The organism is Leucobacter chromiireducens subsp. solipictus (assembly GCF_016758195.1).
In the GTDB taxonomy this organism is placed as follows: Bacteria; Actinomycetota; Actinomycetes; order Actinomycetales; family Microbacteriaceae; genus Leucobacter; species Leucobacter solipictus.
Genome location: NZ_QYAC01000007.1, coordinates 140,385 through 239,188 on the forward strand (window position 1 = coordinate 140,385; position 98,804 = coordinate 239,188).

Here is a 98,804-nt window from a genome sequence, read left to right on the forward strand (position 1 = left end):
TTGCGACGGCGGGGTCGTCGAGGGCGACGGGTGCGCCGTTCTGGTCGGTGGCGGCGGTGGTTTCCCACGCGGTCGAGGCGAGCAGCTCCGCGGGCGAGGACGGCGTGGCCGCGAGTGCGCGTGCGGTGGCAGGCACCTCGGAACCGGGTGCCGCCGCGAACGCCGCGCCGGCCGGAAGCACGCACAGCGCGGCGGCGAAGGCCGCGGACGTGAGGAGCGCGCCCCGAGACCGATGGGAGCGCGCCGCACGGGTGATCGGTGCGGCGGTGGAGCGTGGCGGGGTGTGAGCGGTCATGTGCGTCCTTGGGCGTCGGCGAGCGGGGAGAAGCGGCTCGTCTGAGCCGGTTATTCCAGGCTAGGAACGCGGGACGGCTGGCGGATCAATCGATCGGTTGAACCTCGGAGGAGTCTGACGGATTGCCGGATCCGGCGCGAGTGATGCGCACGAGCCCGCGATGGACCGCCGTGGCCACCGCGGCCTGGCGGTTCTCGGCCCGAAGCTTCACGAAGGTGTGGTGCAGGTGGGTCTTGACGGTGGCCTCGCTGACCACGAGCTGCCGCGCAACCTCGCGGTTGGACAGGCCCGCAGCCACGAGCTCGAGGACCTCGAGTTCCCGGGCCGTCAGCGCCTCGTCGGGGTGGGTGCCGCTGCGCTGCTGCCGCGCGGTGAGCGGGTCGCCGAGTGATCCCGCCGCCGCCGCCCTGATCGCCTGAAACACGGTGTCCGGGCGGCTGTCCTTCACGAGATACCCCACGGCGCCGGCATCGGCGGCCCGCACCACGTCGGCGTCAGAGTCGAAGGCGGTGAACACGATGACCTGCGGTGCCGGCGTGAGCTGCCGAAGCGCGCGGGTGACATCGATGCCCGAGGGTGCGGCAGTACCCAGGTCGAGATCCACGAGCGCGACATCGAAGTCGTGCGTCGCGGCGGCACGCAGCGCCTCGCTCAGCGAACCCGCGTCGGCTCCGACCGCGAAATCAGGCTGGGTGCCGAGCAGTGCGCGCATCCCGTGGCGCAGCACGGGATGATCGTCAACGAGTAAAATCCTGATCATTCCGTGCTGCCTTCGATCGTGGCACGTCCGGTGGCGCCCTCGGGCGTTCCTCTCGCGGTCCCGTCAGCTGGCAGCGCGACGGCATCGCCCGCGGGAGCGAGGGGGATGCTGGCGGCGACGACGGAACCGTGCCCCGGATGTGACTCGATGGTGAGCGTTCCGCCGAGGTTCTGCGCCCGCCAGGTCATGGCTCGGATCCCGAACCCCGGGGCGGGGTTCGGGCCCGCGGGCGCGAATCCGATGCCGTTGTCGGAGATGTCGACGCGGAGACTGTCCGGGAAAAAGGTGACGGTCACCCGAGTGGTGGCGGCCGCGGCGTGCTTCGCGGCGTTGACGAGGGCCTCGCGGGTGATCCGTTGGAGCGCGTGCACGGTGTCGTCCGGGACGGCCCGGGCCGCGCCCTCGAGCGTGAAGGCCGCCCCGGCGGCGCTGGCCTCCGCCCGGAGCGCGCGTTCGAGCGAGACGCCGGCGGTGTGGGGATCCGCGAGGCCGTGTACGAGCCGCCGGGTGTCGGTCAGGGTCTCGCGCATCGCCTCTCCCGCCTCAGCCGCGATCGCGCGCGCGGCGGCCGGATCGTCGCGATGCTGCGCGGTCTCGAGGAGCAGCAGGGCACTTGCGGTGCGCTGCACCACGGTGTCGTGGAGTTCGCTGGCGACGCGGTTCCGTTCGGCGAGGGCCCCGGCCGCCCGTTCGGATTCTGCAAGTTGCTCCCGAGTGTCGGTGAGCTCGGTGATCACGGTGCGGTGCGCCGCGAGGGTCCGAGTGAGCGTTGCGAACGCGTAGGAGAGGACGATGCCTCCGAAGAACGGCCCGAGCACGAGGCCGAGATCCGTCCCGCCCGACATGATCCAGAGCCCCACGCTGACCGCGAGCACGATCAGGGCCGAGGCGGCGACGGCACCGCGCACCGGCAGCACCCGGTACATCGCGAAGATGAGCGCGAAAGCGCACCACCCGAACGATGGCGCGAGCACCGTGAGCGGGAGCCACAGCCCCGTTGCGGTGAGGAGACCCGCGCGGTGCCAGGAGGATGCCGTGGTCGACGGTGGCCCGGGGCGAATCGCCACAAGGACCGCCGCGAGGTAGCTCGCGCCTGCTCCGATGGCGAGCAGGAGCACAAGCTCGCCGCCCGCGAGTGGGTGGAACGCAAAGTAGCGGAGCCCGCAGACGACCAGCAGGATGAGGAATCCCGCGTCCACGATCCGATCGAGCGCCGCAGTGCGCGTGGGGGCGAGGCGTGCGGAGTGCGGCATCGGACGTTCCTAGGCTGCCGGAGTGACCCGCGCGGCGCGGACCGGCAGCAGGAGCATGAGCCCCACGATCAGGACAAGCGCGATCCCGAGGATCCCGAAGATCGCCGAGCCTCCGAGCGTGACCGCGAGGGTGAACGCTGCCGGTGCGAGGAAGGAGACGGCGCGGCCCGTGGTGGCGTACAGGCCGAAGATCTCGCCCTCCCGGCCCGCGGGGATGAGGCGCGCGAGGAAGCTGCGGCTCGCGGACTGGACCGGGCCGACGAAGATGCACAGCAGGAGGCCGAAGACCCAGAACACCCAGGTGCCGAGCGGGGCGAGGATGAACACGAGAAGCGCGGAGAGGATCATGCACGCGATCGACCAGACCATGATCGGCTTTGCCCCGATCCGATCCTCCGCAAAGCCGGCGGTGATCGTGGCGAGCCCGGCGACCACGTTCGCGGCGATTGCGAAGATGATCACGGTCGTCGCGTCGAAGCCGAAGCTGCGCGCGGCGATGACCCCGCCAAATGTGAAGACGCCAGCGAGGCCGTCGCGGAACACCGCACTCGCGAGCAAGAAAAAGAGGGTCTGGCGGGCCGTGCGCCAGAGATCCGCAATCGTGCGAAACAGCGTGCCGTAGGCGGTGAGGACACCACGCATCCCGGGCTTGCGCGCCGGGTCCACGCCGATCTCGGGAACCGCGAAGAAGACGGGGATCGCGCTGAGCCCGAACCAGGCGGCCGCGACGATCATCGCGACGCGGATGTTCCAGCCGCCCTCGTGGGTGACGCCGAACCAGCCGGGATCCGGGAAGATGAAGCCGACGAGCAGGATCGCGAGCAGCACGATGCCGCCGAGGTAGCCCATGCCCCAGCCGAAGCCGGAGACGCGGCCGACGTTGGCGTTCGTGGAGACCTGGCTGAGCATCGCGTTGTAGCTGACGCTCGCGAACTCGAACGCGACGTTCCCGATCGCGAGCAGCACGAGCCCGAGCATGAGATAGCTGGGCTCGGGGGCAACGAGCGCGAGGAGAGCGGTGCAGCCGACGACCACCGCGGTCGTGATGCCGAGCCACAGCTTGCGTCGACCCGCCGCGTCCGTGAGCTGCCCGGTGACGGGTGCCAGCAGGGCGACCACGATTCCCGCGATGAGGAGGGCGGTTCCGAGCTGCGCCGTCACCTCGGCTTCGGGGCCGAACGCGGGCTGCGTGATGTAGACGCCGAACACGAAGGTGGTCACGACCGCTTGGAAGGCTGCGGATCCCCAGTCCCAGAGCGACCACGCGAGGATCGTGCCTTTCCCCGCCGGGGGCTGCGTGCGCGGCGCGGGTGATCCGGCCGCTGGGGGGATCGAGGTCGAGGCGGGGAGGTCGCTCATGGTTTTCACAGTAGTCGCTGCGGGCGACTTGAGGGTGAACTGGGCGCAAGCTGAAAGTTGAGTGAGATTGACTCAAGTTGAGGGAAATCAACTTGACTCATGAGCGAGGCTCGGTAAACTTGAGTGCATCAGGCTCAAGGTCGGACCGCGATCGGGAGCCCATCCAGACCCGGGTGTGGGCGATTGTGCCGCACCTGACACACCAACACGAAGGAGCGCACATGTCACGTGCAGTCGGTATCGACCTCGGCACCACGAACTCGGTGGTTGCCGTTCTTGAGGGCGGCGAGCCCACCGTTATCGCCAACGCGGAAGGCTTCCGCACCACCCCCTCGATCGTCGCGTTCACGAAGGATGGCGAGGTGCTCGTCGGCGAGACCGCCAAGCGCCAGGCCGTCACCAACGTCGATCGTACGATCGCCTCCGTCAAGCGCCACATGGGCACCGACTGGAAGAGCGACGACATCGACGGCAAGCGCTACACCGCGCAGGAGATCAGCGCGCGTACGCTCATGAAGCTGAAGCGCGACGCTGAGACCTACCTCGGCGACAAGGTCACCGACGCCGTCATCACCGTGCCCGCATACTTCAACGACGCCGAGCGCCAGGCCACGAAGGAAGCCGGTGAGATCGCCGGCCTCAACGTGCTCCGCATCATCAACGAGCCCACCGCTGCGGCACTCGCGTACGGCCTCGACAAGGGCAAGGAAGACGAGCTCATCCTGGTCTTCGACCTCGGCGGCGGCACCTTCGACGTGTCCCTCCTCGAGGTGGGCAAGGACGACGACTTCTCTACCATTCAGGTGCGCGCAACCTCGGGCGACAACCGCCTCGGCGGCGACGACTGGGATCAGCGCGTCGTCGACTACCTCGCTGCGCAGTTCAAGGCGTCGACCGGTGTTGACGTCTCCGGCGACAAGATCGCGCTGCAGCGCCTCAAGGAGGCCGCGGAGCAGGCCAAGAAGGAGCTCTCGAACTCGATGAGCACCCAGGTCCAGCTGCCCTACCTCTCCCTCACGGAGAACGGCCCGGCGAACCTCGACGAGACGCTCACCCGCGCGAAGTTCGAGGAACTCACGAAGGATCTCCTCGAGCGCACCCGGAAGCCCTTCCAGGACGTCATCGCTGAGGCGGGCGTCAAGGTCGGCGACATCGCGCACGTGGTGCTCGTCGGCGGCTCGACCCGTATGCCCGCCGTCACCGAGCTCGTGAAGCAGCTCACCGGTGGCCGCGAGCCCAACAAGGGCGTCAACCCGGATGAGGTCGTCGCCGTCGGCGCCGCACTCCAGGCCGGCGTGCTGAAGGGTGAGCGCAAGGACGTGCTGCTCATCGACGTCACCCCCCTGTCGCTCGGTATCGAGACCAAGGGTGGCATCATGACGAAGCTCATCGAGCGCAACACGGCCATCCCCACGAAGCGCTCCGAGACCTTCACCACCGCTGAGGACAGCCAGCCGTCGGTCGCGATCCAGGTGTTCCAGGGCGAGCGCGAGTTCACCCGCGACAACAAGAACCTGGGCACCTTCGAGCTGACGGGTATCGCCCCGGCACCCCGCGGCATCCCGCAGATCGAGGTCACCTTCGACATCGACGCCAACGGCATCGTGCAGGTGTCCGCGAAGGACAAGGGCACCGGCAAGGAGCAGACGATCACCATCTCCGGTGGTTCGACGCTCTCCAAGGAAGACATCGAGCGCATGGTGCGCGAGGCCGAGGAGCACGCAGCCGAGGACAAGCAGCGCCGCGAGGCAGCCGAGCAGCGCAACAACGCTGAGCAGCTCGCCTACTCCGTCGAGAAGCTGATCTCGGAGAACGAGGACAAGCTGCCCGAGGACGTCAAGACCGAGGTGCAGGGCGACCTGGACGCGCTGAAGCAGGCCCTCGCGGGCGAGGACGAGGCCGCCGTGAAGACCGCCTCCGACAAGCTGAGCGAGAGCCAGAGCAAGCTGGGCGAGGCGATCTACGCCGCCGCTCAGGCCGAGCAGCCCGCTGGTGACGCCACCGAGTCCGCAAACGACGACGACGTGGTGGACGCCGAGGTTGTTGAGGACGACGAGTCCGAGACCACCGGGGAGCAGAAGTAACCATGACGAACAAGGAACAGCACACCCCGGGCTCGGACGACGAGTTCACCGGAAGTGAGGTTCCTGCTGCGGGGTCGGAGGCGAATGCCTCCGGCCCCGAGCCGCAGCAGGAGGACCTCACGGTCGACGACATCCTGAACGCGGAGCAGAGCGATGCCGCTGCCGGCGCGGACGCTGAGGCGGGCGAGGCCGAGAACCCCTACCTGGAGGATCTCCGCCGGCTCACCGCAGAGTATGCGAACTACCGTAAGCGCACCGAGGCGAATGCCGCGCTCGAGAAGCAGCGAGCCATCGCCGCGGCGGTGACCCCGCTCCTGTCGGTGCTCGACGACCTTGACCGGGCCGAACAGCACGGCGATCTCGTCGAGGGCACGGCCTTCGCGACGATCGGGCAGAAGCTGCGGAGCACGCTCGAGCGCTTCGGCCTCGCGAGCTTCGGCGAGAAGGGGGAGCCCTTCGACCCGCAGGTGCACGAGGCCATCGCGCAGGTGCCCGTGCCCGGAACCGAGCAGGACACCGTCCTGGACGTAATCGAGCGGGGGTACCGACTCGGCGATGTTGAGCTGCGCCCCGCCAAGGTAGCGGTGGCGGTGGGGGCAGATGGCTAGTCAAGATTGGCTCGAAAAGGACTTCTACCAGATTCTGGGCGTCTCCAAGAGCGTCAGCGACGCTGAGCTCAAGAAGACGTACCGCAAACTCGCCCGCACCTACCACCCGGACTCCAACCCGGGCGACACGGCGGCCGAGGCGAAGTTCAAGGAGATCAGCGAGGCCTACGCCGTGCTGTCCGACGCGGAACAGCGCGCGGAATACGACCAAATTCGGGCCATGGGCACGGGCGGTGCCCGCTTCACCTCGGGCGGCGGCGGTGGCCAGGGCTTCGAGGACGTGTTCGGTGGGATGTTCGGCGGCGGCGCTCGCGGTGGTCACCAGTACAGCTACCAGCAGGGCGGCGGCCAGAACTTCGAGGATATCTTCGGCATGTTCGGCGGCGGGGCCCGCGGACCCCAGCCGGGTCGCGATGTGCAGGCGTCCACGACGCTCGACTTCGAAACCGCCGTGCAGGGGAAGACCGTCACGCTCCAGGCGCCGAGCGGCAACGTGAAGGTGAAAATCCCGGCGGGCGTCTCCGACGGCCAGCGCATCAAGGTGCGCGGCAAGGGGGAGCCCAGCCCGAACGGCGGTCCCGCGGGTGACATCATCCTCACGGTGAGCGTGCGCAAGCACCCCGTGTTCGAGCGCGACGGCAACAACTTGCGGCTGAAGCTCCCGATCACGTTCTCGGAGGCCGCCCTCGGAGCGACCGTCGAGGTCCCGACGCTGGGCGGCGAACCCGTCAAGCTGAAGGTGCAGCCGGGAACTCCGAGCGGGCGCGTGCTGCGCGTCAAGGGGCGCGGCGTGAAAACCGCGAAGGCTACGGGCGACCTGCTGGCCGAGGTGCAGGTCGTGGTTCCCTCGCACCTGTCCGCAGAGGCGAAGGAAGCCTTGGAGGCGTTCCGCGCCACCGAACCGAATGAGAACCCGCGCGAGGATCTGCTCGCGCGAGCACGGAGTTAGCGCACGAGGGCCGGCCGCCGCCGTGGTGGCCGGCCCTCTCCGGGCGGGGAAGAGAGGAACTGACATCATGCCCATCCCGCAGATGGACCGTTTCACACCCGTGTTCGCCATTGCGGCGGCGGCGGAACTCGCGGAGATGCACCCGCAGACCCTGCGACAGTACGACCGGATCGGGCTCGTCTCGCCGCAGCGCACGCGCGGCAACACGCGTCGCTACTCGATGCACGACGTGGCGCAGTTGCGTGAGGTCGCGCGGCTGTCCGCCGAGGGGCTCAGCCTTGAGGGGATCCGGCGCGTGCTCGAACTCGAGGATCGCGTCCGGCAGTTGCAGTCGCAGGTGCGTGACCTTGAGCGCGCCCTCTCGGAGGAGCGCATGCAGCGTCCCGATCGCCGCGTGTTCGCGGCGGGCGCGGCCGGTGGCGAGGTCGTCACCCTGCGCCGGGGCACTCGGATGCGCCGCAACGCCGAGGTTGTCGTGTGGAAACCCTGAGCGGCGCGCCGGAGCTGTTCGCCCGGCTCTCGCGAGAGCCGGACTTTACGGCCGATGAGCTGCTCGCCGCGGACGCCACCGATGAGCTGCTTCTTGCGACCGCGGCGGACGAGATCCGAGGAGCTGAGTCGGGCGAGCTCGTGGTGATCGGCGATCGTCACGGTGCGCTCGCGCTCGGCGCGATCGAGCTGCTCGGGGCCCGCGGTGTTCGTGTGTTCCAGGACCCCTTGCTCGGCGAGCTCGCGCTGCGCGCCAATGCCGCCCGGCTCGGGACCGGGGCGTCTGAATCGGGGGGCACGGAGTTCCGTTCCCACCCGCTCGACGCGGCGCTGCTTCGTGATGCGCGATGTGTGCTTGTCCAACTGCCCCGCGGACTCGACGCGCTCGCGGAAATCGCCTGGTCCATCGCGCGGTGGGCGCGCCCGGACGTGCGCGTTTTCGCCGGCGGACGCGTCAAGCACATGACGCGGGCGATGAACGAGGTACTGGGGCAGTATTTTGACGACGTGACCGCGGGTCTCGGGTGGCGCAAATCCCGAGTGCTCGCCGCACGCGGCCCGCGGCCCGCGGGCGACGCACCGTTCCCGCGGTGGGGCGGCGATCCGGATCTCGACTTCCGGCTCGCGGCATTCGGGGCCACGTTTGGCGGGCCCACCCTCGACCACGGCAGCCGATTGCTGCTCAAGGATCTGGAATCCGCCGCGCCTGCGGCCCGCCGGATCGTGGACCTCGGCTGCGGAAACGGGGTCCTCGCGACCGCGGTGGCGCGGAGCCGGCCCGACGCGCGGGTGATCGCCACGGATCAATCCGCCGCGGCCGTGGCGGCGACGACCCGCACGGCCGAAGCGGCCGGGGTGTTGCAGTCGGCGGGTGGCACTGACGTCGGCACCGCCGGCGTCCACGTCATGCGCGCGGACGCACTCGCTGGGGTGCCCGACGGCTGGGCTGAGCTCATTCTGCTGAACCCGCCATTCCACACCGGTGCGACGGTTCACGCCGGCGTGGCGCACCGGCTCATCTCGGCCTGTGCGCGGGCGCTCGCGCCGGGCGGTGAGCTCCGGCTCGTCTTTAACTCGCACCTGCAGTATCGCGGCCTCGTCGAGCGGGTCATCGGTCCCACGCGGCAGATCGCGCGGGATCGAACCTTTACGGTGCTGGCTGCGACGCGGCCGTAGCGTCCGGGTCGGAGGCCACTCTGTCGCGCGCGGCCCGAGCGTTGATCAGGTCGCGTGCGGTGAGCCGGTGCGGGCGCTGGCCGTAGTCATCGCTCGTCACTCCGGTGAGAAATGTTCCGGGCTCCACGTCGAGGGCGGTTGCCAGTCGCACGATCGTTTCGACGTTGGGGCTTTGCGCGCCACGTTCGATTTTTCCGATGCTCGTCCAGCTCACTTCGGCGAGTTCGCCGAGGTCCTCGAGGGAGATGCCGAGGCGCTGTCGCGCGCTGCGAACACGCTGGCCAATTTTCAGGGCAGCGGCGGAGTGAATCTTGGCCACACAGCAAGCTTGCTTGCATGGGGCATTCCACACCAGGTCGTAAAACACCTGGTCGCAGAAGCATAATTCTCTGTCCGGGGCCTGAGGGTTCCGGCTCCTGGGGGGCCGCCGGGCACGGCTACTGTGGGGAGGTGACGAAGAACCCCACCCGCGATCTCCTCCTCCGGATGGCCCCCAGCATCTATGGCCCCACGGTGCTGTTCACCCTGGGGCAAAGCGCGCTCGTGCCGCTGATCCCGGTGATCGCGGTCGGAATGGGAGCCGGCATCGGCCTTTCTGGCCTCATTGCGTCGGCGCTGGTGGTGGGCCAACTCATCGGGAACCTGCCGGCGGGGTGGCTGGTGGCCCGCTCGGGGGAGCGCGTGGCCATGCTGGTCGCCACGGCCGTGGCGCTGCTCGGCGCCGTGGGCGTCGCCCTCGCCCCGACGGTGAGCCTGCTCGGGGTGGCCGTGTTCGTCATCGGCTTCGCCGGGGCCACCTTTGGCCTGGCCCGGCACTCCTTCATGACCACGCGGGTCCCCGTCGCGTTCCGGGCGAGGGCGCTCTCCCTGATCGGCGGCTCGCACCGGCTCGGCCGCTTCGGGGGCCCGTTTCTCGCGGCGGGCCTGTTCACGCTGACGGGAATCGCGACGGCACCGGTCTGGGCGTTCGCGGTGTGCCTGTTCCTCACCGCCGCCCTCGTCGCGTTCGCCCCCGACCCGGAACGGGTCCTCCCCGTGCAGGTGCCTGCGGGGGAACCCGAACCACGCACGGCGGGGGTCCGGGCCGCGGTGCGGCACAGCCGCGCCCCGCTGGTGCGCGTCGGCGGCTCCGCGGCCGTGCTCTCGGGCCTGCGCTCGATCAAAGACGTGTTCCTGCCGCTCTGGGCCGTCTCGATCGGGATGGACCCGGCCGGCGTCGCGCTCGTGGTGGGCATCGCCGGGACCGTCGATTTCGCCCTGTTCTACACGAGTGGCCAGGTCATGGATCGCTTCGGCCGGCTCGCTGCCGCCCTCCCGGCCACCGTCGGTATGGCCGTGGCGTTCCTGGCGCTCGCGTTCACCCACGATCTCGCGAACGCGTCGTCCTGGCTTATCGGCTGCGCGATCGTCATCGGGATCGGAAACGGCCTCTCAAGCGGGATCGTGCTCACGCTCGGGGCCGACCTTGCGCCGCAGGCGGAGCCGGCCGCGTTCCTCTCCGCGTGGCGCACGCTTGTCGACTTCGGCGGCGCGGCAGCGCCCCTCGCGATCTCCGCGATCGCGGCGGCTTCGCTCCCCCTTGCGAGCGTCGCCGCGGGCACGCTCGCCGTACTCGGTGCCGCCGGCTTTGCGCGCTGGGTGCCGCGCTATATTCCCCGGTCACGACCCGATAATTCGGGATAACCGGAGTACCCAGGTACCGTTCTCCTCACCTTTCGGTACCGAAGCGCCCGGGTTTTGCGCGATCGCCCGGGAAACCCCGGTGCGATTGCCTAGACTGAATGCTGTTCGCCCACCGGCGCTCATTCCACCCAGACGAAGGACTCCCGCACACCGTGAGCACTCCCGATCGCCCGGCCCCACTACGTATTCTGATCGGCTGTGACACCTTCCTGCCGGATGTGAACGGTGCGGCGCGGTTCGCAGAACGCCTCGCGGCGGGGCTCGTGCGTCGCGGCGAGGACGTGCACGTGGTGGCCCCGGCCACGCGACGTGGCCGCGCCGGCAGCTTCGTGGAAACCATCGAGGGCGAGCAGATGACCGTCCACCGCTGGGCCAGCTGGCGTTGGTACCCGCACGATTGGCTGCGTTTTGTTCTCCCGTGGCGCGCACGCGGTTATGCGCGCAAGCTGCTGGATCAGCTCCGCCCCGACGTGATCCACATCCAGTCGCACATCGTGGTGGGACGCGCCCTCGCGAAGGAGGGGGCGAAGCGCGGGATCCGGATCGTCGCAACGAACCATGTCATGCCCGAGAACGTGCTCGATTTCACGCTGCTCCCCGAGCGCCTGAAGCGCGTGTTCGTCCGGTGGGGCTGGCGCGACGCCGACCGCGTGCTGAAGCGTGCGGCCGAGGTCACCACGCCGACCCGCCGCGCAGCCGACTTCCTGGAGCGCAACACGCACCGGCGCGGCGTGCTCCCCGTATCCTGCGGCCTGCGGGCATCGGACTACACCGCCGATCTGACGCCGCGGCGTGAGAACCGCCTGGTGTTCGTGGGACGCGTCACGCTCGAGAAGGAGATCGACGTGATCCTGCGGGCGATCCCGCGCGTCGACCCCGCGCTCAACGTGAGCTTCACGATCGTGGGCGACGGCGATCAGCGCAAGCAGCTCGAAAAGCTCGCCACGGAACTCGGGATTCGCGAGCGCGTCCGCTTCACTGGGCGCGTGACGGACGAGGAACTCCGGGCGGAGCTGACTCAGGCGAGCATCTTCGTGATCGCTTCGATCGCGGAGCTGCAGTCCATCGCCACCATGGAGGCGATGGCCTCGGGGCTGCCGATCCTCGCAGCCGACGCGATGGCGCTCCCGCACCTGGTCCACGAGGGTGAGAACGGCTTCCTGTTCCAGCCCGGCTACGACCGGGAACTCGCGGAGCGGATCGAGCACGTACTGCGCCTGTCGAGCGCCGAGTATCAGGCCATGCAGCGCGCCTCGCTCGACGCCGTCCAGGTGCACGACATCGACCGGACGCTCGATACCTTCGAGGCGCTCTACCGCGGCGAGACCCCCGCGAGCTGATCGTGCACGTCCTCGTCGTCACCGACCAGCATCCGGACTCGCTCGGGGGCGTGCAGGTCGCGATTCGCCTGCAACGGCAGGAACTTGAGCGGCTCGGGCACCGTGTGACCATTGTCGCCCCTGCGCTGCACCGGCCGGGGTACACCGTCGCCGCGGCGGATCGCGAGGCATACCTTGATCTCCCGTCCCGGCCCATCACGGCCGATCGCGAGTATGGCATCAGCTGGCCGGGGGCGCGCATGGACCGGGCGCTCGCCGGGGCGCTCGCGTCGCTGCCGCGCGTGGACCTTGTCCATATCCAAGGAGACTTCTGGGGTGCGCTGATCGGCATCCGCGCGGCCCGCGGGTTGCGAGTGCCGATTGTGCACACCATGCACAACCACGTCGACGCGGGCACCCGCGCGATCACCCCGTTCGCTCCCGTCGCGTTCGCCGGGCTCCGTGCGTGGCGCCAGCTCGCCCTCGGGCGCCCGCGCGGACCGGTGGATCATCGCGCGCGGGGCGCCTGGCGCTATCTTGCCGAGATCGCGAGCGAGGCCGCGGTGGTCACGGCTCCCTCCCGGCACTTCGCCGCAGAGCTGACCGCGCACGGCGTGGCCGCGGACGTTCGGGTCACACCCGGCGGGGTGGACGACGCGGCGATTGCGGTGGCACGCGCGATGCCCCGTGCGCCGCGGTCGCGTCCGCAACTCGTGTGGCTCGGGCGGATGAGCCAGGAGAAGCGCATTCTCGAGTTCATCGAGGCGATCGGTGCTGCACGGATCGACGCCGATGTCGCGCTGCACGGGGCCGGACTGTTGCTCCCACGCGTGCGGGAGCGCATCGCTCAGCTCGGGCTCGCAGACCGCGTGACGATTCCGGGGCCCGTGCCCTACCCGGACGCGCTCGCGGCGATGCGCCAGGCGGACGCGCTCGTGCAGACCTCAATGGGCTTCGAAACGCAGGGGCTGACCCCGTTTGAGGCCGCCGCGCTGGGGACGCCGACGATCTACTGTGACGCGGAGATTGCGGATGACGTGGCGGTGCAGCCCGAGTGGCGCGTGCGGGACGGGAGCGTTGCCGCCCTGGCGGACGCGCTGCGGGACGCCGTGCGGGACATCGCCGCGGCGGCACCGGGGACCCTCCGGGTCGCGGATGCGGCGGCGGCGGGATTTCTCCAGTCGGCGCAGTCTCAGGTGATGCTCAGCGCCTACGAGCGGGCGCTGCGGACCGGACTCCGGGCTTAGAAGCGCCAGACGGCGGCCTGGAAACCCGCGGGAAGCTCCGGGGTCCAGTTCTTTTCCTGCGTGACCAGGCCGGATCCACCCGGGCTGTTCGACTGGACGATCGTGAACGTGCCGTCCGTGTTCACCTCGGTGATGAGGACCGTGTGCACGCCCGTGACCCAGGAGGTCGGCGACGATGCGTACTCGTACTGGACGATATCGCCCGGTGCCGCCGTTTCCAGCGTCATGCGCGTGGCGCCGGCGTAGTTCGCGACGGGATCGCCGCTGCCGTTCCACGCGCCACCGCCGGCGCGGATCCAGCGCTGCGCGGACATGATGCACTCGCCGGGCTGGCTCCAACCGGTCGGGCGGCTCGTGCCGATCTCGCTCTCCGCGAGCGCGATCGTGGCGGCGACATCAAAGTTGTGGGGGACCTTCGCGACCTCTTCGATCTGCAGCACCGAATCAATCGTGGCGCCGGCCAGTTCGTCCGTCGTTGTGTCGAGCGTCTGCGCGACCGTCGTGGTCGGCAGCACCGCTGCGGGGGAGAAGTCCTCGACCGGCGTGACCGCAACAGCCGGTGCCGCACCCAGTGTGAAGGTCACAGACGAGACCAGGCCCACAATGAATGCCTTGGCAGAAACTCTCACGCGTTTAACTCCGGGGGTAGTCCAATACAAAGCGCCGGGCAGGAGCCCGAGCGCCTCACCCAGTATGCGTTACCGTTCTGTTACTTACAAGTTATGAAGCTGGGAAATTCTCAACCTTCGGTGAAAAACGGCTCGATCACGCGGATTTTCGCCGCCAAAATCATGCCCGAGTTCGCCCTCGGCGAAGCAAATGCGGTGGCCGGAACCGCGTGACTGAGGGTGATGCGTGCGTGAAGACACGCCGGAATCGGGCCCCGTGGGCCGCTCGGTTCGGTCCTGGGCCGAGAACCCGCTAGACTGATGCGCGCTGGCTTGTGCCAGTGAGGAGGATTCGCCTAGCGGCCTATGGCGCACGCCTGGAACGCGTGTTGGGTTCACGCCCTCAGGGGTTCAAATCCCCTATCCTCCGCGTGTGGGGCCCGAAGATATCGAGAGATCGATAGCTTCGGGCCCTTTGTGTTTTCTGCCCGCGAGACGCGAGACGCGAGCCGCGGCGCGCCGTGAGTGGTGATCGTGACCCACGCAGGGTCCATTACTCAGTGCGCGCCCACTACGGCGCCCAATGACGGCGAATGGCCGCGCAGACTACTCCACTCGCGCTTCTTACTACTCATTGGCGTGGGGTGGAACACCCATGCCACCCCTCACTGGCGTTTCTGAGACTCAGGATCGTACTGACAGGCAACACCAGGAACACGAGGGGAACCGCGGAAATCATGCGCCATCGAGCGAAGCGTTGGGAGCGTCACACGGACGCAGAACGTGCCGTGCCCGGCACGCAGACGCGGCCACGGCGCCGCGCGGTGGTCGCGATGACGGCGGCGCTCGCGTTGGTCGTCAGCCCGTTCCTCTTCGCGCAGAGCGCGCAGGCGGCCTCCTACACCTTTCTGATCGACTCCACGGATGTCACCGCGACCGCGAAAGACAGCAGCCCGGGTGACGGCGTCTGCCGCACGGCCGCGAACACGTGCACGCTGCGCGCTGCGCTCGAGGAGTCGAACGCGCTGAACCTTCCCGCCGGGTCGATTCGGATCGCTCCCGCGCCGGATTTCAACGGAAACATTGATCCGGTTGCCTCGGGATTTCAGGTAATGCAGGGAGGCCGGGTCTCCAACCAGGACGCCAACGCGCACTTCGAGGTCACGGCCCCCGTGACCATCGACCTCGAGAATCGGGTCACCGTTGAGGCGACCCGCGATGCCGGGGGCGGGCTCTTCCACGTCAATGGGCCGGACATCAACTTCCTGAACGCTTCTCAGATGCTCTCGGGCGAGAGCTCCTACATCATGGGCCCGAATGCGAATCGGGTCACGATCGACGGCGGAGCCTCGATCACCCAGGCGCACTACGGGCCTGAGCGCTTCGTCGTGCTGCGCGAGGGCGCCAAGAACATCACGGTCAAGAACTACCAGTTGCAGGGCTTCTACAACTCCGGCACTGATACCGGGCTGTTCTACGTCAACGCGCAGAACAATACGCCGATCGAAAACGTCGTGATCGACAACGTCCGCGTTACCTACACCTCGGGCGGCACCTGCGGCGGAAGCGACGGCTCCGGCTGCCGCACCACCCTGCTGCAGTTCCTGCCGCGGAACCAGAACGTCGTGATGGATGGCTTCACCTTCACGAACTCCTTCGTGTCGAACCTGACCAACCAGACCTCGTTCCCGTTCACCACCGGGACCGCGCTCTCAACCAGCGTGCGCGCCTCCAACGTGCAGTTCACGAACAACGAGTTCATCAACGTGCAGGGCAACGGCAGCAACTGGACTGGCGCGTTCATCGCCCTTCCGCTGGGCCCGATGGCCGGCACCAACGAGATCTCCGGGAACACCTTCGTCCGTGCCAATAGCGGCCAGAACTTCGCAATCGGCTGGAACGGGATGACCAACAGCGGAAGCGCCGGCGATCTTCGCATCGCCAACAACTACTTCAACGGCTACTCCGGGACGTCAATTTACCTCCAGAACACCGGTGACGTCGCGGTCGAGCGGAACACCTTCGGGGCCCGGAGCGCAAGCCAGGCCCGGCCCGGCATCGCCGAGGAAACCCGTGACGGCACCACGTCGCTGTTCGACAACAACACGAACGCGAACGGCCGGATCACGACCTGGTATCCCGCGAAAGACGCTGCCGTGCTGACGGCCGAAGCCCCCGCGGGCGCGGTGCAGCTCGAGTCTCCGCTCCCAGCGGAAGTGCCGGCATGTGTCGCAACGCTCGATGTCACCGCCCCGATCGACGGTCCGCTCCCCGCAGAGAAGGTGGACCTGGACCTGTACTGGACCCAGGACCGCACGGCTGAGGTCTACCTCGGACGCGTCTCGGAGCTCACCGGGAAGAGCGCGAAGCTGCTCCTCGATCTGCCGGTCGGGCCGCAGGAGTTCCCCTCCACCGTGGTCGGCGAGACGGAAAGCGCCACGATCGTTGACGCCGACACGGGGCTCGGAAACGGATACATTCGCTTGCAGACCATCGGAAGCGACACGCGTCAGTCCTCGCAGTACTCGCGGATGGTCGGGTTCAGCGGCAGCTGCCGCCCCGAGCTCACCCTCGAGCAGGCCGCCGGGCAAAACGATCCCACGCTCGCTCGTGACCTGACGTACACGCTGGCCTCTTCGCTGCCGCTCGATCCCGAGTCGGTGTCCGCGGCGGTCGTGGACGTAACCGCAGGTGCCGTCACCGAGACGATCGACGCCGGGCGCCTGAACCCACGACCGGTTGCCGTCACCCCCGTGGCCGGCACCGCGAACCGCGAGTTCACCGTGACCGCCCGGGTCGACGACTCGGCGCTCGTGACCGCGGGCATCGCCGCTGAGCGCGTGAGGAGCCTCGGCGGGCTCACCAACCGGGCAGCCGCAGCGAGCGCGGATCCGGAGATCACCTTCACGAACCCCGTGCAGGCGAAGCCCAGCTCATTCACGCTCGTGACGGGGGAACCCGATGGCAAGCGCTACGGTTTCTCGGTTGCTGCCGGGGCCCCCAAGCCCGCGGCGGACCTGAACTTCACCGCAGCACCCGACCAGTCCGCGATCGACTACCAGGTCGAACTCTCGAGTCCGACCGCGGTGATTCCCGCCGGACAGCTCAGCTCTGAGCAGCTCCGGGTGACCGCGGCGGAGGGCGACGTGCCCGCGAACACCCCGGTGACGTTCACGCACAGCCTGAGCTCCGACGACACGAACTACGACGGTCTCGTCGTGAACAATCTGCTCGTCAAGCTCTTCTCGACCGATCCGTCGATCAAGATCACCAAACGCGCCTTCACCGACGTCGGGGACACGTCCTCGCCCGCTCAGATCATGGCGACCGGAACGGAAGCGCTGTCCGGAACGCGGCTCACCGATGGGCAGGCCGTCTGCTTCGTGTACGAGGTATCGAACATCTCCGCCGACGACTGGGCGACGGTACTGACCGACGTCACCGTGACGGACACGGATGCGCAGCTCGGGGAGAGTGGCGTGATCGGAACGATCGAGACGCTGCCGATCGGGCAGAGCGCGCAGCTGTCGGCTTGTGGCTCCCTGAAGCCCGAGGACACCACCGTCGGCGGCACCCGATGATGCGGGGAGCGACACTCAGAACTGCGCGCCGCCGGATCCAGGGCCTGAGCTATCGCACGAAGCTGACCGCCGGAATTGTCATCGCGGGAGTCGGCGTACTGTCGGCCGGGACCATGGCGTACGCGCTCTGGAACACGGACACCTCCGTCTCCGGCGGCACCGCGACCGCGGGCGACCTCGACCTCGAGTACGGGGTCGGTACCTGGCAGCAGGTCACCGAGGGTGTGGTGACCCCGGCCGGCGGGATGCTCGTCGCGGGCACGGAAGGCTTCCACTCGATGCCCGGTGACGTGATCGAGGTGCGGGTTCCCGTCACCACGACGCTTCGCGGCGACAACCTGAACGCCCGGATGAACGTCGAGCTCGGCTCCGGCGCCGCCGCGGATCTCGAAGCGGGAACGCTCGCCGCGAGCTACCGCGTGGAAGACGCGGCGCACGAGCCGGTCTCCGAGGAGACCGAGCTGGGCCAGCCGGTGACCGTGCCGGGCCTTGTCGGGAGCAACACCGGCGTGACCTCGTCCTGGACGGTCGTGGTGACGGTCTCCGTGCTCGGCGACTACCGCTGGACGCAGGAGGACCCGCTGCTCGATCTCGATGAGTGGGCCCTGGACGGGGTCACCGTCACCCTTGAGCAGACGCGATCCGGCGACGGCTTCACCACGGCGAGGGCTGCATCATGAAGCCACGGACACGCACACTGATCGTTGCAGGCGGCGTTGTCGCGCTCATGGCGGGCAGCCTTGCTGCGAGCGCGCTGTGGAGCACCGGTGTCGGCGTCGACGTGCCGAGCGTCGCGCTCGGTGCCGTGCGATTCGGCGCGGAACCCGAGACGTCCGGTGTAGCGCGCAGCTTCTCCGAGGCGGGCGAGGCCGTATCCGTCACCCTGCCGGGCTCCACGGTCATCGAGGTGCTCGACCAGGACGCGGTCGGCGCGGAGCCGGTGATCTGGCGCTTTACCGCGCTCGGCACCGCGCTCGGGATCGCCGGCCTGAACTACGACGTCGCGGTGACCGAACAGGTCACGGCGGACGGCGCGCACGACATCGGCTCGGGCCACGCCCAGCCGGGGACCGTGCTGGAGCAGACCACCATGAAGGTCTACCGTGCCGGCGTCGGTGGAGACTGTTCCGCGGTGCCCGAAACCCCCGCGGTGCCGGAGGGCGAGGCCCCCCGCAACGTGCATGTCTTCGACACGACCGACGTCGAACTGCAGGCCCCGGGTGCGGCGCTCGACGGCGCGGAGACGCTTCAGGAGTGGTGCGTCGCCTTGAACTGGAACAGTGTCGCCGACGGAACATACGTGAACGATGTCCGAGTGCTCGCCATGGCCGAAGACGGCAGCGCCAACGGCGCCCAAGCCAGCTGGCACTCGCAGGTCGGGTTCCCGCCCGCGCTGGAAATGCTCGGTGTCTATCGCAACCTCGCACTCGTTGAGGCGCGCGCCGAAGACACGACTCGGGCGCGTGCCAGTGACGAATGGCACGCCGACATCTACCCCGATCCCTCGGGAGAACCCGATGTGGTGATCACCCTCGACCCGGTGGTCACCAACCTGAACCCCTCGGTTGATCCGCGCGATTGACCGAGCGCAGTACCCCCTATCCCCATCCCCCCAAAGGAGAATCCCCAACATGACGAACACCAACCCCGAACAGGTCCTCGTGGTCACCGAACAGAAGCAGCGCCGTCGCGGCCTGATCTGGGTCGCAGCCGGGGCCGCAGCCCTGCTGGCCGGCGGCACGACCTTCGCCCTGTGGAGCGCCTCGGACACGTTCTCCGGCGGCAACATCACCGCCGGTGACCTGAACATCGTCCAGCTCGAGGACACCTCCTTCTGGGACGTTTCGAACGACCGGAAGGATGCCACCGAGGTCGTCGGTGCCACGGACGGCTCGCAGCTCGGCCACCAGGTCGACGACGTGAACACCTGGCGGATCGCGCCGGGCGACAAGCTCGCGGCGTCCTTCGAGACGACGGCAACGCTGGACGGCGACAACCTCGTGGCCCGCGTCGGCATCGATGGCCTCGACCAGATGGCGACGGCGATCACCGGGATGAACTACAGCTACGAGATCTACTACGGCGACGAGCTGCTCGTCACCGAGACCGTGCTGCCGAAGACCGCCGACGCGCCGCTGCTGTACCTCTCGGCACCCGGTGCCGGGCAGGAAGCGGGCGCTGAGGATGCCACCAACGGGATCCTCGGTTCGACGGCGACCGCCGTCGACGGTGCCGCCGCACAGTCCGCCGTGTTCGGCATGCCGACCACCTCGGTCGATCTGAACGTCGTGATCTACGCGTCGTTCTACGAGGACCAGGACGGCGACTTCCGCTACCAGGACACGGACGTGACGGTCACCGACCGCACTGATGTGACGCTGCAGGACGCGCTGGCGGAAATGACCGTCTCGCTCTCGCAGGTCCGCGACACCGGCGCTCAGTTCGGCGCCTAAGCGCCCATCCTTGGGCCCCGCGGGGCGGTTCCGGGCCATCGGCCCGGAGCCGCTCCGCTCCCAGCATCGTCCGGCCTGGGCCGGACCCATCGTTTTCGTGTGAGAGGAATACCCGGTGCCCCCGACTCCCGCTGCTCGCAAGCCTGCCGTGCCGCGTCGGGCTCGTCCGAGCTGGTTTGCCTCGCCCTGGCGTATCGCTGCCCGGGCGGTGGGTTCCGCGCTCGCGATTGTGGCGCTGGGCGCGCTCCTCGCACTTGTCGTCGTGCCGCGCATGCTGGGCGGCGACGCCCTGACCGTGCTCACCGGCTCGATGGAACCGACGCTCTCGCCCGGCGACGTGGCGGTGGTGCGCGGGATCGATGAGGCCGCGGTCTGCACTGACGTCTCGGTCGGATCGATCGTGACCTTCTTTCCCGAAGCGAACGACCCGAGCCTGATCACGCACCGCGTGGTGGGCAAGACGGTGGGGACCTTCGAGGACGGCACCTCCTGTCGCCTGATCACACAGGGCGACGCGAACAGCGCCGTCGACGCCCCGGTGTCTCCCGCCCAGGTCCGTGGCACCTTCATGTACGGCGTCCCCGGGCTGGGCTGGGTGCGGCAGTGGGCGGGAGACCACCCAGCGTTCCTCATCGGCGGGGCCGCGGCGCTGCTCGTGGGGTGGCTGCTGCTGGGCAGCCTGCGAAAGCCGCGCACCACCGTCGTCGCGGTGCCCCGCGCGACACCCCCGCCCCGTCCCGCCGCCGCCGGCTCTGGCGTCGGCCCTGGCACCGGCGAGGCGGACGCACCCCGAGAACGTGATCTCCGCGAGCGGGAGCTCACCCTCCGCGAGCGCGAGCTTGAGCTGCGCGAACGCGAGCTCGCGTTCGCGATGTCCTCGCGGGACCCGGGCGACACCGCCCCCGTGTCACCCGCGGCACCTTCCCCTGACTTCGACCCTTCCGCCCGAAACGAGGCTTGACCGATGCGAATCTCCACTGCCGATCAACTGCAGGGCGTCGACGGGACCGTGCTGACCGTGGAGGGGGCCGGCGGGCTCTCCTCCCGGAGCCGGCTCATCGCCGGGGTCCTCACCGTGATCCTGCTGCTGTGCGGAGGCGTGGCGCTCGCGTTCGCCGACGCGCTTCCTACCCTGGGCGGCCGCGCCCAGAGCGTCGCCGCGGCTGACGCCGGTGCCGCCGCTGCCGCCCCAGTGCGGCTCGGAACGGGCACGCCCGCCGGAGGGGCCGAGGCGCTCCCCGCCGCGGTGGTCGCCGCGGAATGGGATGGCCCCGCGGTGCACTTGGACTGGACGGGCGCGGAGGTCGCGCGCGCGGAGACGACCTTCATCGGCGATCGACGCGCGGCCCCCGGCGACCGTGTCGTGCGCACGCTGAACGTGGTGAACGCCGGCCCGGGCGACGGCGTCGCAGCCGTGACCTTCGACCTGGCCGAGCTCGTCCCCGAGGGCGCACTCAACCCGGACCTCGCGAAGGACGTGACGCTGTTCTGGGACATCGCCGGCGTCACCGGCGAGGACACCTTTGCCGCGCTCAACACGCGTGAGCGCGTGAGCGTCGCGGAGGTCGCGGTGGCCCCCGGTGCCACGGTCCCGGTCACTGTTGGTTTCGCGATGGACACGGCGGTCGAGACCTCCAACGCCTCGGGTGCCGATTCGACCGTGCTGAGCTTCGATGTGGGCGTCAACCTGACCGGGGAGCGCGAGGTTCCCACCGCACCCACGCTCGCGATCACCGGCACCGGCCTGCTCGCACTGCTGTGCATTGCGGCCGCGTTCGTACTGCTCGGCGTGATCCTCATCGTCGTTCGCCGCCGGCGCGCGGCGGAGGAGCGGCTGCTCCTCGAGCACGAGCAGGGCGACGCAGGGCAGCTGGGCTAAGCGAGTTCCCGCAGACGCGCCACCGCGTCGCGGAGCGTCGCTTCGTCCTTCACGAAAGTAAAGCGCACCCAGGAGCCGAGCGCCGCCGCGGTCACCGAGCCGGCGCGGCAGAACGCCGAGAGCGGTACGCACGCGACCCCGGCACGGCGCGGCAGGTCGCGTGCAAACGCGGCACCGTCCGGCACTTCGGGGGTGAGGAACGGGCTGGCGTCGGCGCACACGAAGTAGGTGCCGTCAGGTACAACGACCGCAAAGCCGGCGTCTCGCAGCCCCGCGATCAGGAGATCACGGCGCGCTGCGAGCGAGTCGCGCAGCGCCGCGATATCCGCGTCGCCGCGCGTGAGGGCCTCGGCGATCGCGGGCTGGAACGGGGCGCCGCCGGAGTAGGTGAGGAACTGCTTCACCGCGAGGACCGCCTCGATCAGCTCCGCCGGCCCCGAGACCCAGCCAATCTTCCAGCCGGTCAGCGAGAACGTCTTTCCCGCTGAGGAAATAGTCAGGGTGCGCTCGGCCATCCCGGGCAGCGTCGCCAGGGGGTGATGCGCGCGGCCGTCGAAGGTGAGATGCTCGTACACCTCATCGGTAATGACGATCGCGCCGACCCGCGTCGCGGCGGCCGCGACGGTCCGCAGCTCCGCGTCGGTGAGGACCGTGCCCGTGGGGTTGTGCGGGGTGTTCACGAGGATCAGCCGGGTGCGCGCCGTCACCGCGGCCTCGAGGCCGGCCTGATCCAGCCGGAACCCGGTGGCGTCCGGCTGCAGCGGCACCGTGACGTGCGTGGCACCGGCGAGGGCGATCACCGCGGCGTGCGCATCGTAGAACGGTTCGAGCGTGACCACCTCGTCGCCGGGGCGGGCGAGGGCGAGCACCGCCGCCGCGAGCGCCTCGGTCGCTCCAGCGGTGACGAGCACCTCGCGCTCGGGATCGAGCTCCACGCCGTAGTGACGTCGCTGATGCGCGGCCACCGCTACGCGGAGCTCGGCGCTGCCACGCCCGGGCGGGTACTGATTCGCGCCGTCGCGCACCGCGGCCACCGCGAGCTCGCGGATCCATTCGGGGCCGTCCGCATCGGGGAACCCCTGCCCCAGGTTCGCCGCGCCGGTGGCCTGCGCGAGGGCGGTCATTTCCGCGAAGATCGTGGGTCGAGCACTGCCGTCGGGTCCCAGCAGGCCGCTGGCCTGCGCTACCTCGCGCCACCGGAGAGTCATGCTGCCAGTGTACGAGATCGACTCGGAGCGCGGGATCGTCCGGTCAGCGTCCAGTTCCAAAACTTAGGATGGGGGCCATGACCGACCCCTACGCGGATGACGCGGAGCGCGCGCAGCGGCTCACGCGGGGGTTCGGCGCGTTCATGCAGCGGTGGCGTCGTTGGATCCGGCGCCGCCCGTGGCTCAACACCGTGTATCGGGTGCTCGTGACCGCGCTCGGCATCGCGGTCGTGGTGATCGGCCTGATCCTGGTGCCGCTGCCCGGGCCCGGCTGGCTGATCGTGTTTATCGGGTTGACGATCCTCGGCACCGAGTTCCACTGGGCCCGGCGGCTGCTCGGCTGGTTGCGCCGGGTCCTCGCGCGGTTCTGGGAGCGCTGGAACGCCTGGCGCGCAGAGCGGCGACGGCGGCGCGAAGCGGAAGGCTCAGGACGCTAAGCCTCAGGACGCCGAAGGCTCAGAACGCCGAGGGCCGGGTGCCGCGCATCAGCGCAGCACCCGGCCCTCGGGCTCCGTGGCGGGCTACTTCACCAGGGGGAGGTTGAAAATAAAGCCCGGCTGCTCACCGCGACGGAAGGCTTCGGGTGCCTTCGCTGCCGCGATGATGTGGAAGATGAAGAGCACGAGGGACCCGATGCCGAGCACGACCGCGAAGAGTCCGCCGATCACGGGGATCGCGCCCAGGATCCAGCTCGCGAGTACGACGCCAATGCGCAGCAACGAGAAGTTCAGGTTGTCGCGGTGGTACACGTAGGCCTGCTGGTTCCCCTTGTCCTTCTCCACGATGAAGAAGATGAGCGCCGGGATCCAGGTGAAGAACACCGACAGCCAGTAGTTCAGCGTGATGTTCGACACCGGGTCGGCCACCGGCTGCTGATAGCCGGCCGGGGGCGCCTGGTACCCGCCGGGGGGCGGGGTCTGGTAGGCACCCGCTGCCGGGGGCGCCGCGTACTGCGGCGGCTGCACGTGGGGCTGCTGGGGTGCCGCGTACTGCGGGGCCTGCGGGGCGGCCGACGGCTGCTGGGGCGCCGTGTACTGCGGGGCCTGCGGCGTGGTGTGCTGCGGCGGGACCGGGGGTGCCGGAGGTGCCGGGGCGGCGGGCGCTGCGGGAGCGACCGGCGGCTGCTCGGGCAGCTGCGGGGCGGGCTCGGCGGCGGCCGGCACCGCGGGGGTTGATTCGTCGCCAGCCGGCTGGCTGTCCTGTCCCTCAGGGGGCAGCGTGGTCATGGAGATCTCCTCTAGTCCGGGCACGTCTGTTGTATGAGCGTACCGCAGGGCTTCCCCGCGGCACAGGGGAAAATCTTGCGCTGCGGAGGTCGCGGGCCAGATTCCGGTCTAGTAGACGTCGGGGCTCGGGCCGGCGGTGTGCAGAATCGAGACGTCTGCGTGGCGGTCGAAGCGGTAGCCCGTGCCGCGAACGGTGCGCACGATGTCCTGGTACTGCGCGAGCTTCACGCGCAGGCGTCGGATGTGGACGTCGATGGTCCGCTCGCTCGGCGCCTCCTCGTCGGACGCGTCGTTCCACAGCGCCGCGATGATCTCCTCACGGCTCACCGTCCGGCCCTCGCGGAGCACCAGGTACTGGAGCAGCTCGAACTCGCGGAAGGTCAGCGCTGCCGAGATGTTATCGAGCAGCACGCGCTTGCGGGTGAGGTCGAGCACCACGCCGCTCGCCGCGCGATCCTGCTCGGGTGCCTCGTGCTGCTTCTGGCGCGCGTGTGCGGCCGGATCGCCGAGCGCGAGGCGCACCACGTCAACGTCGCGGCCGCCGGTGCCCTCGGGGGCGAGCGCGACGGCGGCGTAGGTGTCTGCCTGCGGGGCGAGCTGGGCGACGAGCTGCTTAATCTGCGTCACGATCGCGCCGAGTCGCGGATCGCCCGCGGCGATCTTGTCCTCGGCGAGGCCGACGTAGAGCGCGAAACCACGGATCTCAGAGCCGGCGGGAACGTTGCGTTCCGGGGCGACGGCGGTGTGCGCCGCGGCCAGGGCTGCGGCGGGAGTCTCGATCGTGGTGGGCTGTGCGGTCTGGATGGTGCTCATGATGATGTCCTTGGGTGCTGTGGTTCCGGATGCGCCGGAACCTCGCCACCGGAGTGGCGGGAATGATGCGAGAGTGAGCGAGCGCGAGGCTCAGAAGCTCACCTGGGGCAGCGAAGCCGGACTACCGGTTCGCGTACGGTGGAAGCGCGAGATTGCGGTTCACATGCACATTCGACAGCGCATGACACCCTGCCCGGCCATCATCATGCCGGAGTTCCCAAAGTTCACCTCGAAGGCGGACCGGGGACGAATGGTGTCATACATAGGGGCTAGTTAAGCAAGACATTGCGTCGTGTGTCAACCCCGAAGTGGGAAGCTACGCGGTGCCGTAGAGGCGATCGCCCGCGTCGCCCAGGCCCGGCACGATGTATGCGCGCTCGTCGAGGCCCTCGTCAAGCGCGCCCAGCACGAGCGTCACCTTGCGGTCACCCGCTGCCTCGCGGATCACCTCGACGCCCTCCGGGGTGCCCAGTACGCAGATCGCAGTGACGTCGTCTGCGCCGCGCTCGAACAGGAACTCGATCGCGCCGGCGAGCGAGCCGCCCGTCGCGAGCATCGGATCCAGCACAAAGCACTGGCGTCCGGCGAGCGAGTCGGGGAGTCGCTCGGCGTAGGTGGTGGGCTGCAGCGTCTCCTCGTCGCGCACCATGCCGAGGAAGCCGACCTCGGCGGTGGGGACGAGCTTCACCATGCCCTCGAGCATGCCGAGGCCCGCGCGCAGAATCGGCACGATGAGCGGCAGGGGCTCACTGAGGCGCACGCCCGTCGTGGGGGCCACGGGGGTCTGGATCTCGTGCGGTTCGACGCGGACCTCGCGGGTCGCCTCGTACGCGAGCAGGGTCATCAGCTCCTCGATGAGGAGCCGGAAGGTGGGCTGCGGCGTTTTCGCGTCGCGGAGCACCGTCAGCTTGTGGGTGATCAGGGGATGATCCGCTACGAAGACACGCATACGCATATTCTATTCCCGTGCCCACCCGTATTCCGCCATCCGCCGCCGAGATTGCCGCGATGCGTCGCGCGCTCGCGGAGGCCGAACGCGCGTCCGCGGCCGGAGAGATCCCGGTGGGCGCGATCGTGCTCGGCCCCGACGGCGAGCTCATCGGTGCCGGGCACAACACCCGCGAGGCCGTTGCCGACCCGACCGGACACGCGGAGGTCCGCGCGATCCGGCAGGCCGCCGCGACGCTCGGGGACCGGATCCTGAGCGGATGCACGCTCGTGGTCACGCTCGAACCGTGCGTCATGTGCGCGGGCGTGATCCTCGCCGCCCGGATCCCGCGCATCGTGTTCGGGGCGTGGGACGAGAAAGCCGGGGCCGTGGGCAGCGTCTACGACCTCCTGCGCGATGGCCGGCTCCCGTCACCCGTGCCCGAGGTGGTCGCCGGGGTGTGCGAGGCCGAGAGCATCGCGCTGCTGCGGGAGTTCTTCGCGGCCCGCAGATAGCGGCCGCGGCGCGGGCTACAGCCGCGGCGCCACCGTCACGGGCTCCGGCGCGAAACTGACCGCGACGCGGTCGCCCGCACGGAACTCCGCGTCCGCGCCGTGCTGCGCGGCGACCGTGTGGCCGTCCTCGAACTGCACCACGGTGCGCCGGATCGGCCCGAGGAAACCGCTCGAGAGGACCACGGCGTGCGGGGTCGCGTCCGTCGGCGCCCCCGACCACCCGGTGAGCCGCACATGCTCGGGCCGAACGTAGGCGGTGACCCGGGCCCCCGCGACCCGGGTCGAGCCGGCGGGCGCGGCCAGCACCGGCAGCTCGGTGCCACGCACCCGCACCCCGGCCCCGGCGAGTTCCCCATCGATCTGGTTCGAGAGGCCCACGAAGTCCGCGACGAAGGGGGACGCGGGGCGGCGGTACAGTTCCTCGGGGGTGCCGAGCTGCGCGATCCGCCCGGCCTCCATGACGGCGACGCGATCCGAGATCGCGAGCGCCTCCTCCTGGTCGTGCGTCACGAACACGGTCGTCATGCCGAGTTCGGTCTGGATGGCGCGGATCTGCTCGCGCAGGCGCACCCGGACCTTCGCATCGAGGGCGGAGAGCGGCTCGTCGAGCAGCAGCGCGCGGGGACGGGTGACGAGCGCGCGGGCGAGCGCGACGCGCTGTTGCTGACCCCCGGAGAGCTCGTGCGGAAAACGCTCGGCGAGGCGGCCGAGCCCCACGATCTCCAGCATCTCGCCCACCCGGGTGCGGCGTTCCGGCTTCGGAACACGCCGCATGTCGAGCCCGAACTCCACGTTCTTCGCGACGGTCAGGTGCGGGAACAGTGAGTACTGCTGGAACACCATCCCGATATCGCGCCGGTTCACCGGCACGTGCGTGACCTCCTCGCCGCCGATGAGCACGCGCCCGCCCGTGACGGATTCGAGCCCGGCGATGCACCGCAGCGCCGTGGTCTTGCCGCAGCCCGAGGGGCCCAGCAAGCAGATCAGCTCGCCCGGCGCGAGTTCCAGATCGACGCCGTGGAGCACGGTGGTGCCACCGTACGCCTTCGTGACGCCGTCGAGGCGAACGGACTGGCCTGCGTGGCCGGTCGTGCCGCTCTGGGAAAGGGGGGTCTCAACGGGCACGGGCGGGCTCCTTGGCGGTGGGGGACGGGCGGCGGCGCGGCGGCCCGCCGGTGGCGCTCACGAGGAGCAGCACGACGAAGACGCCGACGAGCGAGAGTAGCGAGATGGCGACCGCCACGAAGGGGTCGGACTTCGACACCTGCAGGAGTGCGGTTTGCAGGGTGATGCGGTTGAGCAGCGACGACACGGTGAACTCGCCGAGCACGATCGCGATCGTGAGCAGCGACGCGGCGAGCAGGCCGCGGCGTACGCCCGGGGCGATGATCCGGAGCAGCACGGTGCCCCAGCCGGCACCCAGCGACCGCGCGGCCTCGGCGCGCACCCGCGCGTCCATGCCGGCGAGGTCCGACGCGATCGCCCGGTAGGCGAAGGGCAGCACCAGCACCCCGTACGCGAGACACAGCGTCCACACGCCAGAGCCCACGGACTGCCCGATCACGCGGTAGATCGGCGCAAAACCGACCACGAGCACGATCGCGGGGATGGCGATGGGGAGAACCGTGAGGAGATCGAGCGCGCGCTGCAGTCGCGGGAACCGCAGGTGCACGAGCACGATCGTCGGGAAGAACACGAGCAGCACGATCCCGAGCGTGAGCGCCGCGAGCAGGAACGAGTTCCCGAGCCCCTCGAACAGGACCCGATACGTGCGCTCCTTCGCGGGATCGAACAGCGCGAGCCAGTGCTCGGGGCCGTAGCCGCCCGCGGTGCGGCGCAGCGTGAACTCCAGCATCGCGACGAGCGGGATCAGGAAGGCCGCGCCGATGACCCCGATAACGGTGCGGGCGAGAGCGGGCGAGGGACGGCCGGGCGTGCGGGCGCTCATCGTTGCCACCGTGCCGCGCGCGACATGAGCCGGCCGTAGGCGAGCATCACCACGGTCATCACGACGATCATGCCGAGCGCGAGCACGCCCGCCGTCGCCGCCTGGCTGGCACCCGTCTCCCCGATGAGTGCGGCGCGGATCTGCAGGGGCACGATCTGAGAGCCCTGGCTGATCAGGGCCGCCGCCGTCGCGTAGGAGGAAAACGCGTTCGCGAACAGGAGCAGCAGCGAACCGAGGAAGGCGGGGGCGAGCACCGGGAGACCCACACGCAGCCAGTAGGCACCGCTCGAACCGCCGAGCGTCGCCACGGCCTCGGACCAGTCCGGACGCAGCGCCACCACGGCGGGGAGGAACGTGATCACCATGAGGGGAACCTGGAAGTACAGATAGGGCAGGACCAATCCCGGGAGTTCGTACAGCCAGACCCCGCCGGCGTACAGGTCCACGCCGAGCTGTTCGCGCAGGATCACGGTGACGATGCCCTGAATGCCGATCGTGGCGATGAACGCGAAGGCGAGCATGACCCCGCCGAACTGGGCGAGGACCGAACTCGCCGCGTCGATCACCCGGCGCAGCGGGCCGCGCTCTGGAAGCGCCGCCAGCGCCCAGCACAGGATCGCGCCGAGTACCGCACCCACCACCGCGGTGAGGGCACTCACCCCGATGCTTGCGGAAAACGCGGCGAGGGTGTTCGGCTGCGTGAGCACGGCGAGGCCGTCGAGGGTGAATCCGTGCTCCCCGGTGAACCCGCTCGCGATCGCGATCACCGTGGGCACGGCGAGGAACAGGAGGACATACGCGGCGAACGGGGTGAGCCCGAGCGCCGGGAGGAATCGTTTCATGAGGGAACGCGCGAGGGACCGGGGGCAGCGGCACAGCCGCTGCCCCCGCCGATCCGCTACTGGACCGTGGCGGCCCAGCGCTCGGTGAGCAGCGCGTTCGCGGCGTCGGTCTGCGCCTGATCCGGCGACACCCAGTCCGCGGAATCCACGCCGAAGGTGGCCGCGTCGATGAGCTTCTCATCGGCCGTACCCGCCTCGGTCAGCGCGTCCACGCGAACCGGGACCGCGTTCCCCTTCAGGAACATGGCCTGCACCTCGTCGGAGAAGATCCACTCCTGCCACAGCCGCGCCGCGGCCGGGTTCGGGGCGTCCTTGTTGATCGCCTCGTTGTAGAACGAGACGTAGGCGGCACCCGGGAGGACCGTGGTCTTCCAGCTGGGCTTGTCCGCGGCCGCGGCCACGTTGTTGAAGGACCAGTCGAACACGACCGGCGTCTCGCCCGAGGCGATCGTCGCGGGCGTCGGATCGAGCGTCAAGAAGTTTCCGGCCGTGCGCAGCTCGCCCATGAAGTCGATACCGGGGCCGAAGTCGTCGACCCCGCCGCCGTTCAGCGCCGCGATCGAGCCGACCGCGGCGAACGCGGCACCGGCCTGCGTGGGGTCGCCGTTCAGGGCGACCGCCCCGGCATAGTCGCTGCCGAGCAGATCCTTCAGCGCCTTCGGTTCGGGCAGCTTGTCCGAGTCGTAGCCCACCGACATGATGCCGGAGTAGTTGTTCACCCACAGGCCCTCGGGGTCCTTGTTCTCGGCGGGGATCGAATCCCACACCTCGACCTGGTAGGGGGCGAACTGATCGACGCTCGACAGCGCCACCGCCGCGCCGAGATCGAAGACGTCAGGGGCCGTGTCCTGCCCCTTCAGGTTCTCGGCGGCCTGGATCTCCTCGGCGCTGGAGGCATCGGGCGAGGCCGAGTTGACGGTGATGTCGTAGGTGTCCTCGAAGCCGGCGATGATCTCGCCGTAGTTCGCCCAGGTCTCGGGGAGCGCGATCACGTTCAGCTCGCCCTCCTCCTGAGCGGCCGCGATGAGGCCATCCATGCCGCCGAAGTCCTCGGCGCTCGTCGCGGTGGCCGCGTCCACCGCGCCGGTGGTGCTGCCCGAGTCGCCGGCACCGGCGTCGGGTGCCGCGCCGGAGGAGCAGGCCGCCAGGCCGCCGACGATCAGGGCGGTGGTGAGGAGCGTTGCGGAACGCAGGATAACGCGAGAGGCCACAGTGGTTTCCTTCCGGAGAGTGAACGGATCGCCGGTGCGGCGCGTGCGGCAGCCGCCGCGGCGGTGCCGATCCGATCCCACGCTAGGGAGGGCGGGTTGCCGGGGAACTGCCCGCGAGTGGCCGCGACGTGAACGGTGCGTGACGCGGGGCGCCTATGCTGTGCACATGGATCCCGCCCAGATCGGCCCCCACCGCACTGCCGTCGCGCTCGCCGCCGAGATCGACGCGGGCCTGCGGTCGCGGGCGACTCCCGAGCGGGCGGAGCGCGAGCGCGCCTACCTCAAGAGCGAGATCACCCACTACGGGGTCACGGTGCCGCAGACACGCGCCGCGGTGACCGCGGCGCTCCGTGGCCTGGGGCTCGGCCACGACACGCTCGGCCACGACACGCTCGGGCACGACGAGCTCATCGCGGCCGCGACGCTGCTGTGGGCTGCGCCGGAGCCCGGACCGGAGCCCGATCTGGAGCCCGATCTGGAGGCCGAACCAGTGCACGAGCCGGTGCACGAGCCGGTGCACGAGCGGCGCGCGGCCGCGATCGCACTGCTCGAGGCGCGGAGCGCGCTGCTCGGCCCCGACGACTTGGCGCTGCTCGAACGCTTCCTGCGCGAGTCGCACACCTGGGCGCTCGTCGACGACCTCGCTGGATCGGTCGTGGGTCCGCTCATCGAACGCGCGGCGGATGCGACACCCGAGCGTGCCGGCGAGCTCACGGACACGCTGGACCGCTGGGCAGCCGACGAGGACTTCTGGATCCGGCGCTCCGCGCTCCTCGCGCACCTGCTCCCGCTCCGCGCGGGACGCGGGGACTTCGCCCACTTCGGCCGCATCGCCGATGGGATGCTCGACGAGCGGGAATTTTTCGTCCGGAAGGCGATCGGGTGGGTGCTGCGCGACACCTCACGCACGCGCCCCGAGCTCGTGTTCGAGTGGATCCTCCCGCGCGCCGCCCGCGCGTCAGGCCTCACCGTGCGCGAGGCGATCCGGCGGCTCCCCGAAGCCCAGCAAGCCGAGGTGCGTGCGGCGCGCGCGGCGTCCTAGTCGCTCGAGAGCATCACCACGGAGCTCGTGGTCGGTTGCGTGGAGTTCGGGTCGAGGTAGACGTCCGGCTCCAGGTAGATGATCCGCGCCGCGGGCACCGCTTCGCGGATCCGGCGTTCGGCGAGATTCACGATCATCGATACCTCGTTCATGGTGCGCTCCGGGGCCAGGCTGATCTTCGCGCCGATCATGAACTCGTCGGGGCCGACGTACAGCGTCTTCATGTGGATCAGGCGGTCGATGTCCTTCGACTTCAGGAGCGCGGCCTCGATCTTCGCGACGTCCTCGTCGCTCGCGCCCTCGCCGACGAGCAGGCTCTTGACCTCGGCACCGATGATGACGGCGACCGCGATGAGCAGCACGCCGATCGCGATCGTCGCGATACCGTCGAACAGGCCGTTGCCCGTGAGCACCGTGAGGCCGACCCCGAAGAACGCGATGACCAGGCCGAGCAGTGCGGCCATGTCCTCGAGCAGCACGACGGGCAGCTCCGGGGCCTTGGAGCGACGGATGAACTGGAACCACGTCGAGTCGCCCTTGTGCGGGCGGCTCTCGCGCACCGCGGTGCGGAGCGAGAAGCTCTCGAGCACGATCGCGATCGCGAGGACGACGAGCGGCAGCCACCACATGTCGAGCGGGTGGGGGTTCTGAATCTTCGAGACGCCCTCGTACACGGAGAACACGCCGCCGATCGAGAACAGGACGATCGCCACGACGAAGGCGTACACGTAGCGCACGCGCCCGTACCCGAACGGGTGCTCCTTGTCGGCGGCCTGCTTCGCGCGCTTGCCACCAAGCAACAGGAGCAGCTGGTTCCCGGAGTCGGCGAGCGAGTGCACGCCCTCCGCGAGCATCGACGACGAGCCGGAGAACGCCCACGCGATGAACTTGGTGATCGCAATGCCCATATTGGCGAGGAACGCCGCGATGATCGCCTTATTTCCGCCTGTCGCGCTCATGTCAGATGCCTCCAGCCGAGTGTCGTACGCTTCTGCGCCATTCTACGGTGGGTGGGCCGCGTGCGGGGGATATAGCCGGGTGCCGGATCCGCGATCGCGCTCGGGTTCCTCCTACACTGGGCCTGTGAGCGAAACGACGACGCAGCCCCAGACCGCCCTGCCCCGAACCGCGATGATCGGGGTCGGCTCGATGGGCGGGGCGATTCTCGCGGGCTTGCGGGACCCGGGCGTCGCGATCGCCCGCCCGATAGCGGTCACGACGCACTCTGCGGCCTCGGCGGCGCAGTTCGCGGGAGCCGCCGACGTCACGGCCGTGGCGGTCGCGGACGACGCCGAAGCGAACCGGCGGGCTGTCGCCGGGGCCGGGCTCGTGATCCTCGCGGTGAAGCCGTGGCTCGTGGTCGATGCGGCGCGCGAGATCGCGGAGGCCCTCGACCCCGGCGCCGTGGTCGTCAGCGTCGCCGCGGGCGTGCCGAGCGCCGCGATCGAGGCCGTGCTCCCTGGCGGCATCGCCGTGGTGCGTGCCATGCCGAACACCCCCGCCCATCTGGGCCGGGGCATGACGGGGATCGCGGGCGGCGCGAGCGCTGATGCCGCCGCGCTGGCGCTCGTGCAGCGGCTATTCGAGACCGTCGGCCAGGTGCTCGTCGTGCCGGAGTCGCAGATCAACGACGTGGCGGCCGTGTCCGGATCCGGCCCCGCCTACCTGTTCTACTACGTGGAGGAGATGATCGGCGCGGCCGAGCGCCGCGGGTTCACGCCCGAGGCCGCCCGTCAGCTCGTGCAGCAGACGGTGCTCGGGGCCGCGGAACTCCTCGACACGAGCGGCGAGGACGCGGCGCAGTTGCGGCGCAACGTGACCAGCCCGAAGGGGACCACGGAGCAGGCCATCTTCGTGCTCCAGGACGCCGGCTGGGGTGAGCTGTTCGACCGGGCCCTCGCCGCGAACGTGCGCCGCTCCGAGGAACTCGAGGGGAACTCACCGGCCTGCCGGCCTGCCGGATCACCCTAACCTAGGCAATTTATCTGGCCCGACCCGTTTTCGGGCAAAAACCCATCGGGCCAGATAAATTGCCTAGGTTTAGGCGTGCTGCGCCGGGGGCCGGGCTAGGCGATGGTGGCGAAGCGCTCCACGTCGGCGGCGGTGCCGCTCACGATGATGAGGTCGTGGGGGGAGATCAGCGTGTCCTGGGTGGCGTGCGTGAAGGGCTGCCCGGGCGTCTTCACGCCGACCACGGTGACGCGGTACCGGGTGCGCACGCCGCTCTCGGCGAGCGTGCGGCCCCGGATCGAGCGCGGCGGGTACATCTTCGCGATCACGTAGTTGTTGTCGAACTGGATGAAGTCGAGCATCGCGCCGCTCAGGAGGTGGGCGACGCGCTCGCCGGCCTCGCGCTCCGGATAGATCACGTGGTTCACGCCGATCCGCTCGAGGATCTTGCCGTGGGAGGCCGAGATCGCCTTCGCCCAGATCTGGGGGATCTCAAGGTCCACGAGGTTCGCGGCGATCAAGACGCTCGCCTCGATCGAGGAGCCGGTCGCGACCACCGCGACCTGGAACTCGTCGGCCCCGATCTGGCGCAGGGCCTCCATCGAGCGGGCGTCGGCCTGCACCGCGTGGGTGACGCGGTCGGCCCACTTCTGGACGAGGGTCGGGTCGGTGTCGACGACGAGGACCTCCCGGTCCTGGCGGTCGAGCTGACCGGCGGTGGCGGCGCCGAAACGGCCGAGGCCGATGACAAGCACCGGGGCATCACTGCGAATATCAACCAACGATCGGCCTTTCTTCGGGGAGTCGGAACAACCGCGAGCGGTTGGTGGCCGCGATTGCCGCGGCGAGGGTGACGGTGCCGACGCGGCCCGCCCACATGGTGGCGATGAGGACGTACTTGCCCGCATCAGGGAGTTCCGCGGACAGGTTGGAGGACAGGCCACAGGTGCCAAACGCGGAGATCACCTCAAACAGCACGATGTCGAGCGATTCGCCGGTCATGTGCATGATCGCGACCGTCGCGGCGAGCACGATCGTGGCCCCCCAGATCAGGATCGAGACGGAGACGCGGAGCACCTCGTTCGGAATGCTGCGGCCGAACGCCTGCACGTCCTTGTAGCCGCGCGCTTCCGCATACGCCGCGAGGAACAGCACCGCGATCGTGGTGACCTTGATGCCGCCGGCGGTGGAGGCCGATCCGCCGCCCACGAACATCAGCATGTCCATCACGAGCAGCGTGGAGCCGTTCATGTCGAGCGGGTCGATGATGCCGAGCCCGCCGGAGCGCGTCATGATCGACATGTAGACCGAGCTGAACATCGTCTGCCAGAAGTTCTGGCTGCCGAGGGTCGCCTGGTTGTTCCACTCGAGCGCGGCGATCGCGAGCCAGCCGAAGATGACAAACACGATGGTCGTGGTCAGGGTGAGCTTCGCGTGCAGCCCGAGCCGCTTGTGCGCGCGCCAGCCGCTGCCGATCACGTAGCGGTAGAGCGCGAAGATCACGGGGAAGCCGATCGCGCCGAGGAACACGCCGATGGCGAGCACGCTGAGCAGGTAGACGTCGGTGGCGAACGGATCGAGCCCGCCCCCGAGCGGCACAAAGCCGGTGTTCGTGAACGCGGAGGCCGCGAGGTAGAACCCGTTCCAGAGCGCGTGCCAGAAGTCATAGCCGGCCATCATCAGGCGCGGGGTGATGAGTACCGTCAGGGCGGCCTCGATGATGACCACGCTCAGCGCGACCGCGCCCAGCAGGCCGCCGATCTCGCCGAGCCCCACGGCCTGGCTCTCGGAGACGTCACGCCCCATGCGCATCGGGTTCGTGTCACCCGCGGCGAGCAGGCGCTGGCGGAGCCCGAGCCGGCGGGTCACCGTGAGCCCCAGGATGCTCGCGAGCGTGAGCACACCGATGCCGCCGATCTGCAGGCCGGCGAGCACCACGATCTCGCCAAACAGCGACCAGTGCGTCGACATGTCGACGGTGGAGAGCCCGGTCACGCAGATCGCGGAGACCGCGGTGAAGAGCGCGTCGGCGAGCGGGGTCATCGTGCCGCTACTGCTCGCGATGGGCAGCGAGAGCAGCGCGGTCCACAGCAGGATCAGCGCGGTGAAGATGAGCAGCGCGAACCGGGCGGGGGACGAGTGGATCATCCCCCCGATCCACGACCGCCGCGAGAGTGCAGCGGAGCGGCGCTGGCTCCTGACGGATGCCCCCACAGTGCCCTACTTTCCCGGTGACGGTGCGAGGCGCACGAATCTCATGGTCTCGGCTTGCTGGTGTCATGGTACACATGCGAAGCGGCTCAGGTGAATTATCGGCCCGCGGCACGCGGGTGCGGACAGAATGCCTGCGGCCCACTACCCTGGGGCTATGCCAGATATCTTCGGGGTTATTGCCGACGCGACCCGGCGCGACATCCTGCAGGTCCTGCTCGAGCGGGTGCAGCGCGACGCCGAGATCAGCGTGTCCGAGATCGTCGGGCAGCTCGAGATCAGCCAGCCGACCGTCTCGAAGCACCTGAAGGTGCTGCGCGAGGCCGAGCTTGTGACGGTCCGCGAGGAGGGGCAGCACCGCTACTACTCCCTGAACGCCGAGCCGCTCGAGATGATCGAGGACTTCATCATCCCGTTCCTTTCGGCGGGGTTCGATACCGAGGTGACGGTCGAATATCTGTCGGAGTCGGGCGAGCGAATCCCGGGCCCGGGGGATCAGGATGCGTTCGCGAACCTCGACGAAGAGGTGCTCCCGGAGGAGGCCGCGGCCGCCGCGGAGCGCATGGGTCGTGCTGCCGCACGCGCCGAGAATCGGGTGAAGGAGCTCGTCGCTCGGTTCCGTCTGCGCGAGTGATATCGAGGAATCTGCCGATTCGGTTCGCGCTGCGGCCTCGCACCGAGTAGGATTACTGTTTTGTGGGCCACGAATCCGGCGGCCCGAGAGACGTTGTGAGGTGACCGTGGGTTCTGTTATTAAGAAGCGCCGTAAGCGTATGTCCAAGAAGAAGCACCGCAAGCTGCTTCGGAAGACGCGTCACCAGCGTCGCAATAAGAAGTAGTCGACGCGCCTCGGGCGCGACGGATGCTGGCGTCGGGCCGTAGGTCCGGCGCCATTGTGTTTTCTGGGATGCGGTACGTGCGGAGGGGAACCCCATGCGAGCAGTGCGGTTGACGCTGATCGGTAAGCCCGGCTGTCACCTGTGTGACGAGGCGCGCGACGTCGTGGAGCGCGTCCGCGCGGAGGTCGCGGCGGAGGGTGTCGAGACGGAACTCGAGGAGCTCGACATTCTGCAGGATCCCGCGCTCGCGCGCGTCCATGCGGAGAGTATTCCGGTGCTCCAGATCAACGGCAAACGCCACGCGATTTGGCGCGTGGATCCCGCGCGCCTCGCTCCCGCGATCCAGAAGGCGGCCCGCGGCCCGCTCGGGCGGCTGCTGCCGTAACCCTCGTTCCGGCCGCGACTGCCGTTCTCGCCGGAATCCCCGTTCTCGCCGGAACCCCCCCACCGTTTGCGTGACTCGAAAGGCTGCTCATGACCCTGCGCCACATTGTTTCCTGGAAGCTCGGCGGCGAATCGCGCGCGGAGCGCGACGCCCAGGCCGCGGAGATCACCGCCGCCCTCCTGCCGCTGCGCGAGCTCGTCCCGACGCTGCGCGCGCTCGACGTGCACCGGAACGAACTGTTCGACGGCGACAACTACGATCTGACGCTCGTCGCGGACTTCGACGACGCCGAGGGCCTCGCGGTCTACGCGACGCACCCCGACCATGTTGCGGCGGGTGCGGTGGTGAAGCAGTACGCCGTGGCCCGCGTCGCCACAGACTTCACGCTCTAGCCCCGACCCATCGCGGCGAGCACGCATTTTGGCACCTTTCCCGTCGTGGGAAGGTGCCAAAATGCGTGCTCGGCCGGGTGGCGGGCTCGGGGGCGCGGGTGAGAGCTAGGCCCGCGCGAGCAGCTCGGCGCTCGGGGCGTAGGCGCGATAGCTCTGCTGGATCGCGATCTGGTCCGCGAGGTACTTCGCGTCGTGCCACACGCCCCAGATGAAGCTCGAGCCGCGGCGCGACTGCCAGGGGAGTCCGAGGAAGTACACGCCCGGCTCGCGGGATACGCCACGCTGATGCACCGGTCGGCCGAGCTCGTCGAATGCGTCGACCTGGAGCCAGCTGTAGTCGGCGCGGAATCCGGTGGCCCACACGATCGAGGTGATGCCGGCCGCGGCGAGGTCCAGCTCGAGGATCGGGTCGGTGACGCACGCCGGATCCGGGCCCAGCTCGCGGGCCGTCGGTTCCTCGGGGAGGTCGAGGCCCATGCGCTCGATGTAGGCGTCGGCCTCGTCGAGCAGCGCCAGGTAGTTTTCGTCGCCACCGCGAATGTTCGTGGCGAGGTCGGTGCCGAAGCGCATCACGCCGTCCTCGTACGCGTTCGCGCGGCCCACGAGTGTGATCCCGTCGGCGGCGAGATTGCGGAAGTCGATGGTGCGCCCGCCATCCGCCCCGCTGACGGCGATCGTGACGTGTTCCGCGCCCTCCGCGGGCGTGGCCGCATCCCACTTGCCCAGCACCCCGAGCCACCACACGAAACTGCGGTTGCGGTAGCGCTGCGGCGGGCGATCGTGCGGCCCGACGGCCAGGGTGACCTGGCGACCCGCCTGACGGAGTTCGTTTGCGATCTGCACCCCGGAGGAGCCAGCCCCGACGACGAGCACGCCCCCGTCCGGGAGCTGCTGCGGGTTGCGGTAGCTGGCGGAGTGCAGCTGCGTCAGGCCGGCGCGCTCGGGCACGATGGGCGGGATCGCGGGGACCTGGAACGCGCCCGTGGCCGCCACGATGTAGCGCGCCCGGATCGAGCCGTCGGAGGTCTGCACCTGGAAGCCTGCCGCGTGGGGCAGTTTCTGCACGGACTGGACCTCGACGCCGCAGCGGATCGGGGCGTCGATCATGCGCGCGTACGTTTCGAAGTACGCGGCGACCCGCTCCTTCGGGGCGAACGCGTCCTGATCGAGGTCGTCGAATTCGAGGCCGGGGAAGCGGTCGTGCCAGGCGGGACCGTTCGCGACCAGGGAGTCCCACCGTTCGGAGCGCCACCGCTCCGCGATTCGATGCCGCTCAACGACGATGTGGGCCACGCCCTGCGCGCTCAGGTGCTCGCTCATGGCGACGCCGGCTTGCCCGGCGCCGACGACGAGGACTTCGGTGACCTCGGGTGCTGTGGTCGGCATGATTCGTTCTCCGCTCGAATTGGGGTCGATGCGGATCGCCGGCGCGGGGCAGCAGTGCACTCGGGGCCGGGATCCGGCCGGGGCGCGGAAGGTGCGGCCCGGATATGCACCAGCAAACCCCAGGGTTCGAGCGGGATGCCAATACACATTCGCGGAGCACTGCATCGGTTTCAATGATGCAGCTAACCTGCAGGATCGGAAAAAGGCATGTCCGTGACCTTGGCTGGCGCGGGCACCTCGCCGGTGACCAGCTCGCGCACGGCGGCGGCCACCGCACGTGAGCGCGCGGTGCGCTCGACCTGCGCCAGCGAGGCCACCGTGACGTTGAGCCGGCGCACGTCATCGCTGATATCGACCACCACCGTCTTGCTCCCGGTGTACGTCTCCTCGATGCGGGGGCGCTGGTTCAGGATCGCGAAGCCGCAGCCCATCGCGACCAGGGAGCGCACCGCCTCGTAGTTCTTGGTGCGGTACTTGATGTTCGGGGTGACGCCGACGTCACTGAACAGCTGCAGGAAGTACGTGCTGCTGTCGGGGAGATCGAGCAGGACGAGCGGATCGTTCGCGAGCTCTGCGAGGGCCACTTCCGCGCGCCCGGCGAGCGGGTGCGCGGTGTCGAGGATGACGTGTGGCGAGACCTCCGCGATGAACTCGTGGTCGATCCCGTCGGGCGAGGTGAGGTCGTAACCGACGACGACCTCGGCCCGGCCCCCGCGCAGGGCCGCGAGGTTCTCCTCGTGATCGCCTTCAAGCACGTCGACGGTGAGCTCGGGATAGCGCTCCTGCAGCAGCGCCAGGAGCTGGGGGAGCAGGAACGGGGTCAGCGTGTGGAAGCAGGCGATCGTGATCGCCCCGCGGACCTCGTTCTGCTCGGCCTGGATGTTTTCGATGGTGTCGGTGAGGAGGCCGAACAGGCGGTGGGTGTCGCGCAGCAGCTCTTCGCCGGATGCCGTCAGGATCAGGCCCTTCGAGTGCTGGCGAATGAACAGCGCGGTGCCGAGGGAGCGCTCGAGGTGCGAGATCGCCGTGGAGACCGCGGACTGGGCAACGTGGAGCTGCTGGCTCGCCGCGGTCATGTTCAGCGTCTTCGCGCACTCCGCGAAATAGCTGAGCTGGGTGAGCGTGATGGCAAAACGGTGGCTCATGCGGGGGATCCTCCGGCGGTGGGGGCACGGCTGTGTGCATCTGAATTATCGATAGCCTAGCTTCGTTTTGAGTATTTTACAGATGCAATTTCAGTGTTGAGAATGGTGCTCAGGACCCCGTTCATCCCGCAACTCAACGAGGAGACACCGTGACGGAAACGACGCACCTGCGCCTGCGGAAGTTCAACACCCGCGAGACCTACCCGGAGCAGAACCTCGACAACGACCTGTGCCAGGCCGTGGTGGCGGGCGGGGTGGTCTACCTCCCCGGACAGATCGGGCAAGACCTCGACACCCGCGAATCGGTCGGCATCGGGGACGTGACCGCGCAGACCGAGCAGGCCATGCGGAACATCGCCATGCTGCTGGAGGAGGCGGGCAGTAGCCTGGCCGACATCGTGAAGGTGACGATCTACATCATCGACCCGCGCTACCGCGAGGACGTCTACCGCACGGTCGGGAAGTGGCTGAAGGGCGTCTACCCGGTGTCCACCGGCATCGTGGTCCAGGCGCTCGCACGCCCCGAGTGGCTCGTCGAGATCGACGCCACCGCGGTGCTCAGCGATGGGGGCCGGGCGTGACTTTTTCACTGATCCTCCGCGACCCCGTAACGGGGGAATTCGGATCCGCGATCTCCTCCTCTTCGCCCGCGGTTGCCGCGCGCTGCGTGAACCTCGCCGACGGGGTCGGCGGCGCGCACTCCCAGAACGTGACCGACCCGCGCCTCGGCCCCGCGCTCCTCGCCGAGCTCGGTGCCGGTGCCACCGCGCAGCAGGCCGTCGACCGGGTCGTTGCGACGCAGGATCCCGCGACGATCGGCTACCGCCAACTGCTGGTGCTCGATGCGGCAGGCCGCGCCGCCGTGTACTCCGGGGACCGCGCGCTCGGGATCTTTGGTGCGGCCAGCCGCGAGAACGCGGTCGCGGGCGGCAACATGCTCGCGAGTCTCGACGTGCTCGACGCGCTCGTGGACACGGCGCTGTCCGCCCCCGGCCGGATCGAAGAACGCCTCCTCGCCGCGCTTCAGGCCGCGGTCGCGGCGGGCGGGGAAGCCGGCCCCGTGCACTCCGCAGGGCTGGCGGTCGTGGGATCCGCCGGCTGGCGGATCACCGACCTCCGCGTCGACTGGTCCGAGGACCCGATCGGGGAGCTCGGGCGCGTGCTCGCGGAGTGGCTGCCGCAGCGCGATGACTACACCCACCGCGGGCTGAACCCCGCGGCCGCCCCCTCGTACGGGGTACCCGGAGATGAATGACCCGCTGAAGTCGCGCGTTGCGGCGCGCGCCCGGGAGGTCGACGCCGAACTGATCGCGCTCTCGAACGATCTCCACGAGCACCCCGAGACGGGTTGGCAGGAGCACCGCTCCGCCGCCGCGGTCGCCGCGGTCCTCGCCGCGCACGGCTTCGACGTGGAGCAGCCCTACCTGGGCCTCGAGACCGCCTTCCGCGCGGTGCGCGATCCGGCATCCGCGACCCGTTTCACGGTCGGCTTGCTCGCGGAGTACGACGCGCTCCCCGGCCTCGGGCACGCCTGCGGCCACAATCTCATCTCGGCGATGTCCGTCGGTGCGGCGCTCGCGCTCGCGGCCGCGGCCGACGAGGTCGGGATCGCGGTGGAGGTGATCGGCACCCCCGCCGAGGAGGGTGGCGGCGGCAAGATCGCGCTGCTCGACCGCGGCGCGTTCACGAACCTCGACTTCGCACTGATGGCGCACCCCGCCCCCGTCGACGTGGCCGAGGCCCGGCCCTTCGCGGTGACCCACTGGCACGTCCAGTACGACGGCCGCGCCGCGCACGCCGCCGCGTACCCGGAGCGCGGGACCAACGCGAACGACGCGTTCCTCATCGCGCAGGTGGCGCTCGGTTTGCTCCGGCAGCAGCTGCCCGCGACGGTGCGCGTGCACGGCGTACAAACCCGTGGCGGCGAAGCGCCCAACGCGATCCCGGAGCGCACAGAGGGGCGCTGGTACGTCCGCGCCGAGACGACCGAGCAGCTCCTCGCTCTCGAAGCGCGGGTGCGTGCGTGCTTCGAGGCCGGCGCGCTCGCCACGGGCGCGCGCCTCACCATCACGCCGGAGAGCGAGCGCTACGCCGAGATGCGCACCGACGAGGCCGCGCTCGACCGGTACCGCGAGAACGCGACCGCGCTCGGCCGAAACTTCGACGTCGATCCGGCCGCCGCCACCATGAACCGCGCCTCGACCGACATGGGCAACGTGTCCCAGCTCGTGAACGCGATCCACCCCTACATCGGAGTGGGTGGCGAGGCGAGCAATCACCAGCCCGCCTTTGCCGCGGCCTGCGTGGGCCCGGGGGCCGAGCAGGCGCTGCGCGACGGGGCCGTCGCGCTCGCCTGGACCGCGCTCGACGTGGCACGGAACCGCATCTGATCCACCACTGAATCCCGGCGCCCCACGCGGCGCGAGCACACCCACGGAGAAACGAGAACGACATGACCCGTACCCATGCCGAGTGGCAGGCCGCTGCGGCGGCCCTCGAGTTCGACGGCCGCGCCGTCATCGGGGGCACCCGCGTCGCCGCGAGCTCGGGGAAGACCATCGCGAAGACGAACCCCGCCACCGGCGAGGTGATCTCCCACATCCACGAGTGCGGCGGGGCCGAGGTGGACGCCGCCGTCGCCGCCGCCCGTGCCGCCTACGAGTCCGGGGAGTGGTCGCGGGCCGGTGCAGGTTTCCGCCGCGAACGCCTGCTGGAACTCGCCCGCCTCATCGAGGAACGCGCCGACGAGTTCGCGCTCTACGACACCCTCGACATGGGCAAGCCGATCCGCGAGTCCTCGACGATCGATGCGCCCGGATCCGCGGCGCTGTATCGCTTCTACGGGGAAGCCGTGGAGAAGCAGGAGCACCTGATCCCGGTCACGCCCCCGGGTTCCACCGCGCTCGTGACGCGCGAGGCGCTCGGCGTGGTCGCCGTGATCGTGGCCTGGAACTATCCGCTCGAAATCGCGACGTGGAAGCTTGCCCCCGCGCTCGCCGCGGGCAACGCCGTCGTCGTGAAGCCGCCGGTGGAGGCCTCACACTCGACGCTGTTGTTGGCCGAGCTGGCCCTCGAAGCGGGGATCCCCGCGGGCATCGTCAACGTGGTCCCCGGACGCGGCTCGGTCGTGGGGGCGGCGCTTGCCCTGCACGAGGACGTCGATATGCTCGCCTTCACGGGGTCCACCGAGGTCGCCAAACAGCTGCAGCAATACGCGGGGCAATCGAACATGAAGCGGCTCGCCCTCGAGGCCGGCGGCAAGAGCTCGAACCTGATCTTCGCGGACTGCGACGACCTGGCGCTCGCGGCGCAGAAGGCCGCGTTTGGCAGCTTCTACAACCAGGGTGAAGTGTGTTCGGCGAACTCCCGCATCTTTGTGGAGCGCGCGGTGTATGACGACTTCCTGCGGCTGTACGCCGAGGCCGCCCGGGCCTACGCGCCCGGGGATCCGCTCGACCCGGCCAGCGGGATCGGCTCGCTCGTGTCCGAGGCGCACGCGGACACCGTGTGGGCGACCATCGAGAACGCCCGCCGGGACGGCACGATCGTCGCCGGTGGCACCCGGCCGGAGATCGCCGGATCCCGCGCCTTCATCGAGCCGACCATCGTGACGGACGTGCCCGCAGACCACGAGGTGCACACGCGCGAGATCTTCGGGCCGGTGGCCGTCGTCACCCCGTTCGACACCGAGGAGGAAGCGATCGCGCGGGCGAACGAGACCCCCTTCGGCCTCGCCGCATCGCTCTGGACGGGCAGCCTGGCCCGGGCGCACCGCGTCTCGGAGCGCCTGGTCGCCGGCACGGTGTCCGTGAACACGGTGGACGCCCTCGGCTTCACCACGCCGTTCGGCGGCTTCAAGCAGTCCGGGTTTGGCCGGGATCTCTCGGTGCACGCGCTCGAGAACTACACGGACTACAAGACGACGTGGATGCAGTGGGGGTAGGCGGAGATATCCGCCGAACTGCATCTCAAACCACGATGCAGTGATCCGAAAATAACTATTTTACTGATGAATGACGCGGTGTGACGATGGGTGCAGGACCCGCGACCCGTCCGGTCAATGCCGACTGAGAGGAACCCGACATGACCATGCAGCAGGAATTCTCCGACGTGAGCGCGCAGCTCACGAACACCCCGAGCGGGCTCGCCGAGATCGCGAAGCGCCACCTGGTGATGAACTTCACCCCGGCGAGCAAGTACCGCGACGACGAGCTCCCGGTGTTCGTGCGCGGCGAGCACTGCTCCGTGTTCGACGAGAGCGGCCGACGCTTCTTCGACGGCCTCGCGGGACTGTTCTGCGTGCAGCTGGGCTACACGCACGGGGCCGAGGTCGGCGACGCCGTGCGCGATCAGCTGGCGGCGCTCCCGTTCCAGACCACGTGGAGCGTGGCGCACCCGCCCGCCGCGCTGCTCGCCCAGAAGATCGCGGAGCTCGCGCCCGGCGACCTGAACCGCGTGTTCTTCGCCTCGGGCGGCGGCGAGTCGAACGAGGCCGCAATCAAGCTTGCGCGGCAGTACCACATCACCCGGGGTGAGGGGACGCGCACCAAGTTCATCGCCCGCCGCGTCGCCTACCACGGCACCAGCTTCGGCGCGATGTCGCTGAACGGAATGACGGACGTGCGCAAGATGTTCGAGCCCCTCATGCACGGGGTGCGCCACACGCACAACACGAAGCGCTACCGCCGTCCCGAGGGCGAGACCGCCGAGCAGACCACGGCATTCCTCCTGGCCGAGCTGGAATCGCTCATCGTGCAGGAGGGTGCCGACACCATCGCGGCGATCATCATGGAGCCACTGCAGAACGCGGGCGGCAGCCTCACCCCGCCCACGCCGGACTACTTCCCGGGCGTGCGGGCGCTGTGCGACACGTACGGCATCCTGCTGATCGCGGACGAGGTCATCACCGGTTATGGCCGCCTCGGCTCCTGGTTCGGTTCGACCCACTACGGATTCCAGCCCGACATGATGACCTTCGCGAAGGGCATCGCCTCCGCCTACATGCCGCTGGGCGGCGTGATCGCGAGCGACCGGATCATCGAGACGGTGCTCGACGGACCGCTCGGCATGTTCAACCACGCGCTCACCTACGGCGGCCACCCGGTCGCCTGCGCCGCGGCACTGAAGAACCTCGAGATCATGGAGCGCGAAGGCGTCGTGGAGAACGTCGCCGAGCTGAGCCCGTACCTGGGGGAGAAACTCGCGGAGGTCGCGTCCCGGCACGCGGCGATCGTCGGTGACCTGCGCGGCGACGGCTTCCACCGCAGCTTCGAGCTCGTCACGGACCACGCTGCGAAGCGCTGGGCCGAGACGCCGCTGAACGCGGGCGACTTCGTCGGCGGCCACCTGAATCCGGCGCTTGCCGAGGCCGGGCTGCTCTGCCGGGTCGCGATTGACGCCGAGGGGAACCCGCTCGTGCAGGTGTCGCCCCCGCTCGTCATGACTCGTGCGGATATCGATGAGCTCGCCGGGCTCCTGGACCAGGCGTTTACCGCCGCGACGGCGAGCGCCGGGCTGTAATTCCGAGTGACCCCCGGGGACCCTGCGTCGGGTCCCCGGGGTGGCGCGATTCGTCGCGCCATTTTTACCCAACTTCAACGGCGAAATAGGGATCCCCCATGAGCGAATATCCACGGCTGACGACGTCCACGACCAAGATCATCACCTTCGAACGGCGGCACATCCGGCCGATCCCCGACGACGAACGTCACGGGACGACGCGCGGGCTCTTCTTCGTGTGGCTCGGGATCAACATGCTCCCGCTCACCATCGTCACGGGTGCCCTCGGGCCCACCGTGTTCGGGCTCTCGCTCGGGTGGACCATCGCCGCCGTGGTCATCGGCAACGTCGTCGGCGGTCTGGGAGCCGCGTTGCACGCCTCTCAGGGGCCGCAGCTGGGGATCCCCCAGATGCTGCAGGCGCGCGGGCAGTTCGGCTACTTCGGTGGCAGCCTGCTCGCGCTCATCGCGGTGATCATGTTCCTCGGCTTCTTTGCCTCCAACCTCGTGGTGGCCGCGCAGAGCTTCGCCGCGGTATTCCAGAGCGACAACATCAACATCGGCATCATCGTGTGCGCCGGGATCGCGCTGGTGGTCGCGATCTTCGGCTACGACCTCGTCCGCAAACTCATGGCCGTGTTCTCGGTGGTCATTGGGCTGCTCGTGGTCGTGTCGATCATCATCGCGGTCGCGAACCCCGCGACGTTCGTGCCGCACGCGGACCTCGGATACAACACCGCCGGGTTCTTCGGCATGCTCGCGATCGGCGTCACCTGGCAGCTCGCGTACGCCCCGTACGTCTCCGACTACTCGCGGTACATGCCGCGCGAGGGCGGGGCCAAGCAGGCGTTCTGGGCCACCTACTTGGGCCTGGTCCTGGGCACCGTGCTCGTCATGCTGCTCGGCGCGCTCGTCGGACTGACCACCGCGGACGGGGACACGATGGCCGCGCTCGGCCGCCTCCTCGGCGGCTTTGGCCCGGTCGTGCTTTGTGCGTTCGGGATCGCCTCCGCGGTCATGAACTCCTCGAACATTTACTCCGGGGTGATGTCCTCGCTCACCGTGCTCGAAACGATCTCCGCGAAGATCCGGATCGATACCGCGAAGCGCATCCTGATGACGGTGGCGTATGCGGTGATCGCCATGCTGGGCGCGCTCCTCGGCAAGGACAGCTTCCTGCTGATCTTTGGGGACTTCGTCACGCTGCTGCTCTACGTGCTGATCCCGTGGTCCGCGATCAATCTCGTCGACTACTTTGTGCTCCGCAAGGGCCACTACGCCGTTGACGACATGTTCCGGCGCGATGGCGGTCGCTATGGGCGCTGGGACTCGGCGGGCCTCGTGAGCTATCTGATCGGCATCCTCGTGCAGATCCCATTCATGGTGACCAGCCTGTACACCGGGCCGCTCGCCGAGCCGTTGGGCTTCGTGGACGTGGCCTGGATCTTCGGCTTCATCGTCCCGGGCGCGCTCTACTACCTGTGGCGGCGTGGCGGCGCGGCGGCGGAACTCCGCACCGCGGCGCGGGAGCGGGTGGCCGCGTGAGCGCGCCGGATCTGGTCGTCACCGGTGCCCAGCTGTGGGCCCCGGCGCTCAGCGCGGACACGGCCGTCGCGGTGCGGGATGGTCGGATTGTGGCGGTGGGCAGCGACCGCGCGATCGGCGCCCTCGCCGCGCCACAGACCGAGCGGATCGATGCGGCGGGTGCGGCGCTGCTCCCGGGATTTCACGACGCGCACATTCACGCGCTCGCCGGCGGGCTCGCGCTGCTCGGCTGCGACCTGGAAACCGAGCACTCGCTCGACGGCTACGGCCGACTCATCAGGGACGCCGCCGCGCTCGGCGAGCCCTGGGTGATCGGTGCCGGCTGGTTTGGGGACGTGTTCCCCGGCGGGCTCCCCACGCGGGAGCTCCTCGACGAGTGGGTGCCGGACCGCCCCGCGGTGCTCACCAGCCACGACGCCCACGGCGTTTGGGTGAATACTCGGGCGCTGGAACTCGCGGGGATCACGGATGACACGCCTGATCCGCCGGCCGGCCGGATCGTGCGGAACGCCGACGGTGTTGCGACCGGCATGCTGCTCGACACCGCCGGGGAACTCGTCACGCGGCTCGCACCACCGCGCGGTGCCGCCGAACAGCGGCGGGCGCTGCGTGCCGCGCAGGAGCGGCTCTTCTCCCTTGGGATCACGAGCTGGCACGACGCGATCCTGGGCGACTACCTCACCCTGCCGGATAGCTTGCCGACGTATCTCGAGACCCGTGCGGACGGGAGCCTGCGGGCCCGCGTGACCGGGTCGATGTGGTGGCCGCCGACGGCCGGGCCCGCGTACCTGCCCGAGATGCTCGGGCGGATCGATGCGGCGCGCGGCGCGGGGTTCGCGGTGTCGAGCGTCAAGATCATGCAGGACGGGATCTGCGAGAACTGCACGGCGGCGCTCATCGACCCCTACCGGGGAGTGTCGCCCGCGGTGCGCGGCGATTCGGTGATCTCGCCCGAGGATCTCGCCGAGATCGTGTGCCACCTGGATGCGGCGGGGCTCAGCGTCCACTTCCATGGCGTCGGGGACCGCGCGGTGCGCGAGTGCCTCGACGCGGTCGCGGCGGCCCGGGCGGGAGGCACAGGGGTGCGGCACCAGATCGCGCACCTGGACCTCGTCGATCCCGCGGACATCCCGCGGTTCGCGGAGCTCGGCGTCACCGCGAACCTGCAGCCACTGTGGGCGCGCAACGACCAGGAGATCCTCGAGCGGAAGCTCCCGCTGCTGGGCGCAGAGCGGGCGCAGTTCCACTTTCCGTTCGGGTCCCTGCACCGCGCGGGGGCCCACCTCGCGATGGGAAGCGACTGGCCGGTGACGAGTCCGGATCCGCTATGGGGGCTGCACACCGCGTGCACCCGAACCGCGCCCGCGGCCGATGTGCACGCACTGAACGCGGAATCCCGGGTCCCCGCGCTGCCGGATGAACAGCTCAGCCCGGAGGTGGCGATCCGCGCGTACACGCTGGGCTCCGCGGAGATCTCGGGCGTCGCGGACCAGCTCGGGCGCATCGCGGTCGGCGCGCTCGCCGACCTCGTGCTCCTGAGCGGGCCGGTCGGGGCCGCTGGCGATTTCGACCGCGTGCGCGTTGCCCGCACCATCCTCGGCGGCACCACGGTGTACGCCGCACCCACCACGGACGACCGCGATCCCGAGCTGGCCTCACCGTCAGCTCGGGCGTGACAAGGAGAACCATGACTCAGGAACCACCCGTCGTCACGAAGACATTCGTGCGATTCGAGCAACAACACATTCTGCCCATCCCCGAGACCGAGCGAACGGGCACGAGCAGGTCGATCTTCGCCATCTGGGTGGGGCTCAACATGATGCCCCTCACCGTGGTCACGGGGGCCGTCGCGACGGGCGCCTACTCGCTGCCCATCGGGTGGAGCATCGCCGCGCTCTTGATCGGCAACGTGATCGGGGCCTTCGGCTCGGCCCTGCACGCATCGCAGGGTCCGCACCTCGGGATCCCGCAGATGCTCCAGGCCCGTGCCCAGTTCGGGTATCTCGGCGGCGGTCTCTTCGCGCTGATCGCCTTCATCATGTTCATGGGCTTCTTCGTCGGCATCCTGATCGTTGCGAAGGACGCGCTGCTCGCCGTGTTCCCGAGCGTGAACGGCTCGGTCGCAATCATCGGGTTCGCGGCCGTCGGCATCGTGCTGTGCGTGTTCGGCTTCGATTTGCTGCGCAAGACGATGGTGTACATCTCGATCCTCATCGCGGTCGCCGTGACGGTGTCCATGGTGATGCTCTGGCTGCAGCCCGAGGTGACCGCTTCCCGCACCGACGCGGAGTTCACCCTGGAGGGGTTCTTCGCGGTGCTCGCGATCGGGGTGGTGTGGCAGCTCGCCTACGCGCCCTACGTGTCGGACTACACGCGGTACCTTCCGAAGCAGACGGGCCCGAAGACCGCCTTCTGGAGCACCTACCTGGGGCTCGTGCTGAGCTCGGTGTTCGTGATGACGCTCGGCGTGCTCCTCGGGGCCGCGAACCCCGACAATCCGCTTGCCGCGCTGAGCGATCACCTGGGCGGGCTCGGCCTCGTCGTGCTGCTCGTGTTCGCGGTCACCTCCGCGCTCATCAACGGCGTGGAACTGTACTCGGCCGTGATGAACGCGCTGACCGGAATCCAATCGAGCTTCCGGAACGTCATCATTACCTCCGGCACGCGCGTGTGGACCACGGTGGTGTGCGGGGTCGTCGCCACGGTCGTCGCCCTGCTCGGCCAGGGGGACTTCATGACGGCGTTCGACAACTTCCTCTCGCTCCTGCTCTACGTGCTGATCCCCTGGTCCGCAATCAACCTCGTCGACTACTTCGTCGTCAAGAAGGGGCACTACACGATCGGCGACCTGTTCGACCGCACCGGCGGACAGTACGGACGATGGAACGTCGTGGGGCTCGGGAGCTACGCGATCGGGTTCCTCGCGCAGGTGCCGTTCATGATCACGGCCCTGTACACGGGACCGATGGCCGCACCGCTGCACAACGTGGACATTGCCTGGCTCGTCGGCTTCGTCGTGACCGTGATCGTCTATCTGGTCTGGGTGAAGCTCGCCCCGAACGGCGGCACCCGAGAGGTCGAGGACGCCGCCGCCGAGGCCGCCACGACCCACGAGCCGACCCGCTAACTGCCCGGCCCCGTTCGTCGCCCGCCCCGGACTACGACCGAGCACGCGATCTAGCACCTGCTGCCCGTGAAGAAAGTGCGAAATTGCGTGCTCGGCGGGGAATGGGGAGAGGGAAAAGGGGGGAGCCGGGAGTAAGGCAGGGCAGAGCCAGGGGCAAGTCCCTAGATGCGGTGCAACTCCCGGCGCGGGCGGACCGCAACGTCGGTGAGCTGGACGTCGGCGGGGGCGTCGACCACGAAGCGCACCGCGCGGGCCACCGAGCTCGGCTGCACGTAGTGCTCGGGACGGTACGCGTCCGCGGGGATCAGCCCGCGCAGCATCTCGGTGTCGGTCTGACCCGGTGCCACGGTCGCGACGCGGAGCAAGTGCGGTTCCTCGTCGATGCGCAGCACGTCGGCGAGGCCGCGCAACGCATGCTTGCTCGCGGTATAGACGGCGCTGCCCGCGGCCGGCTGCGTGCCCGCGCCGGATCCGATGAACACGACCGTGCCGCGGGCGGCGCGCAGCAGGGGAAGCGCCAGTCGCGTGAGCGTCGCGGGCGCGGTCACGTTGACCGCGAAGTGCGCGTCCCAGTCGGCCGGTGACGCCGCCTCGACCCCGAGGGAACGCGCGATCGCGGCGGCGTGCACGATCACGTCGAGCCGATCGAGCTCCGCGACCCGGCGCGCGAGCGCGGCCTCGTCGGTGACATCGAGCTGCCACACCTCACCGCCCGTGTCGGCGGCCACGGCGGCCAGTCGCTCGGCGTTGCGGCCCACCAGGATCACGCGGTGGGTGCGGCGAAGTTCCCGCGCGATCTCGGCCCCCATGCCGCCAGAGGCCCCGGTGATCAGCGCAGTCTGGCGGGAATCGGACACGGACATCTCCTCGGGATCGGCGTGCGGCGCAGGAGATCCTGGCCGCTCGCCCTTCAGCCTACGCCCCGCACTCGGGCGCGGTACTCGCTCGGGGTGAGCCCCAGCACGGCCCGGAACTCCGTGGCGAAGTGCGCGTGGTCGGCGTAGCCCAGCTCGGTCGCCAGCGCGGCGAGCCCCGAGCCCGGTCCGGCCGCGCCGTCGTGCCGCAGCCGCTCCGCCGCTTCCTGCAGGCGCCTGCGGCGGATCATCGAGTGCAGGGACAACCCGAAGCATCGCTGCGCCGTGCGCTGCAGCGTGCGGGCCGAGGCGTGGAGCCGTGCGGGGAGTTGGTCGGTTCGGGTGAGCGTCGGATCGGCGAGCGCATCGGCGAGCGCGTTTGCCAGCCGGCCCGCGGCGTCCGCCGGCGGGACGGCGGAGGCCAGCCAGGCGGAGACCAAGGCCACGGCGTCCGCGCGCCGCGCGTCGTCGGTCTGCGCCCGAGCCTCCATCGCCGTGGTGACCGCGGCGTGCAGGAGTGCTGCTGAGGCCGGTGCCGCCGCGTCGCGCAGGGCCGCGGGATCCGGCAGCAGTGCGGGCACCGCGGCGGGGCGCAGCAGCGCGCCGACCGCCCAGCCGGACCCGGTCAGCACGCGCTCGGAGCGCCGCGTGGGCGGGCCGACAATGGTCACCCCCGCGGGCTCGACCACGAGGTTGCACGCAGGGAACGGCAGGATCTCCTGTCGGGATTCGACGCCCGCGGGAAGCGACCACTCGGGGATCCAGAACCACCTCACGCGATCCGCCAGTTCGGGTGGCGGGGCGATCCGATGAAAGGTGGGAAGCCGCTCCGGGTAGAGCACGCCGCGCCGGTTCGTGGGGTCCTCGCCCATGTCACCCCTCTCGCCCGGTGGGTCCCGCGGTTGGCGCGAATCTGCAAGCGCGGACCGCACGCCGATTTTACGCTGGGGGCATGACGACTCCCGAGCATCGCGCCGCACACGGCGCCCACACGACCCACGGCCGCCCGAACGGGGCCTCCTCCCTCACGCCGTTCCTCGCGATCCCGGGCGCGAACGACGCGATCGCGTTCTACCGCGACATCTTCGGTGCCCGCGTCGTGGACGTCACCGAGATGGGCGGACGCGTGGTTCATGCCGAGCTCGCCTTCGAGGTGGGCCACCTGCAGCTCGGCGAGCCGGTGCCGGATTTTCACCTGGTCGCGGCACCCGAGGGGGAGAGCGACTGCTACTCGATGGGGATCTACGTTCCCGATGTGGACGCGGTGGTGGATCGCGCGCTCGCCGCCGGGGCGACGCTTCGCGAGCCCGTCAGCAACTTCGTCTCGGGGGACCGCTACGCGAGCGTCCGGGATCCGTTCGGGGTGCGCTGGTCGATCATGACCCGGGTTGAGGACCTCTCGGAGGAGGAGAGCGCCGCCCGCGTGCAGGCATGGAGCGCCGCGGCGGGCGGGTAGTTCCCCGCACGCGCGGAGTTAGTTCACTCCCTCGGGCACGGTGTGCAGGTGCAGCCGCTCGCCGGCCGCGTTGAAGATGCTGATCACCTCGGTGCGGGTGTCGCCGTCGGTGCGCATGCGGTGCGGGATCGCGGTGTCGAATTCGGCGGCCTCGCCGCTGCCCAGTACGAGGGTCTGCTCGCCGAGGTCGAGGCGGAGCGCCCCGGAGAGAACGTAGAGCCACTCGTGTCCGTCGTGCACCTGCTGTGGGCGTTCCGGCGCGTCCGGGTGGTACGTGATCTTGAATGCGCGCACTTCGGACGCCTCGCGGGTGAGGGGCGCGATCGTCAGCCCGTCCCGGGTGACGGGGGTGCGGCGCACGCGCGGATCTGGGTCCTGCGGCGTGAGGAGGTCGTCGATGCGGATCCCGAGCTGCCGGGTGAGGGGAAGGAGCAGTTCGAGGCTGGCCTGGCGCTTGCCCGATTCGAGCCGGGAGAGCGTGCTGGCCGACAGCCCGGCCCGGCTCGCGAGCTCGTCGAGGGTCCAGCCGCGATGCTGCCGGGCGGCGCGAAGCCGCGGTCCCAGGTGTGTGAGTTCGTCCACGTCCCCCCCTTGCCAATTCTGCAAACTTGATTGCGATTATCGCACAAGTTGCGCACGATGAGAACATGACAGACACACACGTTGACGCGGTCGTACTGGGTGCCGGGGCCGCGGGGCTCAGCGCCGCCCAGGCCCTCGGCCGCTCGCTCCGCCGCACCCTGGTCATCGACGCGGGCGCGCCCCGCAACCGCTTCGCCGCGCACATGCACAACGTGCTCGGCCTCGACGGGACACCCCCGCTCGAGCTGGTCGCCCGCGGCCGCGCCGAGGCCGAAGCCTACGGCGTCGAGTTTGTCGAGGGCACCGTCGCGGCGGTCACCGGGGACGGCGATCTGACGCTCGAGCTCGCGCCGGATCCGGACGGCACGGTGCGCCGCATCGAGACCCGGGCGCTCATCGTCGCGACCGGCGCGAGCGACACCCTCCCCGACATCCCGGGACTCGCCGACTACTGGGGGAGCACCGTGCTGCACTGCCCCTACTGCCACGGCTGGGAAGTGCGCGGCTCGCGCCTCGCGGTGCTCGCCGCGTCACCACTCGCCCTGCACCAGGCGACACTGGTGCGGCAGTGGAGCGAGCGGTTGACCCTCTTCAGTGCCGCGCTCGGCGAACTCGAGCCGGACGTCGCTCACGCACTCCAGGCCCGCGGCACCGTGATCGAGCAGAACCCCGTCGCGGAGGTGCTCGGGGACGGCACCCGCGTCACCGGCATCCGCACCGCCGACGGGGTCGTGCACGAGATCGACGCGATCTTCACCATGGGGGCGGTCACCCCGCACGACGGCTTCCTCGCGGGACTCGCGCTCGAGCGCACGGACACTCCCGTGGGGAACTTCCTCGCGGTCGACCCGGGCGGGCGCACGAGCCACCCCCGGATCTGGGCGGCCGGAAACGTGGTGAACCCGATGGCCACGGTCCCCATCGCGATGGGCGCGGGCGCGCAGGCCGGGGGAGCGGCGAATTACGCCCTCGTGGAACTCGACGTTGCGGACGCGCTCGCCGCCGGAGGTGCGGCATGAGTGCTCAGGGATCCGAGACGCCGAAGGCGTTCTGGGAAGAGCGATACTCGGGGAGCGAGCGCGTGTGGTCGGGGCGGGTCAACGCGACCCTCGCCGCGATCGTCGAGTCGCTCCCGGTGGGCCGGTCCCTGGATCTGGGGTGCGGCGAGGGCGGCGACGTGCTGTGGCTCGCCCAGCGCGGCTGGGACGCGACCGGGGTCGACCTGTCCGAGACCGCGATTGCCCGTGCGACGCGCACGGCCGCGGCGCACGGGCTCGGCTCCGCGAGCTTCGTCGCCGCGGATCTCGCGGACTGGGCTCAAGGCGCGGAGAGCGTCGAATATGACCTGATCACCGCCAGCTTCTTCCAGTCTCCCGTTGCGCTGCCGCGGGCGCAGATCCTGCGGGCCGCGGGACACCGCGTGGCGCCCGGCGGGCACCTGGTGCTCGTGGCGCACGCCGCTCCGCCCAGCTGGGCCGCGCACGAGCACGGCGGCGCCGGCGGGCGCGGCCACGGTCCGCAGGACTTCCCGTCGCCGGAGTCCGAGCTCGCGGCGCTCGCGCTGGACCCGGCACGCTGGGAGGTGCTCGCTGCCGACGTCCGCGAACGGGTCACGACGGCTCCGAACGGTTCGCCCGCGACGCTGCTCGACTCGGTTGTTGTGGCACGGCGACGTGAAGCCACTCCGGAGCCTCTTGTCTGAGTGTCAGCTGAGTGTTACTCTCCCAATCACCCGGCAGTGACGGCGGGGGAACGCTCCCGCGCAGTGTCGGTCCGCACTGGGCATCATCACCGCACGATCCGAGACGGTCGGACGGATCCGCCCTGCGGAACAACCAGGGGGAGAACGAACCATGCAGACCACACAGCGGCCGTCAGGTCGGACCCGGAAAATTGCCGCGATCGCGGCGGGTGCTCTTGTCGTTGGCCTCGGGGCCACCTATACCCTCGCGTCGTGGAACGACTCCGAGTGGGTCTGGGGCGGCGCGGACGGCGACCCGAACGTGGGAACGAGCACGTTCAACGTGCAGCAGAACACCTCGGTTCCCTACGTGGGGACCGCCTGGGGCGACTTCGAGGTGAACCCGGGTGATGAGCTGACGTTCACGGCGGGGGCCTTGACGCTCTCGCCGAGCGACACGATCTACGCGCCGGTCGCGTTGCGGACCGGCACGGACTCCGTGGCCGGCGACGTGGAGCTTCAGGGGGCCGTCGCCGCGGCCGGAATCACCGCGTCGGACGCGGGGGACCAGCTGTGGAACGCGATTCGCGCCACGGTCTACACCGCCGCGGGCGCCACACCGCCGGCGGCGTGCACGGCCGCTGGCGTGGGCGATGCCGCGTGGACCGCGATCGTCACGAACGCGCCGCTGAGTACCGTCGCGAGCGGGGAGCAAACGCTCAGCGCGGAGGCCGGATCGACGCAGCACTACTGCTTCGCGCTGACCCTGCCCGCGGGGTCGCCGGACACGCTCCAGGGACGCACCATTGCCCCCGCGTGGGAGTTCGCCGCCACCTCCAACTAGGGCGGTCGTGCGGTCGGATCCGCGAGGGTGACCTCCGGATCCTGCAGCGGTCGGGCCTGAGCGGGGAGGGGGAAACGCATGGCGCGACGGGGTTTCGCGATTCTCGGGACCACGGTGCTGGGTGCTGCGGTCGTCGCGCTCGCGGCCTGGGGCATCCTCGCGATGACCGTCGGCGCGACGCTCGTCGTGTTCCGCACGGGCTCGATGGCTCCGGCGATCCCGCAGGGCGCACTGGCGGTGTCGTTCCCCGTCGCGGCCGCGGAGATCCGCGTGGGCGATGTCGTCACGGTGCAGCGGGCCGACGCGGAGCTCCCCGTGTCGCACCGCGTCGTCGAGGTGCGCGCGGGGGCCGATGCAACCGTGGCACCGGCGATCCCGCGTGACGCCCGCGAACTCGTTCTGCAGGGGGACGCGAACGCGCAGCCGGATCTGCGGCCCGCGGTCGTGCGGGAGGCTCGGCGGGTCGTGTGGTCCGTGCCCGGTGCGGGCACGGCGTTGATGATGGTGCAGAGCCCCATCGGCCTCGGCGTCATGGTGCTGGGTGCGGGCGCGCTCACCACCTGGGCGTTCTGGCCACGGCGCACGGGGGTGCCCGCGTGAGCGCCGTGCGGTCCCCGCGAGCCCGGGTCGCCGCGTGGGCGCTCCTGGTGGCCTCCCTCGTCGCGCTGGCCGGGGGCGCTGCGCTGGGTGCCGACCGGGCCTGGGCCACGTACCGCGCGCTGACCGAGACCGGCCGTCCGGGATATCTCATGCTCAGCGTGGACGATCGCACGCCCACGTGGGCCACGCTGGCACCGGGCGAATCCACGCAGTGGCTGGTCCGCGCCGATCTCGCCGGGGCGGCTGAGGGGCGGCTCGCGCTCGAACTCGACGCCCAGGGCCGGCTCGTGTCCGTCGGCGGGTTGACGGCGGGGGTGGTCTCCTGTGCGCGGCCGTTCAGCGGCGCGCCCGGCGCGCTCACGTGTGCACCGGGCGCGGTCACCGTGCTGCCGCCGACCGCCCTGCGGGATCTCGACCCGCGCCGGGCGCAGGTGTCGCTCGCCGCGTTGCGGGCCGACACCCCACGTCACCTCCTGGTGACGATCGCCGTGCCGGCCGAGGCTTCGCGGACCGAGATTGCCGGCACCGTCGCCCGCGTGGGCCTGGGGCTGCACGCGAGCGGGGAATCCTCCGGGCGGCCGCCGACACCGGTGCCACCCACACCCGTGCCACCCACACCCGTGCCGCCGACACCCGTGCCGCCGACCGTGCCGTCGACGGCGCCGGCCGCACCCCGAGCCGAGGGCGCGGAACGACTGAGCGTCACCGGCGCGGACCTGCGTGCCCTCGGGCTGCTCGCCGCGGGGCTGCTCGGCTGCGGCGCGGCGATCGCGCTCGGGCGATGGCGCACGCGATCGGCGTCGGGAGGGCCGTCGTGACGCGCCGTCGAGCGTTGACGCGTCGCCGCGGCGTGCGGCTGGCCGTCGCGAGCGCCGTCGCGGCCTGCGCGCTCCTCGTGCAGGGGGTCGGGGTCACGAACGCGAGCTGGACCGATCCCGAGTGGGACCGGGGCACGATTGGGACGACCGACTGCGGCCCCGCGGCGACGGGGATCGCGAGCCGAGGCGAGGGCCGCGTGCTCAGCGGCGCGATCCTCGGGGCCGATCTGGACACGCTGCTCGCGGCGCGCGGGGTGTCCGTGACCAACACCGGCAGCCGCGACAGGCACACGCCGTCGTCGGCGCAGCCCGTTCCCGGAAGTCCGCAGGGGTGGGCCGATCCCCTGAATGTCGCGCTGCTCAACGACGCGCTTGCCCTCGAACTGACGAGCGCCCTGCAACTGCCCCTCGGTGCGGGAACCGGCGCTGCCGGGCAATTCGGCCAGGCCGAGAACCGGGGCCGGGCGGCCGCTGCGTCCGGGTACCTGACGAGCGGCGGCGGCATCAACCTCGATGGCGCGCCGGCAGGCTACCCGAACCTCGCCACCCTGCGGCTGTCGCAGGTGCTGGGGTCCTTGAATCACCCGCTGGGCACGCTGATCCCCGGGATCACCGATGTGTCGCTGACGGCGGGCGCGGTGGCGGGGCGGGCGGATCTGGACGCCTGCGATGCCGCCTGGACCGGGCTGCGCAGCGGGGCCTCGGGCAACCTCTCACGGAACTACCTGACGTCGCATCTGTCGCTCGACCTGACCTCGCCCACCGTGGGGGCGCTCGTGACCGGCGTCACGAACACCGTCACCACCCTGGAAACCACGGTGAATGGGATCGCGGGCAATGCGGGGGTGACCAACGCCATCGCGTCGGGCGTGACCGGGCTCCTGAACGGATTGATCGGGGGCAATAGTAGCTCGCTGAGCCTGGGCAACATCACCGTCGGTCCGGTGACCGCAACGGTCAACACAGCACCGCTGCGCACCTTCATCGCGGCGCCGTTCGGCGACCCCGGGGGGATCCTCACCGTGCGCCCTGGCAACGGCACGATCAGCGTGAACACCACCGCGCTGCTCGCGGCCGCATACCCGGGGAGCTACGGGAACGGGCTGAACGGCCTCGCACCCAACACGAACCCGCTCGCGGATCCCGCGGTGCTGACGACGCTCACGAATGTGCTCACGCAGACGCTCAGCGCCTGGGTCGCGTCCGTCAATACGATGCTCACCCAGACGATCAACGGGATCGCGGTGAATGCCGCCGTGGTGATCGACCTGCGGGCGAAGCTTCTCATCACGCCCTGGATTCACATCGGCACGATTCAGGCGAGCACCTCCGGTACGCTCGCGCAACTCCTGACCCCGGGCAACACCTCGACGACCGCCTCCCTCACGCTGTTGAAAGACCTGGGGCTGGTCGCGGATCTCGTCAACGGGCTCCTCAAACCCGTGCTGAACAGCCTCGTGACGGGCCTCATCGGCGGGCTCGGTGGCGTGGTGGGGAATGCGATCGAGGCGGTGCTCGGGACGCTGCGGGTGCTCCCGGTCGCGGTGTCGGCGTTGGCGACCCCCATTATCACCGCGGTGACCACGCTGTATAGCCGGCTGTTCCTCTCCGGCATTGTCGCGCTCACCGTCAACGCCCAAAACGATCCCTTCACGGGCGGCCCCGAACCCCCGGATTGGGCCGCCCTGCCCACGGGGCGCTACGACGTGGCTGCCCTGCGCATCGGGGTGCTCGATGCCCTGGGCGGACTGGGCGTGCGGCTGTATCTCGGCCGCGCCTCGGTCGGTCCTGGGTGTACGGCTGCGCAGGCTGCGGGCGGCGGCTGCGCGGGGTACTAGCCGGCCGGACGCACGAACGCCTCGGCCCTCCTGCTCGGTGTGAGCGGGAGGGCCGAGGCGGTGCCGAATCGGACCGTTACGGGGTGAGCCGGTTCGGGCCGCGGAAGAGGTACGTGACCTCGCGGATCGAGGACTGCTCGAGCATCAGCATCAGCACGCGGTTCAAGCCCATGCCGAAGCCGCCGTGGGGCGGGACGCCATAGCGGAAGAAGTCGAGGTAGAAGCTGAGCTCGGCCGGGTCCATGCCCTTGTCGCGGGCCTGCGCCTCGAGCACCTCGATGCGGTGTTCGCGCTGCGCGCCCGTCGAGATCTCGGTGCCCCGGTAGATGAGGTCGTAGCTCTTCGTGAGGTTCGCGTCGTCCTCGTGGCGCATGTGGTAGAACGGCCGGATCGAGGAGTCGTAATCCGTGAGGAACACGAAATCGCTGCCGTGTTCTTCCTTGGCCCACGCCGCGATCTGGCGCTCGCCCTCGGGGTCCATATCGGCGTCGGCGCGGGGGACCTCGTAGCCGCGGGCCTTGACGAGCTCCTTCGCCTCGGCGAGGGGAATGCGCGGGAACGGGCGGGCGGGCACGGTGATCTCGATGCCGAAGAGCTTCTGCACCTCTGCGCCGTGCTTCTCCTGCACCGCGGTGAGGCCCGCGACGATGAGCTCCTCGTGGAGCTCCATGACGTCCTCGTGGGAATCGATCCAGCTCAGCTCCGTGTCGATCGAGGTGAACTCGGTCGCGTGGCGCGAGGTGAAGGAGTGGTCCGCGCGGAAGGCGGGGCCCACCTCGAAGATGCCGCCGAAGCCGGCGGCCTGCGCCATCTGCTTGAAGAACTGGGGGCTCTGGGCCAGGAACGCCTGGCCTTCGAAGTACTCGACCTCGAAGAGCTCGGCGCGCGACTCGGACGCCGAGGCCATGAGCTTCGGGGTCTGGATCTCGATGAAACCGCGATCCACCCAGACGTTGCGCAGGGCGTGGAGGAAGGTGGTCTGGATGCGGAACACGAGGTTCTGCTCCGGGCGGCGGAGGTCGAGGAAGCGCCAGTCGAGGCGCACGTCGATGTTCGAGTCGTCGGCGACCGGGTTGTCGGGGAGCGACTTCGTGACGACCTCGATGGTCTCGATCTGAATCTCGACGCCGCCGAGCTTCACGCGCTCGTTGTGCTGCAGCTCGCCCACGACGGTGACGAAGGTGCCGTGCGTGAGCTCGGAGATCGTGGTGGTGCGGGGCACCAGAATGTCGGAGCGCGGATTCTCGGGATCGGCCTCGCGCAGCACGCCGCCGTTGACCAGCTGGACCGCTCCGGACTCGTCGCGGAGCACCACGAACTGGACGTAGCGCTGATCGCGCACCTTCTCTACCCAGCCGGAAACGCGCACGGTTCCGTCTTCGCGTGCGGCCAGGTCCTTGATTAATACGCGCTCAGTCACCCCCACAGTCTAGCCGTGCTGCGGAGTCGTTCCCGGCGAGGGTGACGTGTCTCGATTTACATAAGCTGTAATAATGTGTCACATTATTTGGGGTGATGTGTTCGGTTTCCTACGCTGGCACCACTGCCCGGGGATCTCCCGGAACCAACGCAAAGGACACGCTTATGGCACGCATCGCTCGCACCACCCTCCTCGTCGGCGCCCTCGCCGCGCTCGCGATGGGGGCGAGCGGCTGCGCCGCGAGCACGCCGGCGGCCGAGGCCTCGGGGACCGGGGCGGACGCGGCGCAGACCCTCGTCGTTGCGACCGGCGCCTCGCCGCGCCCCTTCACCTTCCTGGACGACAACGACGAGCTGACGGGCTACGACATCGAGATCCTGAAGCTCGTGGACGAGGCGCTGCCGGATCTGGAGTTCGAGTTCCAGGTGGCCGAGTTCCCCGCGCTGTTCGCGGGGCTCGACTCCGGCCGGTTCAACATCGTCGCGAACAATCTCTCCGCCACGGAGGAGCGGCGCGAGAAGTACGCCTTCAGCGACCCCTACATCGAGGCGCAGTTCGGGCTCGCGCTGCCCGCAGACTCGGAGCTCGCGACGGCCACCTCGATCAGTGATCTCGCGGGGAAGCGGACCTACGGGGAGCCGGGGCTCAACTTCACGAAGATCCTCGAGGCATACAACGACGCGAACCCGGACGCCCCGATCCAGATCGAATACACGGAGCTTGATCTCCAGTCCCAGTACACGCAGCTCGCGACTGGAGGCGTGGACTTCATCTTCAACGACAAGGTCGTCTACACCGGGTACAGCGAGGGGCTGCCCCTGGACTTTGTGCAGCTCGACGGCGCCCAGCTCGTTGCGGACTTCGGCACGAACCTGTTCTCGGCGTACGCGATCTCCAAGCAGACGCCGGAGGTCGACCGGGTCGTCGAGCAGATCAACGGCGCGCTCGCGGACCTCGCCGCGGACGGCACGCTCACGGCGCTGAGCGAGGAGTTCTTCGACGGTCTGGATGTGTCGCCGAAGACGGCACCCGCCGACGCCAAGTAGAGCGGGCACCGCACCCCGTGGACACCATCATTGATTTCCCGGCGATCGGGCAATACGCGCTCGATCTGCTGCCCTACATCCCGATCACGCTCGCGCTCAGCATCGTCGCGACGGTGCTGGGCACGGGCCTCGGGCTGGGGATCGCGCTCATCAAGCTGGCGCGCGTGCCGGTGCTGAGCCAGCTCAGCGCGATCCTCGTCTCGTACCTGCGCGGGACTCCGCCGATCGTGCAGCTGCTGCTCAATGTGAACGCGGTGCCGATCGCGGTGCTCTACATCAACCACGCGTTCGGCACGAGCTGGAATGCGCTCGCGCTCTCACCGTTCCTCGTCGCGGCGCTCACGTTTGCGCTCATCGAGGCCGCCTACAGTTCCGAGACGATTCGCGCCGCGCTGCTCTCGGTGGATCCGAAAGAGGTGGAGGCCGCGCACGCGCTCGGCATGACTCCGTGGCAGACGCTGCGCCGGGTCACCGTGCCCAACGCCACCGTGGTCGCGTTTCCGACCCTGGTGAACCACTTCATCGGCATGTTGAAGCAGTCGTCGCTCGCGTTCGTCGTGTCGATCGTGGAGATCACGGCGTACGCGAAGATCCTGGGCGGCCGCGACTACCGCTTCTTCGAGGCGTACCTGGCGACGGCCATCATCTACTGGGCGCTCACCGTGATCGTGGAGCAGATCGCCCGCCGGGTGGAACGGGCGCTGGCGCGGCCACGCGTTCCCGCCGCGGGCCGCCGCGCGCGCCGCGCCGCGGTCTCCGCGCGGCCCGCGACGGGGGTGACCGCATGATCGCGCTCGAACAGCTCTCGAAGTCGTTCGGTGATCGGGTCATCCTCGACGGGCTCGACCTCGAATTCGTTGACGGTGGCGTGACCGCGATCGTGGGCCCCTCCGGTGCGGGGAAATCCACCCTGCTGCGTTCCGTGAACCTGCTGGAGCGGCCAGACGCAGGCCGGATCGTGGTGGACGATCTCACGGTCGACGCGGCACACGCGGCCCGCGCCGACGTGCTCGAACTGCGCCGCCGCACCGCCATGGTGTTCCAACAGTTTCAGCTCTTCGCCCGCAAGACCGCGCTGGAGAACGTCGCCGAGGGGCTTCGGATCGTGCGCGGCCTCGCCCGTGACGACGCGGACGTCGCGGCCCTCGCCCAGCTCGACCGGGTGGGACTCGCGGGACACGCCGCGCACTACCCCGCCCAACTCTCGGGCGGGCAGCAGCAGCGCGTGGGCATCGCCCGCGCGCTCGCCATGGAACCGCGCGTGTTGCTGCTCGACGAACCTACGAGCGCGCTGGATCCGGAACTCGTCGGGGAAGTGCTGCAGGTGATCCGTGAAATCGCCGCCGCTGGGCAGACCATGGTGATCGTCTCCCATGAAATGCACTTCGTGCGGCAGATCGCGGACCGCGTCACGTTCCTCGAGGGCGGGCGCATCGTCGCCGACGAACCGCCCGAGACCTTCTTTGGTGCCACCGCGAGCGAGCGCACCCGATCCTTCCTCCGCGAGTATCACCTCGCCCGCGGCGGCCCCGAATACCAGATTTAGAGTTCAGGAGAACACTCATGACCGTCCCCCAGGCACCCGCCCGCCCGCTGCGTTCGCTCGGCTTCATCCACCTGGTTCCGTTCGACCGGAATGATCCCGGGAAAGGACTGCGCGACGGCGTCGAGCTGTTCCGCTATGCGGAGGAACTGGGCCTCGACAGCGGCTGGGTGCGCACCCGCCACCTGCAGTACGGACTGCCCTCGCCGGCGGTGTTCTTCGCGGCCGTGGCGCAGCACACGAAGCGGCTGGGCCTGGGCAGCGCCGTGATCCCGGTGGGACACGAGAACCCCTTCCGTCTCGCTGAGGACCTGGGCACCGCCGACGCGCTCTCGGGCGGGCGCGTGCTCGCCGGGGTCAGCGTCCACCCGCCCGGGTACTCCGAGGCGACCAACGATCTCGTCCACGACGCGGGGTGGCGCGAGGAGGACTACGGCTACGGGCGGATCGAGCGGCTGCGCGAATTGCTCGACGGCCACGCCGTCCGCGAGGTGCCCGCGTACAACGGCATCGGCGGTGACATCGACTCGGAGCGCGTCGAGCCGCACAGCCCCGGGCTGGCAGGGCGGCTCTGGTACGGCGGCGGATCGCTGCGCTCGGCCGAGTGGGCGGGCCGTTCCGGCCTGAACTGGCTGGTCAGCAACATCAGCACCACCACCGACGGGGACCTCAACTTCGGCCGCGTGCAGCGCGCGCAGATCGACGCGTACCGGGCTGCGCACCCGGCCGGGGACGCCGCCCGCGCCTCGGTCGCTCGGGTGATCGTGCCGACCGACGGGGCGACCCCGGAGCAGCTCCGCAAGTACGAGGAGTACGCGGCGGCCCGCACCCCGCGCACCGAGCGCGTGCACGGCGGCAAGACGATCATCGCGCGCGACGTGCTGGGCTCCACGCAGCAGATCGTGGACTTCATCCGGGAGGACCTCGCGTTCCAGGCGGCCGACGACTACCTGTTTGAGCTCCCCTTCGAGTTCGAGCTCGCGGACTGGAAACACATTCTGCACCAGCTGGCGACGGAGATCGGGCCCGCGCTCGGGTGGCAGCCGAGCGGCGCCGGCGCTGCGGCGGATCCGGCGTGGAACGCCGCGTGAGCACCCACGACGCGCCCGCCGCAGCCGGTGCGCGCACCGAGATCCGGGTGCGGTCGGCGTCGAGCGCGGACTTCGCGGCGATCGACGCCGTGATCGACGCGGCGTACGCCCACGATTACGGCCCCCGCGCAGGCGGCACCGACCCGATGCACCGCGCCGCGGAGCGGGCCAGGGAACACGACGTGTGGATCGCCGTGGACGCGCACGGCACCACCCTGGGGAGCGTCACCACGCGGCGCCTCGGGGGTCCGCCGCTGCACGAGGACGTCGCCACCGACGAACTGGACCTCCGCCTGCTCGGGGTGTCCCCGGCGGCGCGGCGGCGCGGGGTGGCCGCGAGCCTGATGCGGGAGGTCGCGGCGCGGGCCGAGTCGCAGGGCTGGCGAGCCGTCGTGCTGAAGACCGCCCCGGACATGCGGGGCGCGCACCGTCTCTACGAAGCGCTCGGCTACGCGCGTCAGCCGGAGCGTGACGGGCTGTGGATCGGTGGCGAGAAGCTCATCGAGCTGTTCACCTACGCGCTGCCGCTGGGTGCGCCGCGGGACGCGTAACCTGCTGGTCACCCGGCACTGGTACCAACGAGGGTATGACGTTGGTGAACACGCCCCCGCTCGGGGGTACCCGAGCCCTGCTGCAGTCCTTGGCCCCCTCGCTGGTGCCGAGCGAGCGTCGTGTCGCCGAGGTGTGCATCGAGGATCCTGAATTCGCGGCAGCTGCCTCGGTGGCGGCGCTCGCGCGGCGGGCCGAAGTGTCGCCCGCGACGGTGGTGCGGGCGTGCCAAAAGCTCGGCTTCGACGGCCTGCCCCGACTCCGCGACTGCCTGCGCCGTGACCTGGGGGCCGCCGCGGTGCAGCGCACCATCGGACTCGACGGCACGCCGGAGGCTCCGGGCGGCGCGGGCGGGGCCGCCGCGGAACACCCCGTGGCGCACGTGTTCACGCGCGCGATGGCCGGCATCCAGGGGGCGCTGGGCGCGCTCGATATCGCCGCGTTCGACGCCGCGGCGGGTGCGATCCGGCACAGCGGGCGCCTCCTGATCATCGGGAACGGGGCCTCCCTGCCGTCCGCGCAGTCCGTCGCGCTGCACTTCCTCTCGAGCGGGAAAGTGTGTGAGTGCCCGGTCGACATCGTGACCCAGCACATCGCCGCCAAGCTTCTCGGCCCGGGCGACGTGTGCCTCGCGGTCAGCGACAGTGGCATGAACGCGTTCACGCTGCGATCGGCCCGGCTCGCGGCAGAGAACGGGGCGACCGTGATCGCGATCACGAGCTACGCCAAATCGGAGCTGGCGCAGATCGCGGACTACGCGCTCGTCGCGGGCGCAGACTTCCACGCGTGGAACGACAGCACGGTCACCGGCAATATCGTCCAGGTCCTCCTGCTCTCGGCCCTGCACGCCGCCGCCATCGCGCACGCCCCCGGGGCGGAGCGCGCGCAGGCGGCAACGTTCGACGAGGTGCGGTCATTGATCGCTGACACCGCCGATAGGCCGGAGGCGATCCGGCGCGGAGACGCCTAGGCGCATCGGTTTACCTCCCGGGACACGAGTGTTCGTGTAGGCGGCCATCGCCGTTCACGGTGCGGTCCTGCGGGGTTCACCTGCGCCGCGCATCCTGGAATCACGCGTTTCCTGAAGTGGGAAACCTGGGAAATTCGATTCCATGGGAGGTGGCCGGTGGCCCGGCTTGTACTCAACCAACTCACCCGCTCGTTCGGAGACGTGACCGCCGTCGACCGGATCTCGCTTGACGTGGCCGATGGGGATTTCCTCGTGCTGCTCGGGCCCTCGGGGTGCGGCAAGACCACGCTGCTGCGCATGATCGCCGGGCTGCTCGAGCCGACCGGCGGCAGCATTGAGATCGACGGCACCGACATCACCGGACTTCCGGCTCGGAAGCGGGACCTCGCGATGGTCTTCCAGAGTTATGCGCTCTACCCGCACCTGAGCGTCGCGAAGAACCTCGCGTTCCCGCTGCGCGTCCGCGGCACCGCGAAAACGGAGATCGCGGAACGAGTCAGGGTCGCGGCGGAGTCTGTGGAGATCGGGCACCTGCTCGACCGAAAGCCCAAGGAGCTCTCCGGAGGACAGCGCCAGCGCGTCGCCGTCGCACGTGCGCTGGTGCGCGAGCCACAGGCCTTCCTCATGGACGAGCCGCTGTCGAACCTCGACGCGAAACTGCGCACGGCGACCCGGCAGGAACTCGCTGCGCTGCACCGCACGCTCGGGGCCACGTTTGTCTACGTCACTCATGATCAGGTCGAGGCCATGACGATGGCGACGAAGATCGCGCTGCTCAACGGTGGACGACTCGAACAGTTCGGCAGCCCGGAGGAGCTCTACGACACTCCCAGCTCCGTGTTCGCGGCCGGCTTCCTCGGATCCCCCGCCATGAACCTCATGGACGCCAGTCTCACCACCACCGCGGGCACGATCTCGGTCTTGGCGCCGGGCATCGAAGCGATGCTGTGGCCGGGCACCACCCCGGAACGCGAGATCGTGGTCGGCGTGCGTCCCGAACACCTGCGCGTGCACGCCGGGGGCGCTCCCGCCGCGGTGCCGACCGCCGGGATCGCGCTCCGCGGCACCGTTGAACTCGTCGAAAACCTCGGCCGCGAGCAGCTCGTGCACTGCACCGTCGGTGCGCATCGGGTGACCGTCGCGTGCGACCGAGACGCGCAGTGGCGGCCGGGGGAACTCGTGGTCCTCGACGCACCCAGCGCCCACGTGCATCTCTTCGACCGCGCGAGCGGCCGTCGGCTCGAATGGCAGCCCGACGCCGCCGCGGCCCCGGCGACCGGCCCGGAACTCCCGATCGGGGCGCTCCGTCCCGGCCTCCTCGGGGCCTCACACTCCTGATCTGACTCGTTGTGCCCATTCCCGCTGTGCCCATTCCCGCTGTATCCCAGCCGCTGAAAGGTTCCCCCATGCGTATCCGCCGCCCTCTCCTTGCGACCGCGCTCGCGCTCGCCGCGGTGATCCCCCTTGCCGCCTGCTCCTCCGGCTCCGCGGCCACTGAGTCCGCCGCCAACGTCGTCCCTGAACTCGCTCCCGACGAACAGGTCGAGATCGTGTTCGAGAGCTACAACCTCACCCAGGCTGGCGTCTGGACCGACACCGTGAACCAGCTCGTCTCCGAGTTCGAGGAGGCGCACCCGAACATCACCGTGAAGGCCCAGCCCACACAGGGAGCCGCGGCTGCCGCCGGCAACTACGTCGGCAGCGTCCAAACCCAGCTGCTCGCGGGCAACCCGCCGGACGTGGCCCAGCTCACCTACGATGCGCTCGAGTACACGACCACCCAGCTCGGGGCCAAGCCGCTCGCCGATATCGTCGGCACCGAGGAGCTCGAGGCCGCCTTCGAGGGCGAGAACCCCATGCACCCGAACGCGCGGGTGCTTGCGGACTGGGAGGGCAAGACCATCGGGATGCCGTATGTGTTCTCCACCCCGGTGCTGTACTACAACGCGACCGTGCTCGAGGCGGCCGGGATCACCGGCACCCCCGATCTCAGCACCTGGGACAAGGTCGAAGAGGTCGCCCTCCAGGTGTCGCAGTCCACGGGGAAACCCGCACTCGACATCGCGTGCACCGTGAAGGGCGGCAGCTGGTGCATGCAGGGACTCTTCAAGTCGAACGGTGCCGAGGTGCTCTCGGAGGACCGCTCCACGATTGAGTTCGGATCGCCTGAAGCCGTGGCCGTGGTCGAGCGCTTCGCGGAGATGACCGAGGCGGGCGCGATGCGCAGCTCGGACGCGGCGGCGCAGATGGAGGGCCTCGTGAAGGGGGACACCGCGATGATCCTCACGACCTCCGCGCTGCAGGGCATGTTCATGCAGGGGGCCGCCGCGGGCGGCTGGACGCTTGCGGCCGCACCGATGCCCGCGTTCGCGGACCACGAGGCCGTGCCGACGAACTCCGGCTCTGCACTGTTTGTCCTCAGCGACGACCCGGCGAAGCAGCGCGCGGGCTGGGAACTCATCAAATTCCTCACGAGCGACCGGGCGTACGAGCTGATCACGAGCCAGATCGGGTACCTGCCGCTGCGTACCGGTTTGGTGGAAGAGGGCGGAGTGCTCGCCGACTGGGCCGCCGCGAACCCGCTCGCGCAGCCCAACCTGGAACAGCTCGACCGACTCCAGCCGTGGGTGTCCTACCCCGGAAACAGCTATGTCCAGGTCGATGATCTGCTCGCGACCGCGATCGAGGAGGTCGTCTACTACGGCAAGCCCGCCGCGGCCACGATGACCGAGGCCGCCGACCGCGCCCAGGAACTGATCGGCTAGGGCGCGCCCGCGCCCCTACCCGCACGCCACCGACACGAGACCCCAGGAGCATCCGTGCATCACCCCACTACAACCCCGAACGCCGGCGCGGCGATCCCGATCGAGGGCACCCACAACTTCCGCAGCACCGAGGGATACCCCGGCACTGCCGGCAGCATCCGCCCCCGCGGGCTCTTCCGCTCCGACGCGCTGCACCGGGTCAGCGCGGCCGGGAAACACCAGTTCACCGAGCAGGGCATCGTCCGTGTGATCGATCTCCGATCCGACGCGGAACTGGCGCAGGCACCCACGGTGTTCAGCGCCGCGGACGTCGAGACGATCCATCACCCGATCTTCACGGACGCGACCCCGCCCCTGGACGGTGGCTCGCTCTCCCTCGGCTCGCTCTACCGCCACATCGTCACCGAGCGGGCGGATCGGCTCGCCGCCGCCGTGCAGCTCATCGCGGACGCTCCCGCGGGCGGCGTGCTCGTGCACTGCACCGCGGGGAAGGACCGCACAGGACTCGTGGTCGCCGCGGCGCTCGCCGCCGTGGGCGTACCCCGGGAACAGATCGTCGCCGACTACGCCGCGAGCGCCGAGAACCTCGCCGGCGAATGGGCGGACGCCATGCTCGCCGGGGCGGCCGCGCAGTTCGGCAGTCTCGACGCGGACATCCAGGAACTCATCACCGGAAGCCCCGCCACCGTGATGGCCGAAACGCTCGACTTCGTGGAGCAGCGGCTCGGCGGCTTCACCGAACTGCTCGAGATGAACGGTGTCGACGCGGCAGGTCTGGATCGGCTGCGCAGCCGCCTGATCGGCCCCGCCCCGACGCCCTCGCTCGCGCACTAACGCCCTCATCATCGCGTACGAAAGGACCCCCAGCATGACCTCGCAGCACCCGCCCGTCGAACACTTCATTCTGCACCTCAGCGACACCCATTTCGTGGGTGCCGACGAGAAGCTCCACGGCGTCATCGACAGCGACGCAAACCTACGCCGCCTGTTCGAGGACTTCGCACGCTCCCAGGCCCGCCCCGACGCGATCGTCTTCACGGGTGATCTCGCCGACGCCGGGCAGGAAGACGCCTACCGCCGGCTTCGCGCCCTCGTTGAGCCCGCCGCGGCCGCCATCGGTGCGGAAGTGATCTGGGTGATGGGCAACCACGACACCCGGACCCCGTTCCGGCAGCTCCTGCTCGACTCGGACGCGGGCGAGGAGAGCGTCGACATGGTGTACGACATCCGGGGCCTCCGGATCGTCGCGCTCGACTCCACGGTGCCCGGCGCGCACCATGGGGAGATCACCGACGAACAGTACGCCTGGCTCGCGGAGGTCCTCGCCGAGCCCGCTCCGCACGGCACCCTGATCGCGCTGCACCACCCGCCCGTGCCCTCCCTCATCGGTGCCATCGAGTTCGTTGAGCTGCGCGATCAGCAGCGCTTCGCGGATGCTATCGCGGGCACCGATGTGCGCGGTGTGCTCGGTGGGCACCTCCACTTCACGACGTTTAGTGAGATTGGGGGCGTGCCCGTGTCGGTGGCCTCGGCGACCTGCTACACGCAGGACCTGAACGTCGAGCCGGGAGGCATGCGCGGCCAGGACGGGGCGCAGGGGTTCAACCTCGTGCACCTGTACAACGACCGCGTGATGCACACGGTGGTCCCGATCGGGGAGTTCTCGACCGTCTACGAGGTGACCGCCGAGCAGATGCGGGCCTTCGCCTCGATGACCGACGACGAGGCCGCCGCCGCCATGGCGCACACCGCCGAGCGATAGTCCCTCCCGCTCGCTTCGCTGACCAGATCGGATTCTCGAGTGTTCACCCCAGTACTCTCCCCGGAGGAGCAGGCGGAGGCTGCGAAGCCTGCGGCGCTCGCGGGGTCTGCGGAGGCCGCCCACGCGGCTTCCGCGGCTCCGCGGGCGGCCCGGCGCCGCTTCGCGCTGGCCCCGTACCTCTACGTGCTTCCCGCCACGGCGCTGCTCATCGTGTGGACCTACCTGCCACTCGCGCAGACCGTTGAACTGTCGTTCTTTGACTGGAACCTCATCCCCACGCAGCCGAAGCAGCCCGTCGGCTTCGCCAACTACGCCACCGTGCTGTCGCTCCCCGAGCTGCATCAGGCACTCTGGAACACCCTGATCTACACCGTCGCATTCCTCGGCGTATCGGTGGCGCTTCCGGTCATCTTCGCTCTGCTCTCGCGGCAGGTCGCAGGCCGCGCGAAGACGGTGTACCAGGCGCTCATCTTCGTCCCGTTCCTCGTGACCCCGGTGGCCACGAGCGCGATCTGGCGCTGGATGTTCGCGCCGGAAGGGGGCACGATCCCCGCGGTCGCGCGGACGCTCGGCATCGAGCTCGGGAACGTGTTTCGCGAGCCGGACTCCTCGCTCTGGGCGGTCGTGGTGATCGTCGGCTGGCAGATGCTCGGCTTCGGGGTGCTGGTCGTCTCCGCCGGGCTCGCGGGAATCAGCCCGGACTACGGCCACGCGGCCGCGACCGATGGGGCGACGGCGGCGCAGATCACGCGCCGAATCACGCTTCCGCTGCTCTCCCCGACGCTCGTGTTCCTCGGGCTCATGACGATCCTGCTTTCGGCCCAGTGGACGTTCCCCATCATCGATCTCGCGACGCAGGGCGGGCCGGGTGGGTCCTCCACGAACATCTACTATCTGCTGTACCAGTTCGGGTTCCGGAACTTCGACGCGGGACTGTCCGCGGCCGCCGGCACCGTGTTCTTCCTCGGCTTCGGGCTGATCGCGTTGCTGTTTGTCGAGCTCTCGGAACGACTGAGCTTCCATGACAACTAGCCAGCCCGGGGCAGCTGCCCGGACCCCTCACCGCCCCGTTTGCCCCGTCGCGAAGGATCCCCGCTCATGACGTTCACGCTTGTCGCCCCGCAGCACCGGGACGCACCCGCCGCCGCGGCCCCCATCGACTCCGCCACGCGGGCCCTGCGCGGTGCCCGGCGTCGGCGACGGTTCGGGAATATCCCGGCACACGTCGTCATGACGGTGCTCGCGATCATCTCGGTCTTCCCCATCTATTGGATGTTTGTGACGGCGTTCCGCCCGGCCGACGAGATGTTGTCAACGAACCCGTTCCCGGGTCCGTTCAGCCTGGAAAACTTCCAGTACGTCTGGGACACGATCCCGATCCTCGGGATGCTGGGGAACACGTTTGGGATGGCGCTCGTGCTCGCGGTCGGGCAGCTCCTCGTGGCGATCCTCGCCGCCTACGGTTTCGCGCGGTGGAGCTTCCGCGGCCAGAAGATCCTCTTCCTGCTGTTCGTGGGCTCCTGGCTCGTCCCGTTCCAGGTCACCATGATCCCGAACTACGTGCTCATCTCGAAGATGGGCCTGCTCAACACGATCCTCGGCGTCATGGTGCCACAGCTCGCCACGGCCTTCGCGGTGATGCTGCTTCGGCAGCACCTTGAGTCGTTCCCGCGCGAGCTCCTGGACGCGGCCGAGATGGATGGGCGCGGGCCGTGGCGCACGCTGTGGGAGGTGGTCGTGCCCAACCTTCGGCCTGCGCTCGCCGCGCTCGGCATCATGCTGTTCATCAATGCGTGGAACGAGTACCTGTGGCCGTCGCTGATCATGCAGCAGTCCACTGACCTCATCCAGGTCGGCATCAGAGGGTTCATGGGGGCGGAGGGCAACAACTGGGGCGCGATCATGGCCGCGAGCGCGCTCGCCTGCCTCCCGATCTTGGGCATCTATGTCTTCCTGCAGCGCTATGTCGTGGACGCCTTCGTCCGCTCCGGACTGAAATAACCCCCGGGCCACCGGGGCGGGTGCCCGGTGCCCGGTGGCCGGTGCCCGGGGCCCGTGAGGCGCGGTTCACGAACCGGCAGGAGATTCACGAATTCCGAGGAGATTCGGGGCCGGATCCGGCACCTTGCCGCAGGATCTCCTCGGGACCGCGCGCAGCCCACGCCCCGGGCCCGCGCGGCCAGCACACCCGGGAGGGGTATGTTCCCGGGATTCCCAGAGTCGGCGCATCTAGAATGGTCCCCGTGAGCGACAAACTGCTGCATTTGGTACGCCACGGCGAGGTGCATAACCCAGATTTGGTGCTGTACGGCCGGATCCCGGGCTTCCGCCTTTCCGAGCGTGGACACCGTATGGCCGAGGCCGCAGCCCTCGAGCTGGCCGGAAGCGACCGGAAGGTCGCGCGACTCTTCGCATCCCCGCTGGAGCGTGCCCAGCAGTCGGCGCGGCCGATCGCGAGCGCGCTGTCGCTCGAGATCGCGACCGAGGAGCGGATCATCGAGCCCACGAACTACTTCGAGGGCATGGTGAACTCCGGTCCCGAGGCCGCGTTCAAGAAGCCGAAGTACTGGCACAAGTTCTGGAACCCGTTTCTCCCCAGCTGGGGCGAGCCCTACCGTTCGGTCGCGGCGCGGGTGCGGGCCGCGATGGACTCGGCGTGGGACGAGACCCGCGGGGGCGACATCGTGATGGTGTCGCACCAGTCGCCGATCTGGATGGCTCACCTCGACATCGCGGGAAAGCCGCTGTTCCACAACCCGGCGTCCCGCCGCTGCGATCTCTCCAGCATCACCAGCTTCGAGAAGCGCGGCGAGCGCTGGTTCGAGGTGGACTACCGGACCCCGGCCGCCGGGCTCCTCGACGACGCCGTGGACGTGGGGGCCGTATGACTCTCCGCCGCATCGGTGCCGCCGTTGCCCTCGGCCTCGCCGCCGCGCTGACCCTGTCGGCGTGCAGCGGCGGCGGGCAGGACCTTTCGAAGCAGTGGGAAGAGGCGAGCGACAAGGGCTACATCTCCGGCGACGGCACGTCCGCGAGTTTCCCGGAGGGGGAGCGCACCGACCCCGTGCAGTTCACCGGCGAGGTGGAGGACGGATCCACGCTGAGCTCCGCCGACATCCTCGGCAAGGTCACCGTCGTCAACTTCTGGTACGCGGGCTGTGCGCCGTGCCGGGCGGAGGCACCGGATCTCGTGTCCGCCTACGACGAGTTCGCCGGGGAGCACGTCGCGTTCCTCGGGATCAACACCCGCGATCAGGTGGCGCAGGCCCAGCAGTTCGCGGAGGAATTCGGAATCGAATACCCCTCCATCATGGACGTTGCGGGCGGCCGTTCCGTGCAGCGCGCGTTCGCCGGGCAGGTCCCGCTGAACGCCGTGCCCACGACGCTGATCCTCGACACCGAGGGGCGGGTCGCGCACCGAGTGCTCGGCCAGCTCGCGGGCGCCTCGCAGTTGCCGACGCTGATCCGTGAGACGCTCGCCGAAACCGGCGTCGAGGTCCCCCGGAAGGCCGACGCAGCGGACGGCGCGAACGAGTCCGCGGAATGAACGTCTTTGACGTCGTCGCGGACGGGCAGCTCCTCGTTGCGTCCCTGATCGCGATCGCCGCGGGCCTCATCTCGTTCCTGTCGCCCTGCGTGCTTCCGCTGGTGCCCGGGTACCTGGCCTATGCCAGCGCCAGCGCCGGCGGGACCCCCGGCCAGCCGCCCGCACGCCGCCGGATGGTGTGGGGCGCGACCCTGTTCGTGGCCGGATTCAGCGTGGTGCTCGTCACGTTCCTCGCCGCGGCGGGAACCGTGGGCGTGTGGCTGCTGGAATGGGAGAACCTGATCACGCGCCTCATGGGGGTGTTCGTGATCGCGATGGGGCTCGTGTTCATCGGCCTGTTCTCGAAGATGCAGACCACCAAGAAACTGACCATGAAGCCGAAGCTCGGCCTCGCCGGTGCGCCGGTGCTGGGTGCCGTGTTCGCGGTGGGGTGGACGCCGTGCATGGGGCCGACGCTCACGGTCATCATGGGCCTGAGCCTGCAGCAGGGATCGGTGTCCCGCTCGATCGTGCTCGCGATCGCCTACTGCGTGGGCCTCGGCCTGCCGTTTGTGCTCGCCGCGTTTGGCTTCGGGTGGATGACGCAGACGATGAACTTCTTCAAGCGGCACATTCGTGCCGTGAACCTGATCGGCGGCGGACTGCTGATCCTCATCGGTCTCCTCATGGTGACCGGGCTCTGGAGCATGATGATGTACGCACTGCAGGCGGTGATTGGCGGATATGTCACGCCCCTCTGATTACGATGATGGCACCGGCGCGGGCGGATCACGCCCCGCACCCGGTGCGGACGGCGGCGAGCTCGGCCTGAAGGGCTGGGGGCGCTGGTTCTGGCGGCAGCTGACCAGCATGCGGGTCGCCCTGATCCTGCTCCTGCTCCTCGCGGTCGCGGCGATCCCGGGCTCGCTCGTGCCGCAGCGCTCCGCCGACCCGAACGGCGTGCTGCAGTACCAGCAGGATCACCCCGAGCTGTTCAAGATCCTTGATGCCTTCCCGATCCAGGCGTTCGACGTGTACGGCTCCGTGTGGTTCTCCGCGATCTACCTCCTGCTGTTCATCTCCCTGATCGGGTGCGTGCTGCCGCGCATCGTGCACCACTGGAAGGCGTGGCGGGGCACCCCGCCGAAGACGCCCGCGCTGCTGAAGCGCATGGCCGGCTTCTCGGAGATCCGGGTTTCGAACCCGGAGGCGACGCCTGAGGAGCGCGAGGCGTTCGCGCTGCGCGCGGTCGAAACGGCGCGCGACATGCTCAAGAAGCAGCGCTATCGCGTCGAGATCCAGCGCGCGAAGCGCCGCGGTGCCGAGGAGATCTCGGTCTCCGCGGAGCGCGGCTACCTCCGCGAGACCGGCAACCTGCTGTTCCACATTTCCCTGCTCGGGGTGCTCGTGAGCGTCGGTATCGGTGGCGTCTTCACCTTCAACGGGCAGAAGGTGCTCATCGAGGGCGAGACGATGGTGAATCAGCTCATCGACTACGACACCGTCAACAGTGGCAACGCCTTCGACACGTCGAGCCTCGTGCCCTTCGGGATCCGCCTGAACTCGCTCGAGGTCAGCTACATGACCCCCGAGGACGGCAACGTCTCGGCGCTCGGCAACGTGAAGGACTACACGGCGAACATGACGCTGATCGACCCGGAGGGGGAGGCCGAGGGTGAGCACATCATCCGCGTCAACCACCCGCTGCGCGTTTACGGGTCCCCGATCTACCTGATCGCGAACGGCTACGCGCCCCGCATCACGATCAAGAACCACGATGGCGAGACGGTCTACAGCGAGGCCATGCCGTTCATCCCGCAGGACAACCTGACGATGACCTCGCTCGGCGTGCTCAAGGTGCCCTTCGGGATGACGGGCGCCGACGGCAAGCCGACCCAGGTGGGCATGCGCGGCTTCTTCTACCCCACGAAGGCCGAGCTGGAGACGGGGGCCTACACCTCGAACTACCCCGACCTTGAGAACCCGCTGCTCACGCTCGACGTGTTCACCGGGGACCTGGGCATCGACGACGGGGTCCCGCAGTCCGTCTACGCCCTCGACACCACCAAGATGGAGCAGATCACCGGTCGCGCCGTCGACAAGGAATCACTCGAGATCGCCCCCGGCGAGACCGTAGACCTGCCGAACGGCATGGGGACCCTCACTCTGGACGAGGTGCCGCGCTACGCCGCGTTCGACGTGATGCGCAACCCGGCTCAGGAGTGGATCCTGGTGTTCGCGCTCGCCGCGCTCGGCGGGCTCATGTGGTCGCTGTTTGTGCCGCGCCGCCGCATGTGGGTGAAGGCGATTCCGACGGAGGACGGCGTCCTGCTGCAGTACGCGGGGCTCGCACGTGGCGACGATCCGGCGCTCGAAAAGGCGGTCGACGAGCTGCGAGAAGCTCACCGCGAGCAGCTGTAGCCCTCCGGAAACACGCGATCCCCCGCCCGGCACATCATGTGCGGGGCGGGGGATCGCGTGGTTCCGGGCGCGGTGCCGGCTACCGGAAGATGATCGTGCGGTCGCCGTCGACGAGCACGCGGTTCTCCGCAAACCAGTTCACGGCGCGGCGCAGCACGCGCGCCTCCTCATCCTGGCCGAGCTGCACGAGCTCGCGCGGCGAGTACGAGTGGTCCACGCGGGCGACGTCCTGCTCGATGATCGGCCCCTCGTCGAGGTCCGTGGTCACGAAGTGCGCGGTAGCACCGATGAGCTTCACCCCGCGCTGGTGCGCCTGCTTGTACGGGTTCGCCCCCTTGAAGCCGGGGAGGAAGGAGTGGTGGATGTTGATGGCGCGGCCCTCGAGCGCCGCGCACAGCTCGGGTGAGAGGATCTGCATGTAGCGGGCCAGTACGACGAGCTCGATGTCGTGTTCCTCGACGGCCTCGAGCACGCGGGCCTCGAACGCCGCCCGATCGGCGGGGTTCGCGATCGCGCGGTGCTCGAACGGGACGCCGTAGAACTCCGCAATGTCGCGCACGGTCTCGTGGTTCGAGAGGATCAGCGGCACCTCGATGGGCAGCTGCCCGCCCCGCTGGCGGTAGAGCAGGTCGTTGACGCAGTGCGTGGCGGTCGAGGCGAGCACCAGCGTGCGCACGGGACGACCGACGCGGTCGAGCCGCCAGGTCATGTTGTAGCGCTGGGTCACGGGGGAGACCGCCGACTCGAAGCGCGTCTCGAACGTCTCGGGCTGGGCGACGGCCTCGACCTGCAGTCGCATGAAGAAGCGGCCGGTGTCCGCGGACGCGAACTGCTGGCTCTCCGCGATGTTGCCGCCGGCGGCAACGACGGCACCGCTGATCGCGTGCACGATACCCGGTCCGTCGATGCAAGAAAGGGTGAGCACCCACTGGGGGTCGGGCTGGTCAGCGGCGATCGTGTTCATCCGACTCATTGTATTCCACCCGGCCCGTGCGCCGCCCGCCAGGGGGCGCGAGGAGTTGGGGGAAATGGACGCCGCCCCGCACGCCCGAGAGCTCGCCCTGGCGGGGGCACCCTCGGAAAGCCGCGGGGTGCCGGATCGGGCCACGGCCGAACTCGCGTGGCGCCGACGCGTCACCGATGCGGGCCGGCAGCCGGGTGCAATTTCTGCGCGCGCTGGTATGCTGAGACCGTCGTGACTGGCGTACAGATGGTTCACCATCGGGGAACGACAACTCTTCATGGATGGCCGCTCGCCTGGGTCGATATCCGCAGGTCCCTCCGCGCGTGCGGAACAGATGTTTGAGGAGTGAGAGATGTCCACCCAGTCAGCGTTCTTTAACGAGCCGCTCTCGGTAGTCGACCCCGAGATCGCCGAGGTCCTGCAGCAGGAGCTCGGCCGCCAGCGCGGCACCCTCGAGATGATCGCGAGCGAGAACTTCGTGCCCCGCGCCATTCTCGAGTCCCAGGGCTCCGTGCTCACCAACAAGTACGCCGAGGGCTACCCCGGCCGCCGCTACTACGGCGGCTGCGAGTTCGTCGACGTTGCGGAAAACCTCGCGCGCGACCGCGCCAAGGCCCTGTTCGGTGCCGAGTACGCAAACGTGCAGCCCCACTCGGGCGCGCAGGCCAACGCCGCCGTGCTCTCCGCCATCGCGGAGCCGGGCGACACGATCCTCGGCCTGGAGCTCGCACACGGCGGACACCTGACCCACGGCATGAAGCTCAACTTCTCGGGCAAGCTGTACAACGTCCAGTCGTACGGTGTCGACCCGGAGACGTTCCTCGTCGACATGGACGTGGTGCGCGCGAAGGCGCTCGAGCACAAGCCCAAGGTCATCATCGCCGGCTGGTCGGCGTACCCCCGCACGCTCGACTTCGCCGCCTTCCGCGCGATCGCCGACGAGGTGGGCGCGACCCTGTGGGTGGACATGGCGCACTTCGCGGGGCTCGTCGCTGCGGGCCTGTACCCGAACCCGGTGCCGCACGCGCATGTCGTGTCCTCGACGGTGCACAAGACCATCGGCGGCCCGCGTTCCGGCTTCATCCTCACGAACGATCTTGACCTCTACAAGAAGCTCAACTCGAACGTGTTCCCGGGCCAGCAGGGCGGCCCCCTGATGCACGTGATCGCGGCGAAGGCCACCGCGTTCAAGCTCGCCGCGACCGACGAGTTCAGGGACCGTCAGGTGCGCACCCTCTCCGGCGCGAAGCTGCTCGCTGAGGCGCTCACCACCGAGGCCTCGAAGGCCGCCGGCGTTGACGTCCTCACGGGCGGCACGGACGTGCACCTCGTGCTCGCCGATCTGCGCCACTCGAAGCTCGACGGCCAGCAGGCCGAGGACGCGCTCCACGAGGTCGGGATCACGGTCAACCGGAACTCGGTGCCGTTCGACCCCCGCCCGCCGATGGTCACGAGCGGCCTCCGCATCGGCACTCCGGCGCTCGCGACCCGCGGCTTCGGTGACACCGAGTTCGCCGAGGTGTCGGACATCATCGCGCTGGCCCTGCGCCAGGAGGGCGACATCGAGGAACTGCGTGCGCGCGTCACGAAGCTTGCCGACGCGTTCCCGCTGTACCCCGGCCTCGAGCAGTGGTAAGTCCGGTGCCTGAGGCGACCGCGCAGCGGCTCGACGGCACGCGTGCCGCAGCCGAGATCAAGCAGGAGCTGACGGAGCGCGTCGCGGCCCTCGCGGCCCGCGGCGTGGTTCCCGGCCTCGCGACCGTGCTCGTGGGCGAGGATCCCGGATCGCAGTGGTACGTCGCGGGCAAGCACCGCGACTGCGCCGAGGTGGGGATCGCGTCGATCAAGCGCGAACTGCCGGAGTCGGTCACGCAGGAGGAACTCGAAGCGGTTCTTGCCGAGCTCAACGCGGACCCGAGCTGCACGGGCTACATCGTGCAGCTGCCGCTGCCGAAGCACATCGACACGGATCGCATTCTGGAGTGCATCGACCCGGCGAAGGACGCGGACGGGCTGCACCCGACGAACCTCGGCCGCCTCGTGCTGAACGCAAACACCGAGATCACCTCGCCGCTGCCGTGCACGCCGCGCGGGGTCATTGAGCTCGTGGAGCGCAACGGCCTGTCGTGGGCCGGGAAGCACGTCGTGGTCGTGGGGCGCGGGATCACGGTCGGTCGCCCGATCGGCCCGCTGCTGACGCGCCGCGAGTTCAACGCGACGGTGACGCTGACCCACACCGGCACGCAGGACCTGGGGGCCGAGCTGCGCCGCGCCGACGTGATCGTCGCTGCGGCCGGCGTCGAGGGGATCGTGCGGGCAGAGGACGTGAAGCCCGGCGCGATCGTGCTCGACGTGGGCGTCTCCCGCAAGACCGATCCCGAGACGGGCAAGTCCCGGGTCGTCGGCGACGTGGATCCCGCGGTCGCGTCCGTGGCCGGGTGGGTCTCACCCAACCCGGGCGGCGTGGGCCCCATGACCCGCGCGCTGCTGCTCAAGAACGTGGTGGAGATGGCGGAGCGGGCCGCCGCCTAGCGCGGCCCCGACAGCACCGACCCGCAACGACAGAAGCGACCCGGGACACGCAGGAATTCCTGCGAGCCCCGGGTCGCTTCTGTCGTACGCGGTCGGTTGTGGCGAGCGCCGGGTCAGCGAGCGCCGGGTCAGCGAGCGCCGGGTCAGCGAGCGCCGGGTCAGCGAGCGCCGGATCCGCGAGCGCCGGATCAGTCCGCCTCGCGTCGCAGCACCTCGCCGGTGGCCGCGTCGATGGTCACCTCGGTCTCCGCCCAGCTCGCGGTGTCCACGAGGCTCGCCTCCCACACGGGCACGCCGCGATCCTCGTCGAGCGCGAGCTCCGTGAGGCGCGGGCTGGGCGCGGTCTCGCCCGAGAGCCGCGCGGCCTCGGCGATCCCGATCGTCACCTGCGCCTGCTCCTCGGCGTCGAGCTGCACCTCCCGGGAGCCGAGCACCTCGAGGGAGTCCGCCGCGAGGTCGGCCTCGAACCCGCGGGTCGGGTGCGCGTTCCCCTCGCCCGGATCGCGGCTCGTGACCTCCCAGATCCACTGCCCGCGCTCGTAATCCAGGTCGATCGCGACGATCGTGCCGCGCACGCCTGCCGACTCGGCAGCGATGCCCTCGAGCCAGTCGGACGGCCACTGCACCGAGGTGGGGATGCCCGCTGCGGGAAAGTCCGAGTCGCCGTGGGGATGCGTGCTGGGCCCCGGCGACTCGGTCCCGTCGTGGCCGCCCGAGGAACCGGCATTACCTGATCCCGCGTCCGTTTTCGGCGGGACGTTCACGGTGACGCAGCCGCTGAGCGTGAGTGCGCCCGCGGCGAGCGCGGCGGCCCAGGCGAGGTACCGCGCCCCGATGCGATGCGTGGCTGGTGTGTGCATTCCGTGCCCCCTCCGTGTGTGTCCTTGGCTTCGCATCCAGGATACGCCCGCCCTCGTGGACAGGACGTTTCCAGCAGATCGCGGCATAATGTTCGCGGGGACCGGCACCGCCGTACCTCGCGCACCCGAGACGAGAGCAGAGCCGAATCACGTGACTTCGATGCTAGCCGCACTGACCGCGACGACCATACCGGCACTGTTCGGCATCGAATGGTTGGATCCCGAAACCCTGCTGCAGGCGGGCGGCTGGGCGGCACTCGTGCTGGCCTGCGCGTTTGTGTTTCTGGAGACCGGCGTGCTCGTGCTCGCCTTCCTCCCCGGCGACTCGCTCCTGTTCACGGTCGGCCTGTTCTCCGCGACCGGCATCATCGACGTGCCGATCTGGATCACCTGCCTGCTGCTGTTTGTGTTCGCCTTCGCGGGCGATCAGATGGGCTTCATGATCGGGCGGAAGCTCGGCCCGGCGATCTTCAACCGGAAGAAGAGCCGACTGTTCAATCCGGAGAATGTCGCGCGCACGCACGAGTTCTTCGAGAAGCACGGCCCGAAGGCGATCATCATCGCCCGCTTCCTGCCGATCTTCCGCGCGTTTGTGCCCGCCGCCGCCGGCGTCGGCAACATGCGCTACCGCCAGTTCATCGTCTACAACGCCGTCGGAGCGCTGCTCTGGGGTGTGGGCGTCACGCTGCTCGGATACTTCCTCGGGCAGATCCCGTTTGTGCGCGAGTACAGCGAGGTGTTCATCATCGTGCTCGTGCTGATCCCGGGGATCCCGATCCTGATCGAGCTGGGCCGCGCGTTCGCCTCGTGGCGGCGCAAGCGCCGCGCCGCGGAGCACGCCCAGGACGCGTCCTAGCCGATCCTGACGAAGCGTGTGAGCGCGTCGACGAGTGCCTCGGCGACGCCGCTCTCGTCCTGAATTTCGGCGCGCGCCGCGAGCACCAGATCGGGGTGGTCCGTGATGATGCCGTCGGATCCCCGGCGAAGGTGCTCGCGGAACCCGTCCTCGTCGTTCACGGTCCACGTCATGAAGCCGAGCCCGGCCGCCCGGGCCGCGTCCTGCATCGCCACGGTGGCGGTCCACTCCTCGACGACGATGAAGTCCGCGATGGTGTCGGGGACCCCGCCGCCGGCGAACGCCATCGTGTAGCCGACCGTGAGATCAGGGCGGAGCTGCTTGAGCCGTTCCACGCTCGGGGCGTCGAGGGAGTGGTAGATGTGTTGGTCGAGGGCGTCGAGTTCCTCGAGCTCGGCAATGAGCCGCTCCACGTGATCCGGGGTGTCGCCGCCCCCGAGTTTGATCTCGATGAGCAGGGGCATGTCGAGGCGTTGCGCGTGGCGCACGTAGTCGGCGAAGCTCGGGATCGTATCCTCGTGCCCGGCGAGATCCCGCACGGTGATCTGCGTGAGCTCATCGAGCGTGAGATCCTTCACCGCGTCCGGCCGCCCCGCAAGCCGGTCGAGCTTCGCGTCGTGCATCGCCACGAACTCGCCGTCGCGGGTCTGCATCACGTCCATCTCGACGAGATCGGCACCGGCCTCGTCCGCGGCGTCGAGCCCGCTGAGCGTGTTCTCCACGCCGCCACCCGAGAAGCCGCGGTGCGCGAGCACCAGCGTGTCCGGGGCCGCGGCGAGGCGGTGGAGCGTGCCCCAGCCCGCGACGCTGCACCCTGCGGCGACGATCACGGCGAGCGTGGCGGTCAGGATCGCGGGGCGACGACCCGGGGCATCGGGAGCGGACGGCTGGGCCGTGGCCCGCGTCGCGGGGTGCGGGAGCACCGCCAGAGATTCGGGGAATCGGTCGCTGCTGCGCTGGAGCTTGACGATGAGGGCCGCCGCGATCGCCGCGGTGACGCCGCCGCTGAGGAGCATCCCGCCGGTCTGCGCGATCCCGAGCGACACGGCGGCAATGCCGGGGGCCGCGTCCGGCATGAACGCGTCGGCTGCGGCCGTGGGCAGGAGCGACACCACGGCGAGGAGCGCGCCCGCCAGAGAGCCGAGCGCGGTGATCGCCACGGTCGCGAGGACGATCGGGGCCCAGGAGCGCGGCCCGCGAGTGAGCCGCCAACTGGTGCGCAACGGACGTCGGCAGCTCGTCAGGACGAAGAGCGGGACGGTGAGTGCGAAGCGGACGTTGAGCCAGGCCAGCACGAGCAGGAACACGGCAAAACCGATCGCGGTGGCGCTCGACTTCATCAGTTCCCCGGAGATAAACGACGGGATCGCGATCCCGCGCGTGAGCGCGGAGGTGAAGCCGAAACCGCTCAGGGGGACCAGCACAAAGAGGTAGCCGAGGAGCGGCAACGACCGGGGGCTGAGCAGCGCGCGGGCGATGCGGCCGAGCTCGCCCAGAAACTGCCGACCCGTCAGTGACGGCCAGCGCAGCAGCACAACGAGTGCGGTGAACTGCAGGATCAGGAGCCAGAACGACACCATCACGATCGCGAGAATCAACGAGACGGTGAGGGGGAGGCCGGGGCCCGCGAACGGGCGGCCCAGATCAAGCCCGGACATGCCGCCCGCGCGCAGCGCCTCCCGAAAGAGCCAGCCGATGGCGGGCAGCGCGAGCACCAGAATCGCCGTCTGGGTGAGCAGCAGCAGTCCCGCCAAACGCCAGCCGCCGGCGCGGAGCCGGGCCCACGCCCCGCCCAGGAGCACCCCGGTGTCCGACCAGATGCTCGACTGGTTCCGGTACATGGATCCCCTCCTCGGGTGCCGCTCAGCGAGTCCGCGGGATCCGCGTCACGGACCAGCCTAGAGGGCGCGAGGTTGCTACTAGTGCAGCGAACAGGTTCACTCATAGAATGTGCCTAAGAACGAGGCGGTGCACGTCGGCACCGCGATTGAGGGAGCCGGGATGAAGCGGGTCGCAACGATAGTCGGATTCGCGGTGGTTGCGGCGCTGACGACACTCCTCCCAGCCGCGTCCGTCGCGGTGGTGCCCACGCCGGCGACGTCCCCGCCCTCGCTCAGCGGTTCCTACATCGTGGATGCGACATCCGAGGCGGTGCTGGGATCCGAAACGAGCAAGCTTGAGGCCTCCGTCCGGGGCTTCGCCGCCGAGCACGGCGTTCAGCTCTTCGTGGTCTACGTGGACGAGTTCAGCTCCCCCGAGAACCCGGAGGCCTGGGGCGCCGCAACCGCGCAGAAGAACTTCCTCGGCGACGACGCGGTGCTGCTGAGCATCGCGGTCGAGGATCGGCTCTTCGACCTCAACGCAGCGAACGCGCTGATCACGGACGCACAGTACGACACGCTCGTGAAGGATTATGTGCGGCCAGCGCTGAAGGAGAGCGACTGGACGGGCGTGGTCGGCCAGACGCTCACGGGCATCGAGAAGACCGTGCTGAACCCCGAGTCCAACGGGACGGGCGTTGCCATTGCGGTGGTCGGCGGCGTGGTGGTCGTGGGTGGCGTGGCGGCAGGGATCCTCGTTGCGCGCAAGAAGCGGCGTGAGCGGGACGCCGACACCGGTGAGGTGGTGCTGTCGCTCGAGGAGCTCGAGACCCAGGCGAGCGGCCTGCTGGTGCGCGTCGACGACGACCTGCGGAGCAGTGAGCAGGAGCTGGGGTTTGCGCAGGCTCAGTTTGGGGCGGAGGCTGCGGCACCGTTCGAAGCCGCGATCGGGGCGGCAAAAGCGCAGCTCCAAGCCGCGTTCGAGCTGCGCCAGAAGCTCGATGACAGCATCCCCGACACCGATGAGCAACGGCGCGCCTGGCTCGAAGAGATTATCGCCCGCTGCACCGAAGCCAAGGAATCGCTCGACGCGCACACCGAGTCGTTCTCGCGCCTGCGCGAGGTCGAGCAGCGCGCCCCCGAGGTGCTGCAGCAACTCCGGGCCGCGGCCCCCGGGGTCGAGGATCGACTCGCCGCGGGTCGGGAAGCCCTCGCGTCGCTCACGCAGCAGTACGCGGAATCCATCACGGGGCAGCTCCAGGCAAACCTGGACGAAGCCAAGGTGCGCCTGAGCTTCGTGGCAGAGTGCTTCGCCTCCGCCGAGCAGGAACTTGCGGCCGGGCAGCGGGCCGCGGCCGCGGTGTCGCTGCGCGCCGCGGAGGCCGCGCTCGACCAGGCGGGGACGCTCGCGGATTCCCCGGCCACCAAGGCCGTGGAACTGGCCGAGAGCGTGGCGCAGCTTGACGCCGGCACCGCGGATCTGCGGGCGGACCTGCAGACCGCGGCGCAGCTCATCGGCGCGGCACCCGTGGGTGAGCGTTCCGCGCTCGAGGCGGCGGTGCAGCAGGTGAACGCGGTGCTCACGCAGGGTGTGGCGGGCGATCCCGTCCGCGCGCTCTCGGCGGTGGCGGCCGCAAACGTGCAGATCGACGCCGCGATCGGCGCAGCGCGGGAGTCCGTGGAGCGGATCCGGCGTGCGGAGGCCGCGCGCGACGAGGCCCTCGTCCCCGCCCGGGCCGAGGTGCTCGCGGTGGAGCAGTTCATCGAAACCCGACGCGGAGCGATCGGCGCCGAGGCCCGGACCCGCCTCGCGGAGGCGCAGCGACAGCTCCAGCTCGCGGAGCACTACGCGCCGACGGACCCCACGCGCTCGTATCAGGCCGCGCAGCAGGCGACACGCTACGCTCGGGCCGCGTATCAACTGGCCGGGGCTGACGTCTCCGGCTGGGGCGGTGGCGGCGCCTACGGCGGCGGCTCGGGCGGCTCAGGCTCGAACGGCAGCTTTGGCGGTGCCGTGCTCGGGGGCATCCTGGGCGGGCTGCTCAGCGGTGGCGGATCCGGCGGTGGCGGCGGATGGAGCGGTTCGAGCGGCGGGTTCCGCGGCGGCTGGAACGGCGGCGGCTCAATGGGCGGCGGCTCCGGCGGCGGTGGCCGGCGTGGCGGCGGGGGCCGCTTCTAAGGGGCACCTCGACACCGTGCAGACGCCGCGCAGATAGACCTCACCCGCCCACGAGGGCCGGTGCACTGATCTCCTCCGAGCTGGTTCGGTGGAACGAAGGAAAGGAAGCCGATATGGCAAAGCAGTCCATTCTTGGCCGGATTACACAGCTCGCCAAGGCAAACATCAACGCGCTGCTCGACTCCGCGGAAGACCCGGAGAAGATGCTGAACCAGATGGAGCGCGACTACAAGAACAGCATCGCCGACGCAGAAAGCTCGGTCGCCCAGACGATCGGCAACCTGCGGCTCATGGAGGCGGATCTCGAGGAGGACCGCAAGGCGATCACCGAGTGGGGAAGCAAGGCCGCCGCGGCCTCCTCGCAGGCCGAAACGCTGCGCGCCTCGGGCGACTCGGCGGGTGCTGACCGCTTCGACAACCTCGCGCGCGTGGCCCTGTCCAAGCAGATCTCCTTCGAGAAGGAGGTCGCGACCGCGGAGCCGAGCGTGACCGCGCAGCAGCAGGTCGTCGATCAGCTGAAGACCGGCCTGCAGACGATGCGTGAGAAGCTCGTGCAGCTGCAGGCGAAGCGCGATGAGCTCGTCTCCCGCGGCAAGGTCGCCGACGCGCAGTCGCAGGTCCAGGACGCCGTGAAGAACCTCGACGTGCTCGATCCGACGAGCGAGCTGGGCCGCTTCGAGGAGAAGGTCAAGCGGCAGGAGGCGATGGTGCGCGGTCAGGCCGAGCTCGCCGCGTCCACGCTCGATGCGCAGTTCAACGAGCTCGACGATCTCGGCTCGCTGAGCGAGGTTGACCAGCGCCTGCAGGCGCTCAAGCAGGGCAACTAGCCCGCACGCACAGGACCGGGACGGGCGCGCCGCCCGTCCCGGTCCTGTGCGTTGTGGCGCGCTGCTGCGTGCCGCGGCTCAGCCCCGGGCACGCACCTTCCGGTACGGGTGCGTCTCGACGCGAGTCGTGACCTCGGTGATGAGGTCCTCCGAAGACTTGCCGGCGCGGGCCGAAGCGATCAACCGCCGCGTCACCCGGGCGGCCGCGCGCAGGTTCATGGGACGACCCTCGATGCCGAAGAGCAGGAGCGCCCAGTCGGGCAGGAGGGACAGGATCCCGTCCTGGATGTTGACGCCCGCCCACACCTTGATGGGGTTGCCGGAGATCACGGGCTTGCGCATGGTGCGCGTCATCTCGGCGGCGGGGAGGGTGAGCGCCATCCAGTCCTTGTTGTCGTCGATGTAGCGGTCCAACGCGACCCGCGTGTCCGGCAAGAACTCGTCGCCGATGATGCCGACGATTCGCGCGGCCTCGTGCTGTTCGGCGACGAAGCGATCCTGCTCGGCGACCGAGAGGGTGGGACCGAAGGCGTCGGCGGCGCGGAGGACGCCGTAGACGATGCAGTTGTGGGTCCACGCGAGCCACTCCTGCGTGTCGGCGCGGAGCTCCTCGCCCGTCCGCGGGTCCGTCCACACGCTCGCCGCGTGCAGGCGTTGCACGGCCGCGCCGGCCGCGTCGGCGTGGGCGCGGTCGCCGAAGATCGTGGTGTCGATGTACTGCCCGGTGCGCTCGCCGCGCCCCTCGACGTCTGCGGCGTAGTTGCTCGTGCCGTCGAACACGCGCATCATCATCGGGTTCAGGGACTGCAGGAGAAGGGCCGCGACGCCGCCGAGCTTGGAGGAGGGGTCGGAATAGAGCCGCCAGCTCACGCTGTCGGGGCCGAAGTAGCCGTGGTCTGCCGCGGAGGTCGGCGGCTTGCCGGTGCCGGCGTGCGCCACGGGGCAGCCACCGCCGGTGCGCTCAGCGCGGGACGCTCGGCTGTCGGATTCGCTCGTGCTCATGTCTCTCCCCCGTTCCGGGTGGGCGCGAAGGGTGCCTGCCCGAATGACAATATTGGATAACGTCCATTTTAATTCTAGGGCTACATCCCGGTGTCTGCCCAACGGATCTGCTCGCCCGCGAGAATCCGGGCTGGTGCGCGAGGCGGGCCGGTGAGAGACTGAGCCCATGCGGAACATGGGGTGGGGAACTTCGGTGATTGCGCTCGCGCTGGTCGCGGGCCTCGCGGGCTGCGGCACGCTGAATCACGGGCGCGCCGATTCGGAGGGGGCGACGCGAGCGAGCGAAGAGCAGGCCCTGATCGGTGGCGACGTGATCGCGCCGGTGACCGTGCCCGCGAGCGAACTTGCGGGCACCACGGTCGATCTGGTCGTGGGGCAGGTGCTCAGGATCGATACGGCACACCTCGACGTCGCGAGCTACCGGGCCGCGATCGCCGACCCGGATATCGCGGTCTTCGCCCAGGGGTATCGCGACGACGGGGCGGAGTTCACGCCCGGGATCGCCGCCACCAATGTGGGCACCACCGAGGTGACGCTCACCCACGAGCAGGGTGGGCTCGAACCCATTCAGTTCGCGGTATCGGTGACCCCGCGGGGCTAGCAGATCTTCCCGCGGCTGCGGGCCCGGCCGAGCGGGGATTTCTCAGGCAGTACGCGGTGAAGAGGGCTACTCTGAGAAACTGTGCTGAGTGAGCTGGAAACCTTCTCGACGATCGCGCTGTATTCGGCAATGATCGTGTACGCGATCGCGTTCGTGTTCTACGCGGTCGACCTTGCGAACCGGAGCGGAGACGCTGCGGCTGCCTCGCGCAAGACCGCCGCTGACGTGGCCGCAGCGGGGGGCGGAGTCGCCACCCTGACGCGCACCGCGGCAGCGCCGACCCTGGAGAAAGAGCGCCGCTCGCGCTCCCTGCGCGTCGGGTTCTCACTGACCGTCCTGGGCTTCATTCTGCACCTCGCCGCCACGATCCTGCGCGGCATCGGCGCTGAGCGGGTGCCCTGGGCCAACATGTACGAGTTCGCGCTCACCGCGACCTGCTCGATCATGCTGATCTTCCTGCTCGTCCAGTTCTTCGTGGACCTGCGCTTCCTCGGCACCCTGGTCACCGGCATGGCGGTGCTCTTCCTCGGCGTGACGAAGGTGAACTTTTACGTCCCGATCGTGCCGCTGCAGCCCGCCCTGGACTCCTACTGGCTCGTGATCCACATCCTGGTCGCGGTGCTCGCCGTCGGCTTCCTGACGCTCTCCTTCGGCCTCTCCGTGCTGCAACTCCTGCAGACGCGCCGCGAGGCGAAGATCGCCGTGGGTGAACCCGGCGGAATGAACTTCCTGACGAGCATTCCGAAAGCCACCCGCCTCGAAGACCTGTCGTACCGGCTCGCGATCATCGGCTTCGTGTTCTGGACCTTCACGCTCATCGCGGGATCGATCTGGGCGGAAGCCGCCTGGAGCCGATACTGGGGCTGGGACACCAAGGAAGTCTGGACCTTTGTGATCTGGGTGCTCTACGCCGGCTTTATCCACGCCCGAGCGACCCGCGGCTGGCGCGGCACCCGCTCCGCCTGGCTGTCGATCATCGCCTACGCGGCCGTGATCTTCAACTTCGCGATCGTGAACGTGTTCTTCAAGGGCCTGCACGCGTACTCGGGCCTGTAGGCCGCCCGCTCGCGGCGGCGAGCTACTGCAGTACCTCGACGATCTCGGCGGGCTCGATGAAGCGACCCGTGAAAACGGTGCCCGTCGTGAGCGCCGCGGACTCGTCCTGCGGGTCATGCGCCAGCCGGATCAGGGCTGCGGGATCGTCGCTCTCGGCGACCAGGAGCCAGCGCGCGTCCGCCTGCCCAGCGGTCGCGTAGCTCCGCAGCGCGATGTCGGCGAGCTCCCGGGGCACCAGCATCTCGTGGGGATATGCGGCCGTGGCGCACATGATCCAGCTCTCGGGCTGACGCTCCGCCAACGCCGGATCCTCCGTCTGTTCGATGCCGAGGGCGCTCCAGGAGCGGATCAACGGACGGAGCAGGGCGCTGCGTCGCAACTGGCGCAGCGCCCACTGGAGGTCCTCAATCTCGGCACCGTGCAACCACACCAGCAGGTCCGCGTCGGAGCGGATCCCGCTGACGTCGTACCACCCGCGCACCGTCACGCCCTCGTCCGCGAGTGAGCCGGCGACATCTTCCAGTTCCTGCACGATCACGGGAACGTCCCGCCCGTCGAGCACGACGGGATGCGAGGAGCTGATGCGGAACGCGCCGAACAGGGAAAAGCTCGCTTCTGCGGGCGATCCGCCGTGCGCGGGGGTCGAAGCCGGGGTCTGCGGGGGAATCTCGTGTGCGCTCATACCCTCATCGTCCTCCGAGCCCGCGTTCGGCGCAAGGGTGCGGTCGTGGCGAGCGGTCAGGGCGGTCTCGCGGACGCAGCCGCGCTCCTATGGTGCTGCCTATGAAGCCCCGATGCGGGATTCTGGGTGGTGTTCAGTAAGCTGAAGCGCAGGACCACGTAGTGACCCCGGGGGGTGGTGTGCTCAATACTCCTGTAATGCGACAGCTCGACGACTCGGTCCGAGAGTTCCAGCTGGCGTGCGCGCATGACGCCATCGAACCGGCGCTCATGTACTTCGATCTGCACGCGCTCGAGATCTGGTTTGGCTGTGCCCCGCACCGGTTGCGCGAGCTGCTCGGAGACCTCATCTCTCGGGGCGCGCCCCAGGACAGCGTCGTCGCCGCGGTCTACGCGTTCCTGCTGGGCGACCCGGTCCCGAGGCCACTGCAGAGCACCCGGCTGAACGAGGCCGTGCTCCCCGAAGCTGACGCCTTTGTGCAGATGTACGAGCACCGCGTGGCCGGCCGCACGGACGCCGCCCTCGCGGCAAGCGCGCAGGTGCTCGCCGCCCGAATCGGGCTGGACTCGGTGTTCGACCGGCGCGGTGGCTGGAACCTGTTTCTCTCCGTGCAACTCGGGACCACCGCGATGCTCGCAGGCGAGCTCTCACAGGCGCTCGGATTCTTCGGGGAGGCCCGAATGCACCCGCCATCGCCCGTGCTGCGATGCCTCCTCCGCGAAGCCTGTGCGAAAGAGGCGCTCCTCGAAGCATGCGAGGGCAGTCTGGAGAACGCGCGGGTGCGTCTGCGCGAAGCGCGCGAGATCGAGCGGTCGACCAGCTGGTCGGAACCCGGGATCGATGCAATCCTCGCCGTCGTCGAAGCGATCCTCGATCCCCACCATGAGACTGCCGAGCAGCGTATCGCCGAGATCCCGCTCGGCCAGATCGGGGAGATCTGGCCCTACTATGTGATCGCGCGGAACCGGGTGCTCGCGATGCGCGGGGCCTACACGGAGTCTGAGCGAATGCTTGAACGGCTCGACAGCATGGCGCTGACGCGCGTGCCCGGCGTCGGCTACCCGGGCAGCATCATCGCTCTCGTCCGCACCTGCTTACGGCTGGGCGTTGACGATCCACGCGGCGCCGAGGTGCACCTGGCCACCGTGGATCCCGGCCTGCAGCGCAGCTATCTGATGCAGGCGCTCGTGAGCCTGAACCTCGGACAGCCCCGCCGCGCGCTCCAGCGGGTGCTCGACATGCCCGAGCCGGATCGAGACATGCGCCAGATCGCGGTGTGGCGGCACGTCATCCTGGCCGCCGCGCACCTGCGGCTTGACGAGCTCGACGAAGTGCGGAGCGTGCTCGACGGCGCAATGCGATTGCCGGGTGCCTTTACGGTGGAAGATGCCCGCCAGTTTGATCTGCAGGTGCGGGAGTTCGCCGAGGCGAATGTCGCCGGCTGGCCCGCGACCGACGCGCCGGCCGGCCCGTTCGCGCGCGCCGCCGGGACCACTGGCCGCCATCTCACCGAGCGAGAGATCGAAGTCTTACGGTTGCTCGCTGCGGGTCACGCCCGTGACGAGATCGCGGCCACGCTCTTCATTTCGCTCAATACGCTGAAGACGCAGCTGCGTTCGATCTACCGCAAGCTCGAGGTCTCGCAGCGCAGCGCGGCGGTGCTGGAAGCGCAGCGGCGCGGGCTCGTCTGACGGGTCCGCCGTGTCGCCCGGCAGACCGCGCGGGCGGCGGCTCCTCGCGGTGCCGCCGGGTGAGCTGCAGGGTGAAGTTCAGGTCGAATTCGGCATGCCTCCCCCCGGTATGTGCGCGGTCCGATATCGTTGAGGCGTCGGACCGTCCCCTCCCTATCGCGAAGAGACACCGACCCCGCGGGGATCACTGGATGCAGCCAGGCTCGGCGGGGCGCCTTCAGGGGAAGGCGCGAAACAAATGCACGGGGAATCCTCTCGCGCGATTGCGCGCGACAGGAACTGCCAGGCGGGCGATGGGGATCGGCCGCCTGGCAGACACCACCTTCGCCGAGCACGGTCCACCCCGGCGGCCTGAATTTAGCGCACGAGACGCGCGATCGCCGCGGACGCCTCTTCGAGCTTCTCGGCTGCGACCGCTCCGCCGTCCGCGGCGGCGGACGCGACGCAGTGGCGCAGGTGGTCATCCAGCAGCGCAAGCGCGACGCGCTCAAGCGCCTTCGTCGCGGCGGACACCTGCGTCAGAATGTCGATACAGTACACGTCTTCCTCGACCATGCGGTGGACTCCACGGACCTGCCCCTCGGCCCGGCGCAGTCGCTTCAAGAGATCATCCTTGTGATCGATGTAGCCGTGGGTGACGTGGCCGCAAGTCGTGTCCGTCGCATCGTTCATGCTGAGAACCCTACACGCGTCGCGCCCCCTTCGGGCGCGAGATCGCGCAGGGCGTATCTCGACGGTCCCGAGCGGTCCGCGGAACCTCGCAGAACGGTCCTAGCCTGAGGTATCGGGGTCGGGGCGCGGGCCGGCGCGCCGCTCCGCGAGCAGGGTCATGACGCCGCCGAGCAGCAGCACCGTCACGGCGGTCCAGATCGCGCCGTAAATGACCCACTCACCCGCGGCGATGCGCTCGCCGTTGAGGAGCGAGGCGACCACCAACAGTGCGGGCTCGAGGTAGCTGAGCAGCCCGAACAGGCTCATGGTGAGCAGCCGCGAGGCCGTGAGATACAGCATCAGGGCGACGCCGGTCCACAGTGCGAAGACCGGGGCAGCCCACCACAGTGCCGGGTTCGCGGCGGTCGACGCTCCCGCGGCGAGCTCCCGGCCGAGAAACACCACGGCGAACGGCGCGACCGCGACGAACTCCCAGAACATGCCCCCGAGATGGGCCGTGCCCAGTGCGCGACGCAGCACAAAGTACACGGGGTAGCCCAGGGACACGAGCAAGGTTTCCCACGACACCCCGCCGACCCGGACGAGCTCGACCGCCACGCCCGCGGCCGCAATCGCCGCGGCGACCCACTGCCACCACACCAGGCGATCCCCGTAAAGGAATTTCCCGATGACCACGAGGACGAGCGGAAGCAGGAAATACCCGAGGGCAACCTGCAGCCCACGGCCGTGGAGTGGTGCCCAGCTGAACACCCACAGTTGGGCGGACACCAGCAGACCGCACACGAACACGCCGACCGCGAGCAGCGGCCTGCGCCGGATCCGCGCGGCGATATCGCGAACGAGATGCCACTGCCGGACCACGAGCAGCGCCAACACGATGAGCGGGATCGTGACCAGATTGCGGATCCCCCACACCGCTTCCGCGGAGGCGGGGGCGAGCATGGGCGTGACGAAATAGACCCCCGCAAACGCGAGAGACGACCCGACCGAAGCGAGGATCCCGCGCGAGGTGGGAGCGGAAGTGCCGGTCACTCCCGGCTACAGCGTGATGGCGCCGATGACCTCGCCGTAGGGGGTTTCCCCGACCGGGACGAAGCCGATGTGCAAGAAGAACTCCTCGGGGCCGTCCTCACCGCGTTCCCAGAGCACGGTCAGCCGCGACACTCCACGCCGCCGAGCCTCTTCGATCAGCGCGTCGACCGCGAAGGTGCCGACGCCGGCACCCTGGGCGTCCGCGTCCACGTTGATCCGCCACAGGGCGGCCCGGAACTCTTCCTCAGCGGCATCAGGATCGAAATGCCCGTGAATGAATCCGACGACCTCGGATCCGTCGAGGACCACGCGCTGCCACGCGGTGTGCGCGGGGGTGACGGCCGCGGCGGCGGCGTAGGACACCGGCGTCACGAACTGTTCCTGCCCGGGCTTCAGACCGAGCGTGTTCACAGCGACGATCGTCGCTGCCGAGAGTTCTTCGAGTCTGAGATCGGTCATGCTCCCAGGCTACCGGGTGCTGGGGGGTGCGCAAGTCCAGAATTGGGTCCCGGCAGCGGGATCCGCCGGGACCCGAAGATCCCGACGGTCGCGAGATCGGGGGTTTCCCATACCGAGAGCCGGAAGTCATTGCGATGCGGCGGTCCGTGCGAAAAACTAGGCGAGTACAGTTGCACAGAGATCACCGCTCCGAAGGGGCGGTGCGGCATGGGGAGCTACGGATGCGCACACGCGAGGTTCGAGAAATCCGGGCACTGGTCCTCGACGGGGAGTCGGTGCGGTTGGTCGCACCCCCGGAGACGGGCCGCACCTACCTGCTGGGCCAGCTCGCGCAGGATCTCGAATCCCGCGGCTACACCGCCTTCCAGGTGACCGGGCGGCGACCCTTCCGTGACCAGCCCTATGTGGCGCTCCGCGAGGCGGGGCTCGTGCGGCTGCGCGGCGCGCAGAGCGAGAGCGACATCGTGGACGAGCTGATGCAGGGCCTGCAATCGATCGGGCACCCGGTGATCCTCGTCGACGACGCCGACTATCTCGATCTGAACTCCGCCTACCTCCTCGAACAGGTGCGTCAGCGGCGGAACATCCCGATCGTGGTCGTCGCGCCGCCGTTCGTGATGCTCGACGGGCACGGCCGCTCCGCACTGAACAAGATCCGTACGCAGGCTCGACTCGAACTCGCGCCACTCGGCTATGCGCAACTCAGCGTGCTCGCCCAGCGCGTGCTCGGTGCCCCGGCGCAGCCGGAGGTGCTCTCCCAAGTACTGTCGATGTCCTCGGGGATGGCGGGGATCGCCGTCGCGATCCTGCGCTCCGCGGTGCGGGAACGGCGGATCGTGCGCCACGAGAGCGGCTGGGCGCTGCACGCCTCGTCGCTGTGGAACGTGCACCTCCGCACGACCGTGGAGCAGATGTTCGGCGACCTGCGCCGTGGCGAGCTGCGCGCGTTGCACGCGCTCGCGATCGCCGAGAGCGCGGCCACCGAGGATTTCCAGGATGTTGCGGCGGAGGAACTGATCGCCCTCTCCCAGAAGGGTCTCCTCACGACGTTCGGCGACGCGGGCGACGCGACCTCCGTCGCCCCGCGGCCCAGCCTGATCATCGACTACTTCCAAGACCAGCCGGTCACGCCGCTCCACTACGAGGCGATGGGGCTGCTGAAATCGCTGCCGAACCCCGCGCCCTACGAGCGCGCACGTGCGCGCATGGCGGCGCACGTGTCGCAGGCGCTCACCTTCGATCGCTCCGAGAACCGGGGCACGGGAATGGACCGGTTCTTCCGGGCCGACACCGCCTACCGGCTCGCGGCCGCTGCCCGGGACTGGGAACAATCACGCTCCCCGGAGACCGCGGTCGCCTACCTCGATCTGCTCCTCGCCACCGACGACTACGTGCGGGACAGCGGCGAGATCATCGCGCAGACCCCGTGCGCGGACGACGGCATCTACGCGATTCGACTCACCCTGCACCGGATGTTCGTGATCGCCCAGACCGACCCCGCCACCGCTGCGGGACCGATCCACGAGATCGTGCTGAGCGAGACGGCACCCATGGTGCGCGCCGCGGCCGAAGCCTTCGAGGCGTACCTGCTGTTCTCCTACACCGGGATGACCCCGCCCGTTGAGGCGTGGTGGACGCAGGCCAGCGCCCGCGAAGACGGGTTCTCCGTGGCGATCCGGCACTTCATCGGGGTGGTCAGCGGCCGGATCACGGAGCCCCTGAGCATGACGGCGATCCAGAGCACCGCGATCCTGCAGGTGCACATGACCGAAATCGCGAACACCATCCTGAGCGAGCGGCTGGACAGCCCCGAGCACTACGAGCGCGGACTCCGTCAGTCGCTGGCGGACGCCCGCGCCGCGGGCGACTACCGCGCCGTCACGGTCGGCGCCTACTTCCTCTCGCGGCTCGAGGCCGCCACCTTCCGGGACGAGCTTGCCACCGAAACCGTGAGCGTCACCCTCGCGCTCGGCACCCCGAACCTCTCCTTCGCCGACTTCTTCTGCGCGCAGGTGCGGTGGGCGGCCTACCTCCACTACGTGCACGGCGAACCCGACCTGGCGCGCTCGGTGCTCGCGGAGACGGCACGCTATCCCGGGTTCTACGGGCCGCTGCCGGCGATGCACCCCGAATTCGGCGAGGCCATCGAGCTCCTGATCGCTGAGGAACGCGATCGCGCCGTCGACCTCCTGATGGCGCTGTCCGAGCGGTGCCACGCGGCCGAGCTCGTGCCCGCCGCGTGGTCCTACGCGCTGATCGCGTTTATCGAGCGGCCGACGCCCGAGGTGTTCGCGAAGATGGAGTCACTCTCGGACCGGAGCGGATACGGCACGGAGGCGCTGATGGGCCTGATCCGGAGCGCCCTGGGGCGGGAGCCGGATCTGCCACGCAAGGGCCAACTCCTGCGCAGCGAAACCGAGGCCGCGACCGCGATCACGCTGCTGAACGCGATCGCGCGTTCGCCCCTCGGCGTGGGACCCGAAGCGGAGCCCTTCCTCGAGGAGGTCAACGAGACGATCCGCGGGCTGCGCACCCTCCGCTCGGTGACCGAGGTTCCCACGGCGGCCCCGCCGACCGTGCAAGTTGAGGCCGTGCTGACCAAGCGCGAGCACGAGATCGCGCGGCTCGCCGAGACGTTGCAGAACCGGGAGATCGCGGATCGGCTGTCGATCAGCGTCCGCACCGTCGAGAACCACCTCGCTCGAGCGATGAAGAAGCTCGGGGTGAACGCCCGCACCGAACTCACCGCCGTGGAGGTCCGCCCCGTGTAGCGGCGCTGCCGGTGCGTGGCACCGGGTGGTGCGTGTGCCGCCGCGTGCCGCCGCGTGCCGCCGCGTGCCGCCGCGTGCCGCCGCTGGCGGGGACGTGCAGGGTGGGCGGGGTTCGTGCCCCTATTCTGGGGGGAGAGAACTGCGGCCGCCCGGCGGTTTCCGACCCGGGCCCGTTCATTGCGACGCTTCGCCGCCGCGCCAACCCCGCTGGAGGAAATGTGGACGTTGTTATCGTCGAGGATGCGGCGGCGGTCGCTGAGCGAGCCGCTGCACGGATCGCCGCGCGGATCCAGCGGACCCCCGAACTGGTGCTCGGCCTCGCGACCGGATCGTCCCCGCTGGGCACGTACGAGGCGCTCGCCGCTCGTGTGCGCCGCGGCGAGCTCGACTGCAGCGCGGTGAGCGGCTTCGCCCTCGACGAGTACGCCGGCATCGACTACGCGCACCCCGAGAGCTACCACGCGGTGATCCACCGCACGGTCACGGTGCCGCTGGGACTCGATCCCGCCCGCGTCCACGTCCCCGACGGGAACGCCCCGGATCTGGCCGCGGCGGGAGCGGACTACGAGCGGCTGATCGCCGAAGCCGGCGGCATCGATCTGCAGGTGCTCGGGATCGGCGCGAACGGGCACATCGGGTTCAACGAGCCCGTATCCTCCTTTGGATCGCGTACCCGACAGAAGACGCTGTCGCCGCGGACGCGCGAGGACAACGCGCGGTTCTTCGACAGCCTCGCGGACGTCCCCCTGCAGAGCATCACGCAGGGAATCGGGACGATCCTGGACGCCGGCGAGCTCCTGCTCGTCGCGCAGGGCAGCGCGAAGGCCGAGGCCGTCGCCGCGATGGTCGAGGGGCCGCTGGCGAGCCGGTGCCCAGCCAGTGCCCTGCAGCTGCACCGGAAAGCCACGGTCATCATCGACCGCGCCGCCGCGAGCAAGCTGGAACTGATCGACTACTACGAGCAGGTCGAGCGGCACCGCGCAGCACCCGTCCCGGCCGGCTAAATACGGGTGCGGGTGTGAATCACCTGCACGAGAAGTATCTCGACGCCGAGAGACTCTGCAGAACTCGGGTAGAGTGGTTCCCGGTCCTACCGGACCCGGCACGCGGCGCGCACGATCCGCCGCGGCCCGGAAGAATTCAGCGCGTGGCGCACACTGAGCCGCGCGCCTCCGAGCTCACACAATACGACACTGGGAGAAGCGTTGGCGAAGATCAAGGTTGAGGGTACGGTCGTCGAACTCGACGGCGACGAGATGACCCGCATCATCTGGCAGTTCATCAAGGATCGGCTGATCCATCCGTACCTCGACGTGACGCTCGAGTACTACGATCTGGGCATTCAGCACCGCGATGAGACCGACGACCAGGTGACGATTGACGCGGCGAACGCGATCAAGAAGCACGGTGTTGGCGTGAAGTGCGCCACGATCACCCCCGACGAGGCGCGCGTCGAGGAGTTCGGCCTGAAGAAGATGTGGCGCAGCCCGAACGGCACGATCCGCAACATCCTCGGTGGTGTCGTGTTCCGCGAGCCGATCATCATCTCGAACATTCCCCGCCTGGTGCCCGGCTGGAACAAGCCGATCATCATCGGCCGCCACGCGCACGGCGACCAGTACAAGGCGACCGATTTCAAGGCCGGCCCCGGCAAGGTCACCATGACGTTCGAGCCCGCCGACGGCTCCGAGCCGCAGCAGTTCGAGGTCGTCACCCTCCCCGAGGGTGGCGGCGTCATCCAGGGCCAGTACAACTTCAACGATTCGATCCGCGACTTCGCTCGCGCATCGTTCAAGTACGGACTGTCGCGCGAGTACCCCGTGTACCTGTCCACGAAGAACACGATCCTGAAGGCCTACGACGGCCAGTTCAAGGACATCTTCCAGGAGGTCTTCGACGCAGAGTTCAAGGATCTCTTTGACGCGAAGGGCCTCACCTACGAGCACCGCCTCATCGACGACATGGTCGCGTCGGCCATGAAGTGGGAGGGCGGCTACGTCTGGGCGTGCAAGAACTACGACGGCGATGTGCAGTCGGACACCGTCGCGCAGGGCTTTGGCTCGCTCGGCCTCATGACCTCCGTGCTCATGACGCCGGACGGGCAGACCGTCGAGGCAGAGGCCGCGCACGGCACCGTGACCCGTCACTACCGCCAGCACCAGCAGGGCAAGCCCACCTCCACGAACCCGATCGCCTCGATCTTCGCGTGGACCCGTGGCCTCGCGCACCGCGGCAAGCTCGACAACAACGCTGAGCTCATCGAGTTCTCGCAGACGCTCGAAGATGTCGTGATCAAGACCGTCGAGTCGGGCAAGATGACGAAGGACCTCGCGCTCCTCGTCGGCCCCGAGCAGGACTTCCTCACCACCGAGGACTTCCTCGCGGCAATCGACGAGAACCTGCAGCAGCGCTTGGCCTAGGCAAAACGCGGAGCGTTTTGCGCCAAGCGCTGGTCGCGCCACTGCGCGAGTTGGCCTAGGCAAAACGCGGAGCGTTTTGCGCCAAGCGCTGGTCGCGCCAAGCGCTGGTCGCGCCACTGCGCGAGTTGGCCTAGGCAAAACGCGGAGCGCCTGGCTCCCATCACAGCGCCCCTCACCTCTTTCTCTTCGGAGTTCGGGTGAGGGGCGCTGTGTGTATCTGCGCCCCGCACCCGAGGCGTGACCGGGTTCCGCTCCCCGCCCCGAGGCCTGACGGGGTTCCGCTCCCCGACCCCGAGGCGTGACCGGGTTCCGCTCCCTGTACCCAAGACGTAACCGGGTTCCGCTCCCCGTACGCGAGGCTTTTTATCTAGCACGAGCCGTTTCTGAACGTATTTGGCTCGTGTCGGCGAAATGTCCTCGGTTTTGGTGTGTGCCGTCGCGTGTGCGGGGCACTTCACGGGGGCGGTGTGCTCGACGGGTAGTGCCGAGGCAGAGGCTGGGTTCCGGGCTTGCGCGCTTTACCTGCTTTCGCTCCGCCGTCACGGTGTGCGCCGAACGCGATGCATTTTCGCGGAAGTGGGTCGTTTTCGGGCGTATTTGGGTCGTGCCCGCGAGTTTGGCTTGGTGGGGTGGGTGTTTGGGGTGGTGGCGCGCCCGGGT

Annotated in this window: 94 protein-coding genes, 1 tRNA gene, 1 pseudogene and 1 riboswitch; of the genes and pseudogenes, 65 read left to right on the plus strand and 31 right to left on the minus strand. The window is 69.5% G+C overall.

Annotated elements, in window-relative coordinates; genetic code table 11:
• The 4 genes and pseudogenes from D3230_RS13460 to D3230_RS13475 all read right to left on the minus strand — a co-directional run.
• Positions 1–295: pseudogene (locus D3230_RS13460) on the minus strand (hypothetical protein); the annotation flags it as partial.
• Positions 296–380: 85 nt separating this feature from the next.
• A complete protein-coding gene (locus D3230_RS13465; protein ID WP_202345560.1) occupies positions 381–1,055 on the minus strand; it encodes a response regulator in 675 nt (224 codons plus the stop codon).
• The gene (locus tag D3230_RS13470) at positions 1,052–2,308 is read right to left on the minus strand and encodes a sensor histidine kinase (protein WP_202345561.1); all 1,257 of its coding nucleotides are present in this window, start codon (positions 2,306–2,308) and stop codon (positions 1,052–1,054) included. Before D3230_RS13470 ends, D3230_RS13465 begins: the two co-directional genes overlap by 4 nt.
• A gap of 9 nt (positions 2,309–2,317) precedes the next feature.
• Positions 2,318–3,667, minus strand: coding sequence for an MFS transporter (locus D3230_RS13475; RefSeq protein WP_202345562.1), 1,350 nt, complete (start codon positions 3,665–3,667; stop codon positions 2,318–2,320).
• Between the two features lie 221 nt (positions 3,668–3,888).
• Here D3230_RS13475 and dnaK point away from each other — a divergent pair, with 221 nt between their 5' ends.
• The 5 genes from dnaK to D3230_RS13500 all read left to right on the plus strand — a co-directional run bounded on the left by dnaK (position 3,889) and on the right by D3230_RS13500 (position 8,973).
• Complete coding sequence (gene dnaK, locus D3230_RS13480; RefSeq protein ID WP_202345563.1) at positions 3,889–5,751, plus strand: molecular chaperone DnaK; 1,863 nt, start codon at positions 3,889–3,891, stop codon at positions 5,749–5,751.
• Positions 5,752–5,753: 2 nt separating this feature from the next.
• Positions 5,754–6,359 (plus strand): nucleotide exchange factor GrpE, encoded by a 606-nt coding sequence (locus D3230_RS13485; protein ID WP_202345564.1) that lies wholly within the window; start codon positions 5,754–5,756, stop codon positions 6,357–6,359.
• Complete coding sequence (locus D3230_RS13490; RefSeq protein WP_202345565.1) at positions 6,352–7,308, plus strand: DnaJ C-terminal domain-containing protein; 957 nt, start codon at positions 6,352–6,354, stop codon at positions 7,306–7,308. Before D3230_RS13485 ends, D3230_RS13490 begins: the two co-directional genes overlap by 8 nt.
• A gap of 67 nt (positions 7,309–7,375) precedes the next feature.
• Positions 7,376–7,798, plus strand: a complete 423-nt coding sequence (locus D3230_RS13495; RefSeq protein ID WP_237467559.1) for a heat shock protein transcriptional repressor HspR — start codon at positions 7,376–7,378, stop codon at positions 7,796–7,798.
• Complete coding sequence (locus D3230_RS13500; protein WP_337249190.1) at positions 7,786–8,973, plus strand: class I SAM-dependent methyltransferase; 1,188 nt, start codon at positions 7,786–7,788, stop codon at positions 8,971–8,973. Before D3230_RS13495 ends, D3230_RS13500 begins: the two co-directional genes overlap by 13 nt.
• Here the strand turns inward: D3230_RS13500 and D3230_RS13505 are convergent.
• Positions 8,945–9,292 (minus strand): helix-turn-helix domain-containing protein, encoded by a 348-nt coding sequence (locus D3230_RS13505; RefSeq protein ID WP_202345566.1) that lies wholly within the window; start codon positions 9,290–9,292, stop codon positions 8,945–8,947. The two genes, D3230_RS13500 and D3230_RS13505, sit on opposite strands and share 29 nt — an antisense overlap.
• Before the next feature lie 131 nt (positions 9,293–9,423).
• Here D3230_RS13505 and D3230_RS13510 point away from each other — a divergent pair, with 131 nt between their 5' ends.
• The 3 genes from D3230_RS13510 to D3230_RS13520 all read left to right on the plus strand — a co-directional run bounded on the left by D3230_RS13510 (position 9,424) and on the right by D3230_RS13520 (position 13,222).
• The gene (locus D3230_RS13510) at positions 9,424–10,656 is read left to right on the plus strand and encodes an MFS transporter (protein ID WP_420029042.1); all 1,233 of its coding nucleotides are present in this window, start codon (positions 9,424–9,426) and stop codon (positions 10,654–10,656) included.
• 152 nt (positions 10,657–10,808) lie between these two features.
• Positions 10,809–11,996 carry a glycosyltransferase gene (locus D3230_RS13515; protein WP_337249191.1) on the plus strand — a complete coding sequence of 396 codons (1,188 nt, stop codon included), beginning with the start codon at positions 10,809–10,811 and terminating at the stop codon, positions 11,994–11,996.
• 2 nt (positions 11,997–11,998) lie between these two features.
• Positions 11,999–13,222 (plus strand): glycosyltransferase, encoded by a 1,224-nt coding sequence (locus D3230_RS13520; protein ID WP_202345568.1) that lies wholly within the window; start codon positions 11,999–12,001, stop codon positions 13,220–13,222.
• On the opposite strand, the gene D3230_RS13525 is transcribed toward D3230_RS13520, so the two are convergent.
• On the minus strand, positions 13,219–13,806 hold the full coding sequence (locus D3230_RS13525; protein ID WP_337249192.1) for a CHAP domain-containing protein: 588 nt from the start codon (positions 13,804–13,806) through the stop codon (positions 13,219–13,221). The genes D3230_RS13520 and D3230_RS13525 overlap by 4 nt on opposite strands.
• A 369-nt stretch (positions 13,807–14,175) precedes the next feature.
• On the opposite strand from D3230_RS13525, the gene D3230_RS13530 reads away from it, so the two are divergent.
• From D3230_RS13530 to D3230_RS13560, 7 genes are all read left to right on the plus strand, one after another.
• Positions 14,176–14,260 (plus strand) — tRNA-Ser (locus D3230_RS13530).
• Between the two features lie 307 nt (positions 14,261–14,567).
• Positions 14,568–17,411: a right-handed parallel beta-helix repeat-containing protein gene (locus tag D3230_RS13535; protein WP_202345570.1), complete on the plus strand. Its 2,844-nt coding sequence runs from the start codon at positions 14,568–14,570 to the stop codon at positions 17,409–17,411.
• Positions 17,408–18,091 (plus strand): hypothetical protein, encoded by a 684-nt coding sequence (locus tag D3230_RS13540; protein ID WP_202345571.1) that lies wholly within the window; start codon positions 17,408–17,410, stop codon positions 18,089–18,091. The genes D3230_RS13535 and D3230_RS13540 overlap by 4 nt, the downstream gene beginning before the upstream one ends.
• Positions 18,088–18,993, plus strand: a complete 906-nt coding sequence (locus D3230_RS13545) for a hypothetical protein (protein ID WP_202345572.1) — start codon at positions 18,088–18,090, stop codon at positions 18,991–18,993. The genes D3230_RS13540 and D3230_RS13545 overlap by 4 nt, the downstream gene beginning before the upstream one ends.
• 49 nt (positions 18,994–19,042) lie before the next feature.
• On the plus strand, positions 19,043–19,864 hold the full coding sequence (locus D3230_RS13550) for an alternate-type signal peptide domain-containing protein (protein WP_202345573.1): 822 nt from the start codon (positions 19,043–19,045) through the stop codon (positions 19,862–19,864).
• 115 nt (positions 19,865–19,979) lie between these two features.
• Positions 19,980–20,825, plus strand: a complete 846-nt coding sequence (locus D3230_RS13555) for a signal peptidase I (protein ID WP_202345574.1) — start codon at positions 19,980–19,982, stop codon at positions 20,823–20,825.
• A gap of 3 nt (positions 20,826–20,828) precedes the next feature.
• Entirely contained in the window at positions 20,829–21,743 is a 915-nt protein-coding gene (locus D3230_RS13560; protein ID WP_202345575.1) for a hypothetical protein, read from the plus strand.
• Here D3230_RS13560 and D3230_RS13565 read toward each other — a convergent pair.
• Positions 21,740–22,951 carry an aminotransferase class I/II-fold pyridoxal phosphate-dependent enzyme gene (locus D3230_RS13565; RefSeq protein ID WP_202345576.1) on the minus strand — a complete coding sequence of 404 codons (1,212 nt, stop codon included), beginning with the start codon at positions 22,949–22,951 and terminating at the stop codon, positions 21,740–21,742. The two genes, D3230_RS13560 and D3230_RS13565, sit on opposite strands and share 4 nt — an antisense overlap.
• Before the next feature lie 77 nt (positions 22,952–23,028).
• On the opposite strand from D3230_RS13565, the gene D3230_RS13570 reads away from it, so the two are divergent.
• Positions 23,029–23,388: a TIGR02611 family protein gene (locus D3230_RS13570; protein WP_237467561.1), complete on the plus strand. Its 360-nt coding sequence runs from the start codon at positions 23,029–23,031 to the stop codon at positions 23,386–23,388.
• Positions 23,389–23,472: 84 nt separating this feature from the next.
• On the opposite strand, the gene D3230_RS13575 is transcribed toward D3230_RS13570, so the two are convergent.
• From D3230_RS13575 to upp, 3 genes are all read right to left on the minus strand, one after another.
• A complete protein-coding gene (locus D3230_RS13575) occupies positions 23,473–24,177 on the minus strand; it encodes a DUF4870 domain-containing protein (protein WP_202345577.1) in 705 nt (234 codons plus the stop codon).
• A gap of 108 nt (positions 24,178–24,285) precedes the next feature.
• Positions 24,286–24,990, minus strand: a complete 705-nt coding sequence (locus D3230_RS13580) for a winged helix-turn-helix domain-containing protein (protein ID WP_202345578.1) — start codon at positions 24,988–24,990, stop codon at positions 24,286–24,288.
• 316 nt (positions 24,991–25,306) lie between these two features.
• Positions 25,307–25,939, minus strand: a complete 633-nt coding sequence (upp, locus tag D3230_RS13585; RefSeq protein ID WP_202345579.1) for a uracil phosphoribosyltransferase — start codon at positions 25,937–25,939, stop codon at positions 25,307–25,309.
• A gap of 59 nt (positions 25,940–25,998) precedes the next feature.
• Between upp and D3230_RS13590 the strand changes: the two genes are divergently transcribed.
• Positions 25,999–26,433, plus strand: a complete 435-nt coding sequence (locus D3230_RS13590; protein WP_202345662.1) for a nucleoside deaminase — start codon at positions 25,999–26,001, stop codon at positions 26,431–26,433.
• A gap of 15 nt (positions 26,434–26,448) precedes the next feature.
• Here D3230_RS13590 and D3230_RS13595 read toward each other — a convergent pair whose 3' ends face one another.
• The 4 genes from D3230_RS13595 to D3230_RS13610 are packed head-to-tail and all read right to left on the minus strand — an operon-like array spanning position 26,449 to position 30,434.
• A complete protein-coding gene (locus tag D3230_RS13595; protein WP_202345580.1) occupies positions 26,449–27,558 on the minus strand; it encodes an ATP-binding cassette domain-containing protein in 1,110 nt (369 codons plus the stop codon).
• Entirely contained in the window at positions 27,548–28,381 is an 834-nt protein-coding gene (locus D3230_RS13600) for an ABC transporter permease (protein ID WP_202345581.1), read from the minus strand. The genes D3230_RS13595 and D3230_RS13600 overlap by 11 nt, the downstream gene beginning before the upstream one ends.
• Positions 28,378–29,223, minus strand: coding sequence for an ABC transporter permease (locus tag D3230_RS13605; RefSeq protein WP_202345582.1), 846 nt, complete (start codon positions 29,221–29,223; stop codon positions 28,378–28,380). The genes D3230_RS13600 and D3230_RS13605 overlap by 4 nt, the downstream gene beginning before the upstream one ends.
• Before the next feature lie 56 nt (positions 29,224–29,279).
• Positions 29,280–30,434 (minus strand): ABC transporter substrate-binding protein, encoded by a 1,155-nt coding sequence (locus D3230_RS13610; protein WP_202345583.1) that lies wholly within the window; start codon positions 30,432–30,434, stop codon positions 29,280–29,282.
• Positions 30,435–30,600: 166 nt separating this feature from the next.
• Here D3230_RS13610 and D3230_RS13615 point away from each other — a divergent pair, with 166 nt between their 5' ends.
• A complete protein-coding gene (locus D3230_RS13615; protein WP_202345584.1) occupies positions 30,601–31,476 on the plus strand; it encodes a DNA alkylation repair protein in 876 nt (291 codons plus the stop codon).
• Here D3230_RS13615 and D3230_RS13620 read toward each other — a convergent pair.
• The gene (locus tag D3230_RS13620; RefSeq protein WP_202345585.1) at positions 31,473–32,435 is read right to left on the minus strand and encodes a cation diffusion facilitator family transporter; all 963 of its coding nucleotides are present in this window, start codon (positions 32,433–32,435) and stop codon (positions 31,473–31,475) included. The genes D3230_RS13615 and D3230_RS13620 overlap by 4 nt on opposite strands.
• A 172-nt stretch (positions 32,436–32,607) precedes the next feature.
• On the opposite strand from D3230_RS13620, the gene proC reads away from it, so the two are divergent.
• Positions 32,608–33,447, plus strand: a complete 840-nt coding sequence (gene proC / locus D3230_RS13625; RefSeq protein WP_202345663.1) for a pyrroline-5-carboxylate reductase — start codon at positions 32,608–32,610, stop codon at positions 33,445–33,447.
• 95 nt (positions 33,448–33,542) lie between these two features.
• Here proC and D3230_RS13630 read toward each other — a convergent pair whose 3' ends face one another.
• Both D3230_RS13630 and D3230_RS13635 read right to left on the minus strand, forming a co-directional pair.
• The gene (locus D3230_RS13630; protein ID WP_202345586.1) at positions 33,543–34,208 is read right to left on the minus strand and encodes a potassium channel family protein; all 666 of its coding nucleotides are present in this window, start codon (positions 34,206–34,208) and stop codon (positions 33,543–33,545) included.
• Positions 34,201–35,574, minus strand: a complete 1,374-nt coding sequence (locus D3230_RS13635; protein ID WP_202345587.1) for a TrkH family potassium uptake protein — start codon at positions 35,572–35,574, stop codon at positions 34,201–34,203. Before D3230_RS13635 ends, D3230_RS13630 begins: the two co-directional genes overlap by 8 nt.
• A gap of 220 nt (positions 35,575–35,794) precedes the next feature.
• On the opposite strand from D3230_RS13635, the gene D3230_RS13640 reads away from it, so the two are divergent.
• The 4 genes from D3230_RS13640 to D3230_RS13655 all read left to right on the plus strand — a co-directional run bounded on the left by D3230_RS13640 (position 35,795) and on the right by D3230_RS13655 (position 37,253).
• Entirely contained in the window at positions 35,795–36,271 is a 477-nt protein-coding gene (locus D3230_RS13640; protein ID WP_202345588.1) for an ArsR/SmtB family transcription factor, read from the plus strand.
• Positions 36,272–36,377: 106 nt separating this feature from the next.
• On the plus strand, positions 36,378–36,476 hold the full coding sequence (locus D3230_RS13645) for a 30S ribosomal protein bS22 (protein WP_005504750.1): 99 nt from the start codon (positions 36,378–36,380) through the stop codon (positions 36,474–36,476).
• A gap of 94 nt (positions 36,477–36,570) precedes the next feature.
• The gene (locus D3230_RS13650; protein ID WP_202345589.1) at positions 36,571–36,861 is read left to right on the plus strand and encodes a glutaredoxin family protein; all 291 of its coding nucleotides are present in this window, start codon (positions 36,571–36,573) and stop codon (positions 36,859–36,861) included.
• 89 nt (positions 36,862–36,950) lie between these two features.
• On the plus strand, positions 36,951–37,253 hold the full coding sequence (locus D3230_RS13655; protein ID WP_202345590.1) for a Dabb family protein: 303 nt from the start codon (positions 36,951–36,953) through the stop codon (positions 37,251–37,253).
• Positions 37,254–37,358: 105 nt separating this feature from the next.
• Here the strand turns inward: D3230_RS13655 and D3230_RS13660 are convergent, their stop codons facing one another.
• Positions 37,359–38,639, minus strand: coding sequence for a flavin-containing monooxygenase (locus D3230_RS13660; protein ID WP_202345591.1), 1,281 nt, complete (start codon positions 38,637–38,639; stop codon positions 37,359–37,361).
• 182 nt (positions 38,640–38,821) lie between these two features.
• Positions 38,822–39,784 (minus strand): LysR family transcriptional regulator, encoded by a 963-nt coding sequence (locus D3230_RS13665; RefSeq protein ID WP_202345592.1) that lies wholly within the window; start codon positions 39,782–39,784, stop codon positions 38,822–38,824.
• A 149-nt stretch (positions 39,785–39,933) separates the two neighbouring features.
• On the opposite strand from D3230_RS13665, the gene D3230_RS13670 reads away from it, so the two are divergent.
• The 8 genes from D3230_RS13670 (at position 39,934) to D3230_RS13705 (ending at position 49,954) form a co-directional block, all read left to right on the plus strand.
• Positions 39,934–40,365 (plus strand): Rid family hydrolase, encoded by a 432-nt coding sequence (locus D3230_RS13670; protein WP_202345593.1) that lies wholly within the window; start codon positions 39,934–39,936, stop codon positions 40,363–40,365.
• Positions 40,362–41,039, plus strand: a complete 678-nt coding sequence (locus tag D3230_RS13675) for a DUF1028 domain-containing protein (RefSeq protein ID WP_202345594.1) — start codon at positions 40,362–40,364, stop codon at positions 41,037–41,039. The genes D3230_RS13670 and D3230_RS13675 overlap by 4 nt, the downstream gene beginning before the upstream one ends.
• Complete coding sequence (locus tag D3230_RS13680; RefSeq protein WP_202345595.1) at positions 41,032–42,174, plus strand: M20 family metallopeptidase; 1,143 nt, start codon at positions 41,032–41,034, stop codon at positions 42,172–42,174. Before D3230_RS13675 ends, D3230_RS13680 begins: the two co-directional genes overlap by 8 nt.
• Positions 42,175–42,236: 62 nt before the next feature.
• Positions 42,237–43,727: an aldehyde dehydrogenase family protein gene (locus D3230_RS13685; RefSeq protein WP_202345596.1), complete on the plus strand. Its 1,491-nt coding sequence runs from the start codon at positions 42,237–42,239 to the stop codon at positions 43,725–43,727.
• A gap of 140 nt (positions 43,728–43,867) precedes the next feature.
• Positions 43,868–45,304 (plus strand): aspartate aminotransferase family protein, encoded by a 1,437-nt coding sequence (locus tag D3230_RS13690; RefSeq protein WP_202345597.1) that lies wholly within the window; start codon positions 43,868–43,870, stop codon positions 45,302–45,304.
• Between the two features lie 98 nt (positions 45,305–45,402).
• Complete coding sequence (locus D3230_RS13695; RefSeq protein ID WP_202345598.1) at positions 45,403–46,827, plus strand: purine-cytosine permease family protein; 1,425 nt, start codon at positions 45,403–45,405, stop codon at positions 46,825–46,827.
• Positions 46,824–48,503, plus strand: coding sequence for an amidohydrolase family protein (locus tag D3230_RS13700; protein WP_202345599.1), 1,680 nt, complete (start codon positions 46,824–46,826; stop codon positions 48,501–48,503). Before D3230_RS13695 ends, D3230_RS13700 begins: the two co-directional genes overlap by 4 nt.
• An 11-nt stretch (positions 48,504–48,514) precedes the next feature.
• Positions 48,515–49,954 (plus strand): purine-cytosine permease family protein, encoded by a 1,440-nt coding sequence (locus D3230_RS13705; RefSeq protein ID WP_202345600.1) that lies wholly within the window; start codon positions 48,515–48,517, stop codon positions 49,952–49,954.
• Between the two features lie 161 nt (positions 49,955–50,115).
• Here the strand turns inward: D3230_RS13705 and D3230_RS13710 are convergent, their stop codons facing one another.
• Positions 50,116–50,811, minus strand: a complete 696-nt coding sequence (locus D3230_RS13710) for an SDR family oxidoreductase (protein WP_420029043.1) — start codon at positions 50,809–50,811, stop codon at positions 50,116–50,118.
• A 53-nt stretch (positions 50,812–50,864) separates the two neighbouring features.
• Positions 50,865–51,680, minus strand: coding sequence for a helix-turn-helix domain-containing protein (locus D3230_RS13715; protein WP_202345602.1), 816 nt, complete (start codon positions 51,678–51,680; stop codon positions 50,865–50,867).
• Positions 51,681–51,760: 80 nt separating this feature from the next.
• On the opposite strand from D3230_RS13715, the gene D3230_RS13720 reads away from it, so the two are divergent.
• Positions 51,761–52,264, plus strand: a complete 504-nt coding sequence (locus D3230_RS13720) for a VOC family protein (protein WP_202345603.1) — start codon at positions 51,761–51,763, stop codon at positions 52,262–52,264.
• An 18-nt stretch (positions 52,265–52,282) separates the two neighbouring features.
• Here D3230_RS13720 and D3230_RS13725 read toward each other — a convergent pair whose 3' ends face one another.
• The gene (locus D3230_RS13725) at positions 52,283–52,846 is read right to left on the minus strand and encodes a helix-turn-helix domain-containing protein (RefSeq protein WP_202345604.1); all 564 of its coding nucleotides are present in this window, start codon (positions 52,844–52,846) and stop codon (positions 52,283–52,285) included.
• A gap of 65 nt (positions 52,847–52,911) precedes the next feature.
• Here D3230_RS13725 and D3230_RS13730 point away from each other — a divergent pair, with 65 nt between their 5' ends.
• The 6 genes from D3230_RS13730 to D3230_RS13755 all read left to right on the plus strand — a co-directional run bounded on the left by D3230_RS13730 (position 52,912) and on the right by D3230_RS13755 (position 58,627).
• The gene (locus tag D3230_RS13730; protein WP_202345605.1) at positions 52,912–53,865 is read left to right on the plus strand and encodes an NAD(P)/FAD-dependent oxidoreductase; all 954 of its coding nucleotides are present in this window, start codon (positions 52,912–52,914) and stop codon (positions 53,863–53,865) included.
• On the plus strand, positions 53,862–54,548 hold the full coding sequence (locus D3230_RS13735) for a class I SAM-dependent methyltransferase (protein ID WP_202345606.1): 687 nt from the start codon (positions 53,862–53,864) through the stop codon (positions 54,546–54,548). Before D3230_RS13730 ends, D3230_RS13735 begins: the two co-directional genes overlap by 4 nt.
• 151 nt (positions 54,549–54,699) lie before the next feature.
• Complete coding sequence (locus D3230_RS13740; RefSeq protein ID WP_202345607.1) at positions 54,700–55,371, plus strand: SipW-dependent-type signal peptide-containing protein; 672 nt, start codon at positions 54,700–54,702, stop codon at positions 55,369–55,371.
• Positions 55,372–55,449: 78 nt separating this feature from the next.
• Positions 55,450–55,971 carry a S24/S26 family peptidase gene (locus tag D3230_RS13745; protein ID WP_202345608.1) on the plus strand — a complete coding sequence of 174 codons (522 nt, stop codon included), beginning with the start codon at positions 55,450–55,452 and terminating at the stop codon, positions 55,969–55,971.
• Positions 55,968–56,789 (plus strand): hypothetical protein, encoded by an 822-nt coding sequence (locus tag D3230_RS13750; protein ID WP_202345609.1) that lies wholly within the window; start codon positions 55,968–55,970, stop codon positions 56,787–56,789. Before D3230_RS13745 ends, D3230_RS13750 begins: the two co-directional genes overlap by 4 nt.
• Entirely contained in the window at positions 56,786–58,627 is a 1,842-nt protein-coding gene (locus D3230_RS13755) for a choice-of-anchor G family protein (RefSeq protein WP_202345610.1), read from the plus strand. Before D3230_RS13750 ends, D3230_RS13755 begins: the two co-directional genes overlap by 4 nt.
• Before the next feature lie 76 nt (positions 58,628–58,703).
• On the opposite strand, the gene aspS is transcribed toward D3230_RS13755, so the two are convergent.
• A complete protein-coding gene (aspS, locus tag D3230_RS13760) occupies positions 58,704–60,047 on the minus strand; it encodes an aspartate--tRNA(Asn) ligase (protein ID WP_202345611.1) in 1,344 nt (447 codons plus the stop codon).
• 164 nt (positions 60,048–60,211) lie between these two features.
• On the opposite strand from aspS, the gene D3230_RS13765 reads away from it, so the two are divergent.
• From D3230_RS13765 to resB, 16 genes are all read left to right on the plus strand, one after another.
• Positions 60,212–61,093, plus strand: coding sequence for a transporter substrate-binding domain-containing protein (locus D3230_RS13765; RefSeq protein ID WP_202345612.1), 882 nt, complete (start codon positions 60,212–60,214; stop codon positions 61,091–61,093).
• Positions 61,094–61,110: 17 nt separating this feature from the next.
• Positions 61,111–61,881: an ABC transporter permease subunit gene (locus D3230_RS13770; RefSeq protein WP_202345613.1), complete on the plus strand. Its 771-nt coding sequence runs from the start codon at positions 61,111–61,113 to the stop codon at positions 61,879–61,881.
• Complete coding sequence (locus tag D3230_RS13775; RefSeq protein ID WP_202345614.1) at positions 61,878–62,639, plus strand: amino acid ABC transporter ATP-binding protein; 762 nt, start codon at positions 61,878–61,880, stop codon at positions 62,637–62,639. The genes D3230_RS13770 and D3230_RS13775 overlap by 4 nt, the downstream gene beginning before the upstream one ends.
• Before the next feature lie 17 nt (positions 62,640–62,656).
• The gene (locus D3230_RS13780) at positions 62,657–63,727 is read left to right on the plus strand and encodes an LLM class flavin-dependent oxidoreductase (RefSeq protein ID WP_202345615.1); all 1,071 of its coding nucleotides are present in this window, start codon (positions 62,657–62,659) and stop codon (positions 63,725–63,727) included.
• A complete protein-coding gene (locus tag D3230_RS13785; RefSeq protein ID WP_202345616.1) occupies positions 63,724–64,278 on the plus strand; it encodes a GNAT family N-acetyltransferase in 555 nt (184 codons plus the stop codon). Before D3230_RS13780 ends, D3230_RS13785 begins: the two co-directional genes overlap by 4 nt.
• A gap of 35 nt (positions 64,279–64,313) precedes the next feature.
• Entirely contained in the window at positions 64,314–65,246 is a 933-nt protein-coding gene (locus D3230_RS13790; protein ID WP_202345617.1) for a MurR/RpiR family transcriptional regulator, read from the plus strand.
• Between the two features lie 156 nt (positions 65,247–65,402).
• Complete coding sequence (locus D3230_RS13795; RefSeq protein WP_202345618.1) at positions 65,403–66,584, plus strand: ATP-binding cassette domain-containing protein; 1,182 nt, start codon at positions 65,403–65,405, stop codon at positions 66,582–66,584.
• A gap of 68 nt (positions 66,585–66,652) precedes the next feature.
• Complete coding sequence (locus D3230_RS13800; protein ID WP_202345619.1) at positions 66,653–68,011, plus strand: extracellular solute-binding protein; 1,359 nt, start codon at positions 66,653–66,655, stop codon at positions 68,009–68,011.
• A gap of 54 nt (positions 68,012–68,065) precedes the next feature.
• Positions 68,066–68,845, plus strand: coding sequence for a tyrosine-protein phosphatase (locus D3230_RS13805; RefSeq protein ID WP_202345620.1), 780 nt, complete (start codon positions 68,066–68,068; stop codon positions 68,843–68,845).
• Between the two features lie 34 nt (positions 68,846–68,879).
• Entirely contained in the window at positions 68,880–69,773 is an 894-nt protein-coding gene (locus D3230_RS13810; protein WP_202345621.1) for a phosphodiesterase, read from the plus strand.
• Between the two features lie 39 nt (positions 69,774–69,812).
• A complete protein-coding gene (locus tag D3230_RS13815) occupies positions 69,813–70,805 on the plus strand; it encodes a carbohydrate ABC transporter permease (RefSeq protein ID WP_337249193.1) in 993 nt (330 codons plus the stop codon).
• A gap of 66 nt (positions 70,806–70,871) precedes the next feature.
• Positions 70,872–71,774 (plus strand): carbohydrate ABC transporter permease, encoded by a 903-nt coding sequence (locus D3230_RS13820; RefSeq protein ID WP_202345622.1) that lies wholly within the window; start codon positions 70,872–70,874, stop codon positions 71,772–71,774.
• Between the two features lie 233 nt (positions 71,775–72,007).
• Positions 72,008–72,661 carry a histidine phosphatase family protein gene (locus tag D3230_RS13825; protein WP_202345623.1) on the plus strand — a complete coding sequence of 218 codons (654 nt, stop codon included), beginning with the start codon at positions 72,008–72,010 and terminating at the stop codon, positions 72,659–72,661.
• Complete coding sequence (locus D3230_RS13830; RefSeq protein WP_202345624.1) at positions 72,658–73,320, plus strand: TlpA family protein disulfide reductase; 663 nt, start codon at positions 72,658–72,660, stop codon at positions 73,318–73,320. Before D3230_RS13825 ends, D3230_RS13830 begins: the two co-directional genes overlap by 4 nt.
• On the plus strand, positions 73,317–74,060 hold the full coding sequence (locus D3230_RS13835) for a cytochrome c biogenesis CcdA family protein (protein ID WP_202345625.1): 744 nt from the start codon (positions 73,317–73,319) through the stop codon (positions 74,058–74,060). The genes D3230_RS13830 and D3230_RS13835 overlap by 4 nt, the downstream gene beginning before the upstream one ends.
• Positions 74,044–75,720, plus strand: a complete 1,677-nt coding sequence (gene resB / locus D3230_RS13840) for a cytochrome c biogenesis protein ResB (protein WP_202345626.1) — start codon at positions 74,044–74,046, stop codon at positions 75,718–75,720. Before D3230_RS13835 ends, resB begins: the two co-directional genes overlap by 17 nt.
• A 79-nt stretch (positions 75,721–75,799) precedes the next feature.
• Here the strand turns inward: resB and purU are convergent, their stop codons facing one another.
• A complete protein-coding gene (gene purU / locus D3230_RS13845) occupies positions 75,800–76,684 on the minus strand; it encodes a formyltetrahydrofolate deformylase (protein ID WP_202345627.1) in 885 nt (294 codons plus the stop codon).
• A 221-nt stretch (positions 76,685–76,905) separates the two neighbouring features.
• Positions 76,906–76,990, plus strand: a riboswitch (ZMP/ZTP riboswitch).
• 46 nt (positions 76,991–77,036) lie between these two features.
• Here purU and glyA point away from each other — a divergent pair.
• On the plus strand, positions 77,037–78,320 hold the full coding sequence (gene glyA, locus D3230_RS13850; protein WP_202345628.1) for a serine hydroxymethyltransferase: 1,284 nt from the start codon (positions 77,037–77,039) through the stop codon (positions 78,318–78,320).
• A 5-nt stretch (positions 78,321–78,325) separates the two neighbouring features.
• Positions 78,326–79,216 (plus strand): bifunctional methylenetetrahydrofolate dehydrogenase/methenyltetrahydrofolate cyclohydrolase, encoded by an 891-nt coding sequence (locus D3230_RS13855; protein ID WP_202345629.1) that lies wholly within the window; start codon positions 78,326–78,328, stop codon positions 79,214–79,216.
• 188 nt (positions 79,217–79,404) lie between these two features.
• Here the strand turns inward: D3230_RS13855 and D3230_RS13860 are convergent, their stop codons facing one another.
• Entirely contained in the window at positions 79,405–80,076 is a 672-nt protein-coding gene (locus D3230_RS13860) for a PepSY domain-containing protein (RefSeq protein WP_202345630.1), read from the minus strand.
• Between the two features lie 160 nt (positions 80,077–80,236).
• On the opposite strand from D3230_RS13860, the gene D3230_RS13865 reads away from it, so the two are divergent.
• On the plus strand, positions 80,237–80,932 hold the full coding sequence (locus tag D3230_RS13865) for a DedA family protein (protein WP_202345665.1): 696 nt from the start codon (positions 80,237–80,239) through the stop codon (positions 80,930–80,932).
• Here D3230_RS13865 and D3230_RS13870 read toward each other — a convergent pair.
• Complete coding sequence (locus D3230_RS13870; protein ID WP_202345631.1) at positions 80,929–82,773, minus strand: glycerophosphodiester phosphodiesterase family protein; 1,845 nt, start codon at positions 82,771–82,773, stop codon at positions 80,929–80,931. The genes D3230_RS13865 and D3230_RS13870 overlap by 4 nt on opposite strands.
• A gap of 109 nt (positions 82,774–82,882) precedes the next feature.
• Between D3230_RS13870 and D3230_RS16255 the strand changes: the two genes are divergently transcribed.
• Complete coding sequence (locus D3230_RS16255) at positions 82,883–84,931, plus strand: TPM domain-containing protein (protein WP_202345632.1); 2,049 nt, start codon at positions 82,883–82,885, stop codon at positions 84,929–84,931.
• A 113-nt stretch (positions 84,932–85,044) separates the two neighbouring features.
• The gene (locus tag D3230_RS13880) at positions 85,045–85,758 is read left to right on the plus strand and encodes a PspA/IM30 family protein (RefSeq protein WP_202345633.1); all 714 of its coding nucleotides are present in this window, start codon (positions 85,045–85,047) and stop codon (positions 85,756–85,758) included.
• A gap of 78 nt (positions 85,759–85,836) precedes the next feature.
• On the opposite strand, the gene D3230_RS13885 is transcribed toward D3230_RS13880, so the two are convergent.
• Positions 85,837–86,760, minus strand: coding sequence for an oxygenase MpaB family protein (locus D3230_RS13885; RefSeq protein ID WP_202345634.1), 924 nt, complete (start codon positions 86,758–86,760; stop codon positions 85,837–85,839).
• 166 nt (positions 86,761–86,926) lie between these two features.
• On the opposite strand from D3230_RS13885, the gene D3230_RS13890 reads away from it, so the two are divergent.
• Together D3230_RS13890 and ccsB are read left to right on the plus strand one after the other, a co-directional pair.
• Positions 86,927–87,361, plus strand: a complete 435-nt coding sequence (locus D3230_RS13890; protein WP_202345635.1) for a hypothetical protein — start codon at positions 86,927–86,929, stop codon at positions 87,359–87,361.
• Positions 87,362–87,442: 81 nt separating this feature from the next.
• Entirely contained in the window at positions 87,443–88,417 is a 975-nt protein-coding gene (gene ccsB / locus D3230_RS13895; protein ID WP_420029044.1) for a c-type cytochrome biogenesis protein CcsB, read from the plus strand.
• Positions 88,418–88,439: 22 nt separating this feature from the next.
• On the opposite strand, the gene D3230_RS13900 is transcribed toward ccsB, so the two are convergent.
• Positions 88,440–89,099, minus strand: coding sequence for a chlorite dismutase family protein (locus D3230_RS13900; RefSeq protein WP_202345636.1), 660 nt, complete (start codon positions 89,097–89,099; stop codon positions 88,440–88,442).
• Between the two features lie 197 nt (positions 89,100–89,296).
• Between D3230_RS13900 and D3230_RS13905 the strand changes: the two genes are divergently transcribed.
• Positions 89,297–90,790, plus strand: a complete 1,494-nt coding sequence (locus D3230_RS13905) for a helix-turn-helix transcriptional regulator (protein ID WP_202345637.1) — start codon at positions 89,297–89,299, stop codon at positions 90,788–90,790.
• A 357-nt stretch (positions 90,791–91,147) separates the two neighbouring features.
• Here the strand turns inward: D3230_RS13905 and D3230_RS13910 are convergent, their stop codons facing one another.
• The 3 genes from D3230_RS13910 to D3230_RS13920 all read right to left on the minus strand — a co-directional run bounded on the left by D3230_RS13910 (position 91,148) and on the right by D3230_RS13920 (position 92,953).
• Positions 91,148–91,462, minus strand: a complete 315-nt coding sequence (locus D3230_RS13910; protein WP_202345638.1) for a metal-sensitive transcriptional regulator — start codon at positions 91,460–91,462, stop codon at positions 91,148–91,150.
• 99 nt (positions 91,463–91,561) lie between these two features.
• A complete protein-coding gene (rarD, locus tag D3230_RS13915; protein WP_202345639.1) occupies positions 91,562–92,494 on the minus strand; it encodes an EamA family transporter RarD in 933 nt (310 codons plus the stop codon).
• A gap of 6 nt (positions 92,495–92,500) precedes the next feature.
• Positions 92,501–92,953, minus strand: a complete 453-nt coding sequence (locus D3230_RS13920) for a GNAT family N-acetyltransferase (RefSeq protein WP_202345640.1) — start codon at positions 92,951–92,953, stop codon at positions 92,501–92,503.
• Between the two features lie 221 nt (positions 92,954–93,174).
• Here D3230_RS13920 and D3230_RS13925 point away from each other — a divergent pair, with 221 nt between their 5' ends.
• From D3230_RS13925 to D3230_RS13935, 3 genes are all read left to right on the plus strand, one after another.
• On the plus strand, positions 93,175–95,724 hold the full coding sequence (locus D3230_RS13925) for a helix-turn-helix transcriptional regulator (protein ID WP_202345641.1): 2,550 nt from the start codon (positions 93,175–93,177) through the stop codon (positions 95,722–95,724).
• A 218-nt stretch (positions 95,725–95,942) separates the two neighbouring features.
• A complete protein-coding gene (gene nagB / locus D3230_RS13930) occupies positions 95,943–96,728 on the plus strand; it encodes a glucosamine-6-phosphate deaminase (protein WP_202345642.1) in 786 nt (261 codons plus the stop codon).
• Between the two features lie 201 nt (positions 96,729–96,929).
• Positions 96,930–98,144, plus strand: a complete 1,215-nt coding sequence (locus D3230_RS13935) for an NADP-dependent isocitrate dehydrogenase (RefSeq protein WP_202345643.1) — start codon at positions 96,930–96,932, stop codon at positions 98,142–98,144.
• Positions 98,145–98,804: the final 660 nt, after the last annotated feature.

Bases quoted from the DNA above. Each gene is read 5' to 3' on its own strand.
- D3230_RS13465 (WP_202345560.1), bottom strand. From the start codon at position 1,055: ATGATCAGGATTTTACTCGTTGACGATCATCCCGTGCTGCGCCACGGG.
- D3230_RS13470 (WP_202345561.1), bottom strand. From the start codon at position 2,308: ATGCCGCACTCCGCACGCCTCGCCCCCACGCGCACTGCGGCGCTCGAT.
- D3230_RS13475 (WP_202345562.1), bottom strand. From the start codon at position 3,667: ATGAGCGACCTCCCCGCCTCGACCTCGATCCCCCCAGCGGCCGGATCA.
- dnaK (WP_202345563.1), top strand. From the start codon at position 3,889: ATGTCACGTGCAGTCGGTATCGACCTCGGCACCACGAACTCGGTGGTT.
- D3230_RS13485 (WP_202345564.1), top strand. From the start codon at position 5,754: ATGACGAACAAGGAACAGCACACCCCGGGCTCGGACGACGAGTTCACC.
- D3230_RS13490 (WP_202345565.1), top strand. From the start codon at position 6,352: ATGGCTAGTCAAGATTGGCTCGAAAAGGACTTCTACCAGATTCTGGGC.
- D3230_RS13495 (WP_237467559.1), top strand. From the start codon at position 7,376: ATGCCCATCCCGCAGATGGACCGTTTCACACCCGTGTTCGCCATTGCG.
- D3230_RS13535 (WP_202345570.1), top strand. From the start codon at position 14,568: ATGCGCCATCGAGCGAAGCGTTGGGAGCGTCACACGGACGCAGAACGT.
- D3230_RS13540 (WP_202345571.1), top strand. From the start codon at position 17,408: ATGATGCGGGGAGCGACACTCAGAACTGCGCGCCGCCGGATCCAGGGC.
- D3230_RS13545 (WP_202345572.1), top strand. From the start codon at position 18,088: ATGAAGCCACGGACACGCACACTGATCGTTGCAGGCGGCGTTGTCGCG.
- D3230_RS13550 (WP_202345573.1), top strand. From the start codon at position 19,043: ATGACGAACACCAACCCCGAACAGGTCCTCGTGGTCACCGAACAGAAG.
- D3230_RS13560 (WP_202345575.1), top strand. From the start codon at position 20,829: ATGCGAATCTCCACTGCCGATCAACTGCAGGGCGTCGACGGGACCGTG.
- D3230_RS13565 (WP_202345576.1), bottom strand. From the start codon at position 22,951: ATGACTCTCCGGTGGCGCGAGGTAGCGCAGGCCAGCGGCCTGCTGGGA.
- D3230_RS13570 (WP_237467561.1), top strand. From the start codon at position 23,029: ATGACCGACCCCTACGCGGATGACGCGGAGCGCGCGCAGCGGCTCACG.
- D3230_RS13575 (WP_202345577.1), bottom strand. From the start codon at position 24,177: ATGACCACGCTGCCCCCTGAGGGACAGGACAGCCAGCCGGCTGGCGAC.
- D3230_RS13580 (WP_202345578.1), bottom strand. From the start codon at position 24,990: ATGAGCACCATCCAGACCGCACAGCCCACCACGATCGAGACTCCCGCC.
- upp (WP_202345579.1), bottom strand. From the start codon at position 25,939: ATGCGTGTCTTCGTAGCGGATCATCCCCTGATCACCCACAAGCTGACG.
- D3230_RS13590 (WP_202345662.1), top strand. From the start codon at position 25,999: ATGCGTCGCGCGCTCGCGGAGGCCGAACGCGCGTCCGCGGCCGGAGAG.
- D3230_RS13600 (WP_202345581.1), bottom strand. From the start codon at position 28,381: ATGAGCGCCCGCACGCCCGGCCGTCCCTCGCCCGCTCTCGCCCGCACC.
- D3230_RS13605 (WP_202345582.1), bottom strand. From the start codon at position 29,223: ATGAAACGATTCCTCCCGGCGCTCGGGCTCACCCCGTTCGCCGCGTAT.
- D3230_RS13615 (WP_202345584.1), top strand. From the start codon at position 30,601: ATGGATCCCGCCCAGATCGGCCCCCACCGCACTGCCGTCGCGCTCGCC.
- D3230_RS13620 (WP_202345585.1), bottom strand. From the start codon at position 32,435: ATGAGCGCGACAGGCGGAAATAAGGCGATCATCGCGGCGTTCCTCGCC.
- proC (WP_202345663.1), top strand. From the start codon at position 32,608: ATGATCGGGGTCGGCTCGATGGGCGGGGCGATTCTCGCGGGCTTGCGG.
- D3230_RS13635 (WP_202345587.1), bottom strand. From the start codon at position 35,574: ATGATCCACTCGTCCCCCGCCCGGTTCGCGCTGCTCATCTTCACCGCG.
- D3230_RS13640 (WP_202345588.1), top strand. From the start codon at position 35,795: ATGCCAGATATCTTCGGGGTTATTGCCGACGCGACCCGGCGCGACATC.
- D3230_RS13650 (WP_202345589.1), top strand. From the start codon at position 36,571: ATGCGAGCAGTGCGGTTGACGCTGATCGGTAAGCCCGGCTGTCACCTG.
- D3230_RS13655 (WP_202345590.1), top strand. From the start codon at position 36,951: ATGACCCTGCGCCACATTGTTTCCTGGAAGCTCGGCGGCGAATCGCGC.
- D3230_RS13660 (WP_202345591.1), bottom strand. From the start codon at position 38,639: ATGCCGACCACAGCACCCGAGGTCACCGAAGTCCTCGTCGTCGGCGCC.
- D3230_RS13665 (WP_202345592.1), bottom strand. From the start codon at position 39,784: ATGAGCCACCGTTTTGCCATCACGCTCACCCAGCTCAGCTATTTCGCG.
- D3230_RS13680 (WP_202345595.1), top strand. From the start codon at position 41,032: ATGAATGACCCGCTGAAGTCGCGCGTTGCGGCGCGCGCCCGGGAGGTC.
- D3230_RS13685 (WP_202345596.1), top strand. From the start codon at position 42,237: ATGACCCGTACCCATGCCGAGTGGCAGGCCGCTGCGGCGGCCCTCGAG.
- D3230_RS13690 (WP_202345597.1), top strand. From the start codon at position 43,868: ATGACCATGCAGCAGGAATTCTCCGACGTGAGCGCGCAGCTCACGAAC.
- D3230_RS13695 (WP_202345598.1), top strand. From the start codon at position 45,403: ATGAGCGAATATCCACGGCTGACGACGTCCACGACCAAGATCATCACC.
- D3230_RS13705 (WP_202345600.1), top strand. From the start codon at position 48,515: ATGACTCAGGAACCACCCGTCGTCACGAAGACATTCGTGCGATTCGAG.
- D3230_RS13715 (WP_202345602.1), bottom strand. From the start codon at position 51,680: ATGGGCGAGGACCCCACGAACCGGCGCGGCGTGCTCTACCCGGAGCGG.
- D3230_RS13720 (WP_202345603.1), top strand. From the start codon at position 51,761: ATGACGACTCCCGAGCATCGCGCCGCACACGGCGCCCACACGACCCAC.
- D3230_RS13730 (WP_202345605.1), top strand. From the start codon at position 52,912: ATGACAGACACACACGTTGACGCGGTCGTACTGGGTGCCGGGGCCGCG.
- D3230_RS13735 (WP_202345606.1), top strand. From the start codon at position 53,862: ATGAGTGCTCAGGGATCCGAGACGCCGAAGGCGTTCTGGGAAGAGCGA.
- D3230_RS13740 (WP_202345607.1), top strand. From the start codon at position 54,700: ATGCAGACCACACAGCGGCCGTCAGGTCGGACCCGGAAAATTGCCGCG.
- D3230_RS13745 (WP_202345608.1), top strand. From the start codon at position 55,450: ATGGCGCGACGGGGTTTCGCGATTCTCGGGACCACGGTGCTGGGTGCT.
- D3230_RS13765 (WP_202345612.1), top strand. From the start codon at position 60,212: ATGGCACGCATCGCTCGCACCACCCTCCTCGTCGGCGCCCTCGCCGCG.
- D3230_RS13775 (WP_202345614.1), top strand. From the start codon at position 61,878: ATGATCGCGCTCGAACAGCTCTCGAAGTCGTTCGGTGATCGGGTCATC.
- D3230_RS13780 (WP_202345615.1), top strand. From the start codon at position 62,657: ATGACCGTCCCCCAGGCACCCGCCCGCCCGCTGCGTTCGCTCGGCTTC.
- D3230_RS13790 (WP_202345617.1), top strand. From the start codon at position 64,314: ATGACGTTGGTGAACACGCCCCCGCTCGGGGGTACCCGAGCCCTGCTG.
- D3230_RS13800 (WP_202345619.1), top strand. From the start codon at position 66,653: ATGCGTATCCGCCGCCCTCTCCTTGCGACCGCGCTCGCGCTCGCCGCG.
- D3230_RS13810 (WP_202345621.1), top strand. From the start codon at position 68,880: ATGACCTCGCAGCACCCGCCCGTCGAACACTTCATTCTGCACCTCAGC.
- D3230_RS13820 (WP_202345622.1), top strand. From the start codon at position 70,872: ATGACGTTCACGCTTGTCGCCCCGCAGCACCGGGACGCACCCGCCGCC.
- D3230_RS13825 (WP_202345623.1), top strand. From the start codon at position 72,008: ATGGTCCCCGTGAGCGACAAACTGCTGCATTTGGTACGCCACGGCGAG.
- D3230_RS13830 (WP_202345624.1), top strand. From the start codon at position 72,658: ATGACTCTCCGCCGCATCGGTGCCGCCGTTGCCCTCGGCCTCGCCGCC.
- D3230_RS13835 (WP_202345625.1), top strand. From the start codon at position 73,317: ATGAACGTCTTTGACGTCGTCGCGGACGGGCAGCTCCTCGTTGCGTCC.
- resB (WP_202345626.1), top strand. From the start codon at position 74,044: ATGTCACGCCCCTCTGATTACGATGATGGCACCGGCGCGGGCGGATCA.
- purU (WP_202345627.1), bottom strand. From the start codon at position 76,684: ATGAACACGATCGCCGCTGACCAGCCCGACCCCCAGTGGGTGCTCACC.
- glyA (WP_202345628.1), top strand. From the start codon at position 77,037: ATGTCCACCCAGTCAGCGTTCTTTAACGAGCCGCTCTCGGTAGTCGAC.
- D3230_RS13860 (WP_202345630.1), bottom strand. From the start codon at position 80,076: ATGCACACACCAGCCACGCATCGCATCGGGGCGCGGTACCTCGCCTGG.
- D3230_RS13865 (WP_202345665.1), top strand. From the start codon at position 80,237: ATGCTAGCCGCACTGACCGCGACGACCATACCGGCACTGTTCGGCATC.
- D3230_RS13870 (WP_202345631.1), bottom strand. From the start codon at position 82,773: ATGTACCGGAACCAGTCGAGCATCTGGTCGGACACCGGGGTGCTCCTG.
- D3230_RS13880 (WP_202345633.1), top strand. From the start codon at position 85,045: ATGGCAAAGCAGTCCATTCTTGGCCGGATTACACAGCTCGCCAAGGCA.
- D3230_RS13885 (WP_202345634.1), bottom strand. From the start codon at position 86,760: ATGAGCACGAGCGAATCCGACAGCCGAGCGTCCCGCGCTGAGCGCACC.
- D3230_RS13890 (WP_202345635.1), top strand. From the start codon at position 86,927: ATGCGGAACATGGGGTGGGGAACTTCGGTGATTGCGCTCGCGCTGGTC.
- D3230_RS13900 (WP_202345636.1), bottom strand. From the start codon at position 89,099: ATGAGCGCACACGAGATTCCCCCGCAGACCCCGGCTTCGACCCCCGCG.
- D3230_RS13905 (WP_202345637.1), top strand. From the start codon at position 89,297: ATGCGACAGCTCGACGACTCGGTCCGAGAGTTCCAGCTGGCGTGCGCG.
- D3230_RS13910 (WP_202345638.1), bottom strand. From the start codon at position 91,462: ATGAACGATGCGACGGACACGACTTGCGGCCACGTCACCCACGGCTAC.
- D3230_RS13920 (WP_202345640.1), bottom strand. From the start codon at position 92,953: ATGACCGATCTCAGACTCGAAGAACTCTCGGCAGCGACGATCGTCGCT.
- D3230_RS13925 (WP_202345641.1), top strand. From the start codon at position 93,175: ATGCGCACACGCGAGGTTCGAGAAATCCGGGCACTGGTCCTCGACGGG.